This window comes from Marinithermofilum abyssi (assembly GCF_014641195.1).
Classification (GTDB): domain Bacteria; phylum Bacillota; class Bacilli; order Thermoactinomycetales; family DSM-45169; genus Marinithermofilum; species Marinithermofilum abyssi.
This window is the reverse complement of sequence record NZ_BMHQ01000004.1, coordinates 115,344-230,686: the sequence shown is the minus strand read 5'-3', so window position 1 is coordinate 230,686 and position 115,343 is coordinate 115,344. Positions and strand designations below refer to the sequence as shown.

Annotated in this window: 102 protein-coding genes, 3 pseudogenes, 1 riboswitch and 2 other annotated features (2 of these 108 cut by a window edge); of the genes and pseudogenes, 34 read left to right on the top strand and 71 right to left on the bottom strand. The window is 51.4% G+C overall.

Annotated elements, in window-relative coordinates; genetic code table 11:
* The 9 genes from dnaK to gpr all read right to left on the bottom strand — a co-directional run.
* Positions 1-691, bottom strand: partial view of a molecular chaperone DnaK gene (dnaK, locus tag IEW70_RS07310; RefSeq protein ID WP_188647261.1) — the start only. 1,160 nt of this gene lie to the left of the window's left edge; 691 of the gene's 1,851 nt are visible here — the first part of the coding sequence; the start codon lies at positions 689-691; its stop codon lies beyond the left edge, outside the window.
* 44 nt (positions 692-735) lie between these two features.
* The gene (gene grpE, locus IEW70_RS07305; RefSeq protein ID WP_229751874.1) at positions 736-1,278 is read right to left on the bottom strand and encodes a nucleotide exchange factor GrpE; all 543 of its coding nucleotides are present in this window, start codon (positions 1,276-1,278) and stop codon (positions 736-738) included.
* A gap of 13 nt (positions 1,279-1,291) precedes the next feature.
* Positions 1,292-2,848, bottom strand: coding sequence for a TCP-1/cpn60 chaperonin family protein (locus tag IEW70_RS07300; protein WP_188647260.1), 1,557 nt, complete (start codon positions 2,846-2,848; stop codon positions 1,292-1,294).
* Positions 2,849-3,017: 169 nt separating this feature from the next.
* Positions 3,018-4,043, bottom strand: a complete 1,026-nt coding sequence (hrcA, locus tag IEW70_RS07295) for a heat-inducible transcriptional repressor HrcA (RefSeq protein ID WP_188647259.1) — start codon at positions 4,041-4,043, stop codon at positions 3,018-3,020.
* A 92-nt stretch (positions 4,044-4,135) separates the two neighbouring features.
* Entirely contained in the window at positions 4,136-5,287 is a 1,152-nt protein-coding gene (gene hemW, locus IEW70_RS07290; protein ID WP_188647258.1) for a radical SAM family heme chaperone HemW, read from the bottom strand.
* Between the two features lie 369 nt (positions 5,288-5,656).
* Entirely contained in the window at positions 5,657-7,477 is a 1,821-nt protein-coding gene (gene lepA / locus IEW70_RS07285) for a translation elongation factor 4 (RefSeq protein WP_188647257.1), read from the bottom strand.
* Positions 7,478-7,661: 184 nt separating this feature from the next.
* Positions 7,662-8,021, bottom strand: a complete 360-nt coding sequence (locus tag IEW70_RS07280) for a DUF3679 domain-containing protein (RefSeq protein WP_229751881.1) — start codon at positions 8,019-8,021, stop codon at positions 7,662-7,664.
* A gap of 47 nt (positions 8,022-8,068) precedes the next feature.
* Complete coding sequence (spoIIP, locus tag IEW70_RS07275) at positions 8,069-9,217, bottom strand: stage II sporulation protein P (protein WP_188647255.1); 1,149 nt, start codon at positions 9,215-9,217, stop codon at positions 8,069-8,071.
* 567 nt (positions 9,218-9,784) lie between these two features.
* Positions 9,785-10,912 carry a GPR endopeptidase gene (gene gpr, locus IEW70_RS07270; RefSeq protein ID WP_188647254.1) on the bottom strand — a complete coding sequence of 376 codons (1,128 nt, stop codon included), beginning with the start codon at positions 10,910-10,912 and terminating at the stop codon, positions 9,785-9,787.
* A 155-nt stretch (positions 10,913-11,067) separates the two neighbouring features.
* Here gpr and rpsT point away from each other — a divergent pair, with 155 nt between their 5' ends.
* Positions 11,068-11,334: a 30S ribosomal protein S20 gene (rpsT, locus tag IEW70_RS07265; protein WP_188647253.1), complete on the top strand. Its 267-nt coding sequence runs from the start codon at positions 11,068-11,070 to the stop codon at positions 11,332-11,334.
* Positions 11,335-11,418: 84 nt separating this feature from the next.
* Here rpsT and trpS read toward each other — a convergent pair whose 3' ends face one another.
* Positions 11,419-12,405 carry a tryptophan--tRNA ligase gene (gene trpS / locus IEW70_RS07260; protein WP_188647252.1) on the bottom strand — a complete coding sequence of 329 codons (987 nt, stop codon included), beginning with the start codon at positions 12,403-12,405 and terminating at the stop codon, positions 11,419-11,421.
* Between the two features lie 42 nt (positions 12,406-12,447).
* Positions 12,448-12,699 (bottom strand) — a binding site (T-box leader).
* 326 nt (positions 12,700-13,025) lie between these two features.
* On the opposite strand from trpS, the gene IEW70_RS07255 reads away from it, so the two are divergent.
* The 3 genes from IEW70_RS07255 to IEW70_RS07245 all read left to right on the top strand — a co-directional run bounded on the left by IEW70_RS07255 (position 13,026) and on the right by IEW70_RS07245 (position 15,967).
* Complete coding sequence (locus tag IEW70_RS07255) at positions 13,026-13,520, top strand: CcdC family protein (protein WP_229751873.1); 495 nt, start codon at positions 13,026-13,028, stop codon at positions 13,518-13,520.
* Between the two features lie 461 nt (positions 13,521-13,981).
* The gene (locus IEW70_RS07250; protein ID WP_188647251.1) at positions 13,982-14,431 is read left to right on the top strand and encodes a M1 family aminopeptidase; all 450 of its coding nucleotides are present in this window, start codon (positions 13,982-13,984) and stop codon (positions 14,429-14,431) included.
* 237 nt (positions 14,432-14,668) lie between these two features.
* Complete coding sequence (locus IEW70_RS07245; RefSeq protein ID WP_308423140.1) at positions 14,669-15,967, top strand: phytoene desaturase family protein; 1,299 nt, start codon at positions 14,669-14,671, stop codon at positions 15,965-15,967.
* A gap of 38 nt (positions 15,968-16,005) precedes the next feature.
* Here the strand turns inward: IEW70_RS07245 and holA are convergent, their stop codons facing one another.
* Genes holA through IEW70_RS07230 form a run of 3 tightly spaced genes read right to left on the bottom strand, consistent with a single transcriptional unit; the run spans position 16,006 to position 18,357 of the window.
* Positions 16,006-17,046, bottom strand: a complete 1,041-nt coding sequence (holA, locus tag IEW70_RS07240) for a DNA polymerase III subunit delta (protein WP_188647250.1) — start codon at positions 17,044-17,046, stop codon at positions 16,006-16,008.
* A gap of 13 nt (positions 17,047-17,059) precedes the next feature.
* Positions 17,060-17,818, bottom strand: coding sequence for an anti-sigma factor family protein (locus IEW70_RS07235; protein ID WP_188647249.1), 759 nt, complete (start codon positions 17,816-17,818; stop codon positions 17,060-17,062).
* Entirely contained in the window at positions 17,815-18,357 is a 543-nt protein-coding gene (locus IEW70_RS07230; RefSeq protein WP_188647248.1) for an RNA polymerase sigma factor, read from the bottom strand. The genes IEW70_RS07235 and IEW70_RS07230 overlap by 4 nt, the downstream gene beginning before the upstream one ends.
* 785 nt (positions 18,358-19,142) lie before the next feature.
* On the opposite strand from IEW70_RS07230, the gene IEW70_RS18475 reads away from it, so the two are divergent.
* The 4 genes from IEW70_RS18475 (at position 19,143) to IEW70_RS07210 (ending at position 22,897) form a co-directional block, all read left to right on the top strand.
* Positions 19,143-19,766: a MauE/DoxX family redox-associated membrane protein gene (locus IEW70_RS18475; protein WP_373285932.1), complete on the top strand. Its 624-nt coding sequence runs from the start codon at positions 19,143-19,145 to the stop codon at positions 19,764-19,766.
* Positions 19,759-20,346 (top strand): TlpA family protein disulfide reductase, encoded by a 588-nt coding sequence (locus IEW70_RS07220; RefSeq protein WP_188647246.1) that lies wholly within the window; start codon positions 19,759-19,761, stop codon positions 20,344-20,346. Before IEW70_RS18475 ends, IEW70_RS07220 begins: the two co-directional genes overlap by 8 nt.
* An 821-nt stretch (positions 20,347-21,167) precedes the next feature.
* Positions 21,168-21,467: a hypothetical protein gene (locus tag IEW70_RS07215; RefSeq protein ID WP_188647245.1), complete on the top strand. Its 300-nt coding sequence runs from the start codon at positions 21,168-21,170 to the stop codon at positions 21,465-21,467.
* A 932-nt stretch (positions 21,468-22,399) separates the two neighbouring features.
* Positions 22,400-22,897 (top strand): spore coat protein, encoded by a 498-nt coding sequence (locus IEW70_RS07210; protein ID WP_188647349.1) that lies wholly within the window; start codon positions 22,400-22,402, stop codon positions 22,895-22,897.
* Positions 22,898-22,929: 32 nt separating this feature from the next.
* Here the strand turns inward: IEW70_RS07210 and IEW70_RS07205 are convergent, their stop codons facing one another.
* On the bottom strand, positions 22,930-23,172 hold the full coding sequence (locus IEW70_RS07205; protein WP_188647244.1) for a WGxxGxxG family protein: 243 nt from the start codon (positions 23,170-23,172) through the stop codon (positions 22,930-22,932).
* Between the two features lie 303 nt (positions 23,173-23,475).
* Between IEW70_RS07205 and IEW70_RS07200 the strand changes: the two genes are divergently transcribed.
* Positions 23,476-24,219, top strand: coding sequence for a Dps family protein (locus IEW70_RS07200; protein ID WP_229751872.1), 744 nt, complete (start codon positions 23,476-23,478; stop codon positions 24,217-24,219).
* A gap of 392 nt (positions 24,220-24,611) precedes the next feature.
* Positions 24,612-25,190: a spore coat protein gene (locus IEW70_RS07195; RefSeq protein WP_188647243.1), complete on the top strand. Its 579-nt coding sequence runs from the start codon at positions 24,612-24,614 to the stop codon at positions 25,188-25,190.
* Positions 25,191-25,918: 728 nt separating this feature from the next.
* Here IEW70_RS07195 and IEW70_RS07190 read toward each other — a convergent pair.
* From IEW70_RS07190 to IEW70_RS07175, 4 genes are all read right to left on the bottom strand, one after another.
* Positions 25,919-26,338, bottom strand: a complete 420-nt coding sequence (locus IEW70_RS07190; RefSeq protein ID WP_188647242.1) for a DUF1259 domain-containing protein — start codon at positions 26,336-26,338, stop codon at positions 25,919-25,921.
* A 917-nt stretch (positions 26,339-27,255) separates the two neighbouring features.
* Positions 27,256-27,996, bottom strand: a complete 741-nt coding sequence (locus IEW70_RS07185; protein WP_188647241.1) for a YheC/YheD family protein — start codon at positions 27,994-27,996, stop codon at positions 27,256-27,258.
* Between the two features lie 359 nt (positions 27,997-28,355).
* Complete coding sequence (locus IEW70_RS07180; RefSeq protein WP_188647240.1) at positions 28,356-30,770, bottom strand: DNA internalization-related competence protein ComEC/Rec2; 2,415 nt, start codon at positions 30,768-30,770, stop codon at positions 28,356-28,358.
* Positions 30,771-30,882: 112 nt separating this feature from the next.
* Positions 30,883-33,198 carry a transglycosylase domain-containing protein gene (locus IEW70_RS07175; protein ID WP_188647239.1) on the bottom strand — a complete coding sequence of 772 codons (2,316 nt, stop codon included), beginning with the start codon at positions 33,196-33,198 and terminating at the stop codon, positions 30,883-30,885.
* Positions 33,199-33,621: 423 nt separating this feature from the next.
* Here IEW70_RS07175 and IEW70_RS07170 point away from each other — a divergent pair, with 423 nt between their 5' ends.
* Both IEW70_RS07170 and IEW70_RS07165 read left to right on the top strand, forming a co-directional pair.
* Positions 33,622-34,440: a YitT family protein gene (locus tag IEW70_RS07170; RefSeq protein WP_373285931.1), complete on the top strand. Its 819-nt coding sequence runs from the start codon at positions 33,622-33,624 to the stop codon at positions 34,438-34,440.
* 15 nt (positions 34,441-34,455) lie between these two features.
* Positions 34,456-35,082 carry an NUDIX hydrolase gene (locus IEW70_RS07165; RefSeq protein WP_188647238.1) on the top strand — a complete coding sequence of 209 codons (627 nt, stop codon included), beginning with the start codon at positions 34,456-34,458 and terminating at the stop codon, positions 35,080-35,082.
* A gap of 109 nt (positions 35,083-35,191) precedes the next feature.
* Here the strand turns inward: IEW70_RS07165 and dcd are convergent, their stop codons facing one another.
* The 4 genes from dcd to IEW70_RS07145 all read right to left on the bottom strand — a co-directional run bounded on the left by dcd (position 35,192) and on the right by IEW70_RS07145 (position 39,736).
* Positions 35,192-35,749 carry a dCTP deaminase gene (dcd, locus tag IEW70_RS07160; RefSeq protein ID WP_188647237.1) on the bottom strand — a complete coding sequence of 186 codons (558 nt, stop codon included), beginning with the start codon at positions 35,747-35,749 and terminating at the stop codon, positions 35,192-35,194.
* 199 nt (positions 35,750-35,948) lie between these two features.
* Positions 35,949-37,130: an aminotransferase class I/II-fold pyridoxal phosphate-dependent enzyme gene (locus IEW70_RS07155; RefSeq protein ID WP_188647236.1), complete on the bottom strand. Its 1,182-nt coding sequence runs from the start codon at positions 37,128-37,130 to the stop codon at positions 35,949-35,951.
* A 16-nt stretch (positions 37,131-37,146) separates the two neighbouring features.
* Positions 37,147-38,295, bottom strand: coding sequence for an aminotransferase class I/II-fold pyridoxal phosphate-dependent enzyme (locus IEW70_RS07150; RefSeq protein ID WP_188647235.1), 1,149 nt, complete (start codon positions 38,293-38,295; stop codon positions 37,147-37,149).
* Positions 38,296-38,437: 142 nt separating this feature from the next.
* A complete protein-coding gene (locus tag IEW70_RS07145) occupies positions 38,438-39,736 on the bottom strand; it encodes a homocysteine synthase (RefSeq protein WP_188647234.1) in 1,299 nt (432 codons plus the stop codon).
* A 77-nt stretch (positions 39,737-39,813) separates the two neighbouring features.
* Positions 39,814-39,935: riboswitch (SAM riboswitch) on the bottom strand.
* Between the two features lie 238 nt (positions 39,936-40,173).
* Here IEW70_RS07145 and IEW70_RS07140 point away from each other — a divergent pair.
* From IEW70_RS07140 to IEW70_RS07135, 3 genes are all read left to right on the top strand, one after another.
* Complete coding sequence (locus IEW70_RS07140) at positions 40,174-41,367, top strand: ornithine--oxo-acid transaminase (protein ID WP_188647233.1); 1,194 nt, start codon at positions 40,174-40,176, stop codon at positions 41,365-41,367.
* 1,713 nt (positions 41,368-43,080) lie between these two features.
* On the top strand, positions 43,081-43,212 hold the full coding sequence (locus tag IEW70_RS18095; protein ID WP_268234834.1) for a hypothetical protein: 132 nt from the start codon (positions 43,081-43,083) through the stop codon (positions 43,210-43,212).
* A 550-nt stretch (positions 43,213-43,762) separates the two neighbouring features.
* On the top strand, positions 43,763-45,031 hold the full coding sequence (locus IEW70_RS07135) for an amino acid permease (RefSeq protein WP_188647347.1): 1,269 nt from the start codon (positions 43,763-43,765) through the stop codon (positions 45,029-45,031).
* A 280-nt stretch (positions 45,032-45,311) separates the two neighbouring features.
* Here the strand turns inward: IEW70_RS07135 and IEW70_RS07130 are convergent, their stop codons facing one another.
* Positions 45,312-45,986: a helix-hairpin-helix domain-containing protein gene (locus IEW70_RS07130; protein WP_188647232.1), complete on the bottom strand. Its 675-nt coding sequence runs from the start codon at positions 45,984-45,986 to the stop codon at positions 45,312-45,314.
* Between the two features lie 103 nt (positions 45,987-46,089).
* Between IEW70_RS07130 and comER the strand changes: the two genes are divergently transcribed.
* The gene (comER, locus tag IEW70_RS07125) at positions 46,090-46,932 is read left to right on the top strand and encodes a late competence protein ComER (RefSeq protein ID WP_188647231.1); all 843 of its coding nucleotides are present in this window, start codon (positions 46,090-46,092) and stop codon (positions 46,930-46,932) included.
* A gap of 564 nt (positions 46,933-47,496) precedes the next feature.
* Here the strand turns inward: comER and leuS are convergent.
* From leuS to IEW70_RS07085, 8 genes are all read right to left on the bottom strand, one after another.
* Positions 47,497-49,959 (bottom strand): leucine--tRNA ligase, encoded by a 2,463-nt coding sequence (gene leuS, locus IEW70_RS07120; protein ID WP_188647230.1) that lies wholly within the window; start codon positions 49,957-49,959, stop codon positions 47,497-47,499.
* 54 nt (positions 49,960-50,013) lie between these two features.
* Positions 50,014-50,276 (bottom strand) — a binding site (T-box leader).
* Positions 50,277-50,412: 136 nt separating this feature from the next.
* Positions 50,413-50,754: a ribosome silencing factor gene (gene rsfS / locus IEW70_RS07115; protein WP_373285930.1), complete on the bottom strand. Its 342-nt coding sequence runs from the start codon at positions 50,752-50,754 to the stop codon at positions 50,413-50,415.
* Entirely contained in the window at positions 50,751-51,350 is a 600-nt protein-coding gene (gene yqeK, locus IEW70_RS07110) for a bis(5'-nucleosyl)-tetraphosphatase (symmetrical) YqeK (protein ID WP_188647229.1), read from the bottom strand. Before yqeK ends, rsfS begins: the two co-directional genes overlap by 4 nt.
* A complete protein-coding gene (locus IEW70_RS07105) occupies positions 51,319-51,930 on the bottom strand; it encodes a nicotinate-nucleotide adenylyltransferase (protein WP_188647228.1) in 612 nt (203 codons plus the stop codon). The genes yqeK and IEW70_RS07105 overlap by 32 nt, the downstream gene beginning before the upstream one ends.
* An 11-nt stretch (positions 51,931-51,941) precedes the next feature.
* On the bottom strand, positions 51,942-52,793 hold the full coding sequence (locus tag IEW70_RS07100; RefSeq protein WP_188647227.1) for a shikimate dehydrogenase: 852 nt from the start codon (positions 52,791-52,793) through the stop codon (positions 51,942-51,944).
* Between the two features lie 87 nt (positions 52,794-52,880).
* On the bottom strand, positions 52,881-53,978 hold the full coding sequence (gene yqeH / locus IEW70_RS07095; RefSeq protein ID WP_373285929.1) for a ribosome biogenesis GTPase YqeH: 1,098 nt from the start codon (positions 53,976-53,978) through the stop codon (positions 52,881-52,883).
* Entirely contained in the window at positions 53,978-54,499 is a 522-nt protein-coding gene (locus IEW70_RS07090; protein ID WP_188647225.1) for a YqeG family HAD IIIA-type phosphatase, read from the bottom strand. The genes yqeH and IEW70_RS07090 overlap by 1 nt, the downstream gene beginning before the upstream one ends.
* Before the next feature lie 483 nt (positions 54,500-54,982).
* Entirely contained in the window at positions 54,983-56,698 is a 1,716-nt protein-coding gene (locus IEW70_RS07085; RefSeq protein WP_229751871.1) for a serine hydrolase domain-containing protein, read from the bottom strand.
* A 309-nt stretch (positions 56,699-57,007) separates the two neighbouring features.
* Here IEW70_RS07085 and IEW70_RS07080 point away from each other — a divergent pair, with 309 nt between their 5' ends.
* Positions 57,008-58,171, top strand: a complete 1,164-nt coding sequence (locus IEW70_RS07080) for an iron-containing alcohol dehydrogenase (RefSeq protein ID WP_188647224.1) — start codon at positions 57,008-57,010, stop codon at positions 58,169-58,171.
* A gap of 128 nt (positions 58,172-58,299) precedes the next feature.
* On the opposite strand, the gene IEW70_RS07075 is transcribed toward IEW70_RS07080, so the two are convergent.
* The 6 genes from IEW70_RS07075 to qoxA form a co-directional block, all read right to left on the bottom strand.
* Entirely contained in the window at positions 58,300-58,908 is a 609-nt protein-coding gene (locus IEW70_RS07075; RefSeq protein WP_188647223.1) for an alpha/beta hydrolase, read from the bottom strand.
* Positions 58,905-59,858 (bottom strand): ring-cleaving dioxygenase, encoded by a 954-nt coding sequence (locus tag IEW70_RS07070; RefSeq protein WP_188647222.1) that lies wholly within the window; start codon positions 59,856-59,858, stop codon positions 58,905-58,907. Before IEW70_RS07070 ends, IEW70_RS07075 begins: the two co-directional genes overlap by 4 nt.
* A gap of 264 nt (positions 59,859-60,122) precedes the next feature.
* Positions 60,123-60,452 carry a cytochrome aa3 quinol oxidase subunit IV gene (gene qoxD, locus IEW70_RS07065; protein WP_229751870.1) on the bottom strand — a complete coding sequence of 110 codons (330 nt, stop codon included), beginning with the start codon at positions 60,450-60,452 and terminating at the stop codon, positions 60,123-60,125.
* The gene (gene qoxC / locus IEW70_RS07060) at positions 60,452-61,063 is read right to left on the bottom strand and encodes a cytochrome aa3 quinol oxidase subunit III (protein ID WP_188647221.1); all 612 of its coding nucleotides are present in this window, start codon (positions 61,061-61,063) and stop codon (positions 60,452-60,454) included. Before qoxC ends, qoxD begins: the two co-directional genes overlap by 1 nt.
* Positions 61,064-61,065: 2 nt before the next feature.
* On the bottom strand, positions 61,066-63,009 hold the full coding sequence (qoxB, locus tag IEW70_RS07055; protein WP_188647343.1) for a cytochrome aa3 quinol oxidase subunit I: 1,944 nt from the start codon (positions 63,007-63,009) through the stop codon (positions 61,066-61,068).
* Positions 63,010-63,053: 44 nt separating this feature from the next.
* Positions 63,054-63,998 (bottom strand): cytochrome aa3 quinol oxidase subunit II, encoded by a 945-nt coding sequence (gene qoxA, locus IEW70_RS07050; protein ID WP_188647220.1) that lies wholly within the window; start codon positions 63,996-63,998, stop codon positions 63,054-63,056.
* Between the two features lie 493 nt (positions 63,999-64,491).
* On the opposite strand from qoxA, the gene IEW70_RS07045 reads away from it, so the two are divergent.
* A complete protein-coding gene (locus IEW70_RS07045; protein ID WP_188647219.1) occupies positions 64,492-64,950 on the top strand; it encodes a hypothetical protein in 459 nt (152 codons plus the stop codon).
* Positions 64,951-65,031: 81 nt separating this feature from the next.
* Here IEW70_RS07045 and IEW70_RS07040 read toward each other — a convergent pair whose 3' ends face one another.
* From IEW70_RS07040 to IEW70_RS07030, 3 genes are all read right to left on the bottom strand, one after another.
* Positions 65,032-65,997: a metal-dependent hydrolase gene (locus tag IEW70_RS07040; protein WP_229751869.1), complete on the bottom strand. Its 966-nt coding sequence runs from the start codon at positions 65,995-65,997 to the stop codon at positions 65,032-65,034.
* A gap of 252 nt (positions 65,998-66,249) precedes the next feature.
* Positions 66,250-67,206 carry a lysophospholipid acyltransferase family protein gene (locus IEW70_RS07035; RefSeq protein WP_188647217.1) on the bottom strand — a complete coding sequence of 319 codons (957 nt, stop codon included), beginning with the start codon at positions 67,204-67,206 and terminating at the stop codon, positions 66,250-66,252.
* Positions 67,182-67,973, bottom strand: a complete 792-nt coding sequence (locus tag IEW70_RS07030; protein WP_188647216.1) for a GNAT family N-acetyltransferase — start codon at positions 67,971-67,973, stop codon at positions 67,182-67,184. The genes IEW70_RS07035 and IEW70_RS07030 overlap by 25 nt, the downstream gene beginning before the upstream one ends.
* A gap of 159 nt (positions 67,974-68,132) precedes the next feature.
* On the opposite strand from IEW70_RS07030, the gene IEW70_RS18090 reads away from it, so the two are divergent.
* Both IEW70_RS18090 and IEW70_RS07020 read left to right on the top strand, forming a co-directional pair.
* Positions 68,133-68,429, top strand: a complete 297-nt coding sequence (locus tag IEW70_RS18090; RefSeq protein WP_268234833.1) for a M57 family metalloprotease — start codon at positions 68,133-68,135, stop codon at positions 68,427-68,429.
* 26 nt (positions 68,430-68,455) lie between these two features.
* A complete protein-coding gene (locus IEW70_RS07020) occupies positions 68,456-69,052 on the top strand; it encodes a hypothetical protein (protein WP_188647214.1) in 597 nt (198 codons plus the stop codon).
* 296 nt (positions 69,053-69,348) lie between these two features.
* Here IEW70_RS07020 and IEW70_RS07015 read toward each other — a convergent pair whose 3' ends face one another.
* Positions 69,349-70,251, bottom strand: a complete 903-nt coding sequence (locus IEW70_RS07015) for an AEC family transporter (RefSeq protein ID WP_188647213.1) — start codon at positions 70,249-70,251, stop codon at positions 69,349-69,351.
* Positions 70,252-70,587: 336 nt separating this feature from the next.
* Positions 70,588-71,289, bottom strand: coding sequence for an RNA polymerase sporulation sigma factor SigK (gene sigK, locus IEW70_RS07010; protein WP_188647212.1), 702 nt, complete (start codon positions 71,287-71,289; stop codon positions 70,588-70,590).
* 411 nt (positions 71,290-71,700) lie between these two features.
* On the opposite strand from sigK, the pseudogene IEW70_RS07005 reads away from it, so the two are divergent.
* A pseudogene (locus tag IEW70_RS07005) lies at positions 71,701-72,551 on the top strand (RNA-guided endonuclease TnpB family protein).
* Positions 72,552-72,909: 358 nt separating this feature from the next.
* Here IEW70_RS07005 and IEW70_RS07000 read toward each other — a convergent pair.
* Positions 72,910-73,290, bottom strand: a complete 381-nt coding sequence (locus tag IEW70_RS07000; protein WP_308423139.1) for a hypothetical protein — start codon at positions 73,288-73,290, stop codon at positions 72,910-72,912.
* 144 nt (positions 73,291-73,434) lie between these two features.
* On the opposite strand from IEW70_RS07000, the gene IEW70_RS06995 reads away from it, so the two are divergent.
* From IEW70_RS06995 to IEW70_RS06960, 8 genes and pseudogenes are all read left to right on the top strand, one after another.
* On the top strand, positions 73,435-74,259 hold the full coding sequence (locus IEW70_RS06995) for a phosphodiester glycosidase family protein (protein ID WP_188647211.1): 825 nt from the start codon (positions 73,435-73,437) through the stop codon (positions 74,257-74,259).
* A 460-nt stretch (positions 74,260-74,719) separates the two neighbouring features.
* Complete coding sequence (locus tag IEW70_RS06990; RefSeq protein ID WP_188647210.1) at positions 74,720-75,526, top strand: DeoR/GlpR family DNA-binding transcription regulator; 807 nt, start codon at positions 74,720-74,722, stop codon at positions 75,524-75,526.
* Positions 75,498-76,724, top strand: coding sequence for a four-carbon acid sugar kinase family protein (locus tag IEW70_RS06985; protein WP_188647209.1), 1,227 nt, complete (start codon positions 75,498-75,500; stop codon positions 76,722-76,724). The genes IEW70_RS06990 and IEW70_RS06985 overlap by 29 nt, the downstream gene beginning before the upstream one ends.
* 17 nt (positions 76,725-76,741) lie before the next feature.
* Positions 76,742-77,752 carry a 4-hydroxythreonine-4-phosphate dehydrogenase PdxA gene (gene pdxA / locus IEW70_RS06980; RefSeq protein WP_188647208.1) on the top strand — a complete coding sequence of 337 codons (1,011 nt, stop codon included), beginning with the start codon at positions 76,742-76,744 and terminating at the stop codon, positions 77,750-77,752.
* A gap of 76 nt (positions 77,753-77,828) precedes the next feature.
* On the top strand, positions 77,829-79,076 hold the full coding sequence (locus IEW70_RS06975; protein ID WP_188647207.1) for an MFS transporter: 1,248 nt from the start codon (positions 77,829-77,831) through the stop codon (positions 79,074-79,076).
* A gap of 458 nt (positions 79,077-79,534) precedes the next feature.
* Positions 79,535-80,396: pseudogene (locus IEW70_RS18470) on the top strand (DUF6454 family protein).
* A 298-nt stretch (positions 80,397-80,694) separates the two neighbouring features.
* Entirely contained in the window at positions 80,695-80,838 is a 144-nt protein-coding gene (locus tag IEW70_RS06965) for a hypothetical protein (RefSeq protein ID WP_188647206.1), read from the top strand.
* A gap of 121 nt (positions 80,839-80,959) precedes the next feature.
* Positions 80,960-81,451, top strand: coding sequence for a recombinase family protein (locus tag IEW70_RS06960; protein ID WP_229751865.1), 492 nt, complete (start codon positions 80,960-80,962; stop codon positions 81,449-81,451).
* Between the two features lie 53 nt (positions 81,452-81,504).
* Here IEW70_RS06960 and IEW70_RS06955 read toward each other — a convergent pair whose 3' ends face one another.
* Entirely contained in the window at positions 81,505-82,683 is a 1,179-nt protein-coding gene (locus tag IEW70_RS06955; protein WP_188647205.1) for an RNA-guided endonuclease InsQ/TnpB family protein, read from the bottom strand.
* A gap of 4 nt (positions 82,684-82,687) precedes the next feature.
* Entirely contained in the window at positions 82,688-83,107 is a 420-nt protein-coding gene (gene tnpA, locus IEW70_RS06950; protein ID WP_188647204.1) for an IS200/IS605 family transposase, read from the bottom strand.
* A gap of 220 nt (positions 83,108-83,327) precedes the next feature.
* Here tnpA and IEW70_RS18465 point away from each other — a divergent pair, with 220 nt between their 5' ends.
* Both IEW70_RS18465 and IEW70_RS06940 read left to right on the top strand, forming a co-directional pair.
* The gene (locus IEW70_RS18465) at positions 83,328-83,945 is read left to right on the top strand and encodes a recombinase family protein (RefSeq protein WP_373285928.1); all 618 of its coding nucleotides are present in this window, start codon (positions 83,328-83,330) and stop codon (positions 83,943-83,945) included.
* A 68-nt stretch (positions 83,946-84,013) separates the two neighbouring features.
* Positions 84,014-84,538 (top strand): hypothetical protein, encoded by a 525-nt coding sequence (locus IEW70_RS06940; protein WP_188647202.1) that lies wholly within the window; start codon positions 84,014-84,016, stop codon positions 84,536-84,538.
* Positions 84,539-84,566: 28 nt separating this feature from the next.
* Here IEW70_RS06940 and IEW70_RS06935 read toward each other — a convergent pair whose 3' ends face one another.
* A complete protein-coding gene (locus tag IEW70_RS06935; protein ID WP_188647201.1) occupies positions 84,567-85,547 on the bottom strand; it encodes a DMT family transporter in 981 nt (326 codons plus the stop codon).
* 229 nt (positions 85,548-85,776) lie between these two features.
* Between IEW70_RS06935 and IEW70_RS06930 the strand changes: the two genes are divergently transcribed.
* On the top strand, positions 85,777-86,655 hold the full coding sequence (locus IEW70_RS06930) for a dimethylarginine dimethylaminohydrolase family protein (protein ID WP_188647200.1): 879 nt from the start codon (positions 85,777-85,779) through the stop codon (positions 86,653-86,655).
* A 32-nt stretch (positions 86,656-86,687) separates the two neighbouring features.
* On the opposite strand, the gene IEW70_RS06925 is transcribed toward IEW70_RS06930, so the two are convergent.
* The 6 genes and pseudogenes from IEW70_RS06925 to IEW70_RS06900 all read right to left on the bottom strand — a co-directional run bounded on the left by IEW70_RS06925 (position 86,688) and on the right by IEW70_RS06900 (position 94,611).
* Positions 86,688-87,821, bottom strand: coding sequence for a glycerate kinase (locus tag IEW70_RS06925; RefSeq protein ID WP_188647199.1), 1,134 nt, complete (start codon positions 87,819-87,821; stop codon positions 86,688-86,690).
* Positions 87,822-88,169: 348 nt separating this feature from the next.
* A complete protein-coding gene (gene gabT, locus IEW70_RS06920) occupies positions 88,170-89,519 on the bottom strand; it encodes a 4-aminobutyrate--2-oxoglutarate transaminase (protein ID WP_188647198.1) in 1,350 nt (449 codons plus the stop codon).
* Between the two features lie 22 nt (positions 89,520-89,541).
* Positions 89,542-90,987 (bottom strand): NAD-dependent succinate-semialdehyde dehydrogenase, encoded by a 1,446-nt coding sequence (locus IEW70_RS06915; RefSeq protein WP_188647197.1) that lies wholly within the window; start codon positions 90,985-90,987, stop codon positions 89,542-89,544.
* Between the two features lie 438 nt (positions 90,988-91,425).
* Complete coding sequence (locus IEW70_RS06910; protein ID WP_229751864.1) at positions 91,426-92,853, bottom strand: sigma-54 interaction domain-containing protein; 1,428 nt, start codon at positions 92,851-92,853, stop codon at positions 91,426-91,428.
* 202 nt (positions 92,854-93,055) lie between these two features.
* Positions 93,056-94,102 (bottom strand): annotated as a pseudogene (locus tag IEW70_RS06905) (alkene reductase); the annotation flags it as partial.
* An 8-nt stretch (positions 94,103-94,110) separates the two neighbouring features.
* Positions 94,111-94,611 carry an RrF2 family transcriptional regulator gene (locus tag IEW70_RS06900; RefSeq protein WP_188647195.1) on the bottom strand — a complete coding sequence of 167 codons (501 nt, stop codon included), beginning with the start codon at positions 94,609-94,611 and terminating at the stop codon, positions 94,111-94,113.
* 246 nt (positions 94,612-94,857) lie between these two features.
* Between IEW70_RS06900 and IEW70_RS06895 the strand changes: the two genes are divergently transcribed.
* Positions 94,858-96,033, top strand: a complete 1,176-nt coding sequence (locus tag IEW70_RS06895) for an aminotransferase class I/II-fold pyridoxal phosphate-dependent enzyme (protein WP_188647194.1) — start codon at positions 94,858-94,860, stop codon at positions 96,031-96,033.
* Between the two features lie 121 nt (positions 96,034-96,154).
* Here the strand turns inward: IEW70_RS06895 and IEW70_RS06890 are convergent, their stop codons facing one another.
* From IEW70_RS06890 to IEW70_RS06860, 7 genes are all read right to left on the bottom strand, one after another.
* Positions 96,155-96,337 (bottom strand): hypothetical protein, encoded by a 183-nt coding sequence (locus IEW70_RS06890; RefSeq protein WP_188647193.1) that lies wholly within the window; start codon positions 96,335-96,337, stop codon positions 96,155-96,157.
* A gap of 398 nt (positions 96,338-96,735) precedes the next feature.
* Positions 96,736-98,544, bottom strand: a complete 1,809-nt coding sequence (locus IEW70_RS06885) for a CocE/NonD family hydrolase (protein WP_188647192.1) — start codon at positions 98,542-98,544, stop codon at positions 96,736-96,738.
* Between the two features lie 292 nt (positions 98,545-98,836).
* Positions 98,837-100,369 (bottom strand): aldehyde dehydrogenase family protein, encoded by a 1,533-nt coding sequence (locus tag IEW70_RS06880; protein ID WP_188647191.1) that lies wholly within the window; start codon positions 100,367-100,369, stop codon positions 98,837-98,839.
* A 138-nt stretch (positions 100,370-100,507) separates the two neighbouring features.
* Positions 100,508-101,131, bottom strand: a complete 624-nt coding sequence (locus IEW70_RS06875) for a sterol desaturase family protein (RefSeq protein ID WP_188647190.1) — start codon at positions 101,129-101,131, stop codon at positions 100,508-100,510.
* Positions 101,132-101,322: 191 nt separating this feature from the next.
* A complete protein-coding gene (locus tag IEW70_RS06870; RefSeq protein ID WP_268234832.1) occupies positions 101,323-102,198 on the bottom strand; it encodes a MurR/RpiR family transcriptional regulator in 876 nt (291 codons plus the stop codon).
* Positions 102,199-102,205: 7 nt separating this feature from the next.
* On the bottom strand, positions 102,206-103,573 hold the full coding sequence (locus IEW70_RS06865; RefSeq protein WP_188647188.1) for an aspartate aminotransferase family protein: 1,368 nt from the start codon (positions 103,571-103,573) through the stop codon (positions 102,206-102,208).
* A gap of 474 nt (positions 103,574-104,047) precedes the next feature.
* Complete coding sequence (locus IEW70_RS06860) at positions 104,048-104,338, bottom strand: hypothetical protein (RefSeq protein ID WP_188647187.1); 291 nt, start codon at positions 104,336-104,338, stop codon at positions 104,048-104,050.
* 145 nt (positions 104,339-104,483) lie between these two features.
* Between IEW70_RS06860 and IEW70_RS06855 the strand changes: the two genes are divergently transcribed.
* Entirely contained in the window at positions 104,484-105,422 is a 939-nt protein-coding gene (locus IEW70_RS06855; RefSeq protein WP_188647186.1) for a DUF4349 domain-containing protein, read from the top strand.
* A 202-nt stretch (positions 105,423-105,624) separates the two neighbouring features.
* On the opposite strand, the gene IEW70_RS06850 is transcribed toward IEW70_RS06855, so the two are convergent.
* The 12 genes from IEW70_RS06850 to IEW70_RS06795 all read right to left on the bottom strand — a co-directional run.
* The gene (locus IEW70_RS06850; RefSeq protein WP_229751879.1) at positions 105,625-105,825 is read right to left on the bottom strand and encodes a zinc ribbon domain-containing protein; all 201 of its coding nucleotides are present in this window, start codon (positions 105,823-105,825) and stop codon (positions 105,625-105,627) included.
* A gap of 39 nt (positions 105,826-105,864) precedes the next feature.
* Positions 105,865-106,932: an NAD(P)H-dependent flavin oxidoreductase gene (locus IEW70_RS06845; RefSeq protein WP_188647185.1), complete on the bottom strand. Its 1,068-nt coding sequence runs from the start codon at positions 106,930-106,932 to the stop codon at positions 105,865-105,867.
* Between the two features lie 186 nt (positions 106,933-107,118).
* Positions 107,119-107,394, bottom strand: coding sequence for a 4a-hydroxytetrahydrobiopterin dehydratase (locus IEW70_RS06840; RefSeq protein WP_188647184.1), 276 nt, complete (start codon positions 107,392-107,394; stop codon positions 107,119-107,121).
* A gap of 155 nt (positions 107,395-107,549) precedes the next feature.
* The gene (locus tag IEW70_RS06835) at positions 107,550-107,846 is read right to left on the bottom strand and encodes a VOC family protein (protein ID WP_188647183.1); all 297 of its coding nucleotides are present in this window, start codon (positions 107,844-107,846) and stop codon (positions 107,550-107,552) included.
* 165 nt (positions 107,847-108,011) lie between these two features.
* Positions 108,012-108,509 carry a GNAT family N-acetyltransferase gene (locus IEW70_RS06830; RefSeq protein ID WP_188647182.1) on the bottom strand — a complete coding sequence of 166 codons (498 nt, stop codon included), beginning with the start codon at positions 108,507-108,509 and terminating at the stop codon, positions 108,012-108,014.
* A 177-nt stretch (positions 108,510-108,686) separates the two neighbouring features.
* Positions 108,687-109,535: a M55 family metallopeptidase gene (locus IEW70_RS06825; protein ID WP_188647181.1), complete on the bottom strand. Its 849-nt coding sequence runs from the start codon at positions 109,533-109,535 to the stop codon at positions 108,687-108,689.
* Between the two features lie 219 nt (positions 109,536-109,754).
* Complete coding sequence (ehuA, locus tag IEW70_RS06820) at positions 109,755-110,594, bottom strand: ectoine/hydroxyectoine ABC transporter ATP-binding protein EhuA (protein WP_308423144.1); 840 nt, start codon at positions 110,592-110,594, stop codon at positions 109,755-109,757.
* Positions 110,595-110,646: 52 nt separating this feature from the next.
* Positions 110,647-111,324 (bottom strand): ectoine/hydroxyectoine ABC transporter permease subunit EhuD, encoded by a 678-nt coding sequence (gene ehuD / locus IEW70_RS06815; RefSeq protein WP_188647180.1) that lies wholly within the window; start codon positions 111,322-111,324, stop codon positions 110,647-110,649.
* Between the two features lie 3 nt (positions 111,325-111,327).
* Positions 111,328-112,032 (bottom strand): ectoine/hydroxyectoine ABC transporter permease subunit EhuC, encoded by a 705-nt coding sequence (gene ehuC / locus IEW70_RS06810; protein WP_188647179.1) that lies wholly within the window; start codon positions 112,030-112,032, stop codon positions 111,328-111,330.
* 18 nt (positions 112,033-112,050) lie between these two features.
* Positions 112,051-112,932 (bottom strand): ectoine/hydroxyectoine ABC transporter substrate-binding protein EhuB, encoded by an 882-nt coding sequence (ehuB, locus tag IEW70_RS06805; protein WP_188647178.1) that lies wholly within the window; start codon positions 112,930-112,932, stop codon positions 112,051-112,053.
* 65 nt (positions 112,933-112,997) lie between these two features.
* The gene (locus tag IEW70_RS06800) at positions 112,998-114,437 is read right to left on the bottom strand and encodes an aldehyde dehydrogenase family protein (protein ID WP_373285927.1); all 1,440 of its coding nucleotides are present in this window, start codon (positions 114,435-114,437) and stop codon (positions 112,998-113,000) included.
* Between the two features lie 18 nt (positions 114,438-114,455).
* Positions 114,456-115,343 carry the 3' portion of a homoserine dehydrogenase gene (locus tag IEW70_RS06795; protein ID WP_188647177.1) on the bottom strand. 153 nt of this gene lie beyond the right edge of the window, so only the last 888 of its 1,041 coding nucleotides appear in the window; its start codon lies beyond the right edge, outside the window — the gene reads right to left on this strand; its stop codon occupies positions 114,456-114,458.

Genomic DNA, 115,343 nt, shown 5'->3' with positions numbered 1-115,343 from the left:
GCAGCGCCATCCGGTCGTTGGAAAGATCGATCCCGTGCTCTTTTTTGAATTCATCCACCAAGTAGTCGATGATGACTTGGTCGAAGTCGTCACCACCCAGCTGATTGTCCCCGCTGGTGGCTTTTACCTCAAACAGACCGTCCCCCATTTCGAGAATGGAGACGTCGAAGGTTCCGCCACCCAGGTCAAACACCAGAATAGTTTGGTCGTCTTCTTTATCGAGACCATACGCCAACGCCGCAGCCGTCGGTTCGTTAATGATCCGCAAAACTTCGAGGCCTGCGATTTTCCCAGCATCTTTGGTAGCTTGGCGCTGGCTGTCATTGAAGTAAGCCGGCACCGTGATCACTGCTTGGGTTACCGGTTCGCCCAGATAAGCTTCCGCGTCGGCTTTCAGCTTTTGCAGGATCATCGCGGAAATTTCCTGCGGTGTGTATTCTTTGTCGTCGATCTTGACTTTATAGTCCGTCCCCATGTGACGTTTGATGGAGATAATCGTTTTGTCCGGGTTGGTGATGGCTTGCCTTTTGGCTGCTTCACCCACCAGACGCTCCCCGTTCTTGGAGAAGCCCACCACAGACGGAGTGGTCCGGCCGCCCTCCGCGTTGGGAATGACGGTGGCTTCACTTCCTTCCATAAAAGCAACACATGAGTTGGTTGTTCCCAAGTCAATCCCGATTACTTTACCCATGGTTCGCATACCCCCTATTCAAATCGTTTCTGTTATATTTAAAGTTACGAACTGACTTTGACCATGGCAGGACGAATGACGCGATCCCGGAATTTATAGCCTTGCTGCAGCACTTCGACTACGGTTCCCGGTTCTACATCTTCCGCTTCCACCTGCATCACTGCATTATGCTCGTGGGGATTAAAAGGCGCCCCTTCCGCTTGAATCGTTTGGAGACCGTGTTCTTCCAAGGATTTTACCAACTGTCGATATACCATCTCCACACCCTCATACAAGGCGTTTGAGCTGGAATCATCCCCTGCGGAGAGGGCTCGTTCCATGTTGTCCAGCACGGGCAGCAAGGACTCCACCAGCGGAACCGGTGCATATTTGGCGGTTTCTTCCAACTCCTTGCGCACTCGGCGGCGATAGTTTTCCAAATCCGCACGGGCACGGAGAAATGCTTGATGGTTCTCTTTAGCTTCCTGTTTCCACTTTTCCGCTTCCGTTTGGGACTGTTCTTCTTGTTCTTCCCCGACTTCGGCTTGGGTGGCCTCCATCTCTTCCGTTGACTGTTCCTGGCTTTGGTTTTGTTCCTCTGCCGTCAAACTCTTTCACCTCTTATTTTTGATGGATACGAAGGGAATCTTTCATTTTAACCACTGTATGGATACGTAAAATCGCCGTACTGACTTCCCCTGCCGCCTTTAGGGCATGGTATTTGACGGGAAGCGGATCGACAACCCCCATCTCTACCATATCCGTGACAGCCCCGCGATCACAATCCACACCCAGAGTGTGGGATTGTCGCTTCCATTGGAGAGCTTTCACTTCTTCCACTTTCTCCAGGGGATTAAAACCGGCATTGGCCACCACTTGCGCCATCGGGCGCTGTAATGCTTCTGCCACGGCAGAAACACCAAAGCGCTCCATCCCCTGAACGGAATCACGGAACTTTTCCACATCCCGTGCCAGGGCCAGCTCGGTGGCCCCTCCTCCGGCCAGGAAACCTCCGCGCAAAGCTGCTTGAACCGAAGAAGCCGCATCCTTGCAGATCCGTTCGCGCTCGCTAACCACTTCTTCTGTGGCTGCTCCCACGAGAATGGTGGCAGAAGGCTTTCCTGCCCCGCCCCCAATGCGAATATGCCCCATGTTCTCAACATCCAAGGCTTCTTCACAAAAGCCGAGGAGAGATTCCAATTCATCCGAAGACCGTTGCAGCGCCGAACGCTTCAAAATTCGCGCGCCCGTATGCTGTGCGATGCGCAAAAGGTCTTCCCGGGACACCCCGGCCACAGCCATTACTTCCGCTTCCGTGAGCAACCCCTCTGCCAGGGGGTGAACCTCCCCTTCCACCGCGACGAGGCCGATTTCCGCCTCTATAATCTTCTGCAGCATCTCGCGGAAGTTTTCATCCAGCTGCTCTTGCTTTTTCATGCCGGCATCCGTGCCGGCATAGCTATCATTCACCATGTCCGGGACCAGATCGTCTCCCAATACCAGGACACGAACCCCTTCCCGGTTCACTGGCATCTGCGGGTGAAGTCGGACTCCCGGCAGCGACAACCCGGAAAATACCGCATTTTCTGCACGCGGGTGGGCGATGACAGCATCCGCGAGCTTAAAGCCTTTTGCGATCAGTTTTTCCCGCCCGACCAACGCCGCTGCTTCCAATACCAGCTCGGCGATATCTTCTTGCTCCCTTCCGGCAGTGTAGGCGATGCGAAGCAGCCATTCGTCATCCAGCTCCCAGATGGGATGTGCTTTTTCCTGCATCCGTTTCAGGGCAAAACGAACACCGCGACGTATACCGGTAATCACCTTGGCAACCGGTACGCCCCGGGCGACTTGCTTGGCTCCTTCTTCCACCAATGCCGCTGCCAGTACCGTAGCAGTCGTCGTCCCATCCCCGACTTCGTTTTGCTGGGCGCGGGCGATGTTGACGATCATCCGCGCGGCAGGGTGTTGATGTTCCATTTTATCCAGGATAGTAACTCCATCGTTGGTCACGATGACCTCCTGATCATCCCCGACCAGCATCACATCCAGGCCCTTGGGCCCCAGAGTGCCTTCGACCGCCGCTGCCACTTGGCGTACGGCATCCGCGTTTTGACGAAAAGCAACCTGGGCTTCCTTCCCCGTGCCGGATGAGGCAAAGTGCCGTTGTTGACCTTCCATGCCAGGATTTCCTCACCTTTCTCTCAGAACATGGGAAGCAGGGGGAATGCATCCCCCTTGGAACATACGCGACTCAGCCAAAGGATCCATTCGACGGGGAGCTGCTCCCCTCGCCGCTCTTCGGCTTACTGATCCATCACTCGCCTGGTATGAGGGTGATAAGTCCGGTTTAACGGTACAAGCGACGCAAGTGATCGGATAAGTCAACCGTGAGCACTTCCAGCAGGCTGATCACTTTTTGATAATCCATCCTCGTCGGACCCAAGATCCCGATGGTGCCCAAAGAGCGGCCGTCAATGGTATAAGTGGCTGAAATGATGCTACAATTATTAACGGCTTCCAAACGGTTTTCTTGACCGATCCGGACTTGAATCCCTTCTTTATCCGACGAAAACAGGCGGGCCACGGTGTCGCTTTGTTCCAACAGCTCCATCAATACCTTGGCTTTCTCCACATCCCGAAACTCCGGTTGAGACAGCACATTGGTGGCGCCGCTGGTAAAGATTCGCCCCTCTTGATCAAGGTCCAGCATCTGGTCGATCATGGCCATGAGGTATTCATAATTTTCTACATGACGGCTCAGTTCATCCGTCAGTTCCCGGTATAGCCGTTGCTTCAACTCATGCAGCGGGAGTCCTGCCAGCTTGCTGTTCAAGAGGTTGACCATCTGTTCAATGGAGGAAAGGGAAACCCCTTCCGGAACAGTGATTCGCCGTTGATCCACATGGCCGGTATCCGTTACCAGAATGGCAACAGCCATCCGTTCGGTCAACGGAATCACTTGAAGATGCTTCAGCCTATTTTCAAAGACTTCCGGCCCTAAAATGATGGAAGTATAATTGGTCAACTTGGACAGAATGAAAGCCGTTTGTTGAATCGTTTGTTCCAATGCGTCCATATGCGAAGTAAACAACCGGCGTACCGCCAATAAATCGGACCGTTCCAGCTGTTTGGGAGACATCAAGTGGTCCACATAGTAACGGTAGCCTAAATGACTGGGTATACGGCCGGCAGATGTGTGAGGCTGTTCCAAGAAGCCAAGCTCCTCCAAGTCCGACATCTCATTACGGACAGTAGCCGCGCTGACCGTGACATCATCCCTTTTGGAAACCGTACGGGATCCTACGGGTTCGGCATGAGAGATATACTCTTCCACCACGGCTCGGAGGATACTTTCCTGACGTTCACTCAACATCTGCCTCACCTCCTTGTTAGCACTCCGGATGATCGAGTGCTAAATACTTATTTTAAAGGTATCAGACGCCCTATATGTTGTCAACGATTATCTCACAGAACCGCCTCTCCAATGAACGAAGCAAACACTTCGTTCCCAAACAGGATCCCTTGCTCCGTCAAGCGGATGCGCCCTTTTTCCCACTGTATCAGCCCTTTGGTTTCCAAGCGTTCCAACACGCCGCCGAACACGTCGCCTACTTCTCTCTCGAATCGCTGGGCAAACCGGGATACATCCACCCCTTCCATCAAGCGCAACCCGAGAATCATCTGATTCTCCATTTCTTCCTCGAGAGGGACCGTGTGCGTCTCATCCACAGGCCGCCCCTGTTCAGAAGTTAAGCGGATATATTCCTTGACCCCGCGAACATTTTGGTGACGCACCCCCTGCATGTAGCCGTGAGCGCCGGCTCCGAGGCCATAATATGGTTCGTTGCGCCAATAGGTGGAGTTATGGCGACTTTTAAAACCCGGCTTGGCGAAGTTACTGATCTCGTACTGCGGATAACCGGCTTCCGCCAGCTGCTGACGAGTCAGCTGATACATGGCCAACTCGTCGTCTTCCGAGGGCAGCGGCAATTTTCCTTGCAGCATGCGGGCATGAAAGAGAGTGCCTTCCTCCACTTTCAGGCTGTAAACAGAAAAATGGTCCGGCTGAAGAAGCAGGGCTTCTCTGATTGCCGCTTCCACATCTACCACCTGTTGCTCCGGCAGGCCGAACATCAGGTCGAGGGAAATGTTCTCCACCCCCGCCTCCCGTGCCTGGTGCACACTGCGTCGAATGTCTTCCACCGAGTGGATCCGTCCGATTTTTTCCAGCAGATCCTTGCGGAACGTTTGTGCTCCGAAACTGAGTCGATTCACTCCACCTTCCCGCATCACCCTCAGCTTATCCGGCTCTGTGGTCCCCGGGTTCGCTTCCACGGTAAATTCGATGTCATCGGCCCAATGGGGGAAATGGCGGCGGACAGCAGCCAACAACCGTTCCAGCTGCTTCGGTTCCAGTACCGTAGGTGTACCGCCTCCGATAAAGATGGAGTGGATCTTCTCCGGCTGTACTTCCGCCACGGTATAAGCCATTTCCCGTTCCAATGCTTCCAGGTATTCATCCACCGGCTGCCCCCCGACCACATACGCTGTAAAATCACAGTAATGACACTTGTGAGAGCAGAAGGGGATATGAATATAGACCGCTTTCGGTTTCATCGGATCATCTCCTTGCAAAAAACCGCAAGTGTCGCCACTCGCGGTTAGTACGCCAGCAATTCATTGTGATGGAGTCTTCAGACTGATGACAAACCTGTAGGATAGCTTGACTTTTTTGCCCGTTGCTCCCATTCCTCCGAGCAGAAGTCCATACGGTCCGCTCCAAGAGATTCAACGAGACGCGGCACAATACGGAATGTACTCAAAAAGTACAAGTCACGCCTTTCGCAACCTCCCAGGTCGTGCTATGTGCCGATTTTTTGTCTCCTCTCTTGTCGCTAAGTTCGTCGTCAAAAAGAGCTGCTCGGGCTAAAAAGTTCTTCTGCTCATTTCGAACATTGTCAGCAGCCTCCGGACTGTGATGCAGTCTTATTTTTTGTTGTCGTCCATCTGAAGAACCGCCATGAATGCCTCTTGGGGCACTTCCACATTCCCCACGGCTTTCATGCGCTTTTTCCCTTCCTTCTGTTTTTCCAACAGTTTCCGTTTCCGGGAGACGTCCCCACCGTAACACTTGGCTAACACATTTTTGCGTTGGGCGCGGATGGTTTCCCGTGCGATCACTTTATTGCCGATCGCAGCCTGTACCGGTACTTCAAACATCTGCCGGGGAATCAGCTCACGCAGCTTCTCCACCAATTGGCGCCCCCGATGGTAGGCTTTGCCCCGGTGAACGATAAAGGAGAGCGCATCGACCGGTTCGCCGTTTAGCAAAATATCCATCTTCACCAGTTTGGAAGCTTTGTAGCCGATTAATTCATAGTCGAAGGAGGCGTACCCCTTGGTGCCGGATTTCAACTGGTCAAAGAAATCATAAACGATCTCCGCCAGCGGCAGTTCGTAAATAATATTAACCCGATTGGCATCCAGGTATTGCATGTCCAAGTATTCGCCCCGTTTGGTCTGGCAAAGCTCCATCACCGCCCCGACATAATCGTTGGGCACCATGATCGAAGCTTTCACGTAAGGCTCTTCCACATGATCAATTTCCTGCTGCGGCGGCATATGGGTCGGGTTTTCAATATCCAGCTGGGTTCCGTCTGTCTTAAATACCCGGTATACTACGCTGGGAGCGGTGGTAATCAGCGGAATATTAAACTCCCGCTCGATCCGCTCCTGGATGATTTCCATGTGAAGCAATCCGAGGAAGCCGCAGCGAAAGCCGAATCCGAGGGCACTGGAGGTCTCCGGTTCGTAACGGAGAGAAGCATCGTTCAACTCCAGTTTCTCCAAGGCTTCCCGCAAATCATCGTAGTCCGAGGAATCCACCGGATACATGCCGCAGAAGACCATGGGGTTGATTTTGCGGTAACCCGGCAGTGGTTCCGGTGCGGGATTGTTCGCATCGGTGATGGTGTCCCCCACCCGGGTGTCTTTTACGTTTTTAATGGAAGCCACCATAAAACCGACTTCTCCGACAGAAAGCTCATCACGCGCGACAGGACGGGGAGCGAACACGCCCACTTCCGTTACCTCAAACTCTTTGCCGGTGGCCATCATCCGTACTTTCATCCCTTTTTTGATGGTGCCGTCCACCACCCGGATGTAGGTGATAACCCCTTTGTACGAATCATAGATGGAGTCATAGATGAGCGCCTTCAGCGGTGCATCGGGATCTCCTTCAGGTGCCGGCACCTTTTTTACGATCTGCTCCAGAATCTCTTCCGTTCCGATCCCCGCTTTCGCCGAAGCCAGTACCGCTTCACTGGCATCCAATCCGATCACATCTTCGATTTCCTGACGAACCCGGTCCGGTTCTGCGCTGGGAAGATCGATTTTATTGATTACCGGCAGAATCTCCAGCTCATTTTCCAAAGCCAGATACACGTTGGCCATGGTTTGGGCTTCTACGCCCTGGGCGGCATCCACGACCAACAGCGCCCCTTCGCATGCGGCCAAACTGCGAGATACCTCATAAGTAAAGTCCACGTGTCCCGGGGTATCGATCAAGTTCAAAATATATTCCTTCCCGTCCTTTGCTTTATAGGGAAGCCGTACCGACTGCAATTTGATCGTAATCCCCCGCTCCCGCTCCAAATCCATGGTGTCGAGGAACTGATCCTGCTTTTCTCTTTCGGAAAGCGCGCCCGTATATTCCAAAATACGATCCGCCAAGGTCGATTTTCCATGGTCGATATGGGCAATGATCGAAAAGTTGCGGATCCTTCGTTGCCGTTCCTTTTTGTCCATTCCGTTCCCTCCTGCGGTCAAACACGCGCAAAACTGCATCTTTCATATTATAGCAGTCACTGCGGGGGCCTTCAATGTACGAAGATCCTATTCTCCAAAACAGGCTCAACAAAAAAAGCGTGCTAGGGGAACACGCTCAGATTGGCGACAAACCTGTCCAAAATTGCAGCCCTTTTACCCGCTCCTAATCCAACCACCCCACCACTTCATCCAATGCCTTGCGCGTTCCCTGCCGCAACCCTTGTCCTACTTGGTTGCTCACCTGTGCCATCCAACTGCTTTCTTCCAAGGAGCGGGAGGACACCTGGGAAGATTCCCCTTTCTTTACCTTCGGCTCCCGCTCCTCCTCTTTCTTCACGGGATTTTCCGCTTCATAGACATGGCCCAATACCGCGATTTCCACACGGCCGTTTTCCGGGGTGATTTGAACCGCCCGAGGTGCGCCTTGGCTTCCCTGGATTTTTTGTATGTTTTGTTCGGCGGTATCAATGCCCAAAAACAGGCCGAACATTAACACCATCATCAGTGTGAAGACCTGAAACATCAATCTCACGATCGCTTACCTCCTCGGCTTCCTGATTTTTGTGTACGTCAGGGGCCGGGTTTTCCATCGACGGGCTTCGCTTCAAAATGCAGATCTGCAAACGCACGGGCCAAGGCTTCCGATGTCCGGAATGCTTCCTCAAAAGTATTGCCGACTCCACCGATCTCGACGAGAATGCTTCGATTGGAAAGGGATTGGTTGTACTCACCGTTGCCGGTGGCGCGGCTCTTTCGGAACACTCCCTTGGAGAGTCCGGGATAGAGCTCATCTAGCCGCTTGTGTAGCTTTCGGGCGAACTGTTCGTTTTCTTCCCAGTGGGGATTGGCGGTTCCGATAACAAAAGAGATTCGGGCATAGGATTTACCGCGAATTTCTTTGGTTGTCTTCTCCCGGGGCTGCGAGTCTCGATGAATATCGATTAAATAACGCAGTTCCCGATTTTGCTTCATCGCTTGTACCGCCGCCGCCCGCGATGCTTGGTAAAGCCGGTTCCAGTTGGCGTCATATCCTTCGGTTCGAACGATGTTCCCGATCCCTAACCGGTCCAGTTCTTTGCCGAGATGCTTCCCGACCTGGGTGACATTGTTCTGATTGTCATAAGCGGTATTGGGGTTGCCCGATTTGTTCAAGCTCGGCAGATACGATTCCGTGTAGTGAGTATGGTAGATATACACCTGCTCTCTGCCATTGGGAGCCTTTCGCTCTTCCGTCGGCTCTTTCTTCTTCGCCGGCGATTTCTTGTTCTGTTCCGCCAGTCGCCTTGCCACATCTTCCGGCGGTGCAGATTCGATCGGAACCGACGTGTAATCCACCCCCTGACCGGCTACTGCGATTTCCGTATCAAACAATGCAAAGCCCGGCAGCTCACCCAAAAAGCTTCGAGGATCTTTGGGATCGACGCTGGTTGCCAGTTCAAACAGGACTCCCGACATACTCAGCTGTTTGGCGGCAATCTCTTCATCCGCCATCAGGTAAGGAATCTCACCGCCCATCAGATACAGGAGTGTCTCCGTGGAAAGGCGGGAAGTAATTTTGCGCAGGTCGGAGGAGTGAGCGCTCCTTTCCGCTTGCAAGGTGGCAAAAATACCTGCGACGACGAATATCACCGCTGTACCCAAGATCAATAAAACAAAGGTTTGCCGGACTTTGGGGGTCGACATGTTTACAGTGGTAAATCCCCGGTAGCTTCGACCCATCCCTCTCCCCCTCTCAAGCTCGTCTCACCCCATCTTTATGAGCCGGTTTAAGAGAGTAGAACCTAGCTTTTTGATTTTCATAGATCGGGTAGATTTCATAGATTGGGAGAAGGGTATACCTTTCGTTTCGCTACCATTATCGGAAGAAAATAGAGGAAATATACCCTGTATGCTATACCGGCCCAAAAAGAAAAAAGCCGGACCGGCTTTCTCAGCTTGATGACGAAGGTTCAGCAGGTCTATTTGGATAGCAGGGTGTCCTTCTCCAAGCCGCGACTTTTGAACGACGTACCCAACGACATAGGAGCTAAAAGTGAGTCACAGGCATGACCTGGGAGCAAAGCGATCAAGGCACGACGTACGCACTTGAGTGCCCGTTGGTGCATACAAAGCGTTTCCTTTGACTCGCACCTCTCGATCATCGTTTTCACAGGGCATCGGGTCGTCTTCGTTCGCTACGCTTCCACAGTCACGCGATAAATGTATAGCGACCGTTTACGTCGGAGAGAGAACCTGGTGAAAAGCTCTCTTCTTTCCCAAAGGATGGACTCTGCTTGCCTTTTCTTTTTAGTTCACATGGGAGGAGACATTATCCAGGGTAACCGAATTGTGCAGGGCGCAGCTTAAGCCGTCCGCCACCAGCTTGCCCATATCGCCGATAAAGGCGTCCACTTCTTTTGGAGTGACAATCAAATTTTGGCCCAAGGGGTTTAATACTTCTTCGATCAGTTGACGCTTTTCATTGGGGTCAAGCCCCCCCACCATTCCAAGCACCTGGCTCCTTGTTTCCGTCGGTACTTCTTGCGATTGGAGTTCCTTGACGTTGGCCCGGTTGAGCGGATCGAGGGGATTGGACATTTTGCCGTTCTGCTGGCTCATCTCCCGCTGCAAGTGGGCCAATACAAAATCGATCGTGTCGTGGGCGATCGTGGCCGCATCCACCACCGTCGGAATGCCGATGGCAATCACTGGTATTCCTAGCGTCTCTTTATTCAGTGCTTTTCGTTTGTTTCCCACGCCCGACCCGGGGTTAATGCCTGTATCCGCTACTTGAATCGTCGTGTTGACACGGTTGAGTGCCCGGGACGCCAGTGCATCCACCGCGATCACCACATCCGGCTTGGTTCGTTCCACTACACCAAGAACGATCTCACTCGTCTCCATGCCCGTCGTCCCCAATACGCCGGGGGAGATGGCGCTTACCGGCCGGTACCCTTCCTCCACTTGTTCGGGCATCAATTGAAACAAATGACGCGTCACCATCGTATGTTTTACCACAAAAGGTCCCAGTGCATCGGCAGTCACGTTCCAGTTTCCCAGCCCGACGATCAATACGCTGGCGTTTTCAGGAATTCCCGCCTGTTTGAGAAACTGTTGAAACTGATCCGAAAAGTGCTGAGCCACCCGTCGTTGCAACTCTGAATCCTGGCTGCGCAGATCCGGAATCTCCAGAGTGAGATACAATCCCGGCAGTTTACCCAACTCCCGCGCTCCCTCTTGATCCTCGATGCGGATCCAGCTGGTAAGGATCCCGTTTTCCTCCCGCTCTTCCGCATGAACCCCTGGGACCCCTTCACCTTTTTGACGGCGTCCCAGCGCCATATCATGAGCTTCGCGGGCAAGGTCTGTCCGGATGGGAAAAGGACTCAGGTCCAACCGCTTTTCCTGCCCCTTCCGATGTTGTTCGCCGGCCATGTTGGCACACCACCTTCTTTTTTTCTCGCTGATTCCATTTTTCCAAGACCGGCTTTTCTTTATTCCTTCTCTTGCTTTTTATGGACCCCCGTGATAGAATTTAGCGTGTTGCATGTTGAGAGGCGACGTTGAGTGATTCGCGGGAGGTGAAACGAATGCCGAACATTAAATCCGCCATTAAGCGCACCAAAACCAGCGAAAAACGCCGCATGCATCGTGCCGCTCAAAAATCAGCCATGCGGACTTCGATCAAAAACTTCTTGACCGCAGTGGAGCAACAAGACACGGAAAAAGCCGGCACCTTGCTGCGTGAAGCCAAACGGAAACTGGACAAAGCCGTCACCAAAGGCTTGCTCCACAAAAACGCCGCTGCACGGCAAAAATCCCGTTTGGACCAAAAGTTTAACCAACTGAACGGATAAACACATAAAAACGACCCAAAACGGGTCGCTTTTATTTTAAAAGAAAACCCGCCGCTATGGCGGGTTTTTCTGACGGGTATACGGTTAAAACTGAACCAAGCCCATGGCCTTCTTCATTTCAGCCAATGTAGCCTCACTCACTTCCCGGGCGCGTTCGGCTCCCCGGCGCAGCACGGCTTCGACTTCGCCGGACTCCCGCAACTCACGATAACGCTCCTGAATCGGCTTTAACCGGTTGATAACCGCTTCAGCCGTGTCGAGCTTCAAGTGGCCGTAGCCTTTACCCTGATATTGTTCCACCAGGGATTCCACCGACTGACCGGACATTTCACTGTAAATCGCCAACAAGTTACTAACCCCCGGTTTGTTTTCCGGATCAAAGCGAATCTCGTTCTCGGAGTCAGTCACCGCCCGCTTGAATTTTTTCAGGATCGACTTTTCATCTTCCAGCAGCGTAATGTAATTGGCTTCGCTGGGCGCGCTTTTGCTCATCTTTTTCTCCGGGTTGTCCAGACCCATGATCCGGGCGCCGGTTTTGGGGATTTGATGCTCCGGGATTCGGAACACCTCGCCGTACTGGCGGTTGAAACGCTCAGCCAGATCCCGTGTCAGCTCCAGATGCTGTTTCTGGTCTTCCCCTACCGGTACAACGTCCGTCTGATAGAGGAGGATATCCGCCGCTTGCAAAACCGGATATGTAAACAAGCCGGCTGTCACCGAATCCGATCCCTGGCTTTTGTCCTTGAATTGGGTCATTCGGTTCAATTCCCCCATCCTGGCGACACATTGCAGCAGCCAGGCCGCCTCGGCGTGGCCCGGCACCTGGGATTGAATAAACAAGGTAATTTTGTCCGGATCCAATCCAGTTGCCAAGTACAGCGTTGCCAGCTCCAGCGTTTTTTCCCGTAATTCTTCCGGATCCCGCGGGACGGTCAAGGCATGAAGATCCACGATGCAGAAAAAGCAGTCGGCCTGTTCCTGTAGTGGCAAAAATTGCTTCATCGCCCCGATGTAGTTGCCCAAATGAAGATCTCCCGTTGGTTGAATTCCCGAAAAGACGCGTTTGGTCATACTTTCACTCCTCTGTCCATAAAAATAAAAAAACCCCGTCCATGTAGGGACGAGGAGTTGCTCGCGGTGCCACCCTGCTTCGTCCGACCCGTTGCTTTGCCGTGACCAACCAAAAGTCAACCATCACATGGTCAGACGCACTTTCATCCGATAACGGCGAAATGCCGTCTCACCCGCCGATGCGACGAGTGTCAGCTCCGAAGCCCATTTCACACAGCGGTCCGATTGGCTCGCACCACCCGCCAACTCTCTGTACGGCCTGTCTGTGCTACTCTTCTTCATCCTTGCCTTTGCTCGTATTCTCGTTGTCAGTCCAAAATCGTTATCCATTATATTACCCATCTCGAAAGAAAAATGCAACCAGCAAAAACGATGGATGACCGATAATCCAGAAGGACAGACTGATCAACGAAGATCGGTCGTCACAAACCTTGAAAGATGGAAAGCCTGATCCACCGTCACCTCGACGGGAACATACCCAGTTGGTTTCGTTATGGCGAAGGACGGGTGAACTCAAACTGGATATCTAGTTTGTACCCGCAGGGCTGTTTAAAGATTTGTCAGGAGGCCGGGGTTATGCTACCATTTTCTTGATACATGGGGAGGGGAGGTTGTTCGCCGTGGGACATCCTTTTGCGTTAAACATGCATGTGACGGTAACTCTGGGGACAATCATGATGGCGCTGACGGTGATTTTCATCCGACTCCGCGCGGCGAATAAACCCACATCGGTTAAAAAAATCATCATGCCGCCCATAGGAATGAGCACCGGATTTCTGATGTTTCTCGCCCCGTCCACCCACATCCCGTGGAGTTGGGCAGCATGCGCGTTTTTGGCCGGAGCCGTCTTTTTCTCTTACCCGCTCATCCGGACATCCACATTTCATGTAAAAAACGGCCAGGTATACCTGAAGCGTTCCCGGGCGTTCATTCTCATCTTGCTGACATTGCTGGTCATCCGGATCGCGGCGCACAATTATATCGAACATTTGATTACCATCCAACAGACAGCGGGCGTGTTTTTCATCCTGGCTTTCGGGATGATCCTGCCCTGGCGGGTGGCGATGTACATTCAGTACAAAAAAGTCCTGGAACGTTTCAAGAGAACAGATTAATCCACAACCCTCAGGGGTGTGTGAGGCTGCTGACAAAGCCTATTTTCGGAAGAAGAGAGCACATCTCACAAGGAGCGACCTTTGAACGACGTACCTAGCGACGAAACGTGGGACCAAGGCAAAAAGCGAGCATAGCACGACCTGAAGCGAAAGTGACAAGGCGTGACTTGTGCCCGTGGGTGCAACACAGGCTTTTCCTTTTGCTCGCGCCTTGGTCATCGTTTCGGAGCGGAAAGTATCACATCTGTGACGTCAGAGAGGAAGCGACGGGTAGAAGAGCTTTTTGCTGAACTAAGAGGTTTGTCATCAAGCTGACACACCCTTAGGGGTGTGTTTTTTCTTTGGCTGTCGTTTGTGATATATGAAAAATTTGTCTTCTGTTAGAGGAAAACTCCTTCGCCTCTCGAATCCCATATTGATTTGAGCGAAGGATGTCTTTGTTCATGGATTAGAAACAACGAATGAAGCGTCGGACAGCCCCTGTCACAGCCACATTGATGATGATGGGAGCGGTTGTTCCCGCAGGCGGGGTGGATGCAGCTCTCCGGCAGACGACAGTACCGGGGGCTTATCAGCCGGCTGACCCCGTTCCCTTTCACGCATCACCCGAGCCTCACCCTGATCCTTACTATCATCTGTCCTCTCCTGTCTCTGCCTTTACGGCCCGCGGAGAGGAAGGAATCGACGCCTACTACTACATGATTTATTCCTACGGCGCCCGCACCCTAAACGACCTGCGGAATGAACTGGGCGACAAACAGTTTTACCAATCGATGCAGACCTGGTTCCAAGAACAGAAATTCGGGATCGCTACCACAAAAGAGTTTATCGATACGATGGAACGTACCAGCGGCAAGAACTTGGACAAGTTCTTTGAAGCGCATCGCGTTTATCTGTCCGACCAGGAATAAGCGCAACCAAGGAAGAGTACAAAAATCCAACCCGCCCGATAACATTTGGGGCGGGTTGGGTCTTTTCTCTCGATTATATTTTGGAAACCTCAGTTTAACCCAAAAGGTGGAACCACCAGCGGTTTATTTCCTCTCTTACCTGGAATAACAGCTTCCGAGGCGGGTTTCCGAATCCCGAACATCTTGCTACAATGGGGTGGGTGCAAAAATAAGGTGTAGTTCAAATGAGGAGAGTGTTTGAAGTTGTCAGAGAAAATCGTCGTCGTCGGAGGCGGTCTGGCTGGATTAAGTGCTGCGGCTCGCCTCGCCAGCAAAGGTTTCGCAGTACAGCTCTTGGAAAAAGCGCCCAAGCTGGGAGGTCGGGCCATCACCATTCCCCTGAAGGGATTTAATTTTAACTTTGGGGCCCACGCCATCTACGGCCGGGATCACTCGGTCTTGCGAAAATATGAAAGCGAAATCGGATTGCACGTCAATTGGAAAGATTTCTCACCTAAGAAAGCGTTTTATGACTTGGGCTCTTTTACCACTCCTATGCCCTCCACTCTGGAACGTCTGTATCGGACCAAAATCTTGGATGCAGAAAACAAATTGAGACTCGCTTACGATGTGATCAAAACTCTGAGCGCCATTGAACGGGGAAAAGAAGGGGTGCTGATCGGCGATTACCTGAAAAAAGAGCCGGATCAAGTAAGAGACTTCCTGCTCACCTTGGCATCCTCCAATTTTTTCACCAATGAACCGGAAAATATTCCGTCTCCCCTGTTTTTCCGTTACTATAAACGGCTGTTCGCTACACACACGCCGGTATCGTATATTGGGGGCGGCTGGCAATCCATCGTCGACGGCCTGGCCAAAATCATCTCGGACAACGGCGGCGAAATCATTCCCAAAGAGAAGGCACAGAAGCTGGAAATCGAAGGGCGGAAAATTGTTGCTGTACATGGAAAAGAAAGGGTTTACAAGGCGGATCGTTTCATTTTCTGTATTCCTCCCAAAGAGCTGGTGGCTCTCTTTACGGATACGCCCTATCAAGGGCTGTTTGAGGAGTACAGCCGGTATCGCCCCAATCAAGTGGTCGTATATGATGTCGGCCTGAGCGAACGGATCGACAGCCCTTACACCTATATCTATCACAAAGGGGAACGGGTCTTTATCACGGACATTTCCTATTACGATGAAACCTGTACGCCGGAAGGCGGTCAATTGATGCAAGCGGTCGCATATTTGACCCAAGATGAGATCGACCAAGACAAAGCCAATGAAAAAGTATCCGTGATCGAGTCCGTTTATGACAAGCACTATCCCGGTTGGCGGGATAAGCTGGTGGCAAAACGTCTGTCCAAACGAGCCACCGTTCAAGAGATCAAGTGTATCGAAGACCAGCGGTTAATGCCGGTGGAATTCTACAGCTTGTCCAATGCCTATTTTGCCGGCGACTGGTGTGAAGGGGATGGACAACTCTCGGAACTCTCCTTCAGCTCCGCCTATGAAGTGACCAATCGAATCCTGGACCACAAAAAAGTATTGCAGTAATCAAAGGAACCCCGGTGTTCAAACCGGGGTTCTCCGTATTATCCGAAAGTACTGGAAGAAATGTCAGCTTGAAGCAGCAGGCGCTCCACAGCCAACACTTTGTCAATCTTGCCGGACTTGATCCATTGGTCCGCTTCGATCGCTCGTTGAAGCAAACATCGCAGGGTTTCTTCTGAAAAGGATCGGCCTTGCTGTAAAGCCAGCTTCACCGGGTAAGGATGCACCCGCAGAAGCGAAGCGATTTCTTTTGCCGCCTTCCCCTGTTCCGCCATCACTTTCACCTGCAACATCATCCGAAACTGGCGGATGATAAGCGCCAGGATGCGAATCGGCTCCTCCTTATTCTGCAGAAGATCATGGAAGATCCCCAAGGCTTCGCCAGTATTCCGTTTGGCCACGCTATTGATCAGCTTAAACACATCCTGTTCCAGCGTGCGGGGAACCAGCTCTGCCACTGCATCCGGCGTCACCGTACCTCCCCGACCCACGTAGACGGCCAGCTTTTCACATTCGGAAGCCAACAGGCGCAAATCGTTGCCGGCAAGCTGCACCAGCCGATCAGCCGCTTGAGGATGAACCTGCACCTGAAATTGCTTCAGACGTCTGGCCACCCACCCGGTTAATTCCTTTGGTTCCAACGGAGCGAATGAGACAGTGACAGCCTTTTCTTTCAGCTGTCTGACCAGCTTCTTCCGGGTGTCCAGCTTTTCCGCGGGAACCGTAAGGATCAGCACATTGTCTTGCAAAGGGTTCTGTGCATAGTCCAGCAGTTCTTCAGGGCGATGCTCCACCTTGGCCTTGACTCGTGTGCCTGTGAGAAACCAGGCATTCTTTCCGATCACCACGCGTTTTCCTCCGAAAAACGAAGGGGTTTCCGCTTCTCTCACCAAGGATTGCACCGGTTGCTCTTCCAGATCCATCACGACCAGATTAAAACCGGCATCCCCTCCTTGCAGGGCTTGGGTTTTAATCCAGTCGCACATTTCATCCATCAAAAAGGTTTCCGTGCCGTACAAGAGATAAACCGGGGCGATTTTTCCTTCTTTCACGTCCTTCGCCGCTTGTCGGTAATCCGCCATCACCTTCACCCACTTACTTCGTAGCCGTTTTCTTCTCCTTTTTGTTCCGAAGATCGATCTCCCGTTTTTCCCCGTGGTAAGGACCTCTTGGCTCCGGCCAATGAAGCCGGATCATCAGCTCGCGCTTATCCGTCCACTGCGCTTGGGCCTGTGAGCCGGGTATCCATGCTGCAGACCGGAAACGAACCTTGCCATCCCGGGTTTGTATCACAGCGCCTGTTTTGCCGATCCGTGCCACATACCGGCGGTCAGGAGACCAGAGTACTTTCGTAGGGCCGGACTCTGAAGCCATGTGCACCTGGCCGTCTCCTACGGACAAAGCACCGACGGAAGATTCTTCCTTGGAGGTCGAGGGGGATTTTTTCTGCGCGGTTTTTGCTGGAGCCGACGGAGTATCTCCTTGATACATCAGTCCCGCCACAACCGCAACGGCCAACACGGAAGCTGCCAATCCGCCCCCCCACCGCCAAACCGGCCCGGACACCCGTGACCGTTTCTTCTTTCGGCTGGGAAACGTCCGGTTTCGGTTAAAATCTGACACCTTTTCCGGATCAGATTGTTCCAATTCGGGCAACAAACGGTCCACAACGCTGACGGGCGGTTTGACATCCGGTAGCTGATCCAATTGAAAAGAAACCCGGTTTAACCGGTCAGCCAAATCGGCACATTGGGGACACTTCTGGATATGGGCGGTCATGATCGATCGTTCCTTGGCGGAAAGGTCGCCATCCAAGTTGCGCTGTATCAAATCCATGATATGGTAGCAGTTCATGGTATCACACCGCCTTCCTGATAATCGACGAGCCATGCCTGAAGGTTCTTCCGTCCGCGAAAAAGATGAGACTTCACGGTATTGAGCGGCAGATTCATCGATTCGGCTATCTCATCATAACGGTACCCGTGAACGTACCGCAGCACTACAGCAGTCCGTTGGTGTTCCGGCAGGCGTTTGATGGCGGAACGAAGGTCGGATGCAACCCCGGACCACTCCACCTTATGCCTTGAGGCCGGGTCTGAAGAGCCGATCTCCTCTTCCAAAGGGAGCGTCTTCTTCGACCGGCGCCGATGGTCTATGCAGATATTGGTTACGATTCGTTGCACCCATGTTTCAAAGCGGGACTCCCCTTTAAAGCTGGCTATACGGTGATAGATGCGCAACAGCGCCTCTTGCGTGCAATCCAGCGCGTCGTGTTCGTTTCCCAGCATATAATAGGCCGTCTTGTACACGGAGTTTTCCACTTCCCGAAGCAGCCGCACGATTGCGGTTCGGTCTCCCTGCTGTGCCTGCCGAACACAATCCGCATCGACCACAGCGATCCCTCCTAATTATCAGACGCAGCACCTGCCTGATTTGTTGCATTCAATCGAAAAACGCTTCTATTTTCGCGTGTTCATTGTATCATAGTGTCACCATTCATTCCGGGAAAACTTTTCTTCATTCGATATCCGAAGGAGGTTATCGGGAATATCCTGGGAGCGATGACAGAAGAGCCTTTCCGCTCCTTGTGAGATATGCTCTCTTTTTTTTTCAAAGATGGGGCGTACCGATAAATACTGTTATCATTGACTATTACGCTTTTGGTGGTTTTAAACATATTACTCCGGGACAAGATACCCTTGTGAAAGTGGGACATCTCAATGATATCGGAGCAAGCTCCTATGATGAAGATGTCCGAAATCGCTACATACTGAAATGACAAACTACTCCAGGGTGCACGATATGGTTTATAACATAGTCAATGGCCTTCCATACTAAACTTTAAAACCGAGGCTCTTAGAGAGACCTCGGTTGTACCCAATCACTTAACAGGTGCTTTTATCCTGCTCATGTTACGAGCCCTTGAAGGTCTTCCTCCCGATGGTCAAAAGGGTTCCTTATTTTCGATTTGGATATCCGATAAACAGTATTAGAGGCTATGACTCCATCCAAACCCGCCTCTTTGGGTAGAAGGAGCAAAGCTTAAATTTGGTGTCATCTAGGGAGAAAGTAGGCACCATTTGTATAACCGAGTCATAACCTATGGGTGAACTAACGAAAGGACTTTCATTGGGTTGAATTCGGCAGAAATTACGGTGATGAGGATCAATGAACCCACATGAAAGTCCTCCGTAAAAAATCATTACTGGGAGAAGGGAAAAGGAAAATGGAAGAAATTATTTACAGTGTTTTAACAATCTACTTATGTTCCATCTTCCTGTTCTCGTCGATCTTTAAATTCCTCCGTCTCCCATCCTTTGTGGCATTGGTCGAAGCCTATGGAGTTCTCCCATCACCCTATGACCGGATATTCGGTTATCTATTACCGCCAATAGAGTTGTTGGGAGCCAGTCTACTTTTGTTCCCAAGCACGGCTGTTTGGGGAAGCTTTCTTCTTATGGGACTACTTTTATGTTTTGCCTATGCCATTCGGTCCGTGATTCGTTCGGGGAAAGTCATTACTTGTGGTTGTTATGGAGATTTTTTGGACGTACAAGTAGACCGATGGACACTCACCAAAATCGGGTTTCTTTTCGTCACATGTATCGTGTTAGCTTTGGGACACCATTTCTCGGATGAGATCCACTTCCGGTTTCCTTTAATAACCGTCGGAGTTACTCTTGCCCTTCTTACCGTGTTGGTTCAAAAGGTCTGGTCATCTCATCAAAAGGCATTGTCCAAACTCAAATACCCCCATAAACACCTCTCCGGTCCGTTAAGAAAGGAGGAATACCATGAATGAGGTGTTGCTGTACTCCACTATTCTGTTGTGGGTTGTTGTTTTGTTTATCGGGTTTACCCTCTTCATTATCTTTCGGCAGTTTGGTGAAGTGTATTTGAGTACCGGAGAAAGTATCGCTCGGGATGGTATTGCGATTGGAGACCGTGTTCCTTTATTAAATAACCGGAAAACCTTGAACGGACAAACGGTCCAAGTTCAAACGGGCAAGCCCACCCTGATGGTTTTTTTGAGCCCCACCTGCGAGGTCTGTAAAGATCTGATACCCGATTGGAACCATGCTTTTCATGAACGTAACGATATCCATTTCCGCGTCATCGTTGTCGGGAACAAAGAAAAGATGGTGGAAATGGTGAATAATCAAGAATTGAAAGGAGAGATAATTCCAGACGAGAATCACAGTATCCTGGAAGAACATCGGGTCCGTGTCACTCCATTCGCTTTTATCCTGGATAAACAAGGGGTGGTGCGCGGCAAGGGGCTGTGCAATGGCATGGAACATATCCATGGGTTAATCTCGTACCTGAACAGCGATTTTGTTGCGGTAAAAGGAAGGGGCGACAAAACCAGTGCACCGGCTTAAAAAAATCGAAGGATTTTTCCGCTTACTCGCGGAGAATATCGCCCGATCGGTGGATAGAAGACGTTTTTTAAAAACCATGACAAATGGTGTATTCGAGGCTTGTATGGACTTTGCCATGCAGCCGGCTCTCTTCTTGGCAGCTTCTCCACGTTGGTGCCAACTTTCGTGGCCAGGGGATCAGTGTACCCCCCCTTTTGGTCGCTTCTGCAGCGGGTGCCCCAGTCCAAGAGGAAACAGCAAGTGTCCTTCCAGTTATAAAGTTTCGTATGCTTGGTACCCGACGGGGTGTTGGTGCCGGACATCCTCCATGGGTACCTGGGTCTGTTGCGATTGCACCCTGGGCAGTAATCCATACATTCGTTATTCGACAGACTGCGGGTGCGGCTTTTTTGTTCCGTATGAGGCACCTTTCCTTTGGAGGTGAAAACATGACGACAACCACGGTTTTCCTTAACAGTGAGAGTATCATCGCGGCATTCTTAGCCCTCATCGCAGGAACCACGACCCTCACTACAGCTTGAGGGATCAATGCGACCCTGGCGGTCCATCCTCTCGGTGAGAGGATTACCATCCATTTGTGGTTAAAAAGAACAGCGATTTACGCCCTGTCCATTATTTTATCGGGTGCTTTCTTTGGATTTCTAATTACGGATGGGTTCTTCATTCTTGGGGTTCTGTTACCTGCCCCGGTAAAAGTTTTTTTGCTGTCCAGTCTCGTGTTCTTAAGCGCGCTTCATGAACTCCGATTCCTTAAGTTGAAAATTCCACAGTGGCGTTGGCAAATACCCGGAAGCTGGGTAAGTCAACGAGATGGCATGGATATGGTGGTGTGGGGAGTCATTCTTGGAGCGGGGATTTTTACATATATCCCTCATGTCAGCTTCTACATTTTGTATCTTTTCCTCGGGTTTTTCCTAAATCCCCTCTACGGAGCGTTGCTGGGAGCCCTCTATGGCTTTTCCCGTATGCTTCCCTCCTTGATTCTGGGGATTGTTCCCTATATGACCAAGCATAATCGAAACCTCGATATAGCACTATCAAGGACAGTGGCTTATCTCAGCCGCGGTTTGAACTTTGTCGTATTAGCGATTACCTTCTTCTACTTAATTTTTCAATTATAGGTTGTATCCTGATGTAGAAACCCAAAACGAACGAGGATATTTTTATCTTTTTTTGAAATACACTCCAGTAATATGACCAAAACTCTTTTTGGTATGCTCAAGATTACTGGGAAGTTTTTAGTCCACTTCCCTGATGGGAAATAATTGAAAAACGAGCAAACACCCCACTTAGGCAGGGACAGCCTCAAGCGGGGTGTTTTTTTCATGGGAGTCACTCTTCGTGAGGATACATCCAATACATATGCAGATGGAGCAGACATATTACACGTAGGCAAGATCACAATTAAAATCTTTTATTACCTATCCAACAAATTTAGACTATGAATAATATAGCGTGAAAAACATGTCTCGGTGGTGAATAGGTCTGAAGCGTCTTCTGTTGTTTTTGTTGGTGATTGCACCATCTTTGCCTTGGTTGACGTCTTTAAGGACCATTAAAAAAAGAGAGACCTTCTCAGCGAAACACCTCGTCACCGCTTCCTTTTNGGGTTTTTCAAGAAATGAGACGGGAACCAGTCGATTTGTTTTTATAGAGTAGTAAAGAAGTACTGTTTGAGCATAGGATTTTTTGCACGTCATGAAGTGCTCATTTATATAATGTGTTATGAATCTGGAAGGGCGGGTTGTTGAACAAAAACACCGGATAAGGGTTGATGCGCCCTTTCTTCGTCTACTTCGGTGTTTTTGTTGTTCTTACGACGGTTGATCGAATAGCCAATTTAAATTTGCTCTGTATATCGTATACAGTTTGTTTTGCTTGTGAGATGTATATAACGTTACATAATTCTGATCATGTTACATAAAACCTACAAAAACCGCCTCATTCCTTATTTTTCACCTAAGGAAGTCCGCCCAAAATAGGCACGTTTCCTCTCTTGATCCATAGGCTAAGATGGATATCTGTAAGGGAGCGATGTGCAGTGGAACGGCAAATGCCTTACCCATCCATGGGTCGCCTGGCATGGCATGAAACGTTGGATATGCACGAGTTGGTTGCTTTTCAATCGGTTGGCCTGATTAAGTTGAAGAAGTCGATTCGGAAAGTGAAGGATCCGGCCCTAAAAAAACTCTACGCTTTCGCTATACAAGCCCTGACTAATAACCTTCGCGAACTGTTGGCGTTTTATCCCGCAGCTCCGCATGTGGCAGACGAGGTGCAAGTGGAAGATCACGGAGACATTTCCTTTTATGCCGGGGATCTCTTGGGGCTTGCCAAGACCTCGGTACGAAACTATTCCATTGCGATCACAGAAACGGCGACACCAGTGCTTCGTGAGGTATTGGCAAAACAATTGATTGCCGGGATCCAATTGCATGGTATGGTCTTTTACTACATGCTTCAACGGGGGCTTTACCCGGCTTATGACTTGAATCAACTACTTAATGGGGATGTTCGAAACGCAACAAATGCTCTCTCGATGCCATATTAAAAGCCCACCAAAAGGTGGACTTTTTTCGTTTATTATCGGTTACCTTCACGTCTTCTGCGACCCAGGAGGCCAAGCAAACCGAGGAGTCCAATCCAACCCCAGTCGGTATCATTGTCATCATCGTTAGTAGTAGCAGTGTTCATCATGTTGTTACCTTGGTTATTGTTATTGTTGTCAACAGCCACCGCGGCCGCAACGGAAGGAACTGTTGTAACAGCTTGCATACCTACTGTAAGAATAGTGGCTACAGCCAGCATTGCCATCCACTTTTTCATTGAGTTTCCTCCTAGCTTTGGTTAGAATGCCCTAAAATACTATTTGGTACTTTTTTACATGATTTATACCGATTGTTTTAAAAAACTGGGACAATCTAAAAAAAGAACCGTAAAATCCTCCTTTACAAAAAACCCCTACTAGTAGGGGCTTTGTTAAATAAAAAAGAGGTTCTTATCCTTGGTTGCCCCAGTTTGTTAAACAATCAATATAAACATTTCAATCAATCGTATTGTGTGGTGAATAAAGAATTTCTTCTGGTTCAAAAATAGAATGATCGTTTTTTATGAATAAGGAGGATTAAAATGAGACAGCAACCGCAACATCCAAGCAATAACATGGACTTTAGTCTGCTTGATCAGAAAATTGACCATTTCCAAGATGAATTCAAAATGAATATGTCCGGTTTTGATCCGAACATGCCAGGCCATACTTCAGAGCATGCCCAATCAATGGTGCTTCGACAAGAGCCTCGGACAGCAAGGATACATGGAGCGGGTATCAGCCTACCTGAAAACATTCGGTTAGAGATGGGGTTGCAACTCGATGACCATCTTTGTGCTCTAAATGTTGCCTTGCATCAGTACACGAAACATCACTGGTTAACCGAAGGAGCGGAATCTTTTTTAAGTCTCCACCAGCTATTGGAAGAACACATCGAAAAGACGGTAGAACATATTGATCAAATTGGCGAGCGGATTGCTCGGTTGGGAGTGGTCCCCACCGCTCACCCTGTAACCCAGCATGAAATTTCCTACATTAAACATGAAGTAGAAGGTCGTTACACGATGCGGGATTTCATTCGGAACGATCTGGAGCACGAATTGAAAATTCAACACATGATGAGGAAACAAATTCGACGGGCTCATGAGCTGGGGGACTTTGGAACGGTTGAAGTTCTGGAAGAAGTTCTGGTGGATCGAGAGGACTTGGGTTATCATTTATGGTCGGTTCTTGAAGATGACACACTTGTTCGTGGGATGAATCACTTGCTGGATGGACGACAGGATATCGCCCAACGTCCTCAAGATGATACTTTCAGACAATGATAATGATTCCTCAACTGGTTTTTAGGTTCCTTTACTGCTCTGTTTTACATTCGAGAGGTCATGCTGGTACGAACTGATAGGAACCTAATTCTGTATACGGGCTGTTTCGCATGTGAAATGCTTATCAAAAAGGAGCGTGATTTACGCTCCTTTTTTGTTTAATGGACAGCTACATTCCTAAACCGCATGAGATCTCTTCGTTATGAAGGGATGCATCCGTACACAGATAACACCGGAGAGCTTGATGGTTCCCGAATGTTTCTTCCGGCCACGTCAACACGATCGCGTTCTCGATGCCGTATTTACCTTTTTTTACATATAAACCCTTGCATAGACGTCAGGGATGGTTGTTAAGCTATCTGTGACTCAAAAACCAAAGGAGGGAACCTCCCATGCAACTGGCCGGTCATGAGCTTTATGACCTTCACGAACTAACCATGAGTTGCGTTAACTCCATTACAAACATGGGGAATTTCATGATTCATGCCCAGGATCCTGGACTGAAATCCATGATTGAACGTCATTTTCCCTTTCATGTGCGGGATTACAACATGAAGGTGGAATACCTGAAAAACGCACAGGGTCCCACAAAGGAACTTCCTATACCCGATTTGAACCCGGTACTCCAATCCTTCACCCAGTCCCCGGTAGCGGGTCAAACCGTTACTCCCCGAACGAACGCCCAAACATTCAATGACCAGGAAATCGCCACCGCCTACCTCCTGACACTAAAACGCGCCGGAAGGGAGTACGCCTGGGCGGCCATGGAGATGTCCCATCCGGACCTTAGGCTATTCCTGGAAGACGGGTTCCGAATGAGCTCCCACCACGCTTATGATGTCTGGCAATGGATGGTCCAACAAGGATATTACCCACTGGAACCTGCATCCCAGATCTCACAGAACACTATCGGCGACATCTACCAGGAAGTCCCCGAACAGAATCCGGCAGCAACTGCACCCGTAATATAACCAGGCCTTTGATTTCTCGCCCCCCTAAAAAGGGGAAATACCAGGTGAAGTAGGGGGCCAGGTGTCTGAGATGCATCTCCCCCTTCCCGAACCGTATGTTCGGCTTCTACCGCATACGGCTCTCCAGGAACCTACATTGGTTATTAAAGTTATTCCCTGCGGCCTGTCCCCGTGTTCTACCTGTAGGGTGGGTGTTTTGGTACTATGATCCGCTCCGTGACCATATCCTTTGCGGGACGTAGGTCATCCCCAAGCTAACCTAGGTGTCTCGCTCTGCACTTAGGTGTCCCGTTCGTAACTCTCCGCTCCTTACGGTTGGCACTCGGCAGGAATAAGGAAGAGTCTCATTGCCAATGTTATTAAATATCCCCCTAAGCAAACACCCCACTTAGGCAGGGACAGCCTCAAGCGGGGTGTTTTTTTCATGGGAGTCACTCTTCATGAGGATACATCCAATACCATATGCATATGGAGCAGACATGTTATACGTAGGCAAGATCACAATTAAAATCTTCTATTCAATAGCCTATCCAACAAATTTAGGCTATGTCTCAGGTGATGTAAAATGTACAAATACGTTTACGGGTTTGGTCTGAAACATCTTCTGTTGTTTTGTTGGTGATTGCCACCATCTTTGCCTTGGTTGACGTCTTTAAGGACTATTAAAAGAGAGACCTTCTCAGCGAAACACCTCGTTACCGCTTCCTTTGAGACGGGGTGTTATCCATTTATCTTGACGGACCGACGGGTCGATTGGTTAATACTCTGGAGGCATTCCGTACATTCCTTGCAAAGACCAGAGGACGTTGAATAGCTTGAAAATGGATGAACCAAATTTGGGGATTGGTAAAGAGCCAGTGGTTGTGCAGACCTGTCACTAGAATACCTGCTCTTCGGAGCTGGCTGATAAACGGGTTGATCTCACTGGTCAAAATAACGGTTTCCCCCAAGCACAAAGCCCGACCATCTCGGCCCCGGCTTTCAAAAGAAATGGCGGATGGAATGGTTAAGAAGGATCTGGAGTTCCGCCCCATGATTCTTACTCTGATGTTATTTCGAACTTTGGTAGCTGTACACACTCCGTTAATTACTTGTGCCTGACCGCCAAAAATACGAGCAAATTCTCGACACAGGGGACTGATTGCCATACTACCTCCTCCTTCATGATAAGCTATGAGCAATCTATGAAAGAAAGAGGGGAGATGACACCTCGCCCCCCTAGAATACAGAAAATATACTGTTGACTATGATGGACCTCAAGCAATTGCCGGATTCAACTACTCCGGGATAAGTTAAGACAATACACAATAGATCTGCGAACAAACCCGATTTGGTTGGGGTCACTGGACCGATCCGGGAAAAATGTACGGTAGGGTTTCAAGGATGTCCGGTAATACAGATTAGCGGCCACCTATGATTTCACCCGTAATGTGTCTTAGCGTACAATTTTCCCGAATGATCCGGTCACCTCTATAAATTTGGAGAATTCCGTAGGGTTATTTAGAAAATCACCTCTAAATAGGTAAAGAAACGCCCACCGCCCTGTGGGGAATTTTCGGGAAATTCCGCGGTTCCAGGCACCAACAGTACGGCACGCACCTGGGTTCGCTCTGTGACCGTTGGTGCGTGGGAAAATATCGACTATTTCTGTGGATATCTCTGTGCAAATCTCTGCTGTGTAGATATCTGATAGGTGCTTTGGGGATCTCTGAAATTGGGGTAAAGGTATTGATGCTTGAATTTGATTGTATACTTTAATAACAAAAAAGCCGCACTAGGAATTGAAAAAGGTCAAGGTTAACTACCTTGGCCTCTTTGCGTACCTCCAATTGTGAACGGATTAATAGGGAGAATTCAGGGATGTTATTTGGTCTCTGGATCAAAGCTTTCCATCCTCTTTCCCGGGGTCAGACGAGGCTTCCCACCACCATAACCGTCGTACCGGTTCCCGCTATCGGATTCGCGGTTCTTCTCCTTTGATCAGAAAACCACCTGCCCCGTGTCTCCACCATTGACCAAAAATGGCGACGCCGGGGGAGGTCCGGCGATTCCTCTCGCGACGCTTTTAGCTACTGGATCGTTGAAAGCCCATGATACGGCGATACATGGATTTGTCTTTCAGCTTCCTAAACGCGTAGAAACCCGGCTTAAGGTTGGCCTCGAGGATCCATACCCTACCGTTCCTGTCGATGCCCATGTCAAAACCGATCTCCTTTAGTCGCGGTACATCCTTCCCCAGTATCCGGGCGGCGAGCAGGGAGACTTCCTTCAGTTCCTTCAGCACATGTTTCCTTCTCCGGCGGACATTTGATTTGGTTAGGGCCTGCTCCACAGTATGGACCCCGCCCCCCGATCGGCTGTTGGTGATGAAGTACCCATTACCAGCGGTTTTAGCCACCCATCCCGTCAAGACCCAAGGGGAACCGGGTTTCCGCTGAGTGATGGTCCGGACGGTAAAGGGTTGGTGTCCGATTTGGGCCAGGGAGACGCATTTTTGTACCAGATATCGCGTTTTGGAACGGGAGTTGATTTTCCGCACCATTGCGGCCAGGGATCCGGCATTCTTCAGAGTATTGACTTTCTGGTTAACGTGGGCCATATATCCTCCCTTCTTCTGGGGGCCAATGCGGATGACCCCATATCCCCCCATCCCGCCGGAGGGCTTCAACACCAGCACGCCGTACTGGCGCATCATCCTCTCCAAAGCTTCCGGCGAATACAAAACCGTGGACGGGATCGAACCTTTGAGACCCTTTACCTTAAATAAACTCCGATGGACCGACCATTTGTACCCAACTCTGCTCATCAAACCTCCTCCTTCCCTGCATGCGATTTCATTCTCCTTTAAGTTATGTTGAGAATTTGGTAAAGGGAAAGGTATTCAACCAGTAATTAAATAGATTCCTGTTTAAGAAATCTGATACAGATCTATTGAATATATTTATTTTTTACTTATATATGGGTAATAAAATCAAATTCCACCGCTACCTTTACCCCTATTAAAAAGCTCCTACTTTATGTTCATATACACGAAGTAAGAGCCTTATTTTTTTGAAGGGCGAAGCAAACATCAGCGTAATAGATTCTCCAACGACACCCAGAAAGCGATAATAGTAAGGGTAAAAAACCTTCCCCCAGGACTTTGCTAGCAGCCTCCGTCTTCCGTTACGGCAACATGGATTCGACCGCTATTTTCCCGGGTTGCATCCGCACCGTCACCGCACCGTTGCGATCCGTCCGCAAAACAGTAATATCCCGGTCTCTCAGTCGCCGGATCACTTCCGGCGCAGGATGGCCGAACCGATTGTTTCGTCCCACAGAAACGACCGCCATACGCGGGCGAATCGCGTCCAGCCATCCTTCGGAGGTTGAAGTGGCACTTCCATGGTGGGCCACCTTCAACACATCCACTGCCGGCAAGTCCCAGTGCCGCAACATCGTCTTTTCCCCCTTTTCTTCGATATCCCCCGTCATCATCACCCGGTAACCGTAGGCAGTCAGCAGAAAAACCACCGAATCGTTATTGGTCTGATCCAAGCGCCCGTGCTGAAGCGGTCCAGGGTGCAAGAATTGCCAGCTTACTCCGGGTTCCAGTGTCCATCGGATACCCAAAGGAGCAGTAAAGACGGTCGACCCGGACCGCCGCAACCGGTCCATCAATTCCCGTTCCAAGGATGTTCGGGTTGGATGGGGGTTACGAATAACCCGGCTGACAGGCAATTGTTCCGCCACCGCCTTCAATCCGCCGATATGATCCGCATCGCCGTGGGTCATCACAAGCCAATCGATCCGCTGAATCCCCCGTGCTTTCAAAAATGGAACGACGACATCTTCCCCCACTTCCCTCGGTTTGCGTCGACGTTCCCAGCTTTCCTCACCAAATGACAAACTGCCGCCGCCGTCAATCAAAATCACCTGACCCGATGGTGTCTCAATGACCGCACTGTCACCCTGGCCTACATCCAAAAAGGTGATTTGCAACTCTTTCCTTCCCGGAAATGGTATCCACAACCCGAGGATCCACACGCTCAGCAGGATGAGGGAAATCCAACGATGCACCCCTGATCTCGGGACTCTCTTGGCCAGAGAAACCGCGATATACACGAGAATGGCTCCGTAGGCGACCATCCACCCGAGGGAAGGAGGCGCGCTGTGAAGCTGAGGACCTTTCCACTTCCCGACAGCCGAAGTAACGAAAAGGATTCCTTTCAATAAAAAGTGTGAAATGCCTGCCGGCAGCCACCCCAGGGCAGGATGAATCAAACCCAATCCCAATGCCGCCAAACCCAGGGGAATGACCAGCAAACTGACTGCAGGTACGACCCATAGATTCAGAAACCACGACAGCAACGAAATCTCATGAAAATGATAGACAAGCAGGGGAAATGAGGCTGCTTGTGCAACCAAAGGGACAGCCAGCAACTGATTGACTCCGGGCATGGAAAAGGGGAGACACCGGCTGACCGGACCCACCCCCACCAACAACGCCAGTGTGACAACAAAGGAAAGTTGAAATCCCGGCTGAAATGCTTGATACGGATTCCAGCACAACATCCCCCACAAAGCAGCTCCCCAAAAGGAAAGGGTGTCCTTCCACCGGCGAAGGATCACCGCTGTCAGGGCCAAGGATGCCATGATTACGGAACGGATCACCGGCGCTCCCGCACCGGTCAATACCGCATAAAAAGGCAAGGCAAAGATAATGATGAGAGCCGTTTTTTCACGGGTAACCCCTACACGGGTCAGCACAAAATAGAGGCAACCTGCAAACACACCCACATGCAGCCCGGAAATGGCCAGCAGGTGAACCAGCCCCAACCGGATAAAATCCGCTTCCACCGTCCACGGTACTTCCCACCGTTCGCCTAGCAGCATTCCCCTCATCAACCCTGCTGTTTCTGCAGGATACACCGCATCGAGGGTACTTCCCAATCGCAAGCGCAATACATCCATCACATCATCCCAACTGGGCGGAGGAACTTCCAGAATGGAAATGTCTTTTATACTGGAAACCGTACCTCGCCAATGAATCCCCAGCTGATACAAATACCGGCGATCATCAAAACCTCCAGGATTCCGGGCAGGATCCGGGCGGTACAATTCCGCTTCTACACCCAAGCGTATCCCCCTTCGCAACCTGTCCAATCGCTCTTGGTCCTCGGGAGACATCAGACGAATCGACAGCGGAACCCGTTCACCGGGTACGAAAACGGGTTTGTTAGTACCCTGAATATGCAGCCTGGATACCTGAACCATCAGCGTCCCCCGGTCCCCGTCCACTTTCGGCGGTTCCGCTACCTCCCCTGTTAACTTGGCGAAAACAGGCTTTTTCGTCGACGGTGTTGGAATATGACTGACATTGCGCTGATCCACCCAAGCCATCTGTGTCATCCCCGCCAACAAACTCGAAAAAAACAGACAAAGGAAGAGCCCTTTCCTTCGAAGATAAAACCAAATACCGCCGGTAGCACCTGTAATCAACAGTCCGGCAGCGCTCCACCCCCAAGAAAACGAATAGAAACTATTCGCTGCAATACCCGCCAGCCATCCCAACGCGATGATCAAGATCGGTCTCTGCACATCGCACCCACCCTCTACAACCGGTTTTCGATTATTTTCGACATCCATCGACCCCTTCCTCTCCCAAAAATGGAATAAAAAAACCTCTCCTTGTGGAGAGGTGAGACTTGTTCTAATGCCTTACGTTTCCTCCGTTGCCTCCCCCGCCTCCATTATTCGGAGGCTCAAAAGGGTTGATCACCGGGGGCTCTTGACCGCCGCCGTCATTGCCGGAAGGCGGGGGCACGATGTTGGGAGGTTGGGGAGGCCGGTTCTGTTCCGGCTGCTCCCTTTCTTTTTTCTCGTTATTCTTCTTTTTGTCTTTATCCTCTTTCATTTTCTCGGCTCGATTGCATTCAAAGCACTTAAAAGGAATCTTCGGCTGAGAAGCAAAGCGGTGTCCTTGGGGCGACAGGTTGGGATCTGTCTGGGTCACCGCCCGGAACACTTCCGACCACACCACCTTGGCCCTCATATCCCAGGGCAAACGGCGATTATAGTCATATCCGACCCATACACCCAGTGCAATATCGGGCGTATAGCCCATAAACCACACATCGTAGGTATTGGAGGTCGTTCCCGTCTTTCCGGCCAGATCATATCCGGCTGCCCGCGAACCCACGTAGGTCCCTGTACCGCTTTTTAACACATCCCGCAGCATATCCGTCGTCCAGTAAGCCGCTTGGGGCGACATTACCTGTACCGGATTCCCTTTGTGCTGATAAACGGTTTTACCCGTGGGATCGGTAATCTTTTCAATCAAGTAGGGTTCATTAAACTTTCCTTGATTGGCGAGCATCGCATAACCAGCCGTCACCCGGTCCACGGTAAACCCATAGGTAAATCCGCCGATCGCAGAAGCTTCCCCATCGTATTCATGAACGGGAAAATCCATCTTGCGAAGATAGTCCAACCCAGTCTGAACACCCACACGACGAAGGACTTTGATCGCCGGGATGTTCAGCGACCGTTTCAATGCTTCCCGTGCCGTCATGGGTCCGTCATATTTTTTGGTGTAGTTTTGATACACTTTGCCCCGGTTGGTAGCCAGAGGTTCATCGATTACGACGGAATCGGGAGAAATCACACCCCGATCCAGCCCGGGACCGTAGTCCAAGAGCGGCTTGATCGTGGAACCTGGCTGCCGGGGATAATCCAGTGCGTGGTTGGCCTGGTTCTCGTCAAAGTTGCGGCCGCCGACAAAACCGAGCAATGCGCCGGTCTTGACATCGATCAGAGTGGCACCCACTTGTTCCTTGGCGTTTTTGATCGTCTTTCCGCCAACGGTATAGGTAACCGGTGCTGCGTAGAGCTCATCGTTCTGTGCCGCTTTGTTCATCGCATCATACAGCTTCTTGTCAATCGTCGTATGGATCTGGTAGCCGCCCGTCAAAACTTTTGCTTTGTACTGTTGGAGTGTGGCCTGATACTTTCCTTCTTTGCTTAGCTTTTTCGGATCCAGACCGTCGGCTTCCATCAACCGCTTGGCCGCTTCATCTTCCAGGGTCATCGTCAGGTAGGGATATTTCTGATAGGCATTTTCTTTCTCCCTCTTGGCGAGCGACCCTTTGATATCAAAATCGATCGCTTGTTGATACTCTGCTTTGTTGATTTTCTTGTTTTCCAACATTTTCTTCAGGACATAGCGCATGCGTTCCGTCCCGCGTTTCAAGGATTTTTCCTTGTCTCCCATAAAGGGGTTGTAATCGTTGGGCCGCTGCACCATCCCTGCAATATAAGCCGCCTGTGGCAATTTCAGATCCTTGGCGTCCACGCCGAATAAACCTTTTGCCGCTGCTTGCACCCCCAGCATGTTGCGGCCGGTGGCCCCTTTGCCGAAATACAAGCTGTTCAGGTAGGCGTTCAGGATTTCTTCTTTGGAGAACAGGCGATCCATCCGGATCGCGAGAAAAATCTCTTTCGCTTTCCGCTCATAGCTTTTGTCGCGGTTTTCCAGTATTGTGTTTTTGACCAGCTGCTGCGTAAGTGTGCTGCCACCGGTCTGGACAGAACTTCCGGATATACTCTGCAAACCCGCCCGGATCATGGAGCGGGGGACAACGCCGTTGTGCCGGTAGAATTCCCGGTCTTCCGTGGAGATCAGCGCATCGATCAAATGAGGACTTACATCATTCACCGTCACCACTTTCCGATCCGCATCGGCCCGCAGATAGCCGATAGGGGAACCATCCCGGAAAAACCCTTGGCTGGTTTGCGACCAACTCGATATTTTAGCGGAGAGGTCCTCCTTGCTACGCACCGGCTCCGATTTGACCAACGAAGCAACAAACCCGGCCGCCGCCCCGGTAGCCGCCACGGTAAATGACAGCAAAACCGTCAAACATATAAGAAAAGTGGTAAAAACACCTCTTTTCCATCGACTTGCCGATCCGCTGGTCCGCTCTGGATTCATCGGTACGGAAGAAGGCGTTTTTTTCTTTCTAGCCACCGCTCATACCCTCCTTGTTCTCAGGGCTTCATTGTATCATATTATGGAAAAACGATTGATAGAGAAAAAGATGTAAAAACCAGAAAGAAAATCGCAAACCGCTTGTGCCGGGATAGAGTGCCGGCTCCCACCATTCCGCCACCCTTTTCTTTGTAAAAGAAACGGTGACCGGGGCTACCTCCAACGACCCATCAACGGGAAAGAGGTACTCCATATGGAGGAGTCCGTCTCTTGGAGCACGATATGCCATTCATTTACTTATTCGCATCCGGGCTTTTTTTTGACGTCATTTCGCTAATTCAGCGGCATTGTAACGTGAAATTAAAAAAAAGGACATAAAAACAGCATCCCTCTGATCGAAAAATGGTGCTATGATGATCATTGGTCTTATGGACATCGCAATGGGTAAGAGGAGAATGCAGGATGGTATTACGCGTGATCACGATTTTCGTCTCATCGGTGCTGCTGGCTTTTGCTTACAATATGTTTTTGCTTCCCCACAAGGTTTTGAGCGGAGGAGTAACCGGAATCGCGATGATATTAGGATTGGTATCTCCGGTGGATACCGGAATGATCATCTTTTTGATCAACATCCCGATTATCATCGTCGGATATAAAAAGCTGGGAAAGGAGTTCATTGTCTTAAGCCTGTTTTCCGTCGCGGTGACATCGCTCAGCATGCAGTTTATCCCTTTGCGCGAGATCGCTCAGGATCCCCTGCTGTGCTCCATCTTCGGCGGCGTCATCGCCGGTATCGCCACGGGGCTCATCTTCCGGGCATCCGGTTCTACCGCCGGGTTCGACATCATCGGCATGATCATGAATCTTAAAAAGGAAGTGCCGCTGGGCGGATTGCTGTTTGCGATGAATGCCGTAGTCGTGTTTATCTCCGGATTCATCTTTGACTGGGACCTGGCGATGTACACCATGGCTTCCATCTACGTGACCGGCAAAGTGATTGATGCCATTCATACCCGCCATGTAAAGCTGACCCTGATGATCATCACGGGAAAAGGAGAAGAAGTGAAACAAAAACTGCTGTCCTGCTCCTTTCGAGGCATCACGGTGTTGGAAGGGGAGGGTGCCTACTCCCGGGAACAGCGCAAAGTGCTGATCACCGTCATCACCCGGTATGAGCTGCCCAAAGTAAATCCAAAATCCGTGAAATCGATCCGAAAGCCTTTGTCAACATCACCCAGACCGTTGGACGTGATGGGCCTGTTTCACCGCCAAGCCGTATAACGAAGGAGGGAAATCATGAAGGAACAGCTGGATATATACAATCCAAACCAACAATGGATCGGGACGGCTTCCCGTGAGGACGTTCACCGGCAAGGGCTGTGGCATCGCACTTTTCACGCCTGGCTGATCCAACAGGAAAAAAATGAGCGGTGGATCCTGTTCCAACTGCGCCATGATCAAAAGGACACCCACCCTGGATTGTTGGATATCAGTGCCGCCGGTCATCTCCTGGCGGGGGAACGGCCGGAACACGGCGTACGTGAGTTGGAAGAGGAATTAGGAGTTTCGATCCCCTTCGACCAGTTTCATTTTATCGGCGTCATTCCGGAAACACTGCACCCTGACCCCGAAATGACCGATCGGGAATTCCGCCACGTCTATATCGCGAACTCCCCCTTCGCTCTTGAAGATTTTCATTTGCAAGCCGACGAAGTGAGCGGGTTGTTCCAGGTGAGGCTTTCCGAGGCCATCCGCCTGATCCAACAGGAAGTTTCTCACATTGTCGGTACCGGATTTCGAATGGTTTCCGGTGAAAGACAGATGGAAACCCGCCGGATCCTCCGGAGCGATCTGGTCCCCCACTCCGATGACTATTATCTCTGTGTATTCAAGGAAGCCGATCAACTGCTGGACGCCCGATGAAACATAATTACTCAACATGTTCGTTGTCCGGCGCGGCTTCCCCTTTTTTGGCCACGAAAAAGCCCCGGATCACCCGGGGCACCGTTCCACCGTTACTGAGGGTTGCTGTTCAAATGCGGGGCAAAGTAATGCCGCGCTGGTTTTGATATTTGCCCTGCTTGGCACGATAAGAGACTTCGCAAGCCTCATCGCTCTCGAAAAATAACACCTGGCACAGCCCTTCGTTGGCATAAATTTTTGCCGGCAGAGGCGTGGTGTTGGAAATCTCCAACGTGACATGTCCCTCCCATCCCGGTTCAAATGGCGTCACATTCGTGATGATGCCGCAACGGGCGTATGTAGATTTGCCGACACATACCGCCAACACATTTTCCGGGATCCGGAAGTACTCCACCGAGGTGGCCAGTGCAAAAGAGTTGGGCGGAATAATACAGACATCCCCCTTGTAATCCACAAAGGAATCCGCATCAATCTCCTTCGGATCAATCACCGGCATAAGCGCATTATGGAAAATCTTAAATTCATCCCCTACCCGTAAATCGTAGCCGTAACTGCTCAATCCAAAGCTAACCGCTTCCCCTTTGCCCACGTTGGAGTCCACAAAAGGTTCAATCATCCCCTGTTCCTGGGCCATTTTGCGAATCCATTTATCTGATTTGATAGTCATAGACGTTTCGGCTCCTTTTCTCCTCTGTTTCCTTTCTATTTTACAATAAGTTTCTCGATCACAAAAACCGCCCCCTTGCATCCAGATGGGGATTTTCTTTCCAGCTGAACCATCCGATTCTCTCATCTCCGAAATTCTATCATCTCCTTTGGGCGCTCCCCAAACAAAAAACCACTTCCCTATGGAAGTGGTTTTACCATTACACGATGGAGGCGCGCCATTCGGTGTTGACCGAGACCAGCCGCCGTGCTCGAATGGCCTGCTCCAAATCATTCAGAAGATCATCCGGATCCTCCAGCCCCACGGACAAACGGAGTAAACCATCGGTCACTCCCCGTTGCAGACGTTCTTCCCGGGGCATAGCAGCATGGGACATCTTCGCCGGATAAGAGAGGATACTTTCCACCGCCCCCAGACTGACAGCGACGATCGGCAGACGGACATGGTCACATACCGCTTTGGCTCGGTCTGCGGAGCCGGTATCGAAAGAAAGAACGGCACCGTGCCCCTTGGCCTGAGCATTTTGTAGTTCGTGCCCTTCATGCTCCGGCAATCCCGTATAATACACCCGCTCAATACCCGGAATCTCTTTTAACCCCCGAGCCAATCGAGCTGCGGAGGCAGAAGAAGCATCCAACCGGGCTTTCAATGTTTTCAGCCCCCGCAAGGTAAGCCAGGAATCATTCACTCCTAGCACCGCACCGAAAGCATTTTGCAACCCGGCCAAACGATCCCCCAATACCGGATCCTTGACAGCCACCAACCCGGAAACCACGTCGCTGTGGCCGCTGATAAACTTGGTGGCGGAGTGGACGACAATATCCGCGCCCAACGTGAGCGGCTGCTGCAGGTATGGGGTCATAAAGGTATTGTCTACGATGGTGAGCAGTCCGTACTGTTTGGCGATGGCTGCAACCCCTGCCAGATCCGTTACTTTGAGCGTGGGGTTGGAAGGTGTCTCAACATACAATGCGCGGGTATGCGGACGGATCGCCGTCTCCACTTGGGTCAGATCCGTTGTATCAACGAAGGTGGCCTCAATCCCCAACCGCGGCAGCACTTCTGTCAACATCCGAAAAGTGCCGCCATACAAATCCTTGGACACCACCAGATGATCTCCGGATGAGAACAGCAGAAAGACAGTAGAGATTGCCGCCATGCCCGACGCAAACGCCAGCCCCCGCTCCCCTTCTTCCAAAGCGGCGATGGTCTGTTCCAAGGCTTGACGGGTCGGGTTGCCCGACCGGGCATAATCGAAAGCTCCCGGGTGATCCAGGTCAAACTGGTGGTATGTCGAAGCTTGATACAAGGGAATGCTAGCCGCACCGGTATGGGGGTCCACTTCGTTTCCATTGTGGAGCAGACGCGTTCCGAAACGCATGCTTACCACGCCTCCTTTACTGCTGTTGTTGTGCCAGGTGCAAACTCCGATCCAAATCGCGAATCAGATCTTCCCGATGTTCAATGCCGACTGAAAACCGCAGCAGGCGGTCGCATACTCCAACCTGCTTCCGAATCTCTTCGGGTATATCGGCATGGGTCTGTGTCACCGGGTACGTGATGAAGCTTTCCACACCGCCAAGGCTTTCCGCAAACGCAATCACCTGAAGGGAGCGAAGCAGCGGAGGCACCATTTCCGGTGACTTCACCCGAAAGGAAAGCATGCCGCCGAAACCCGAGGCTTGCTGTTCCTGGATCTCCCGGTCTCGTTCGTGAAAAGCGGGATAAAAAACCTCTTCCACCAGCGGATGCTCCTGAAGGAAGCCTGCAACGGCTGCTGCATTCTCCTCGTGACGCTCCATCCGCAGTGCCAATGTTTTCATTCCCCGCATCAGGAGCCAAGCATCCTGAGGACCGAGAACGGCTCCGATCGTATTGTGCAGAAATGCCACCCGTTCCGATAAATCCTGACCGCGGGTAACGATCAAACCCGCCAGCACATCATTGTGACCGCCCAAGTATTTGGTGGCTGAGTGAAGAACGATATCGGCACCGGATTCCAGCGGTCGCTGCAAATAAGGAGTCATAAACGTATTATCCACGATTGACAGCCAGCCGTTGGTTCGGGCCAATGCACACACAGCCGAAATATCGGTCACTCGCATCAGAGGGTTCGTCGGGGACTCAACAAAGATGCCTTTCGTCTCCGGGCGAGCTGCCCGCTTCACTTCCTCTATATCCCTCAGGTCAACATAGGTGAAGGAGATTCCGTAACGGGTGAGCAGCTCTTCAAACAGACGATACGTCCCGCCGTACAAATCGAGAGAAACGATCAAATGGTCCCCCTGCGAAAACAGCCCCATCACTGTCTTTATGGCTGCCATACCGGAACTACAGGCAAATCCCGCATCTCCCCCTTCCAGCTCCGCGATCGCTTCTTCCAACACCCGCCGCGTCGGGTTGGCTGTCCGGGTGTAATCATATCCGGTACTTTCGCCCAAGCCGGTATGCTGATAGGCTGTGGCGTAATAGACCGGAAAGTTGACGGCGCCAGTGACAGGTTCTTTGCTTTTCCCGATTTGAACCAGTTTCGTTTCCCTGTACATCTGTTGCAGCCTCCATCTTTGTATCTATGTTCTCTGTGTGCGGCATCCTTTTCTCCTCCTGCCGCCGCATTCCTCTTCTGTTGCATCCTTTTAGCTTCTGCAGGTGATCGTGACGACGCTTCGTTTGAAGCGATCCCTCCCATCAAACCAACGCGGGGTCGACGCTCTTCTTCAACGCCTGGTCCAGATCATCGATCAGGTCATCCACCGCTTCGATTCCCACCGACAAGCGGATCAGTTCGGGGGTTACACCGGCAGACCGCTGCTCCTCTTCCGTCAATTGCTGGTGGGTCGTGCTGGCTGGGTGGATCACCAGAGATTTGGCATCGCCTACATTGGCCAAGTGGGAAAAGAGATTCAGGTTCTCGATGAGCTTTTTCCCTGCTTCCAAACCGCCTTTGATCCCGAAGGTGAAGATGGCTCCCTGTCCTTTAGGAAGATACTTTTTCGCTTTGTCATAAGCCGGATGACCTTCCAATCCCGGGTGGCTCACCCATTCTACAAGATCATGCTTCTGCAGAAATCGAGCCACCTTTAATGCATTTTCGCTGTGGCGCTCCATCCGCAGGTGCAGGGTTTCCAACCCTTGTAGGAGCAAAAAGGCGTTGAAGGGAGAAATCGCGGCCCCCGTATCCCGAAGCAGCTGCACCCGCGCCTTGATGATATAGGCCAGATTGCCCAGGGCTTCGGTATAGGATACACCATGGTAGCTGGGATCCGGCTCCGTCAGTTCCGGAAACTTGCCGTTGGTCCAGTCAAACTTGCCGGAATCGACGATGATTCCGCCGATGGAGGTACCGTGCCCTCCGATAAATTTGGTGGCAGAATGAACGACGATATCGGCGCCAAAATCAAAGGGCTTCAACAAATACGGCGTAGCCAAGGTGTTATCCACGATCAAGGGAATTCCCGCCTCGTGAGCGACCGCCGATACGGCCTCAATGTCCAGAACATCCATCTTGGGATTGCCGATCGTCTCCGCAAAAACAGCACGTGTCTTCTCTGTGATCGCTTGCCGGAAGTGATCCGGATCCGAGGGATCGACGAACTTGACCGTAATCCCCAGTTTGGGCAGGGTGTGATGGAACAAATTGTAGGTGCCTCCATAGAGACTGCTGGAAGAAACGATTTCATCTCCGGATTTGGCGATATTCAAGATGGAATAGGTGATCGCCGACTGTCCGGAGCTGGTCGCCAACGCCCCCACCCCGCCTTCCAGGGCTGCCACCCGCTGTTCCAATACATCCTGAGTGGGGTTCATGATCCGAGTGTAAATGTTGCCGAATTCCTTCAATGAAAACAGATTAGCTGCGTGCTCCGGGCTGTCGAAAGTATAAGAAGTCGTTTGATAAATGGGAACTGCGCGAGAATTGGTTGCAGGATCCGGCTGTTGTCCCGCATGAACCGCCAACGTTTCCGGCTTGAGTTGTTTTTCACTCACATGAACCGCCTCCTCGGGATAAATAAAAAACCCCTTCTCTTATCATGAGAAGGGGCTGTTCTGCCAACACCGTCCTCCTCTTATCTCTCAGTATGCCTGGCGCATTTACCAAGCTCCTGCGAGAATTGGCACCTTCCGGTTCATGGACCGGGGTTGCCGGGCTTCATCGGGCTCGTCCCTCCACCGCTCTTGATAAGAGTTGATCGTACTTGTATTCGGTTGTTTTCGATCCATCTGAAAACTTGTGTCTCATTATACAGAGGGGGAGGGAAAATCGTCAACCCCCCATTTAAAATTTCTTTATAAATATAAATCAAAAATCAATTCTATCCACTTTGCCACCAAGGGTTCTCGCGCAGGCTGGGATGGTGGTACACTTAGGAGGAAATCGTGAGCGGGATCATCCGCCAAATCAACGCCGATAAGGAGGAACTCTTATGTCCAGGAATCAAACCCTGATCGATTTGACGGAGAAACACGGTGCGCGCAACTACCACCCCCTTCCGATCGTCATCTCTCAGGCAGAAGGAGTATGGGTGGAAGATGCGGATGGCAACCGCTACATGGATATGTTGAGTGCGTATTCGGCCCTTAACCATGGTCACCGGCATCCCAAACTGATTCAAGCGCTGAAGGAGCAGGCAGACAAAGTAACTCTTACTTCCCGCGCTTTCCACAACGACCAGTTGGGATTGTTTTATGAAAAAGTGGCAGATTTGACAGGCAAAGAGATGGTACTCCCGATGAACACCGGTGCAGAAGCTGTTGAAACCGCTATCAAGGCGGCCCGCCGCTGGGCGTACGATGTGAAAGGCGTCCCGGCCAATCAAGCGGAGATCATCGTCTGTGAAGACAACTTTCATGGCCGCACCCTAGCCGCCGTCTCTCTTTCCTCCAGCGAGGAATACCAACGCGGATTCGGCCCGCTATTGCCGGGGATTAAAATCATCCCTTATGGTGATGCGGAAGCCTTGAAAAAAGCGATTACTCCCAACACCGCCGCCTTCCTGGTGGAACCCATCCAAGGGGAAGCTGGTGTGATCGTGCCTCCGGAAGGATTCCTGAAGGAAGCGGCTCAGGTCTGCCGCGAGCAGCGGGTCCTCTTCATCGCTGATGAGATTCAAACCGGATTCGGCCGGACAGGACAACTCTTCTGCTGCGACTGGGAAGAAGTAAAGCCGGATATGTACGTGATGGGAAAAGCATTGGGCGGCGGCGTATTGCCCATCTCGGCTGTGGCTGCCGACGAGGAAGTGCTCGGCGTATTCGAACCGGGTTCCCACGGCTCCACCTTTGGCGGCAACCCGTTGGCTTCCGCTGTTGCTGTCAAAGCCCTGGAGGTGCTGGTGGAAGAAGAACTTCCCCGCCGTTCCCGGGAGTTGGGCGCCTATTTCATGGCCGAGCTTCGGAAGATCACCAATCCGGTAATCAAAGAAATTCGCGGCAAAGGTCTGTTCATTGGGATGGAGCTGAACGAGCCGGCTCGTTCCCATTGTGAAAAGCTGGCCGAAGCTGGACTTCTCTGCAAGGAAACCCATGAAAATACCATCCGCTTTGCTCCGCCGCTCACCATCACCGAAGAGGAACTGAACTGGGCTCTGGACAAGATCCGCGACGTGATGAGTGTCTAATAGGCAACGAAGACTTGGAGTATAGGATGCAGCCCCCGCACACAGGTGCGGGGGCTTTCACTAAACGCGACGATGCTGAGTAGGCTAATTCCTTTTACGGGTCACCGCTTACGGGTCACCGCCGTGTGATCCACATTACCGCAAGGAACAGGGCTTAGTAGAGAGTTGCTGAAACAGCAGCTGGAGGATTTCACATAGCCAACGGAAGGCGTTCGAGAGAGATTCGCGTTCTTCGTAGAAAGAAGCCCGAGTCCTTTATGGAGGCAGTTGAGCTTTCGAACCAGTTAAGCGCCAAGGATATGAGGATCTATGGCGTGCTGCAGAATCTTCTACAAAGATCGTTGGTTCAGGTATCGCTGCATCCACTGTTCGTCCCATACCCCTCGATGGAGAAAATGGCTTAACGTCGTCCGGTGTCGATGTTACGACTCAAGGTGTGTACATCGGTCAGCGTCCTGGAAAAGCCTTTCTGTGTGGCTGCATCCATAAAGTGAATGAGGTGTTCAAACGCGAGTTTGGAAAAGTACAGATCGTACCGTTACTCCTTCAACTAGTGGCGGATGGTGCGACCCCTAACCGTCCCACTACAGGACGCGGCATTCGCTTCCTCCACGATCCCTACCCGCAACTCTTTCGGCTCCCCTTACGGTTCGCTTTCCCTTGCGGGAGAGTTACCGTGTTTCGCTAAGATAACCGAACAGGTTAGGCTATCCGCCGGTGGTCTTTATGAGAGAGAGGTACTAGCTCCTACTGCCACGGTGCTTTTTGGCGCAAGCCTCTCAGCATCTTTGGCTTGTTCTTCGTGACGACGTTTAATAAGCGTTTACATGTGTTAACCACACCGTCCAATCCTAGCCCCGATCCGCCTGATGATGGTAGAGCCGTCGTCTCCTCGCGGTTCCGACGGTAGCATTTGCTACGAGTTACATTGTCGACAGGCTCTCGACGGTTCGTTCACCGCCGATCTGCCTTGGGTACTACTGGTGAGACAGTAGGCTTCATCGCATTGTGAAGCAATTATCTAAGCGACTTTCACGTCGCGTAATACCACCGAAGCTGTCACCAGGGGCAAAGTAGGTTTCATAAAAAGTAAAACCCTAGGAGGTGACATCCTGGTGGTCCTCCTAGGGTCTAAATTTGAGCACAAGATCCTGCAAACCTTAACGCTGACCATCATCATCGTGTGGATCATCACCCTTGCCAAACTGTAGCAAGCAAGAAAGGGTTAGAGCTGGCAGCTGGTGCGGCTGCCGGTAACCAACGGTAGCAAACGCTTAGACGAATTTCGCCGATAACTTATATTAACGGCTGAGTTACACCAGTGTTTCCGGGGGTTATCGATGAGTCAAGGCCTGGTTATTGTTTCTCGACCAAAAGTGTACGAGCTTCGCGTTTGTCGGAAGTTTACGAGATGTTATCGACAGAGATGGAGAATGGCCAAAAAATCATGGAATCGTTGTCGTTCCCCTCACTAGGGTGACGGGACCAAAAAAAAGAAAATCACTTTCTCTCTACCCTTATCAGTTCAACGGGTCCATGGTCATCACAGTGATCCCCGTGAGGGTAGTGAAGGCGACCATTGACTAGGTAATCAATATGGTTCCCATGAGGAATCCGTTCGTGACCACAATCTTCTTGGTGGTCACAACCACAGGTGATGGGTCGACATTCTTCAGGATTGACGGTGGTCACTTCGAGGCGGCATTCATCCCAATGACCATCGTGTTCTTTATGAAGATGTCCGTCATGGACAAAGTCGATGTGATCATTGTGGTATATCTTGGTATGACCACAGGCCAGACTGTGGCGGTGACCATGGTCTCCGTGGATTTCATGATTCATTGAAGTCGCTCCTTTCGGTTATGTATACCTGACCATCGGATAACCTTTTTATTCAGTTGGGGTTAGGGGTTAAAAGGAGCATCGCTTCCGTTTATAGCAAAGTATATTCCATAAAAAGTAAAACCCTAGAAGATATGATCCCCTAGGGTCTAAATTTGCTCTGTATATCATATCGTATACAGTTTGTTAGCCTTGTGAAATGCATAGAACATAACATAACACTGATCTTATCATGTTATAACGGAGCGACGTCGGAGCTCCCGGATGATCCACAGGAGAGGCGGACAATTTTTCCCTCATCCCGGATGCCTTTCGCCTGAAGATAGAATATGAAAAAGAAAAACGTCCCCCCGTCCCCCACGCGTCCGGAACCGAAATGATCGTTCAAGTTGTCCCGCACCCGGAAGCGGTGCCAGAAGGAAAACAGCTACACCGCAAAGGGCTCCCTGATCTCAATTAGAAACAGAAAGGGAAACATCGTGAGGAGAACGGAGAGGATCACCATCGTCCAGGGAAGAGTCGAACCGGAGCGCATCCATTTAAGCCGTCCCCGCTGGATCCCGTACCAGACCGGCACAAACAAACCGAGGTCACCACAGCTGACAGGAACAGGAGCCGCACCGGAATACTGGGGGAACTGGCCCTGTATAAACCGATCTCCGGTTCCTTCAGCGCCTACGCCGAAGAATTTATCGCCCCGTGGGCCGGGTTCGTCACCGGCTGGACCTACTGGTTCCTGTGGGTGGTGACGGGGATGGCGGAGATCACCGCCATCGGCCTCTACGTCAAGTACTGGTTTCCGGACATCCCCCAGTGGCTTCCCGCCCTGATCGCCCTCATCGCCGTTTATGTCCTCAACCTGATCGCCGTCAAAGTCTTCGGCGAGGTGGAATTCTGGCTCTCCATCATCAAGGTGGTCACCATTCTCGCCCTGATCGTCCTCGGTTTGGCGATGATCTTCACCGGTTGGGGCAACCAGGGACAGCCGGTGGGTTTCTCCAACCTGTGGGACGAAGGGGGCTTTTTCCCTAAAGGGTTTGCCGGTGTCTTCTTCTCCCTGCAGATGGTGATGTTCGCTTTTTTGGGCACGGAGCTGGTCGGGGTGACCGCCGGGGAAGCGAAGGACCCGCGGGAAACGCTGCCCAAGGCCATCAACAGTATCTTTTGGCGCATTCTGATTTTTTACATCGGGTCCCTCCTCGTTATCATGGCGCTATTTCCCTGGAACCAGGTGAGCGAAAAGACGAGCCCCTTCGTCCTCGTCTTTGACAAGGTCGGAATCGCCAGCGCCGCCGGGATCGTCAACTTCGTCGTCATGAGCGCCGCGTTTTCATCCTGCAACAGCGGGGTCTTCTCCACCGGCCGAATGCTTCTCGCCCTGTCCCATTCCCGGCAAGCGCCCCATGCCTTCGGACAGGTCAACCGGCGCCGGATCCCGGCCAAGGGGATCACCGCCTCGGCGATTGTCCTTCTCATCGGGGTGCTGTTGAACTACGTCATTCCGGAGAAAGCCTTCACCTACATCACCAGCGTCGCCACCGTCGGCGCCCTGTGGACATGGGGGATCATCGTCTATACCCACATGCAATACAAACGGGCGGTCAAACGGGGAGAGGCTCCCGAAGTGGATTACCGGCTCGCCGGCACCCCCGTCGTCAACTGGCTTGTGATCGCCTTCCTCGTGCTGGTCGGCGTCCTCCTCTGGTTCGACCCCGAAACCCGGGTGGCTCTAATCGTAGGGCCGATCTGGTTTTTGATCATCGGCATCGCCTACCAATTCGTCAAAGGCAGGGGCACGGTCAACCCGCCGGCGGAGACGTAAGGGAAAAACGGCGTGCGACCCCAAGTGGTGAAAAGCCGCGCCTGAACCGTCGGCCACAACACCTATCACTCCAGATCCTCCTAGGTTTATTTATTCGATGCGCTTTTGGCCCACCGCCTGCTGAATAACCGCTTTCACTGCATGCTGCTGTCCCCAGTTCTATGGGAATAGTATGAATCGGAAACGGACTAACCCCTCGAAGGTCCGGTAATCATAACTTGATTGACCTCGCTGGAAAGGCTTCGTCGATTCGTTGACACTTCGGCTTTACGGTTTCCCTCTATCCCACTGTGATCTGCTCCCGAAACTGCTCCAAGGTTTTCTCTCCGATCCCCGGTACTTCCAAAAGGTCCTCCACAGCGGTAAAGGGGCCGTTCTCCTCCCGGTACCGAACAATCGCTTCTGCTTTGGATGGCCCGATTCCATTCAACTCATCCAACTCTGCAGCCGTTGCCGTGTTGATATTGATCTTCCCGCCGGTTGATCCGGCTTCCGAGGAACTCTGAACCGCAGAGTCACTGCTGGCCGGAGCTGATCCGGATGCTACAGCAGGTGGTTGTTTCTCGCCTTTTTTGGGAATCCAGACGACCATGCCGTCAGTCAAGGGTTGTGCCAAATTCACCTGGTCCATATCCGCGTTCGATGAAGCTCCGCCCGCTTTGTTGACCGCATCCAGCACCCGTGCTTTGGCCGGTAGCCGATAGACACCCGGTGCTTCCACCGCTCCCTTTACATCCACGGTTACATCAGCGGGCAGCGTATTCTCTTTTGTTGCCTTTTGCTTCCGGGGTTTGACGGTTTCCGCTTCAGTGTAGGGAGCCAATGCTGCTGTTTCTTCCTTTGTCGCCTGCGGACCCCACCAAAGATACAACAACAAAATAATCAACAGAACCGCCAACACCCCTGCAACGACAGCCCACCTCTTCTCTCGGGCACTCCATGGCTCTTCCCACATATTACAGCCTCTCTTTCTCCTCATAATGAATCCCTTGCCGACGTAACTATTAGGAGACAGTCAGTTTCCATCGTTTTACTACCTCTGCGAAGGAGGGATTTTCTTGAAAATCGGATTCATCGGAACGGGAAGCATGGGGCGGACACTGGTGGAAGCATTTATCCGCTCCGGCAAACTTTCTCCACAAGACCTGTATATCCACAACCGTACCCGTGCCAAAGCGGAGTTGCTGGCAAGCGAATATCCCGGCATCCATGTCGCTGCCGACAATCGCGAGCTGGTTCGGCAAACCCGTTGTATTTTCTTGTGCATGAAGCCCGGTGAATTTCGCCGGGTGTTGGAAGAAATTCGCGGCTGCACGACCCGGGACCATATCGTTGTATCCATTACCAGTCCGGTAATGATTCAGGACTTGGAGGAATGGCTGCCGGCCAAGATCGCCAAAATCATTCCCAGCATCACCCACGCCATCTTTTCCGGCAACTCCCTCTACATTCCGGGAAGCCGCTTAACAACCGATGATCAAGCATGGCTAAAAGATCTCTTCTCCGCCATCAGCTCCCCGTTGGAGGTAGATGAGCGTCACGCTCGCATCGCTTCCGATCTGGCTAGTTGTTCACCCGCCTTCTTTGCCAACATGATGGAAAAAATGGCGGATGCAGCAGTGGAAGAAACAGGAATTCCACGGGAATCGGCCATCTCCTTGGTAACCCAAATGGCCCAAGGGCTGGGCAGGTTGCTAACAGAAGGCGGCTTTACCCTCCATACATTGCAACAGCGGGTAGCTGTACCGGGAGGGATCACCCGTGAAGGTTTGGAACTGTTGGAGAAAGAAGTGAGCCCCATTTTCCATCGCCTGATTCAACTGACCCACAACAAATATGAAGAAGACATCGAAAAAGTGCAAAAGGCACTGAACAACCGGGTAGAAAAGAACGTGCCCTGATCCCCTCCTTCTTCTCCAACGGTTTAGTAAAAAATGGATGCATTTAGTATATCATACTTTTCTGTCAAATAGACAGGCACCTTTCCAAGTGAAAGGTGCCTGAGTCTTCTTTCCGTCAAAGGGGCGATTGGCCCCTCCAACTTTTTCTTCCGGTGGGCCTCCGTTGCTGCCCCGAACGGGTATACTCAGCAGCCAACCGGTCATCCCGTTTCTTGGTCGAGCCAAAGGGTGAAGTTTTAGCGGAACGTTGACACCAGCCCACAGGTTGGCCACTACATATCGGGTCCGCTGGGCATCTCACCGGATTCATCTGCAGCCGCTGATGCTTGGCTACCCAATAGCTTGCAATTGGAATAATAGTAGAGATCAAATCATGGAAAAGTCACCTTTTGCACCCATGTACCCTTCACATTCATAAAAGGCTGAGTAACATATTTTTCTATACAGCAAAAGAGCTCTTCTACCAGGAGCGACAGGTAGAAAAGCTCTTTGCTTTCCCGAAGATGAACTTTTGGTTAACAGCTTCGACCTGCCCTTCTAGGCGGGTCGAGAGCAGTTTTCAGCTCAGTTGGCCACAATATTCACCAGTTTCTTCGGTACCACGATCACCTTGCGAATAGTTTTGCCATCCAAGAAGTGTTGAATCCGATCCTGTTCCATGGCCAGTTTTTCGATGGCGTCCTTATCAGCGCTGACCGGTACGACCAATTTGTCCCGGACTTTGCCGTTGATCTGCACCACCATTTCCACTTCATCCTGAACCAGTGCTTTTTCGTCAAACATCGGCCAAGCTTGGGCATGCACACTTCCTTCCCCGCCGATCTGGCTCCACAGCTCCTCCGTCATGTGGGGAGCAAAGGGTGCCAACATCAGGACGGTTTTTTCCACGGCTTCCGCCAGGGTACCCCGGTCCGCTTCTTCCGGATAGGCGTAGATGGCGTTGACCAGCTCCATCACCGCACTGATGGCGGTGTTGAACTGATAGCGTTCGCCGATGTCGTCGCTCACCTTTTTGATGGTTTGGTGCAGTTGCCGGTACAGTGCTTTGGCGGCCTCGTCTTCCGGCTTCGCTTGCGGGCGGTTGCTGAACAACCCGGCATGTTGCTGCACCATCCGCCACACCCGGTTCAGGAATCGGTAACTTCCTTCCACGCCGGAGTCGCTCCAATCCAGCTCCCGATCTGGCGGAGCGGCAAACAGGATGAACATACGGGCTGTATCCGCTCCATACCGCTCAATGATCTCCATGGGAGAGACGACGTTGCCTTTCGACTTGGACATCTTGGAGCCGTCTTTCAGCACCATCCCTTGCGGGAAGTAGTGGGTAAAGGGCTCATCGGCATTCACCATGCCCGCATCGTGGAGCACCTTGGTCACAAAGCGGGAATACAAGAGGTGAAGTACCGCATGCTCAATTCCACCGATATAGTAATCCACCGGCATCCACTCGTTGGCTTTGTCAGCCGCGAAGGGGATCTCCTCATTGTGCGGATCGGTATAACGCAGGAAGTACCAGGAGGAATCGATGAACGTATCCATGGTATCCGTTTCCCGGCGCGCCTTTCCTCCGCAGGAAGGACAGGTGGTGTGAACAAAGGTTTCCGAAGTGGTCAGCGGGTTCCGTTTTCCGTCGAAGACCACATCCTCGGGCAACATCACCGGCAGCTCTTCTTTCGGCACCGGCACTACACCGCAAGAGTCGCAATATACGATGGGAATCGGACATCCCCAATACCGCTGCCGTGAGAAAAGCCAATCCCGCAGACGGTAGGAAACCGTCGGGCCTCCCAACCCTTTTTCCTGCAGATGCTCTGGAATTTTACGCATCGCTTCTTTATTGGACAAACCGTTAAACGGACCCGAATGGTCCAGAACCCCTTCCGAGGTATAGGCTGCTTCCAATTTTTCATCCGGGTCGTACGTCCCGAAAGGAAAGATTACCCGGCGAATCGGCAAATCATATTTCCGGGCAAATGCAAAATCCCGTTCATCATGAGCAGGAACCCCCATGACCGCACCCGTTCCGTAATCCATCAACACATAGTTGGCCACCCAAATCGGCACGTCTTCGCCGGTCAGCGGGTGTTTGGCCACAGCACCCGTGTCATAGCCCACTTTTTCCACGTCAGAACCGGTCCGAGCCAATTCCGATTCATTCTGCATCGTTTTCACAAACCGGCGAATCGTTTCCTCATTGGGTTTCCCCTGGATCAACTGCGGAACCAGCGGGTGTTCCGGTGCCAACACCATGTAGGTAACTCCATACAGAGTATCGGGCCGGGTGGTAAAAACGGATACTTTCTCATCTCCCAGCTCGGGGATGGTAAATGTGATTTCCGCTCCTTTGCTCTTGCCAATCCAGTTGCGTTGCATGGCCTTGACTTTCTCCGGCCATTTGGGCAGGCGGTCCAAACCTTCCAGCAGTTTGTCGGCATAATCCGTGATTTTGAGGAACCATTGTTCCAGCTCTTTTTTCTCCACTTCCGCGTCACAACGCCAGCAACGACCGTCCTCCACCTGCTCGTTGGCCAGCACCGTGGAACAGTTGGGACACCAGTTTACCGCCGCTTGCTTGCGATAAGCCAGCCCCCGTTCATAAAAGAGCAAAAACAGCCACTGGCTGAAACGGTAATAATCCGGTTCACAGGTCCCCACATACCGGTCCCAGTCGTAGGAGATCCCCAAACGGGCCTGCTCCTCCCGGATGCGTTTCATATTGTTCAGCGTCCATTCCCGCGGATTAACCCCTCGTTGGATGGCCGCGTTTTCCGCAGGAAGACCAAAAGCGTCTGCTCCCATCGGATGCAGTACCCGAAACCCTTTCATCCGTTTGAACCGGGCAACCACATCGCCGATGGAGTAATTGCGGACATGCCCCATATGTAAGCCTTCGCCGGAAGGATACGGAAACATCTCCAAAGCATAAAATTTGGGTTTATTTTTGTCGTCATCGGTTTTATAGACGTCTTGTCGTTGCCAGGCTTTCTGCCATTTTGGTTCAATCGTTTGCGGTTCATACTTCTTCATGGCGACATCCTCCACACCTAAAAATATAAAACCTCCCGCCCCCAGCTCCTGGTTGCTAGGGACGAGAGGTTGGTTCACAAACTCAAGCTCTCCCGCGGTACCACCCTAGTTAGCATGGGACCATGCACGGCACTTCACACTCCCATACTCACTCGTGGATCCGCTAACGGGGATCATCCGTCGAAGAGTACTATCGATAAAGGTTCCCCTTCGAGGCGATGAGGCGAGTTCGTCTGACCGCCTGATCGGCTTGCACCCATCCGCCGACTCTCTGAGCAGGCCGGTTGCAAACTACTGATCCCCATCATGGCCTTTTCCTATCCGCGTATGTGGAATCGGAACAAGTTTAGTTAACATTATATGCAACGGCTTGGATATGTGTCAACGATTTTTATCGAAATTTGTTTCCACCATGTAGATCAATTTTTTCCACATGTAGCTCGGTTCATACCTTTACTGCACGCCAACCTGACTGGCATCGCCCCATAACCGTTCCAAATCGTAGAAATCCCGTTCATCCTTGTGGAAGACGTGAACGACCACATCGCCGAGATCCATCAACACCCAACGTGCATCCGCCAATCCCTCGATTCCTTTGACAGGAACTGCTGACTTTTGCATTTTTTCCTTGATCGCCTGCACGATGGCTTGCACCTGCGTTTGGGAGTTCCCGGAACAGATGACAAAGTAATCGGCAAACACGGACAAACCGCGAATATCCAAAATGGCGATCCGTTGGGCTTTTTTCTCCTCGGCGGCTGTTGCCGCTAACTGTGCGATTTCCACCAGGTTCAAAGAGATTCCTCCTTTGTTTTGGGCTGCGTTCGCTCTTTGACCGCTTCCACCATGTAGTTACGGGCAAAGAGCGTCAGCGGGTACACTTTTTGACCGCGTTCAATCAGGAAACAAATCGTATTGTCCAAGGATTGCAAAACGGCGCGATCCAGATCTTGCCGGGCCAAGCTGCGCAACTCTTCCACTCCGGGATAACGCCGGCCCGGTTCGATGGCATCAGCTACGAAAATCACTTTTTCTAATAAAGACATATGCGGACGACCAGAGGTATGATAACGGATCGCATTTAAAACTTCTTCATTCGTAACCCCCAATTCCTCCCTAACCACTTCCGCCCCAACAGGAGCGTGCCACAATTCCTTGTTATGTTCCAACAAGTCTTCCGGTAAACGGTATTTGACAATCAGGGAGCGCATCCGGTCGTCCGGCCAAAACTTGCAGAAATCGTGCAACAGAGCAGCTAATTCCGCTTTTTCCGGATCGGCTCCCCATTGTTTCGACAATGCTGCGGCCGTTTCCATCACCCGCAGGGTGTGTTCCCAACGGGATCGTGTCAATTCTTTCTCAACGGCCTTTTTCAAGGCTTCTCTGTTCATATATTGTATGCTCCTCCAAATAACGACGAACGGGTTCCGGTACCAGGTATCGGATGGACTGGCCTTGTGCCGCCTTTTTCCGAATGAGGGAAGACGACAGGTCCAGTTGCACTCCCTCGGTGAACAGGTGTAATCGATCTTTTATCCAATCGGGAAGCTTCTCTTCGTTCCATGCGATCCCTTTCCGCAACAACCCAATCACCTCGACAGTTTCCAATATCTCCTCAATGCGGTGCCAGCGGGGCAGATCCAGGATCATGTCTCCTCCGATAATCAAAAAGAATTGATACTCCGGATACTGACGGGTTAAAGCTTTGACTGTGTCCACCGTATAAGAGGGGCCGGACCGTTCCATCTCGATCCGGGAGACGCGCAAACGGGGATTGTCCGCTACAGCCAGTTCCGTCATCTTCAGCCGATGCCGGGCGTCCGTGATGGATTTCCCTTGTTTGTGGGGAGGGCTGGGCGCCGGAATCAGCCACACCTGGTCCAATCCGGCCATCTCCAATGCCTGCTCCACCATGATCATATGCCCGATGTGAATCGGGTCAAATGTTCCCCCGAAAATGCCGACTTTCATTATGACACTCCTCACACCGGTGCAAGGGACCTCTCCAATACTTCCCGCATCTTTTTCACAGGTGCAGGATGCCCTGTCCATAGTTCAAAAGCCAGTGCTGCTTGATGAACCAACATCCCGGCTCCGCCGTGAATGCAGGCCCCTTGCTTTTCGGCTTCTTGCAACAGTTTGGTTTTGCGGGGATGATAGATCAAATCGCTCACCACCAGCCCGGAATGAAGCCAATCTGGATTCACCGGGGAAACATCCGCGTCAGGATGCATGCCCACCGATGTCGTTTGCACGAGGAGCGCAGCATCTTGAAGGGCTGTTTGGAGCTCTTCAGCAGTGATCACACGCGTCGGTACCCAACGGCTCAAGCGGCTGGCCAATGCTTCCGCTTTGGCTGTAGTCCGGTTGGTGACGGTTATTTCCCTGACACCGGCGGTAGCCAAAGCGTATCCGACCGCCCGGGCGGCACCGCCTGCACCGACAAGAACCACCCGCTTCCCCGTCAGCTGCATCGCTGTCTCTTCCTGCAGGGAGCGCAAATAACCCGTTCCATCCGTATTGTACCCAATCAGCCGGCTTTCCTTGTTGACAACCGTATTGACGGCACCGATTTCCTTGGCGCTGTCATCCAATTCATCCAACAGCTCCATGATGGCCACTTTGTGGGGAATGGTGACATTCCACCCGCGAAAACCCAACGCACGCATCCCTTCCACTGCCTGGGGCAACTTTTCCGGAGATACGTCATAAGCCAAATAAACCATATTGAATCCTGTCAGCGCAAAAGCTTCATTGTGCATGTCCGGCGACTTAGAATGACCTACCGGATGGCCCAACAAGCCTGTCTTCTCTGTTAAGCTGTTTACCTTCATATTTTGCGCCCCTTTCCCATTCCGTCTCTTGCTTTGAAAAGAAGATGGACCTGTCCATGTCTGGGCGGCTGAGCCTGCAGATCCGTATCACAATATGGCGGGACGCAAGTGAACGGTGATTCCTTCCGGCACCCAGAGATCGACTTGTGCCGGATTGAGCCCGGCAGCAATCCATCCCAGACCCGGAATGACAATATCTTCTTTTTCCCGGCCGTTTAAATAAAAACGATGCCGCTTCCACTTCGGTAAAGAATCCGGATTTTTGGGCGGGGACAACAGCTCTCCCCGATGTTTGGCCCACAACTCGTCCGCTCGTTCCAATTTAGTACGATGGATGTAAAGGGAGTTGGCAAAATAGCAAACAAAGGGCTGACGTTCTCCCTCTACAAAGTCAAAACGGGCTAGCCCGCCAAAGAAGAGGGTTTGCTGATCCTCCAATTGATACACTTTGGGTCGCAATTCTTTCTTTGGCGTGATTTCTTCCAGCTCTTCCGGTGCAACCCATTCGCTCACCCGATCTTGACGAACGATACCAGGCATGTCCACGATGCGCCGACCGTCATTTAGCGGAATGCTGATCGCATCCAGTGTGGTTCCGGGATACGGAGAGGTGGTGACGACCTCCTCGCCTGCACCATACTCCTGAAGAAGGCGGTTAATAAAAGTGGATTTGCCGGCGTTGGCCGCACCGACCACATACACATCCCGTCCGGCACGATAGCGCTCGATCGCGGCAGCTACTTCTTTGATATGCTGGCCTTTGGCAGCACTCATCAATACGACATCCACCGGTTGAACACCCATCTCTTTGGCAGAGGCGTACACCCATTCTTTCAACTTTTGGTACTTGGCCGACTTGGGGAAGACATCCACCTTGTTGGCCAGGAGCAACAGATCGTTTCCCCCGGTATGGCGATGAATGCCCGGGATCCAACTCCCTGAGAAATCAAACAGATCCACGACCTGAACCACCAAGCTGTCCGTTTCCGCAATTTGGTCCAAAAGTTGCAAGTAAACATCCGGATCCTGATCCACTTGGGCAATCTCATTATAGTGCCGAATGCGAAAGCACCGCTTGCAGATCACATGCTCCCGCTCCAGCGCTGAAGGCGGAACATACCCCGGCGCATGGGGACGCTCCGTCTGCAGCTCAACTCCGCAGCCTTCACACCAACGCTCCTCCATCACTTTGGATCCTCCCAACTTAACAATCCACGCTGTTTCATCCATCGAAACACCATACGCTCCATCCGGCGGTTCAAACGGGTAAAAAAGCCTTCTACATCAGAAACAGGCACCACCAGGATCGTCCGTAAGCCCAATCGGTTCCCACCCAGCACGTCGGTAAACAACTGATCTCCGATCATCACCGTCTCTTCCGGTTTTGTCTCCAGCTTACGTAGAGCTTTTTTAAAGGCGGCCGATAACGGCTTCCGTGCCCGGTGAATGTATGGAACCCGAAGAGGCAAAGCAAACCGGGACACCCGCGTCCGATTGTTGTTGGAGACAATCATCACCCGGAATCCCATTCCTTGCAACCGATCCAGCCAACTGACCAGCTGGGGGGTCGCATCCGGACGGCTCGCTTCCACCAGCGTATTGTCAAGATCCACAATCGCTGCCTTCACCCCTTGGTGTTGCAGCTCGTTGAAATCAATTTCATAAATAGATTGCACAAAGGCATCCGGTACGATTGATTTAAACACTGGTCCACCTTCTCACCCGTGGCTTCTTATCGGCAATAACTATACCATAGGTTGGAATCCGGTTGCAAAAAGGTTGGACCAACAATAAACCTACCTCCAGATGGATGAAAGCCCTCTTGAACCCCAGCAAAAAGCTCTTCTACCCGTCGCTCCCTCTTCGACGTCACAGATGCGTTGCTGTCCGCTCCGAAACATAGCGTAACTTTGGAGCGGAACGACAAATAGCACGACTTGTGCTCCTTGAGTGCAATGATCGAGGCGCGAGCAAAAGGAAAGCCTGTGTCGCCCACGGGCACAAGCACCCACAGGGCATACGTCACGTCTTTGCTCCAGGTCGTGTTTTACTCGCTTTCGGCCTCGATCCCACGCATCCAAGCTGGGTACGTCGTTCAAAGATCGTTCCTTAGCAGAAGAGCTCTATTCTTTTGGAAGATGAATGTTGTCAGATGGGATCCGCCTACCTAAGCATGGGAGTGCAAGGGATCACCGATCCCGCATTTCCCATCCCACACCGGACCACTCTGCATTCACCTGTTGGCCGTCAGCCGTCTTTAGTTCCGGCTTGTGCACATACCAGCCCCGACCGTTGGCGTAGTCATCCGTATGGTAGCGAAAACGGATGAAGCGGGCTCCCTCTGGCAAAGAGAGGGTTAGCTTTTTCCACCCTTCGCTGCTCTCGGTGTACGGATCGCTGACCGCTTTCCAGTCATAACCGTTTTCGGACACTTCCACCACACCGTAATCGGTGTCTCCATCTGTCCGGTACCAAGTCTCAAAAGTAAGCGTCAACGGACCTTTGAACCCGTCCAACTCCGTTACCAAAGATCGGTCCAGATTATCCCCGTAACCGGCGAACCATGCCTTGCCGTCCCCCGGAATGGCTACAGGGATCGCATCTGCTGTTAGACGCGCCACCTGCCGGCGGGCCGGGTTGGTGGAGACTGTTTTTCGGGTGGGATGGACGCGGTTAGTGAGCAGGATCGCCATGACCCCGTTGTTTCGATTGATAACGATGGAGGTTCCGGTAAAACCTGTATGTCCCATGGAGCGGATATCCGACAAAGCATCCATGAACCAGCCCTGCTTCAGCTCCCAGCCAAGACCGTGCTCATCACCGGGAAAATCCGCCGTCTGGTTTTTCTCCATCAATTCCACCGTTTCCGGCTTCAGAATGTGGGTGTTTCCGTATTTCCCCTTGTTCAGCATCGTATGGGCAAACACCGCCAAGTCATGGGCGGTAGAGAATACTCCGGCATGACCGGCCACGCCGTCCAGCGAAGCGGCATTCTCATCATGCACCTCACCCCAGACCAGTCCGCGCTCGGTCCAGGGCTGGTACTCGGTAGCCGCAATCCGCGGCTTCAAGGATGCCGGCGGATTGTACATCGTATCCTTCATCCCGAGGGGTTCCGTGATCGCCTTTTTTACATAAGCATCCTGACGCATCCCCGACAGCTTCTCCACCAACGCACCCAAAGTAATCATGTTCAGATCGCTGTAGACGTATGTGGTTCCCGGCGGAGATTTCAATGGATGGGCAAACACCGCCTGCAACCGATCCTCCCGGTTCCCCTCTTCCTTCCATAAAGGGATAAACGGTTCAAAACCGGAGGTATGGGTCATCAGTTGGCGAATGGTGACCTCTTCTTTTCCATTGGCGGCAAACTCCGGTATGTATTTGGCGACAGGATCATCCAACTGAAACTTTCCTTCTTCATAGAGTTTCATCGCCGCTGTGGTCGTAAAGATTTTACTGATGGACGCCACATCAAAAATCGTAGCTTTTTCCATCGGAATCGGCTGGTCCACGGGTGAGTACTGATCATCTTTGTACTGAAGAGCATTTCCGTAAGCCTGGTGCTTGACGATCTGCCCCTTCCGCGCGATCAGCACCACCGCTCCGGGCATGACCTTATCTTGGACCGCCTGCTCCAGGTACGGATCCATCGCTTCCAAAGAAGCTTCAGACATTCCTGCCGCGGCCGGTGTTCCCGGATGCAACACCGGCGAGGAAACACCCGGCTTGTCCCAGGGAAATGGCGGTGTATGAGTAAAAACGGCGCTCCCTCCTTTGTTCCAATCCCGCACCTCCGTCGTAGCTCCGGCTGCCTGATCGGCTCCCACCGCTGTAGCCGGTATCAACAACGACACACCCGTTGTTACTGACAGAATCCGATACCAACCCATCTTCCACCCCATGAAACCCCTCCTCATCATTAGCATAATCTTGTAACCGTAAACCCACCCGTAACAGCAAACAAACGCCATTCAGTTTTTATATTAACAAATATCCGAAATTTCCAATAGAACCAATCGTCCCTGCCGGAAAACAACAACTCGTACCTTGAGAGCCAAAAGGGTTGGCAGGAGGAATCCGTCCTGCCGTAAAATCCTGTGGAATAGCCGATAGAAGCCAGTATTTCTTTTCAAAACAACCCTCTTTTCATTTCGGTACCCGAAATGTTACTATAGTAATGGATCAGTCCGGCCAAAAAAGGAGTTGTTCCCATGAACCCTTTTGTATATCGCAATCCGACCAAATTGATATTTGGAAAAGGTCAGCTTTCTCAGCTGAAAGACGAACTGAACCGTTTCGGCAAAAACGTGCTGCTCGTGTATGGCGGCGGAAGCATCAAACGAAACGGCCTCTATGATGAAGTAATGTCGATCCTGAATGAGACCGGAAGCAATGTATCCGAGCTCGCTGGAGTAGAGCCTAACCCGCGCTTGAGTACGGTGAAAAAAGGGGTACACATCTGCCACCAAGAAAATATCGACTTCATCCTGGCGGTAGGCGGCGGCAGCGTTATCGACTGCTCCAAGGCGATCGCTGCCGGCGCCAAGTTTGACGGTGATCCGTGGGAGTTTATCAGCGGCAAAGCCCAAGTAGAAGCTGCCCTCCCCTTCGGTACAGTACTCACCTTGGCGGCTACCGGCTCCGAGATGAACCCGGGCTCTGTGATTACAAACTGGGAGACCAACGAAAAGTACGGCTGGGGCAGCCCCCATACCTACCCCAAATTTTCTATCCTGGATCCGGTTTATACGTTCAGCGTTCCGAAGAACCATACGATTTATGGTATAGTGGACATGATGTCCCACGTGTTTGAACAGTATTTTCATCACGTACCCAACACCCCGCTTCAGGACCGGATGTGCGAATCCATCCTGAAAACGGTGATGGAAGTAGCACCGAAGCTAATCGAGGATCTGGAAAACTACGAATACAGGGAAACGATTCTCTACAATGGCACCATCGCTTTGAACGGCACCTTGTCCATGGGGATTCGGGGGGATTGGGCCACCCATAATATCGAACACGCCGTCTCCGCCGTGTATGACATCCCCCATGCCGGCGGTTTGGCCATCCTGTTCCCCAACTGGATGAAGTACACCCTGGATGAAAATGTGGGTCGCTTCAAACAGCTGGCTATCCGGGTGTTTGATGTGGACCCGAACCTCGGTTCCGACCGGGAGATTGCTTTGGCAGGGATCGAGAAGCTGCGGAAGTTCTGGACCATCCTCGGAGCACCTAGCCGCCTGAAGGATTACGACATCGACGATTCCAAACTGGACCTGATTGCCGATCGGGCCATGGCCAAAGGGGAATTCGGCAACTTCAAAAAACTGAACCGGGACGACGTGATGGAAATCCTGCGCATGTCCTTGTAATCACCGAAAAACAGCCGGCGTGCAACCGGCTGTTTTTCTAGTTTGTGTAGGATGAGTAAACCATGAAATCCGGCTCAGGCTTTTCAGCCTGGGTCCGGGTTTTTGTCTCGCTCTGCAAACAACTCTGGTCATAAAAACTGCTCTTGAAACCACTCCGCCGCCGCTGCCACTTCGGTTCGGGTCAGCTGGTGCCCAAAAGATTCCCAGTGGACATCCACCGAAGCACCCTCCCCCTCGAGCAAGGCTTTTAGCTCGTCCGTTTCTTCCGGTGCACAAATCGGATCATTTTTCCCCGCACCGATAAAAACCGGTGTACCGGTCAAATCGGGTAGCTTCACTCCGTGCCGGGGTACCATCGGGTGATGCAGGATCGCCCCCATCAGTGCCCCCGGACAATGGAACAGCAGGCTGCCCGCGATATTGGCCCCGTTGGAGTAACCGACAGCCACCAGCCGGTCCCGGTCAAAGCTATACTCTGCCGCCGCCCGATGCAAAAACTCCTGCAACTCCTGGGTGCGGAAAACCAAGTCGTCTTCGTCAAATACCCCTTCAGCCAACCGGCGGAAAAACCGGGGCATCCCATTTTCCAACACATTGCCGCGAACACTGAGAACCGAAGAGGCGGGAGAGATCATCTCTGCCAGCGGGAGCAAGTCCTGTTCCGTGCCCCCGGTTCCGTGAAGCAGCAGCAAGGTCGGTACGTTCGGGTCTGTCCCCTGCTGAAAAATGTGTTTCATGCCTGATCCCCCTTCAGCACCCGCACTTCCGCGGGCAAGAGCATACTTTCAATCTGCTCCCGTTCGAATTCCAGCCATGGGGGTAGCAACAAGCGAGAACCCAGTTCCTCTTTGGTCTCATCCCGGGTGAATCCCGGCGGATCAGTGGCGATCTCAAAGAGAATGCCGCCTGCCTCCCGGAAGTAAACGGAGTTGAAATATTGCCGATCAATGATGGGTGTTACCTGGTATCCGTTTTGCCGCACGTGGGCTTGCCATTTTACATGATCCTCATCATCTTGGGCACGCCAAGCGATATGATGAACCACACCGGCTCCCATCCGCCCCGGCAGCAGCGGAGTTTTCTTTACATCCACGATGTTGCCCAGGTCATCCCACGAACGGAAGCGGACATAATCCCCTTCTTCGGCCGCTTTCTCCAAGCCCAACACGTTTTCCAGGAGTTCCATCGTTTTCTCCGGTTTCCAGGTATACAAAATGCCGCCTCCGAACCCTTTGATCGCTTTCTCTGCGGGCACTCCGCCAAAAGACCACCCACTGAGCTTGCCTTCTGTTCGGGCGACCAATTCGAGATGCAACCCGTGGGGATCGTCAAACTGAAGCACCTCTTCGCCGAAGCGGATGTTTTTCTCCCATCCCACACCCCACTTGTTCAATCGTTCTTGCCAAAAGCTGAGGGCTCCCTCCGGTACCACAAAAGTGGTGACACCGACTTGCCCCGAACCGATCGTTCCCTTTTGGGCTTGCGGCCACGGGAAGAAGGTCATGATCGTTCCAGGGGTACCCGTTTCATCCCCGAAATAGAGATGATAGGTACCCGGATCATCAAAGTTGACCGTTTTTTTCACCAGGCGCAGGCCCAATACCCCTGCATAAAAGTCCACGTTTTCCTGGGGATTTCCTACGATCGCCGTGATGTGATGAATCCCGGCCGTTCGTCTAGTTGCCATCATATATCCCCTTTCTGTCTTCTCTTAAGAATCTTCCCTTTTTATTCACTGGTGTCGCAGGAGCTCGATAAAAAAAAGCCGTTTCGACTCCTCCGTTTAAAAAAGGGTGAACCTGGGATGTCCGATGCAGATTATAATAGCACACCCTAACTTACTTTATGTAAGTATAGTACCGTAACCAACTTACTTTCGTCAAGCCACCTGATAAATGACATAAACATAAAAAAGCCCGGCGGAAGCGTAACCTTCCACCGAGCAACCTTTTTAATGCCCCGTCATGTTGTACAGCATGATCCAGATGGTCCCCAGTACGGTTACCAGTGCGACAAACACTGCGTATATGATCGTCCAGATCTGATACTTCGCCGCGGTTCCTTCATTCAAGTGCATGAACATCATGAGCTGCAACAACGCCTGGGCGATGGCCAGGCCGATAATCACCGTCAGGAAAATCGGCTTGGGCAAATCTATCGAGATCGTCGCATACAAGGCAGCGAAGGTCATAATCAACGACAGCGCAAAACCGATAATGTGACCCATGGGGCTTTCCTTGCGTTGCTGTTGTGGTTGTTGGTTTGTTTTTTTCTTAGCCATCAGCCAGCCACCCCCATCAGGTACACCAACGTGTAGATGAAGATCCAGACCACGTCCAGAAAGTGCCAGTACAGACCCGCCACAAACAGCTTCCGGGAAGTGACCGGCGTAATGCCCCGTTTTTGGAGCTGGATCAACAAGAGGATGATCCAGAAAATCCCTAGGGTTACGTGGGCGCCGTGAGTACCCAGCAGAACGAAGAAGGAAGACAAAAAAGCACTGGTTTGCATTGTAGCTCCTTCTTCTGTTACATACATAAAGAATTCGTGAATCTCGAAGTACAAAAACCCGGCACCGAGAAGCAAAGTAACAATATACCAAAGCAGGAGCGCTTTTTGGTTGCCTCGCCGCATTTCATAAATCGCCAAGCCACATGTGAAACTACTGGCTAACAGGAGAAGGGTTTCGATCATGAAATCCTTGACCACGAACAGGTCTTGTGGCGTGGGTCCCCCGGCGGTAGCGTGCTGGTACGTCAGATAGGTAGCGAACAAGGTAGCAAACAGCACAATCTCCGCTCCGAGGAACACCCAGAAACCAAAGATCTTCAAGCGGCCTTCTTCCGTCGAATATTCCAGTGGCGTGGAGGCGTGATTATTTTGAGTTGCCATTGTTATAACCTCCCTGCCGCAGCTTCCGTGCGTTTGATCTCGTCCACTTCGATATAGTAATGGTCGTCATACTCGAAGGAACGGAGCAGCATGCAAGCCAGCACGCCAAGCAGTCCGGCAAAGCCGATCAGATGCCATTCAAAAACAAATCCGAAACCGGCAACGAACCAGAAGAAGGAAAAGACAAAGGGGCGGCCGGAGTCTTTCGGCATATGGATCCGTTTTAATTCCGGCGTTTTTTCCTTTTTGCCCTTTTTCCGCTTCTGTTTCATCAGCCAGAAGGCATCCTGTCCTTCCACTTTCGGAATGTGGGCGAAGTTGTACACCGGCGCAGGAGAAGTGGTAGCCCATTCCAGAGTGCGGCCGTTCCACGGATCCCCAGTGGTATCACGCTCGCCGTAGCGGGCACTCCAGTAGATGCTGTAGGCGATGATCAGGAAACCAACGCCCATCATAAAGGCACCGATGGTAGACAGCAGGTTGAGGCCGTCCCATCCCAACCCTTCCGGATAGGTGTACATCCGGCGCGTCATTCCCATCAGACCCAGCGGATACTGCGGGAAGAAACAGACGTTGAAACCGATGGTAAACAGCCAGAAAGCCCATTTGCCCATGCGCTCATCCAGCATATGGCCAAACATCTTGGGCCACCAGTAGTACATCCCCGCCAGCATGCCGAAGACGGTACCACCGATCAGCACGTAGTGGAAGTGAGAGACCAGGAAGTAACTGTTGTGATACTGATAATCCGCCGGAGCCAATGCCAGCATCACCCCGGTCACCCCGCCGATCAAAAAGGTGGGGATAAAGCCCATCGCCCACAACATGGGGGCTTTCAGTTCGATGCGTCCTTTGTACAGGGTAAACAGCCAGTTGAACAACTTCACCCCGGTCGGAATGGCGATCGCCATTGTAGATACCGAGAAGAAGGAGTTAATCGCCGGCGTGTTGCCCATCGTGAAGAAGTGGTGCAACCATACGATGAAACTCAGGGCGGAAATAGCCACCATGGAGTACACCATCGCGTTGTATCCAAACAGGCGCTTGCGCGCAAAGGTACTGATTATCTCGGAGAAAATACCGAATGCCGGCAGAATAACGATATACACTTCCGGATGACCCCAGACCCAGAACAGGTTGGCCCACATCATGGGCGACCCATCTCCGGAAATGGTAAAGAAGTGCGTTCCGAACAGCCGGTCAAAGGTCATCAAAGCCAGTGCCACCGTCAGCACCGGGAAAGCAAAGATGATGATCACCGATGTGATGAGCGTCGACCATGCGAACATCGGCATGCGCATCAGGGTCATCCCGGGTGCACGCATTTTCACGATGGTGACCAGGAAGTTCACCCCGGTCATCAATGTACCGATCCCGGCAATCTGCAACGCAAGCAGATAGTAGTTCTGCCCCGGTCCCGGATCATATTCCGAACCGGCCAGCGGTGTATAACTGGTCCACCCCGCATCGGGAGATCCGCCGATGACGAAGGAAATGTTGAACAGCATCGCCCCGAAGAAGAACAGCCAGAAGCTCATGGCGTTCAGATAGGGGAAAGCCACGTCACGGGTGCCGAGCTGCAACGGGATGGCAATGTTCATCATCCCGATAATAAAGGGCATTGCCATAAACAGAATCATCAGCGTACCGTGAGTGGTAAAAATCTCATTGTAGTGCTGGGCGTTCAAAAACTTCATATCGGGAAACGCCAGCTGGGTCCGCATCAACAGGGCGTCCGCCCCGCCGCGGAACAGCATCAACAGCGACGCAATGATATACATAATGCCGATCTTCTTGTGATCGACGGTCGTCAGCCATTCGTCCCACAACCACTTCCACTTTTTGAAGTAAGTGAGGACAAAGACGATGCCGAGCGTCGCCAGAATGATCGAGACCCATGCACCTTTGATGAGCGGATCGTTCCAGATGATGAAATGCTCGGGCATCTTAAACTCAAACAAGTTCACGGCCCGTCCCTCCTTCTCCTCTGTTAGTGCGATTGATGGCCTTCATGATTCATGTGGCCAGTGTGTTCTTGATGTTCGTGGTGCCCGCCCTGCCTGTTCTCATAGCGGTCGAGTCCGTCTTCCCGATTCTTTTCGACTTCGATCTCATCCGCATTTTTCGGGTAGGAAGAGAATGTCATCTCCGGTACACGGCCGGGCTCTAAGAGTTTTCGGAACTCCGCCTCGGATTGTTTGGGTGCGGTTTTCTTCACTTTGTTCACCCATTTTTCGTAATCCTTTTCGGACTGGGCATTCACATTGAAGGTCATGTGGGTAAAGTGTTCACCCGAATAGCTAGCGCTTCGTCCAGTGTATGTGCCCGGTTTATCCGCTTCCAGCCACATGGCCATCTCCATGTCCGGCATGGTGTATTCCTGACCGCCCAACTCCGGTACCCAGAAGGAGTTCATCGGACCTACGGCATCCAGTTCAAATTTGACAGGTACGTCTGCCGGGATGTTTACATAGTTGACCGTGGAAATCCCCTCTTCAGGGTAGCGGAAAATCCACTTCCAGTTGGCGGATGTCACTTTAATGGTTACCGGTTCTTTGTGTTGCGACGGCGGTTTTTCCAAGTCATAGGTAACTTTTACCGTCGGAATCGCTAGTGCAATCACGATAATGACCGGAATCAGCGTCCAGATCGTCTCCAGAAGACGACTGCCGTGTTGATCCGGCGGGTTGTATCCTTCGTTTTCAGGTTTGGCCCGGTATTTAATCAATACATAAGTAAAAAGAGCGAACACCGCAACGATGACAATGGTCATCAATGCAATGGACCACATTATTAGGTCATATTGCTTCTGGGCAACCGGTCCTTGCGGATTCAACACAGGAATCTGCTCGCGGCTGCACCCTGTCATCACCAACAGCGCCGTCAACCCTGCAAAAGCCAACCACCGGCGCAGGCGCTTGCCAAGTGTCACCATGTCTTCTTCCCCTCTCTCCTCAGGGTTCTGTCTAACAAGTCTCATCCAAAAGAACTAGCTACGGTATATCGTCACTTGTCAGAATGAAATCAGGATCCGCTATCTCTTCCCATCAACTGACCGTTGCCAAACAGACCAACGACAAGTCACGACTCCATCGTATTGTCTACCCCGAAAATATTATCAAATAGAAGAGAGCGATGGTTTTACCGACAGTGGAGTTTTGAAAAACTTTCATCGGTCTGCAACAATTTAGCCACGATTTGTTGACACAATCGTCACGATATAACCAAAAAGAACCAAGGATCATTGCGGGTCCCGAAGATTGCTAACATTAAAAAATCAATCCGGAAAGAGTGGTGAGGGGTTAAAGATATTTATAAATATTTAATAAAATCACTATGTCATCCGACGTTTTGTCGTACCAAAAGGTTGTTTTACCATCTTACATTCTTTTATAGAATGGAGATGTCTTGAAAAAGGAGGGAACCACATGAAGCACCGCCTTTGGTTCATGTTGATCATTTTATCCTTCGTGTTGGTGACAGCTGGTTGCGGGAAAAGCCCAAAGCCCGCCCAACCGGATACCTATCCCATTACGTTCGGGGTCTATTCCGCTGACCAAAAGAACGAATTAAAAGAGAAACGTACCGTCTTTACTCCGGACGAAAGCATTGTATTGGACTTTTCCTACCCTCCCAAGTTCGGCGTCAAACAGCTCACTATACAAATCCAGCCAAACCAAAGCAAAACGAACTCTCCAAAAGCTCTGGAATGGAAAGAGATCGTCAAGCCCAACTGGAATGGGCTACAGTACGAGTTTCATATCCCGGAAGAAGACGGCCGACTGGCACCGGGAAAATACAAAGTACGCATCTTGAAAAAGAAAAAAGTGATCGGCAAAGGCGGCTTTCGGATCGAGAAAGCAAAGCACACCCAAAAGACCTCCTAGGAAAGGAGGTCTTTTGGGTTGTTCAGGCTTTATCAGGGCAGAAAATGGGTAACCCGTTGTATTCCTTCCAACATCCATCACTCACACGAACGGCGGGTCCCACAACCGCTTGCGCCAGCCCAACCGCTGCCACACCACGTTGCCTTGTTTGTCCAGCCGGACATTGACGCCGAACGGCAGTTTTTTGTCGTACCAAAAGCGAACGTCGCTCCATATGACTTCGTACCCGTCCTGCAACTCCCGACAGGTAACGTGTACCCACTGGGCAAAACTGAGAAACGCCCGCACCCCGTCTGTTTTCATACTCGCCCGGATTGCCGAGTGCTCCTGTGCCTTGGGGTAGAAATCCTCCACCCGAACCGAACGCCCCGACACTTTCCCCGTATAAAAACCATCCTCCGTCTCTACGACAAACAGCCAATGGAACCAGTGAAACGTGGGCAAGACATGGCAAATCCCCGTTAAATCGGTTTCCCTGTATACTCGGTCAATCACTCGTCGATGATGCCATGCGCGAACGGCGATATACCCGATGGTGACGGCATACACCCAGCCGAACAGCTGACGCGGGTCGGCTCCTTGGTACCACCACCACAACCCTCCCAGATGCACGACGAACAAAAATGGCTCAAAGATCGCCAAAATATCGAGATGAAACCATTTTTTCGCGAACGGTCGAGCGATTTGCACACCGTAGGTGTTGAACAAGTCTAGGATCACATGAAAGGCGACGGATAGCAAAATCCAGCCGTACAACGTCCAAAAATGATCCCACACTTGATATCCGGCAGCCAACGGAACGGCGATCACCGCCGGCCAAACAAACCAAGCGGGAATCGAATGCATGATACCCCGGTGATAACGAATGTAGGCGGAATATCCCTTCAATCGCACCACGCTGTCAATATCCGGTGCATTGGAACCCACCACCGTTCCTACCATCACCGCCTGGGCCAGGGTCGGGTCACCAGATACCGCCGGGTCCAAATACGACAGCCCGGCCATGGTGAATCCGAACAGCAGATGGCTTCCCGTATCCAACGACATTCTCCCCTTTCTCTTACTGAACACTTCCCGAACAAAACGAAAGAGTGAGACAATCCATCCCCGGTGCACCCGTAAAATGGATTACCTCACTCTCTTTCGCCCCCGTTTCCCGTTACCTTAGAAAACGTCCCCACACAGAGAAGGGCGGGAGTGGAAACCTGTCCCCCTTTTCCCGCCTGGCCTGCAAAAGGCGACAAATGTCCCGTTACAAACGTACTCGAAATCATCGAGTAGCGAACTTCTTGTTGATTCTTATGAAGAAACGGAAACCGGGTCGATTTCATCTGCACTCCCTCCATCTTCCACTGCCCGATCCCTTTCCATTACCAATCGGCGATCGGCATTAAACCAGTAAAACCATTGCTCAGGGCAAGTGCGGATCGCTCTTTCCAGAAAACCGTTCAACCGGTTGGTCGCTTCCAGGGTTTGACCCAAACCGAAATACTTGTATAGGTGAACGGGCGGTTCGATCACCATGCGATGACATAAACCCCGCTCACGGTATCCGTAAAAGGGGATCACGGGTACTTGCTCTTGCAAAGCCAGTTGGGCCGCTCCCCTGGGACTGCGCGTTTGTCTGCCGAACATCAGCGCATGCGGGAAATTGGGCCGCCAAAAATCCCCTAGAAGCAGAATGACACCACCTTCGCGCAAATGCTGCCTCAACTTGCGCAAAAGTGTCAGCGGCGGGGTATTGTCATAATCCAGTCCTTGGCATCCGAGGGTTTGCATGCGGAGATACAAGGGGCGCAGCTCTTCACTCCCCGCCGTCACAACGGTCAGGCAGGGATAACGCTGGGAGAAGTACCAGTAATAATAAAAATAATTACCGATATGAGGAGTAAATAGAATGGCCCCTTTTCCGTTCTCCAGCACCCGTCTCAGATGTTCTTCCCCTTCGACCGTAAATCTTGAGCGGCTCCCGATCGACTCAGACGGTAGATCGACCAGGATCTCGTATAATGTAAGGACCCCGTGCTCAAAATACCGTCGCGTGATGCGACGGATTTGCCCGGAAGTTCGTTCAGACAACAATTGGGACAGATTTTCCCGGATTTTCCGTCTCAGCGCAAAAGCTACCGTATAAAGCAACAAGCCCATCCATCGGCACATCCATTCAACCAACGGACGCGGCATCCGTCGCAACCAATGCGAAACCGTCTGCATCCTTCGTTCATTCTTCGTCAATCTGGCGATCCATTCGTACAAACAGTTACCTCCCCTCCAAAAAAGTGACGCTGATACCGCCGCATCACGCGTGATGTTTCCAGCACCACCAGCCAATCAAAGGTACCAAAGATCGGGTCGTACACGGGTTGAGACGCCAGTTTGGCTCCCAGACGACCATACCCTTTGAGCAAAGGAGGAATCATCCGCATGATCGCTTTCTCCTGCCCCGTGATGTCGACAAGTTCCAATCCTTCTACTTTCCCGTCGGGAAGCGGTTGAATACCGTATTCGTCGCTCAACATTCCCTTCCCATGCAACCAACTGTAGATACGGTTCAGATCTTCCCGTTCCATCGACGGCATACTGGCACAACCGATGAGGTACCGAAACCGGTGCCGTTTCAGATAATCCGCGATACCGGCCCACAAATATTGAATGGTTTTCCCGTCGCGATATTCCGGTGCCACGCAACTCCTGCCCAACTCCAAGGTAACCGATGACGAACGTTGAAAAGCGGAAAGATCAAATTCCGTCTCGGAATAAAAGCCGCAGTGACGACGAGCCCGGTCACCCGGCAACAAACGATACGTACCGACCACTTCCCCGCGGTCAGGTTCCACGACGATCAGATGGTCGCAATACGGGTCATATTGATCACATTCCAACCGTTGGGGATTGCGGGGTATCGAATTCTTCATTTCCTCAACAAACACACGGTAACGCAATCGGAAAGCTTGTTGCCGTTCCTCCTCATTTTCCGCCAACTTGACTGTCAGCGGAGAGAGTGTCTCCATCGTTTTCGCCATGAGGGACCCCCTCCTTGGGGAAAGTCTGATAATCACTGGAACAACATAAATGTATCAAACACATGTGTAGCGAAGATTGAGCCCCTATTGCGCAATCGTTAAAAAACAGTGGAATAATTCCATCGGAAGACGAACGTATAAGCAACTTCCTTTTCACGAATGCCGAATATCTCCGACCCTGACACGCAAATCCAACGACCAACAACAACCCGTCCTATCCTTATTTTTAAAATAAAAAATAATCAGAAAAAAGTCATCTCCATCAACACTTACTACACCGACAGTTATTCATCCACCAAGCGCAAAGGCGTGATCACCCACGAACTGGGTCATGCCCTGGGACTAGCTCATGAAGACCGACTGGGACCGGGAGGCGCCGTCATGTATTCCAATGACGGACGGACTGTCTACAGCCCGACTTCGGACGACATCAACGGCGTCAACGCCATTTACTGATTTCAATATAAAGGAGGATGCGTCCCATGATCCACATGACCAAAATGAAGATCTATCCATTGTTGATCGTCACGCTGACCGTGCTGCTGGCCGTCGGCGTATACGTCTCCTTCTTCGCCCCAAAGGAGATGGAACTGGGAGTCTCCGTCAACAAGACTTATACCGGTGTGGAGGACCTGAAACGGGATGCGGATCTGGTCGTGGAGGGAAAATCCCTGTCCAGGCAATCCCTTCTGAAACATGAAGGCATGCCCTTCACCCTCACTCCGTTCCAAGTCACCTCCGTGATGAAAGGAGATCGAACCGCCCGAACCATCACTATTCTGGAGACAGGGGGGTTCGATGAAACCCGCCACCTGACGGTGGAACACAACCAAGTGATGAACAAGGATCAGCATTACATCCTGTTCCTTCAGAAATACCAAGGTCCGGTGACGGATCAGGATGCCTACGTCATCATCGGGGCTTACCAGGGCAAATTCCAGGTTGACGGCCAACGGATCACACCGGCCCACGAAGTGTCCAAGGGACTGGCAGCCATTCAGAATTGCTGTCCAAAATTCACAATTAAAGACCTCATGCAACAACCCGGGGATGGACCCCGGGTTGCCTCGTCCACCTGACTTCACCCCGAAACGAGCTCCCGGCTCCGGTTCTATTCAGTCCAAGGGGAAAGGATATGGACATCTTTCGGATCACTGCAAAGCCTTTTCTCTTTTTTTCACCCCGCACCGCCTCTCGAGACCCAGCCGCTTTTTTTAGAAAGTTCTCTTTCCACCGGAGTCTGATCACTTCCTCTTCCAAACTGAGCAGCTGCTTTCCAGGGCCTCCCATATAAAAATCCCCTCCCCATGAACAGCAAGGGGCTTGCTTCTTACTGTCCACTGAAAGGGGAGAAGTGTATCACCGGGAAGGTCTTTTACATCAGCAGTGCCAGCAACACCGGCAACGTCAGGATACTCAAGTTGGTGCTAATCAAAGTAGCGCTGGACACAAAATCAGGTTCTGTCCGGAATTGAACCGCGTACAATGTCGTATTGGCCGCCGTGGGCATCGCCGCCATCAGGATCAGAATCTGCTTTAACAGCGGCTCCATCGGCAGAAACCAGGTGATGGCAAACGCGATGACCGGTGAAATGAGCATCCGTAAAGCAAGGGAATAGGACAACTTCTCCACAGACAGCGAGCGAATGGAGATCGTGGCCAACTGCATCCCCAAGATAATCATGATGGTCGGGATCGTGGCATCGGCGACCATATGGACCGCTTGCATCAAGGAAGGGGCCAACGGTACTTGGAACATGTGCAACAGCATGCCCGCCAAAGCGCCGTATACGATGGGCATCCGCTGAACCGCCCGCAACGCCGAGCGAACCCCGTCATGTTCCGGGCTCCCTTTGGCTGCATAGTATACCCCGACCGTACACATGATCAGCGCTTGAATAACCATCAGAAACACCGCATAGTGCAGCCCCTTTTCCCCGAAGACAAACAGTACCAACGGCGTACCGTAGTTTCCATTGTTCATAAAGACCGAAGCCAGTATCAATCCGCAGATCTCCGTCGTGGTATATCCCTTCCACCATCCGATCAGATAAACGATCCCGATCAGAGAGATACACAACAATGCGGAGTGAAGAATCATATACATATAAGTAGGTTCAAACTTCAGCTGGTAAAACGTTCGGAAAACCAATACCGGCGACATCAGATACATGGCCATGGTGGACAGGCTGCGAATATCGAACCCGATCCACTTCTGCCCGATAAACCCGATTGCAAAAATCATGAAGATGGGAAGCAAGATCGTCAGAAATTCCATCAGTCCGTCATCTTCTTTCTACAAAATCAATCCGATGAAGCATTCCATTCAATTCCTCGACATCCCAGGCAGCGTCTTTTTTTCCTATACCATTTTTACTGTAAAGCTGGAAAGTTACTGTTTTTCTTCAAGATGTCCCCCTTGCTCTTTCCCTTCTTCTAATGATGACAGTTTTTTCTTTTTCCGTAAAGTCGCCAGCAATATCAAATTCGTAGAGGTTTTCTTAGGAAGGAGAGCTTTACTCCATTATGTAGAGAATTAAAAAATGGTTCAGGACCTTCCTCTGTTAAAAAAGCCTCCCTACAAGGAGGCTGTAACCCTTTTCCATTTTATTTCTCACTGCGATCCCACCCGATAAAACTCATGAAACAACTTAATCAATGCACGCTTCTCAATTCGTGACACATAGGAACGGGAGATGCCCAATTCTTTGGCGATTTCCCGCTGGGTTTTCTCCTTACCTCCGGTTAGTCCAAAACGGGCCCGAATCACTTCCTGCTCCCGCTGATCAAGGATATGAAGGTGGTTGTAGATCTTTTTCTTCTCAATCTTCAACTGTACGGCCTCCACGATCTCGTCACGTTCTGTGCCTAATACATCGATGAGGGTGATTTCATTGCCCTCTTTATCTGTACCGATGGGGTCATGCAACGAAACATCTTTCCGTGCTTTCTTAAGAGAACGCAAATGCATCAAGATCTCGTTCTCGATACAACGTGCTGCATAAGTGGCCAGCTTGGTCCCTTTGTTCGGCTGATAGGACTCGATGGCTTTGATCAAACCGATCGTCCCGATGGAGATCAGGTCTTCGGTGTCTTCATTGGTGTTCTCAAATTTCTTGACGATGTGAGCAACGAGACGCAGGTTGTGCTCGATGAGGGCGTTTCTTGCTTTGGGATCCCCTTCTGCCATCTCTTTGAGGTACTTGGCTTCCTCCTCTTCTTTCAGCGGCTGTGGGAAGGCATTGTTCTTGATGTAGGCCACGAACAACATCGCTTCGCGAAACAACACTGCAATCGTCGAAAACAATCCGGGCACGCCACCGTCACCTCCGCTCCTGTTCCCGTCAAAAACAGGTGTTTTTAGCTTATGTGAAGGATGGAAGGCGTGTGCCTGTTCTATTTAAAGAAACAAGAAAAGGACAGGAAACACCCCCCTTTGACAGAATGAGTATCCCCGGCAATCGTACATGAAGACAGATCGGTTAATCGATGCAGTTTATCCATCATCGGTATCGATAGATGTTTTCAATGTTTCAAGGGATCGTTTCTGCTCTTCGGAATTATAAATAGCGAGCGGGAAAACCCAGCCTTTTTGGGTTGGGATGAAAGTGAGCGTCGGACAAGGGAGGGCTTGCCCCCTCTCAACCGTCCGACAATTTTTTCGCCCAAAGACTAGAACATACGTTCCTGTTGGGGTAAAACCAAGAGGACAAGGAGGTGAGTGCAGATCTACAAGGCGTATCGGTTTCGCATCTACCCGAACCGGAAACAAATTAGTCTCATCCATCGGTCCATCGGTTGCACACGGTTTGTGTTCAACCATTTTTTAAGCCAATGGAACGAAGCCTATGAACAAACGGGAAAAGGGCTGAGCTACGCGGCTTGCTCCCGAAAATTGACGAAATTAAAAAAAGAGTTGGAATGGTTGAAGGAACCGGATGCGACTTCGTTGCAGAATGCATTGAAGCATTTGGCGGATGCTTTTCAACGGTTTTTCAAGAAACAGAATCACCGCCCCCGGTTCAGGAGCAAAAAGCATCCGGTTCAGTCGTACACGTCCCAGTGGTGATTCCCAACCCAAAACATCACCGGAAGTACGAAAAACAGTTGATCCGTTGGCAACGGATTCTGTCCCGAAGACGAAAGGGCAGCCAAAACCGGAACAAAGCCCGATTAAAAGTGGCCCGGCTCTATGAGAAGATCCGCAACGGTCGGCAGGATTTCCTGCACAAGCTTTCGACTCGGCTCATCCGTGAAAACCAAACGGTATGCCTGGAAGATTTGCAAGTGCGGAATATGGTGAAGAACCGCCGGCTGGCCCGTGGCATTTCGGAGTCGGCGTGGTCCGAGTTCCGGTCCATGCTGGAATACAAAGCCCGCTGGTACGGGCGAAGGATCCGCCTCGTCGGGAAGACGTTCCCGTCCAGCCAGCTGTGTTCGCAATGCGGGTTCCGAAACAAAGAGGTGAAAAAGCTGAACGTGCGGGAGTGGACCTGTCCCGCATGCGGTATTCACCACGACCGGGATCTCAATGCGGCGAAAAACATCCTCAAGGAAGGATTAAAGCCCGCAGGATAACGTTTTAGGCCGTGGGACACACGGTGTCAGCTTGGGGACTATACGGCTAAAGCTGGCAGGAAGAACCAAGAATCCCACGTCTTCAGGCGTGGGAGTGTCAACCAATTCTTCTCCTTGCATACAATACAAGCCCTTTGGTGAAAATCAATCACGGGGTGGACCCTACACAGAGCCAGGGGGTAATGGGATGCAGGAGCTTTTCAGCATAGCCAATTTGGGCATGTTGCTTACGGTACGGAGGTACTGGATGGGGGGCAAGAAAAGTCGAATCGTAGAGGACAATCTCCGTCCTATCCAGAGCAAACGATTCCGGCAGATAAAGTGATCATTATTACTTTAAATAAAGGAGGTGGTGTCTTTACATTGCGCGATACTGGGATTGCTCCTGCCACGCAGCAGGGCCTGTAATTCGCAGCGTGTATTGTTTTGCGTTTTGTAAATGCCGTTCAGTGGAATCTTGCCAGCGGATAATGTTTATAATAAACGGTTGGTAAGAAGTAGGTGAAGCGTTCCTCATGACATTTAAACCGGCACGCACTCTACGATCTCTCTGCTCGGCGTTCTGTATGCAGGCGATGAGGGTTTTTATAATGGACGGTGCGTATTCTCCGTTTAGTAGCCTTTGTGCGGATCCTGCTGCTGTCACACGGTGATAAGAAGCCGGAACAAGATCCCTGTGCATTTCCGCATTTCCTTTTAAATCTCTCGTTTCGGGAATATGAAACAGCTGCGTACTCATGGAACAAACCATCTGTTCACTGTACAGGCTACGGTATATCTCGGTTGCAACAGGATGCCATATTTGATTTTGTGTCAATCCAATCACCTTCCCAAAAGATTTAAGCAATTGACCCTGTCATATTGTATGGTTGGATTGCTTATTTTGCTATCCAAACCTTTTGAGAATCTAGACGAGAGGCAGACCCATATTTCCCCGGACGGGGCTCACCGGGAGATGGACGGGGTCAACCGCAAACCCGGTTTGATCCGAGGATGCGGGGGCACCGGAGGGGATCAACCGACGGAACTTCCCAAACACGACTATACCTGCACCGACGAGAATGAACTCATCCAATTCACTCCGGCCTTCGGAAAGACCACCGAATCCGGCGCCGGTGTGGAAGCTGTACTGGATGAAAAGGGACAAGTCGTTGCTTTCCACGAATCACGCGGCAATACCATTCCGGAAAAAGGATCCGTGTTGTCGGCAACAGGGGATGCAGCGAACTGGCTTCGGGCCCATGCCAAACTCGGAAGCCGGATGAAAGTCGATTCGGAAGTCTATTCCAATGGCAGCCGCCTTCCCCTTAAACAACAAATGGGGATTATCAACGGCGGTCCCCGGTTGCTTCAACAAGGGAAAATCAAAATCACCGCATTCGCCGAAGGGTTCCATTGGAAAGAAAAACCCGAGTTTTTTTATAGTTTTGGGGTGATACGTCACCCCCGAACTTTGGCAGGTACGACGCCGGACGGAAAAATTCTTTTGGTCACAGTGGACGGTAGGAAGCCGGGTCACAGTGTAGGGGCAAGCTTTAAGGAAAGTGCGGAAATTATGAAAGCGTTGGGAGCATCCGAAGCTGTCAATTTGGACGGTGGCGGTTCCACGACCATGACAGTCCAGAAACAACTGGTCAACCGCCCCTCCGATGACACCGGAGAGCGTCCGGTTGGCGATGCGATATTACTCTTTTCTGATCAGAAATGAACGGTACAGTCAGCCACGCTGATCAAATGTCCTCCTTAAAGTAGACACAACAAAAAAGGGTGAGTAAATAGCCCCCATTTTGTAGACACACGTAACAACGAGTTGACGTCTGTTTCCACAGGCGTCAACTTGTTTCATTTTAATTGAATCCGCTGCTCGCTGTAGAACTGAATGCATCCTCCATTTGGATTACAGTGACCAAAGTTAATGTCATTCCACTTCGTCTTTCCGCCGGTTTATATTGGCAGGCCGCGGATTGCCAACCATACTGAATGGACTCGCCTTTACTGGGCGGACTCAGTCCGAAGGGTACAGGGTTATTGGAACCCTAACTAAATGGTTGACATGAATGAATAGTCCGTTTATATTGTAAATTAACATAAAGAAACATAAATTCACGATATCAAACAGAATATGTGTTACTTTTTCACATCTGCTTTGGATTAGGGGGCGTTGACCCATGTTGTCCGCCGAACGCAGGCAGAAAATCTTGCAGAAGATCGAACAGGAAGGCGTGTCGGAAATCAACCGTCTGGCCGAGCAATTCGGCGTTTCGGCGATGACGATCCGGCGCGATCTCGATTATCTAGAAGCCGAACAAAAGATTATCCGTACCCACGGCGGCGCCATGTTGCGTCAGGACAAACTACGCGAACATCCTTTCGGTTGGAAGGATGAACGGAATGTGGCTGAAAAGGAGGCGATTGCCCGGCTAGCGGTTTCCCTGATCGGGGAAGGACAAAGTGTCATTCTGGATGCAGGATCGACCACATTGCGCCTGGCTCGGGAATTGACACGGTTTCAAGATTTGTTTCTCGTGACCAACGATATCAAAATCGCATCCGAGATGGTGGATGTGCCAGGAATTCGGGTCTTGTTGACAGGAGGGGAACTAAAGCCGCAAATCTACAGTTTGGAAGGGCATTTCAGCGTGTCGATGTTGTCCCGGTTGCATGTGGACACGGCGTTTATCGGTTGTGACGCGTATGACGCGGAAAGAGGCGCGATGAGCAACAGTTTTTCCAAGGTGGCGATCAAACAGGCTATGCTGAACTGTGCCCGCCGACGTATCCTGTTGGCGGATACAAGCAAGTGCGGTCAACGGGCCCTGGCCACTTTTGCGGACTTGGATCAATTCCACGCGATCGTCACGGATCATCATATGCCTGTGGAGTTTCAGGAACAGTGCCAACAACGAGGGATCGAGGTGCTCATCGCCGAAAACGGGGGGAAAGTCCATGCGAAAACTCGTGGTGATCGCAGATGATATCACCGGCGGCAACGCCACTGGCGTGCTACTGGCCAAACAAGGATGGAGGGTGTTGTCCGTGCCGGATCACCGCGTCTCCATCACTTCTCCCTTCGAAAGGCATGATGCCGTCGTGTGGAACGCAGCCACTCGACTGCTTCCGGCGGAAGAGGCCGGATTGCGTGTTCGACGCATGGCGGAACATGTGATGAGTTACGACACCCACCCGCTATTGGCCAAGCGGATTGACAGCACTCTACGCGGTTCGATCGGCAGTGAGACGGAAGCCGTATTGCGTGTGATGCCGCCGGAGACGATCGCCGCCGTGGTCCCCGCTTTCCCCGAATCGGGACGAATCACCAGAGGGGGCGAACTATTCGTACACGGAAAACCCGTCCACCAAACCGAGGCCGGACGGGATCCTTTCACACCCGTACGGACTTCTCGAGTAGTTGACTGGATACAATCGCAGACGTCTCTGCCGGTGGGGTTGCTAGAGACGGGGAACACGCCCGCGGCGGATTTGCGCGCAGCACTCGACCGACTGATTGGTCTCGGCCACAAACTGATCGTGTGCGATGCCGCATCAGATGGGGAGATTGAGCAACTTGCCGAAGGTTGGGCCGGGTTGGATCGTCCAGTTCTGCCGGTGGACCCTGGTCCGTTCACGGCGGCCTATGCAGCGGCCAAAAACGCCGCAATCAAACGAATTTTACTGGTCTCTGGAAGTCTCGCGGAAACTGCCCGCAAACAGTTGGATTATCTACAGCAAGCCTTTCCCGTCGGGATGCTGACGGTGGATGCAGACCGCCTGACCCGTACGGACGGTGCTCAAGATTATATCGGGGAAGTGGTTCGCCGTGTGGAAAAACTGGCGGCACGGTTTCAAGTCGTCGGGTTGCGAACGGACGGGGTGCCGGCGACCGGGGGCGACGGGCGTACCGTATCTCAAGCAGTCGCCCGCTTAGTGATTGACTTACTTCATCGTTATTCGTTTGACGGGCTGTATTTGTCCGGCGGAGAAGTCGCGTTCACAACGCTTCAGGCTATGGAAGTGGAAGGTTTGCAGTTGAGAGGGGAGATTCTCCCACTGTGCGTGATGGCCAGACTGGTCGGGGGACCGTTTCAGGGCATGCACATGGTTACCAAGGGAGGATCCGTCGGAGATGTTGATGCTGTTTTGACCAGTGTGAAAGCGCTTTTACGACAGTGGTAAATGGAGGAGGAAAACAAATGGGGAAGAAACGGCCCATTTTGGGCATCACGATCGGAGATCCGGCGGGAATCGGGCCAGAAATCACTCTGAAAGCTTTACAGGAGAAGGAATTTTACGATGCGGCCAAACCCATCGTGATCGGATCCATCCCTGTATTGGAGAGGATGAAGGAACGAACCGGCAGTTGGTTGCAGTTTCATCGGGTTCGTCATGCTGCTGAAGGAGTATACACATACGGTACAGTGGATGTATTGGATCTGGACAATATTCAGATTGACGGCTTGCGGATGGGGGAAGTGCAAGCCACTTGCGGACAGGCGGCATACGAGTACATCCGCAAAGCGACCGAGTTGGCGCTGAAGGGAGAAATCGATGCCGTGGTAACAGCTCCGATCAACAAAGAAGCGCTGAAAGCAGCCGGCGTTCCGTACATCGGCCATACGGAAATGTTGGCCGATTTGACGAATGCAAAACAGGAGATGACGATGTTTTCGGTCGAAAACGTCAAAATATTCTTCCTTACCCGTCATCTGCCGCTCATGGAAGCCTGCCGGCGGATGAGAGATTCGGATTTTGTCCTGAACGGGATTCGCCGATCCTATGCATCCTTGTGCCAACTCACGGGCGGAACCCCCAAGCTGGCGGTTGCAGGGCTTAATCCCCACTCCGGTGAAGGAGGACTTCTGGGGACGGAAGAGATGGACGCGATACATCCAGCGGTGAAACGGGCGCAGGCCGAAGGAAAGGATGTCATCGGGCCCATTCCCGCCGATTCGGTGTTCCATTTTGCACGGAAAGGACAGTATGACGCCGTTTTATCCTTGTATCATGATCAAGGGCATATTGCGGCCAAAATGATCGACTTTGAAAAAACAGTCTCTATCACGCTGGGATTGCCAATATTACGAACCAGTGTCGATCACGGCACCGCTTTTGACATCGCTGGACACAACCTTGCCTCGCCGGTGTCGATGATGGAAGCGATTCGGGCTGCGGTCGCATACGCCGACCGATATCAAACCGTTTAAAAAAGGGGGGATATCCCCCCTCTTGCCACCCGTAACATGTAAGCGTTATCAATATCCGCGATCGGGAGGGATCATGATGTGCGTGTCAAAGTGGATACGAATTATTCCCGTTGCCTTTGTCATGTATATGTTGGCGTACATGGATCGGATCAATGTCGGTATCTTGTTGCCGGCCATGCAGAAAGACCTTCACCTGTCCGCTTCGGCAGCGGGTGAGATCGCCGGCATTTTTTTCTGGGGCTATATGATCCTGCAGATACCGGGTGGCATTCTGGCCACGCGTTGGTCGGCGAGAAAGCTGATCTTTATCCTAATGCTGTTATGGGGAATCGCATCGGTCGCCTGTGGTCTTGTACAAACGGAGGCGCAACTGAAATGGGTTCGCTTTTTGCTCGGCGTGGCCGAAGGAGGTGTATGGCCGGCTGTGCTAGTATTGTTGGCTTCCTGGTTCACCAACCGGGAACGGGCACGAGCTAATGCCGTATGGATGTCCTGTCTCCCGGTTTCGGCGATGTTGATGGCACCTTTATCCGGCATGTTATTGACATATTTCGATTGGCGAGCCGTCTTTATCATTGAAGGACTGCCTCCGCTGATCTGGGCTTTCGTTTGGTTGGCGGTGATTCAAGATCGTCCAACCGAAGCAAAATGGATGAAGGAAGACGAAAAGAAACAATTGCTGGAGACGTTGCGAAGGGAACAATTGCCGACCGAAGCGGTAGGTTACAGAGGTGCCCTGCTAAGTCCGTTGGTCTGGGGTTTGGTGTTGATGTACTTTTTCTGGATTACCGGTTTTTACGGATACACGATGTGGGTTCCGAGCGTGGTCGGCACGTTTGCGAAAGATCCCGCAGCCATGGGATGGTTGACGGCTATACCCTTCGCTTGTGCGTTGGTGGCCATGGTGGTTAACTCCCAATGGTCCGACCGACGGATGAATCGTATCCAGCATGTGGCGATTCCCTTGTTGATTGCTTCTATCGCAATGGTAGTAGGACAATGGGTGGAATCTCCCTTGTGGCAGATGGTCCTGTTGTCGATCACGGCCATGGGCGTGTACGCTCCCTATGGACCGCTGTGGGCAATCCCCACCGCCACGTTTCCCGCTTCCGTAGCCGGGGCAGCCATGGGTCTGCAAAATGCGGTCGGCAATTTGGGCGGTTACTTCGGTCCCAAATTCGTGGGGATGTTGAAAGACACGACCGGTCATTACCATGCGGGTTTTTATTTGCTGGCGGTTTCACTTATGCTTGCTGCCTTGATCACATGGATCATGGCACGGTCCTCCGCTCCCGGTCACCGGACCAAAGAGACGGCGATGTAGGTTTTCTGGGATAAAAGGACCTTTTGTGAAGATTATTTCCATATAATATCCAAAACCGCCTCTTCCCTGCTATACCAAGGGTTGGAGGCGGTTTTTCATAAGGTTTTAACAACATAACAAGATCCTTACCCCAAGAAGAGCGGGGCCATTTTTTATGTTTGGGGCCCACGCGGCTCGGAGACCTTGGCAAGACTCCTCCTATGTGCCGTATCGGAAACCATGAAGTTCTTTTGCATCGGCGAAACTTGGCTCAATGGTCTCCCTTGTGAAGGTAGGTCTTTTTCTTGTTACATCGATCCACTGATTGTGTTAATCAATCGAAGCCGAAGATATCATTCACCCATGCATTGTTTAATGATTGTTAAAACCCTCTTCATATTCATCTGGTAATGTATAAGCGATTCTCCTAAAATAAGGTAATATCGGACTGAAACATAGTATAAAGGAAGTGGGTCATTGTGCGAAAAATCGTATCCATAGTCGCTGCAATTCTTGTGATTGCTACCTTATCCACTACCATCGTTTTGGCACAATCGGACAACGCTACGTCGGAAGCACAAGGACTGTCCGATCGATTCCAACAACTATCCCGTGACACGAAGTGGGTACAAGAAGACAAGATTCCTCTCCAATTCGACGTCTATTATCCACAAGGTATGACCAAGATCGGAGATCTTTATTACATGTCCTCAGTGGAAATCCTCGAAAAGCCGGTAAAATATGAACAACCCCAAAACGGCTATGACCGTACCCCTGGAAAAGGCATCGGTCACCTGTTTGTCTTTGACAAGCAGGGTAAATTGGTGAAGGACATTCGTCTTGGTGAAGGAGACATATATCACCCGGGTGGGATTGCATTCGACGGTAAGTCCATTTGGGTGCCTGTCGCCGAACCCCGACAGTCAATCCATTGTCTACAAAGTGGATCCCAAGACGATGAAGGCAGAAAAAGCGTTCCATGTCGATGACCACATCGGCGGTCTAGTCGATCAAAATGGAAAAATCACGGGTGTTAGTTGGGGATCGCGCAAGTTTTATCAGTGGAATGAACAAGGCCAACAACTGCTTAAGAAAAACAACCCCAGTCACTTTATCGATTACCAGGATTGTGAAAATGTAGGTCAAGGTAAAATGGTCTGCAGTGGTATTTCTGAACTGCCCACCAGCGCAAACTCCAAACACTATGAGTTGGGCGGATTGGCTTTACTTGACTCTAAAACGCTGGATATGATTCACGAAGTACCTGTAACGGAGTTTTCCCACAAGGGCATGTCCTTACCTGTAATCCGGTGTTCTTGCAATCTTCCGGTCAAGGATTGAGACTTTATGCCGTACCGGATGACGATGACGCATCCTTGCTGGTATATGAATCGACCAACCGCTAACCCTGCATTTTAGGGTCAAAATACAGCTTTTCACTGGGTGATCCGTGTCACTATTCCATCCTTACACGGCCGGATCTGAAACATCAACGGCTCCTCATACGGGGAGCCACTTTCATAAAAAGTAGAAACCTTAGGCGTTCCGAATGGGACGCCTTTTTTTGTTGTCCATCGTCATAGGACAATTTTTTTCTTGAATAAAGTGAACCGAGGCATGTCAAAATGGGGGTGATGGGGTGAAACGACCCATTTTTCGTTATCGTCCCTATAAGTCGTTTTATGGTAAAGAACTATCCCATACAGAAAAGGAACACTTTGACAGAGTCCTCGATCTCATCATCGAAATGGCGATCAAACAGATGAATGAGGATGGCAAGTAGCCAGTCTTTTATTTATTTTCAGTCGTCCATTCGTGTTTATAATACGGACAAATTGTTATGAACACGGAGGTATCTCTATGACGATTGCTGTCTATGCTCGGGTGTCAACGGGGCTTCAGGCATGGAAGGTACGAGTTTAGACGGACAAATAGGACTATGTCAGAAGAAGATACATGAATTAGGGCTGGCAGGAGAAATTGAAGTGTATAAAGAAGCAGGGGTGTCCGGTGAAGACATCGATCAGCCAGAAATGAACCGACTGAGGGAAGATATTCAAAAGAAAAGCATCACTCACATTGTTTGTACTCATCCTGATCGTCTTAGCCGTAACCTAGTGGACAAACTTCTGGTATGTAAAGAAATTGACCAGAACGATGTGGAGCTATGGTTTGTAGACACAGAATACAAAGATACACCAGAAGGGCAATTGTTTTTTAATATGCAGTCCGCCATAGCTCAGTACGAGTTGTCTATGAATGAACCTCTCCCACTTGCGCTAACGCTAAGAAGTGGGAGTTTCTTACCATCAGAACTGAGAAACTCTCACGTATCGAAGGGTTTTCCTTCTATACTCGATCGAAGTGATCGGAAAGCTATCTCGATTCCTAAGTAAGCAACAGGTACGATGTGTACCCGGGTCGGAACAGACCATCTACTACTTCTCGCTTAGGCGATCCGTAGATACGTTTGCTTCGTGGAAACTTCGAGATGCCGAATTTCTCCATAGAGCGATTTGGCTAGAATATTTCTCGCTCCATGCGTGTCTCGATGTTCTTGGTATCCACAGGAGCAGCGGTAGTTTCTAAAAGAGACTTTCTTTCTCCTCTTGCAGACAGGACATGTCTGACTGGTATACGATTCATCGATTTCATGAAGGTGGATTCCCATCACGGCTAACTTGTATTGCAGGTACTTTTTTACTTTTCCAAATGACCAGTTGGACAGACGCTGTGCTTGTTTTCGCGTGGCTTTCTTTTTCTTTCGCGTCTTTCTCTGTACGCCTTCAGGGTTTCCCATGTGGACATCCGACACGGACTGTTTGACACACCAATCGACAAACTGCTTTGTCGTTTTATGGAGAGCATCTTGAAGTTGTTTCTCGGATTTGGAAAGCACATACCGTTTTGCTTTCTGATACTTTTTCCACTGACGCGAACCCTTTTTACACTTGGACTGAAGACGCTGAATCTGGCTCAACTTCTTGTTGCGGAGGCGGTGAATGGAGCGCACTTTACGACCGGTGATGATCAAAGCTTCTCCGCTTTCCGCGAAAGCGGCAATCGTGTGGATTTCACCGAGATCGACTCCTAAAGATTGTTTCTTCGCATAGGGTTGATTCTCTTTTCCATCTTCAAAGGCGACAGAGAGGTAAAGTCCGTGATCATAGCAAAGTTCGATTTCTTTGATTTTCCCCTGCGGTAGATTCTTGGTGTATACAACAATCGGTTTTTCCCGTTTTCCTCCGTGGATCCCCATCGATAGCTCAATCTTCCCATTGACATCAATCCTGAAACCATCTTTTGCCCATTTCGTATTATAATGGGCCTTGTTCTTGTAGGGATAACGAGCGGTTTTCATTCCTTTTTGGATCGCTTGGTGTGCAGAATCCCTGGCGAATAGGTACTTGTGACAAACCGCTTGAATCGATTGGCTATGTAGATGAAATCGTCCTTTGGTCGCTTTTTGTAATTCCGATTTGGAGATCCATTTTTGATGATCGAGATAATATTGTCTGGATAGTTGCAGACATTGGTTCCAAACCGCTGCTGATTCACGATTACAGGCAAAGAGACGATGGATATCGGATGGGGATGCACGGAAATGAACTTTTTTCGCCCGTAGCATGGTTTCACCTCGCTTTCTGTCCCTGTGATTCAATGTATTTTTTGATGATTTCCATGGGAGCTCCTCCTGTTGTCAATAAGCAGAAGCTTCTCGACCAGAAATATTCTTTCCATAACTTTTTTCGGATGTCTGGAAACTCTTTTTTCAACAAGCGGGAGGAAGCACTTTTATAGGCATTGATAAACTTCGACAATTCCAAATTCGGATGTCCTTTGAATAAGATATGGACATGATCTTGATCGTGATTCCATTCTTGTAGAGTGATATTGTACTTTGGTGCAATATACTCAAAGATTTCCTTCGCACGAATGGAAATCGGATCATCCAGTACCTTTTTTCGATATTTGATCACAAGGACTAAGTGATAGTACATCAAAAATACTGAATGATTATTGCTATCCAATTTTCTCTCTATATCAGCCATTTCATCACCTAATACTGATTATATATCAAGGTGAAGGTATAGGCGACAAATGATTTTGAGAACAAAAAATGGTCAGACTTGCGAGAGGGGCAACACCCCTCCCTCGTCTGACGCGTAATTCATCTCACCGCTTATAGAAGCGGGAGACTTCTTACGCAAGTATGTTAAAAAGAGGACAACCCGTGGTCGGATCAAGGCTGTTGAATCGAATCATAAGATTATGCCGATGAGAGTTTCTCCATATGGGTATGACTACAAGGACGGTCAACTGTTAATAAACGAAGAGGAAGCCAAGTACGTCCATCTCATTTATAACTGGTATATTTATGACAAATTGACGATACGAGAGATTGGAAACAGGCTATATCAGCTGGGAGCGAGGCCCAAACGCTCGAACACATGGAACCAAACTTCCATCAGCAGGATTTTGAGTTCTGAGATCTACATCGGCCGTTATTACTACAATCGAAGACAGAGGAAGAGAGTGCAAGGCGAGAAAACAGCGACAGGGAATAAGAAGTACATGTATTCCTTTCGTGATCCAGCGGATTGGATTTGTGTCAAGGTGCCGGCGATTATAGATGAGGCAACCTTTGAGTTGGCCGAAAAACAAAGGAATAAAAACAAAACGTATGCTGGTGGAAATCGAAAATACCCTTTTCTTCTAAGATCCATGATCAAATGTGCGAAATGTGGTCGCACATGGCAGTCAACAACATACTCGGGAAGAATGGACAAGATAACGGGAGAGCGGAAAAAGTACCTGCATTATCGTTGCCCGAACCAATATCCAAGAAAATATGGAAGTAATGTGGAACGATCCCATCGAAAAACATAAAGACGGAGCATCTGGATAACTATGTATGGGGTCTGATTGTCCATGTCCTTCGCGATCCTCAGAGTTTAGTGAAGCGAATCGAAGAGCAGAGCCAAGCAGACGAAACGCCCTACGGCAAATATATGGATTCCATTAAAAGTGCAATGGATAAGAAGAAGAAAGAAAAAGAGAAGGTAAAGATCATGTTTCGTCGAGATGTCATCAGTGAGGAAGAAATGATCCATGACATCCAAGAGATAGACAAGGAAGTCGAAAGGTACAAACAGGAGCTTGAAGTTTACGAAACACTTGAAGTCAAAAGGAGGCGGAAGGAGGAAGGGAAGGAACAAGCTCAAAACCTTCTCTCCACGGCGAAGGGCATCCTGGATAACCTAAGCGATCCTAACCAAGTTCCTTTTGAAGAACGGAAAAAGATGGTTAACCTTCTTGTAGAGAAAGTGATCATCGATTCAAACGAAGAAACAGGCGAATGTGAAGTTACGTGTGTCGGCCCGTTGGATGAATTGTTGGGCATAAAAAGGGGTATAGGATTGAGTACACATCGTCAAGATGATGTGAACACATACTTATATCAAAAAATCATTCTTTATTGAAAAATTAGAATTAAAAAATGTCCACCCTTCAACTGGAGCGGCTCACTTCCTTTTGGAAGGGCACCGCTTCCGGTCCCTTCCTGGCGCTTGCTCGGTTTCGTTCCAATAAGTAGATGCAAGCTATAATCAGGATGCACCCCATCCACTGGCTGCCTGACAAGCTTTCTTTAAAAAAGAGGGGGTCGAGTAACGTGACGGAAACAGGACCGACCGCACCAATCATCGATACACTCCCTGCACCGATTCGCTTGATGCCTTCCGCCAACAGGAAAAAGGGCAGCACCGTTGAGAAAATGGCAATCACCGTAATCCAGATATACACGTTCATATCGTATCGCGGAAAGGGAGTCCCCGTCCCTACGCGATAGCCTTCGAAACCGATGAGGGCAACAGTGGCCACTGTTTCGGAGAAAACCGTGAAGCGAATGCTCCCCACCCGATGGATCACCTGTTGGGACAGTAACAGGTATAAAGCAAACAGGAGAGAAGCAGCAATGATCAACGCTGACCCGTAACCGTTTGAACGAAATACAGCTGGATGAAAGCCTCCGATGGTTAGAAACACACCGGTCATCACCAGCAAAACCAGGAGACTTTCCATCCACGTCGCTCTGCGTTTACCGAGGGTGATCTCCGCCAAAAACACAAAAACCGGATAGCTAAACAATAAAATGCGCTCCAGAGAAACGGAGGTCGATTCGAGTCCGAATATATCCAACAACGGAGAGGCAAAAAAGCCTGCCAAGCCGGCGATCACAACGATAAAAAGATCTTTTGCCCCGGAACTCCCCGCCGATTGCAACCGGGAACGGCACAGCAAATAAACCATCCAAAGCAATGGCACCGCCAGTACCATTCTCCAAAAGACGATGTCGATCGGTGACACCCCGTCGTTCAGTAAACATTTCATAAACACTGCTTTGAGAGAGGTTAGTACCGCGCCTAAAACAGCCATGATGATTCCTGCCTGATACGTCCAACCTTCCGATGTATCGCTGATTCTTTTCACTCTTCTCATCTCCGCTCTTCTCAAACTGTACTCAAATATCTCAAAGCAGAAGAAATTCATCCGATTCATTTGGCGAGCCTACATGGTATGTTTGCAACGGTAGTAAGCACCGAGGAGGTATTGGAGGGGCTACCAGGCATTCAGACGGGGTATAGATGAGTATCATTCCAGTTATTTTAAAAGGGAAGAGGTATTGGCACCATCATCCCCAAAAAACGGAGGCCCCGTTATGATCCGAGACATCTGGACCCCCGCTGTCTGTTGGAGCGAATACGATCCGTTAAAAAGGGTGGTTCTCTGTCCACCCCACCATCTCCGCATCGACCAGGTAATCAATCAAGTGCAGGCCCGCTTCCGCGAAGAAGGGATCGACACCCGGCGGGCGGAAGAACAACACCATGCTCTGGTCGAAACCCTTCACCGGTTCGGCGTTGATGTTATCCTCCTGAACCCGGACCCTTCCTATCCCGACCAGGTTTTCACGCGGGACATCGGATTCACCCTTGGCCCTCGCCTCTTCGTATCGAAAATGGGCGAAGAAATCCGCCAAGGGGAAGAGCGCGCTCTGACGGAATGGTTGATCCGTTCCCACATCCCCTACCACCTGATCCGTTCCGGAAGCATCGAAGGCGGGGACGTGATGATCGACCAGGGGACGGTATGGGTCGGGGATAGTGGCCGCACTTCCCGGCAGGCGATGGAGGAATTGCGCCGGGAGCTGCCCGACATGGAAGTCATCAGCCTGCCCTTTCCGGCAAAATACCTTCATCTGGACTGCGTCCTCAATATCCTCTCCCCTGAGGAAGCCCTCATCTTTCCTCCGGCTTTCCGAAAGGAGGATCTCGAACGGCTCGCCGCCAGATACGATCTGATCCAAGTGGATGAAGAAGAGCAGTTTACCCTCGGAGCCAATATTCTCTCGCTCGGCAACCGGACCCTTTTGAGCCTGCCGGTCAACCCGCGCGTCAACAAAGCGATGCGACGCCGGGGATTGACCGTCATTGAGGTGGATCTATCGGAAATCATCAAATCGGGCGGGTCCTTCCGCTGCTGTACCTTGCCCCTGGTACGAGAAGCCGCAAGAGTGAAACGCATCCCCCTAATATAATCCTCGTCCAATGATGGGGCGTCCTGATGGTGTTAAGGAACAATTCTCATCCCCCTTCCCACTCGCTTCACTGCCGCTTCCAACAGCTCCGGACCACGTTCCATCGCTTCTTCCAGTGACATGGGTTCGTCCACAATGGGCTGAATCAGGGCAATTCCCACTTCTTCCGCTTCCACCAGTTCTGCTTCGACGCTGCCGCAAAATGCAATCACAGGGACACCTGCCCGTTTGGCGATGCGGGCAATACCGACGGGAACTTTACCGTAGAGGGATTGGCGGTCCATCCGGCCTTCCCCGGTGAGTACGAGATCCGCTGATCGAATACGGCTTTCCATATCGCCCAGTTCGGCGATCAGTGCAAATCCACTCTTCATGGTCACATCCAACAGGGAGAGTAGCGAAAAGCCGAACCCCCCGGCAGCTCCGCTTCCAGGCGTATTCCGGTAATCTTTTCCCGTTATTCGAACCACCTGTTCCGCATAGCGGGCCATTTCCTCTTCAAAGGCGTCCAGATCCTTTTCTTGAATCCCTTTCTGCGGTCCGAATACGCGGACAGCTCCTTCGGGTCCGAGCAACGGATTGGTCACATCGGAGGCGACAGTGATGGATACGTTCTTCAACCGCTCATCCAAGCCAGCAAGATCGATCTCAACGACCTTTCCCAAATCGCCACCCGAGGGAATCCATTCATTCCCCTCGTGATCCCGAAAGGAAGTACCTAATGCCGCAAAAAAACCGGTTCCCGCATCCACAGTGGCACTGCCGCCGAGACCCAGAATAACCTGTTCAGCCCCCCTGTCCAGAGCAGCCTTCAACAACTCTCCAGTGCCATATGTAGAGGTTCGACAGGGGTTTCGCTCCTCCGGCTGCAACAGCGGTAGACCCGACGCTGCCGCCGTTTCGATCACCGCCAGTTTCCGTTCCGGACAAAAACCAAAACAGGCTACGATATCCCGGTTCAGGGGATCTTTCACGGTCACCCGGATTTTTTCCCCGCCGATCATTGCCAGGATCGCATCCACCGTTCCTTCGCCGCCGTCCGCCATGGGGAGGGTTTCTATCTTTGCTTGTGGAAATACATTGCGAATCCCTCTTTTCATCGCTTCCGAAGCTTCCAAGCTCATCATGGAGCCTTTAAAAGAGTCCGGTGCGATAACGACGTTCATACTCCCTCTCCTTCCATCAACCGATGAAATCCGTTAACCCTATTCTAACAGCTTTAGGGAAAACACCTCCCCTCTTTTTCCAAAATATTAGATCCAAAACAGGCCTCCCCCTCTGTCAACCCCTAGCTGACTAGGGTCTGTCTGATCATTTGTTATAGGGGTCCGGTGTGGCCGTCTCCGATCTCTTGCAAAAAGCGCATAGCGAGACCAGGGAGCTGAGCGACCTTGGCGAGACTTGTACTCTGTGAGTGCAAAGGATCTTCGCCGATCACACCGACCTCCCCATCTATCGAAGAAGCTTGAATTACCAGACACGCCCTAGGCGTTACTTTTACTTAAAACGAGTGCTTATCCCAACAGTTCGTCCACCACTTCTTCGATCACATCCAGCGCTTCCTGCACTTGCTCATCGGTGATTACCAGCGGAGCCAGCGTACGGATGACGTTGCCATAGATGCCAGCGCCCATCAGGATCACTCCCCGCTGACCGCACTCCCGTATCATACGTCCGGCCAGCTCTTTATCCGGTTCCTTGGTGTCGGCATCTTTCACCGTTTCAAAGGCACACATCGCACCGACGCCGCGCACGCCGCCGATCTGGGGATACTTTTCCTGGAGACGGGAAAAACGGGCCAACACTTGTTCACCGATGGCTTGCGCTCGTTCCGGCAGCTTCTCTTCTTCCATCATGCGGATCACTTCCAAAGCGGCGACACAACCCAGCGGGCTTCCCCCGTAGGTGCCGCCGATCTCCCCGGGTGCTGCAGAATCCATAATCTCCGCCCGACCCGTGACGGCACTGATCGGGATGCCCGCTCCGAGAGACTTGGACATGGTCATAAGATCCGGCACCACATCGAAGTGTTCCATCGCAAAGAGTTTGCCCGTACGGCCAAACCCGGTTTGCACTTCGTCGGCGATAAAGAGGATGCCGTGCTCTTCACACAGCGCTTTGATCCCTTGGACAAAGGTTTTCGAGGGTGCGAGGAAACCACCTTCCCCTTGTACCGGCTCCATGATGACCGCAGCGATGGTTTCCGGTGCCACTTCTCCCAGGAGAAAGTCTTGGGCCTGGCGCAGCAGCTCCTGGTCCACCTCTTCCGGCGTCATCCCTTCCGGACGGCGATAGTAATAGGGGTAGGGCAGTTTATAGGTTTCCGGCGCAAAGGGGCCGAAGCCAAACTTGTAGGGTTTCACCTTGCTGGTGAGGGACATGGTCAACAGCGTCCGCCCGTGAAAACCCCGGTCGAAGGAGACAATCGCCGGGCGGCCGGTATATTTCCGAGCCAATTTGACGGCGTTTTCCACCGCTTCCGCCCCACTGTTAAGGAAGAAGGTTTTCTTTTCATGATCTCCGGGAGTGATCGCATTCAGCTTTTCCGCCAGTTGGATATACGGTTCGTACATCATACAGTTAAAGCCGGGATGGATATACCGGTCCAACTGTTGTTTCAATTCCTCTACCAAGTTGGCCGGACGGTGTCCAACGTTCAGTGTACCGATGGCACCGGCAAAATCGATAAAGGTGTTGCCGTCCACATCCGTGAGCAGAGCTCCCTCCCCTTTCTCTGCAAAAGTAGGGAGGTTGCAGGCAGGACCTTGCGGTACATTGGCCTGCCGCCGTTGCAAGAGTTCTTGTGCTTTGGGTCCAGGGATGGAAGTGTTCAGCTGAATATATTTGCGGTTAGTTTTTTGCATGGGTCGGTTCCTCCTCGTTTAATTATTTCAAACCCACAGAGACATACTTGGTTTCCAGGAACTCTTCGATACCGTATTTGCCGCCTTCCCGACCCAGACCGCTCTCTTTTACCCCGCCAAAGGGCGCTTGGGCAGTGGAAGGCATCCCGTCGTTCACACCAACGATGCCATATTCCAGGGCTTCCGACACCCGGATGGCCCGGGAAAGATCACGGGTATACAGATAGGCTGCTAGTCCATATGGGGTATCATTAGCCAGAGCAACCGCTTCGGCTTCTTCTTCAAATCCATGCAGGGGAAGCACCGGCCCGAAAGTTTCTTCTCGTTCCACCAGCATATCACTAGTCGTATCCAACAGGACCGTCGGTGCATAGAAGCAACCCTGATCCAACCCCCCTTCAGTGACACGGCGACCGCCGGTAAGAACCTTAGCCCCCTTCTCTTTGGCGTCGGCCACATGCCGCTCCACTTTTGCCAAGGCTTCCGGTTCGATGAGGGGGCCGATCTGCACATCCTCTTTCAATCCTTCGCCCACTTGGAGCTTCTCCGCTTCCCGGGCCAGAATCGCTGCAAATTCTCCCTTGACGCTGTTATGGACATACACCCGGTTGGTGCAGACACACGTTTGACCGGCGTTGCGGAATTTGCTGGCCAGCACTTCCTTGGCCGCCTTCACCAGATCAGCATCCTCAAATACCAGGAACGGAGCATGGCCGCCCAATTCGAGGCTGACCCGCTTCACTGTGTCCGCCGCTTTGCGCATCAGGAGCTTCCCTACTTCCGTGGAGCCGGTGAATGTGATTTTCCTCACCCTCCGATCTTCCAGCAAGGCATCCCCGATATCCGCCGCCCGTGTCCCTGTCACCAAGTTGACCACCCCGGCGGGAACACCTGCTTGATCCATGATTTCCATCAGCAAGGCAGCGGTCAGCGGTGTCTGTTCTGCGGGCTTGATTACCATGGTGCAGCCGGCAGCCAGTGCGGGTGCCACTTTCCGAGTAATCATGGCAGCAGGGAAATTCCAGGGAGTGATCGCCGCTGTCACGCCCACCGGCTGGCGCAGTACCCAGATCCGTTTATCCGGAGAGGATGCCGGTATCGTATCCCCGTAAATGCGCTTCGCTTCTTCGGCATACCATTTGAAGAAGTCAGCAGCGTACTGCACTTCTCCCCGTGCTTCCGCCAGCGGCTTCCCCTGTTCCATGGTCATCAAGCGGGCCATCTCTTCTTTTTGCTCCATCATGCCGTCGTACACCCGTTCCAAAATCGCGGCCCGTTCTCCGGCTACTTTTTGGGACCAAGCGGGAAAAGCCCGATGAGCGGCGTCCACTGCCCGCCGGGTATCTTCCGCTCCGGCATCAGCCACTTGCCCGACCTTCTCCCCATTGGCGGGGTTTAATACATCAAAGGATGCTCCATTATGGGCATTTTTCCATTTTCCATCGATATATAAGCCATATTGTTTCATAAGCTCTGATGTCCTTTCCTAACAGAATAGGTTTACCGCCATGTATGAAAAACGGCGCAAAAAGCCAATCACACCGATGCGAGGATGTCAAGGAAGGCGTATTGTACTCTTGGGATGCAACTTTCCAAGCCAAGCCGATAACGACAACATGCCTGATTCCGCCATTGCAAACAACACGCGGCTCCCGCCGATGCTGGTCAAAATTCCTGCCACTCGGCCGATCATCCAGCCGAGGTTTCGGCATACCCCCTATATAAACTTTGGAACTTTACTTATGCAAAAGATATGCCAAAAGCACGATGAAATGATTTCCACAAACATCTACCCCTTACATACCAAGGGCTTTAACTTTTCATTGAATGAAATGCGGCACCAAAACCCCCGGCTGATCTAACCATAAACATTCATTTTCCTAATCATTATTGCGTTGGTTATGCATTATTGCATACCCTTTCGCTTATATCTCTGTAGCTTCCGTACCACCGTCGATTGACTAATCCCGAACATTTTAGCGATTTCCGTCGTGCTTTTCCCTTCTTGACGCGCTTGGAGCAGCAAATCTCTTTCCACCTGCGCCACGATCTCGGGCAGCGTTTTTCCTTTTACGTTTTCCAAAGAAGTCAAAGGAGCCGCCTGCTGGAACTGTCCAGGCAAATCTTCCAGATAAATGGTATCTGAAGGCGACACGACCACCAGTCGTTCCAACAGATTTTCCAGCTCCCTGACGTTTCCGGGCCAAGGATATTCCATCAGCTGCTTTTTCACCCGTGCATCCAGCGTTTTTCGCAATCCGTGCTTTCGGCAGTATTTGTCCAACAACACGTCAATCAGTTCCAAAAGGTCTTCCGGCCGTTGCCGTAAAGGTGGTACCGTGATAGGCACCACATGGAGGCGGAAATACAAGTCCTCCCGAAACTCTCCTGCTTTTACCAGCTCCTCTAAATCCCGGTTGGTGGCGGTGATCAACCGGAAGTCCGATTTTACGGGACGCCTCCCCCCAATGCGGTAAAATTGCTTCTCTTGGATCAGCTTCAGCACCTTGACCTGAAGAGGTTTGGGCAGCTCCCCCACTTCATCCAGGAACAAGGTTCCCTGATCGGCCAGTTCAGCAAAGCCTATCTTCCCTTCCCGCTTGGCACCGGTGAATGCGCCCCCTTCATAGCCGAACAGTTCCGATTCAAATAACGCCTCCGGGATTGCTCCACAGTTTACTTCAATAAACGGCCCCTTTGAGCGCGGGCTGTGCTGATGGATATAGCGAGCCATCGCTGTTTTCCCTACACCCGATTCCCCTTGCAGCAACACGTGCACATCCACTTGAGCCACTCGCCGGGCAGTTTGCAGCGTGTGCTTCATCGAAGGATGAACCGCCACCAAATCGGAGGAGTCCATCGCTTCCTGGCGCAAATTGTCCAATTCGGAACGCAGGCGTTCCATTTCTTGCTCCATTAGCGTAAAGTGCTCCTTCAACCGCATCGGTTCGGTGATGTCCCGGGAAAAACAGATCACACGAACAAACCGCCCTTTCCGGTCAAACACAGGAACCCCTGTCACCAGCACCCTTCGTCCGCCTTCCGTCTTTTGGATACCGATTTGTTTGGTTTTCTCCTTCAGCACCAACTTGGTAATGGAAGGGGTGAATACCCCCTCCTGTTCCAGTTCATGCACCGTCTTACCGATTAATTGATCCGATGGTTTTCCGTAAAGACGTTTAAAGTGACCGCTTACCTTTAAAATGGTGCCGCGAGCATTTGAGATCAGCACGTCATCATATAAAGAGCCGATAACTTCTTCCAACTCCCAATCGCCTTGTTCACTTTCTTCCGATAATAAATCCCACATTTCAGGGAATTTTGACGCATTCATGATTGGTCTCCCTTTCTCAACGGGGGTCTCCTATTATTTTAACGGAGTTATGCAAATGTGCATAATGGAACGAAGGCAGTAAAAATGGTGACTTTGTCAGCGGCCTTCAAAAAAGCTCCCGAATACTCGGGAGCTTGGAAATAAAACACCGTTCCAGTCGCTAGCGAAGCCGTTCCTACCTCTCCTACAAATCCGCTTGTCCTCAAACCAATGTTCTCAAATGTTTCTTGGCATCATACTCCACTAGGTCTTCTCCGTTTTTCACCCGGTGCAAATAATCAGGGTTGGCGATCAACGGGCGCCCGAAGGCGGCCACGTCAATGGTGCCTTCAACGAGAGCTTGTTCCGCCGTTTCCGGATCGAGATCGCCGACGCCGACGATGACACCGTCCCAATATTTGCGTACCAGTTGGTGCATCGTTTTCCCATCTGCCAGTACTTGTGTGAAATTCATCGTCGAGGGATGAATCATTGTAGCCCCTACCTCTTGGAAGGCTTCCACAAAGGTACGGATAGCCGCTTCCGGATCCTCCCACATATATTCCGGATTGTCGATTTTGAGGGCCGAAAACCGGATCAATGTCCGATCCGCCCCGATGGCATCGATCACCGCACGGGTCACTTCTTTCATAAACGTCAGCCGCTGTTTCAGGTCGCCGCCGTAGCGGTCTGTCCGTTTGTTGGATACGTCGGAGTTGAACTGATCGATCAGATATCCGTGGGCTCCGTGGATTTCCACACCGTCAAAACCCGCTTCAATGGCGTTTTTGGCGGCTTGAGCATACTGGCCGATCACTTCTTGGATGTCGGCCTGTGTCATGGCTTCCGGTTCATCAAAAGGCTTGCCAAAACGAGACACCTTGCCTTCTGCCCGAATGGCGGAAGGGGCCTGCGGCTTGTGACCCTGAATCAATTCGTGATGGGACACCCGACCCACGTGCCAGATCTGCGCGATGATGGTGCCGCCTTCCCGGTGTACCGCTTCGGTCACTTTTTTCCAAGATTCCACTTGTTCCTGGGTGTATAGACCGGGGACACCCGGATTCCCTTTGGCCCGGGGACTGATCACGGTTCCTTCCGTAATGATGAGCCCAATCCCGTCGGCAGCCCGTTTCCGATAATATTCCACAACGTCTTCTCCAACCACACCTGTATCATCGTCTGCGAAACAACGGGTCATCGGAGCCATCGCGGTGCGGGTGCGAAGATCCCATGCTCCAATTTTCACCGGTTCAAACAGTTTGCTTTTTGTACTGATCATTCATTTACCTCCTCACGGAGTTGAGATGTGAGCCATGCGTCCATCTCCGCCAGGCGTTCGGACGAATACGTCTTTCGGATCTGCTGAAGAAGCGAAGCCAGTGTCTCTTGCTCCAATACCTCAACCCAGGCTTTTTCTGCTCGTCGCATGACATGTCCCAACACGCATGTACCTGTGGAACGCTGGCCCTCACAGGCAAACACAGATGTAAATACGCCCCGGTCTCGGTACATCCCGCCTCTTCCTTCCACAGCCAGAAAAATGTCGTACAGGGTGACCTCCTCCGGCTTCTTGGCCAAAGAGAATCCCCCTCTGGTTCCGGGGGTGGAATCTACCAACCCTGCTTGAACCAGCATCCGCATCAGTTTTTTCAAATAGGAAGGAGAGACTTCGAGCCGCTCACTGATCGCCTCCGCTTTCAGCGTCGTCCGTTCCGGTAGACGCGCTAACAAAATCAAGGTGCAGACCGCCTGTTCCATCCCTGACTTCATCCGCATGATGTATCCCACCTACATCCGTACTATTGTGGATATTATTTATCCACGATCAGTATATTATTTCGGCCGCCGAAATGTCAACGACGTTTATCCTGTACTATCTCCTCTTCCATCCGTTCAGCGATTTTTTGAGAATCGCAGGTCTCATAGAAAACACGAAGAAGATCTGCACCGAAAGCCAACTTTCCGCCTCGTTATGCTATCATTCAAAAAAGGCCAAAAATGAAACGGACAGGAGGAATTCAAATGAACTTCGCCCCTTCGAAGCATTTGCAACAACTGAAAAAAGGGATTTTTCATGAACTGGCTGAAGCCAAACGGCGTGTGGAACAGTCAGGCACCCCTGTCATCGATTTGAGTGTAGGCAGCCCCGATCTGCCGCCGCCGGATTTTGCGCGGGAGATCCTTTCCTCCTTGGCCTGTGACGGCCGTCATTACGGGTACACCTTGGGAGCCATTCCCGGTTTTAACGACGCCGTGGCCCGCTTTTACAAAAAACGGTACGGTGTTCCGTTGGATCCTGAGACAGAGATATTGCAACTGATCGGCTCTCAGGACGGCCTCGCCCACTTGGGTACCGCGATCCTCAACCCCAAAGATGTGGTGCTGGTCCCCGACCCCGGCTACCCAATCTATGAAGCGGGAGTACGGATGGCAGGAGGGCATCCGTTGGGAATGCCGCTGACGGAAGAGAACGGCTTTTTGCCGGACTTGACAGCGGTTCCGGAAGATATCGCTCGTCAAGCCCGGATGCTGATCCTGAACTATCCTTCCAACCCTGTCGCAGCCACCGCAGACCGCTCTTTTTACGAAGAAGTCATCCGTTTTGCACGTAAATATGAAATCCTGGTGGTGCAGGATTTTACCTACTCAGAGCTGGTCTTCGACGGAAAAACGGCAACGAGTATCTTATCCGTCCCCGGTGCCAAGGATGTGGCGATTGAATTTAACTCCTTCTCCAAAACCTTTAATCTGGCGGGATGCCGTATCGGATATGTGACAGGCAACGCCCAAGTACTGAACATCCTGTCGGATATGATGTCCCACACCCATTACGGGGTGTTTTATCCGATTCAACAAGCAGCGATCGCTTGTCTGGAACAGGGAGAGTCCTTTATCCAGCAGCAAGTGAAACGATATGAATCACGCCGGGATACGCTGGTGGAAGCTTTATCCCAAGGGGGTTGGAACCTCCAAAAACCGCCGGCTACGATGTACGTATGGGCAAATATACCGAAAGGCTGGGCATCCATCGACTTCGCTTTCCGCCTGTTGGAGAAAACGGGTGTCGTGGTCACACCAGGAAGCGCCTTCGGTCTTCAAGGCGAAGGGTATGTGCGGATGACATTGACCCAGGCAGAAGGAGATTTGCAGAAGGCTGCAGAGCGAATGAGCCACTTTGTGAAGCAAGGGGTACGTTGATGTAGAGGGTTGGTGGGTGGAAGGTGATCGGAGGATGGCAGACACCTTCCACTTTTTTGTTGCCTGTTTTCCAAAAAGAGCACAAAACTCATCGGCCGTATTCAAATGAACATCCACCCTGTCAACTGATAGGGTGGATGATCGACCGTACAATATTTTCTGCTTTCTCCTGCAGAGAGTGTGTGGGTGAATCATAGATATTTCCTTGGAAATGACGACCTCCGTGTTCAATCTGATGGTTTTGGATAAAAAAGAGAACCAAAGCTACGATGAACGAGATAATTTTCAACTGTGTTTTGGCCATCGGAAACCCTCCTAACGGGTGACCTCGAATCCATCCTTCTATATCTTTTTTCGTAACCTCCTATAAATTTCTGTCCACTTTGAAGAAAAAACCGGTGAGTGTCAAAAAAAATTAGCACCTCATCCTACTACCGATGGCTTGGCTGCGCCTCTTTCACAAATATATTTTCTATAGGATGTTTTCGTTAGATATGTGCGTTTATAAATAGCGAGCGGGAAAACCCAGCCCTTTAGGGTTGGGATGAAAGCGAGCGTCGGACAAGGAGTATGAACGCAACATCGCCCTCGATAACCGAAGGGCGATGTTGCGTTTTGTATGGGTTGTTCTGCATTTACCTCTCAAATTGTCCTGTAATCCAGTTCAACCTGAGTGTAATGACCTTCATCTCATTATTTCCCTCACTCTTTCTCTACCACCGGCAGCACCACATTAGAAGGATGATCCGGCCCGTGATGGATCTTCAAAAAGCCCCCCGCTTGTTTCAAAGACTGCGGCAATGGAGAAACCGCATGAGGGAAATCACTGGGACCGATAGCCACCCGCAGCCGGTGTCCTTTGGGAATGACGGCATGGGTCGGGAAAATCTCCACGTTCAGCTTCATCACTTTGCCCGGCGTTACCGGTTGTACGGATGCCCTGGTGAAGGGATGCCACGGCGCTATATTTTCCCCTTTAATAAACCGGCTGCGGGACGGATCCGTTTGACGCAGGGAAGCAGCCAGCCATCCGGCTGTCAACTCGGTGGAAGTACCGTCCGGGGCCACATCCGTAATCCGTACGGAAACCACCGCTTCCTTTGCCGTGGTGGAAGCATACAGGCGGGCGGCGATGGGACCCGATAGTTTCAGATCCCGATCCAACACGGGAGTCGTATAGGTCAGCTCCGTCAACTCCGTCACCCTATTGTCCTTGGAACAGGGAGTGACTTGTACGGCTCCGGCTGTCCACTGGTTGGTGCTGCCCGAACAGATCCCGTTGACCGGATGCTGGGGCGTGGTATCGCTGCCTTCTTTTTTCGGCGTTTTCCAGGAGAGCTCCCTTTCTTGCTCCAGGTACACTTTTTGCGGTGTCAGCCCTGGATGGGGCCAATCCGCCTGGGTTTTAAAGCGCTCTTTTCCCAGCACATATTGGGTCACATCCGGCATCTTTTCTGGATGGGTATCCTTTCCTTTCAGATAATGATCAAACCAACGCAGCGCGATCTGATCCAGCGTCGGCACCCCGTCTCGGGGCAGCCCCTGCCCGAAATTGCCGTGATTCCAGTTGCCGATCAGGAGCTTCGCCGTGGTTTGGTCTTTCATTTTTTCATAGAGGAGCGGTTCCCCCCGTTGAAAGATATCGTGGAGTCCCCCCACGACAAAAGCCGGCACGTTCACTTGATCCGCCACTTCCAAGGGAGAACGTATCCGGTAAAAGGGACCATCATAGCCCAACTCTCCCCCGCCCAAGATTGAGATCAAGGTGCTTGTTTGAAAATTGCTCACCGCTCCCGCATGGCCGACGATGGCCGCCCCCGCTGCTGCCGGATCTTTCAAGGTATACGTCGGAGGAAGCACACCGCCGGATGTAACCAGACCCAGCCACAAGGGGATAAATCCAGTATTGGCTTGTCCGCCGGACATCATGATATCCCGGTAGCTGTCCCCCATGGGTACAATCGGAAAAATCGCCTTCAAGCCCGGAGGATGTTGGGCTGCGGTAAAAATCTGATTGATCGCCATGTAGGAAGCGCCCCACAACCCGACATTGCCGTCACTCCACGGCTGCCGGGCCGCCCAGCCGACCAGCTCCGCTCCGTCCCGCTGTTCCGCTTCGCCGAAGGATTCCCAAGTGCCCTGGGAACCTCCGGTACCGCGCACATCCACCACCACATGCACATATCCCCGCTCGACGAAATACGGATTGCCCTGTCCAAGTGCCCCGTTTTTGTTGTACGGCGTTTGGGTCAGAATCACCGGAAACTTCCCTGATGAATCGGGCCGGTACACATCCGCCCGCAACACGGTGCCGTCCCGCATGGGGATGGGAACATCCTTCTCTACCTTCACTTGATATTGGGCCGGCCGATCATAGGCTGTCCACTTTGGTTGCGTTGCAGCCCCTGCATCCGCCACTGGTCCAGTTGCCGGGAGAGACAGCCCTCCGATCAGCAGGAACACAATCACTGCCATCTCCCAACGCCATTGCCTGTGTTTGTTCCCCCGCATACCCCTTTTCACTCCTTTCCCTTGCTCAATCGCAAAGGCTTCCTTTTTCTTGTCACCCGCGTCACAAATGAGCGACCTTCCACAATCCCCCCTTATCTCGGGGATCCAAAGAGGGACCCGCCCACTCATAGGACATCGTTCACTCCCGATGTGGTGCAAGTCCCCTTTTTGCCTCAATGTCAACCGGTCGTCAGCTGCTTTGGTGTTGTGGCAACATCGTTCCGATCCATCCGGGTCGATCCACCCCGCCGATATCCCCGCATAGTCGCATGCTCCACTTCTCCTTGTCCGGTTATTTGGAACGGAAAAACTCGGTACCCACTTTTATCAGTCCCTTTAACGACGGACGGAAGCTCTTGCCGTAGAGATCCTTGAGCAGCTCTGAAATCGCAGTATACTGATCCCTGGAATACGGAAACCAGTTGATCTCCCGCTTTTTCCGGCCAGGACTGGTCACCACGGATACAGTATGGCTGAAGCTTTTCAACCCTTCCGGCCCGTGATACCGCCCCATACCGCTCTCCTTGTTGCCTCCGTAGGGAAGCGCCGGATGGGCGATACCGATCATCACATCATTGATGCAGATATTGCCGCTTTCGATGCGGGAAGCCACTCGGCGGGCTTTGTGCAGATCCTTGGACCAGACGCTCCCGTTCAGCCCATAGGGAGAATCATTGGCCAGCTGCACTGCCTCCGACTCCAACGAGAATCGCATAACCGGAATCACCGGACCGAAGGTTTCCTCCCGCATGATGCGCATCGAGTGATCCACGTCCACCAGTACCGTCGGCTCAAAATGCAGCGTCTCCTCGTTCAACCGCCGACCCCCGCACAAGATTCGGGCCCCTTTGTCCACGGCATCTTTCAGGTGCTCCTCCACGATCTTCAACTGGTGGGGATAGGTCATGGAACCCACGTCCCGCCCCTCTCCCCTCCCTACCCGCAACGCTTTCGCCTTCACCACCAATTGCTGTACAAACTTCTCAAAAATAGCGTCTTCTACATACACCCGCTCCACGGCCATACAGGTTTGCCCGGCATTGGTGAAACCGCCCCAGAGCGCACCGTTGACCGCGCGGTCCAGATCGGCATCCGCAAACACGATCATCGGGTCTTTTCCGCCCAATTCCAACTCGACGGGAATCAGGTGCTCCGCCGCAGCGGCCATAATCTTTTTCCCGGTTGCTGAACTGCCGGTAAAAAAGATTTTGTCCGGGCGAGCCTCCACCAGTTGTTTCCCCACATCCTTTCCGCCATGAAGCACCTGCACGACACCTTTGGGGAAGCCGGCTTGCTCCAACAGTTCACCAATCACTTGTCCGGTAAATGGGGATACCTCGGAAGGCTTCAAAATGACCGTGTTGCCGGCAATCAGGGCGGAGACAACCGGAGCCAGCGAAAGTTGAAAGGGATAATTCCAGGGCGAGATCACCGCGATCACCCCCATGGGACGGTATTCCACATGGGAAAAGCGACCAAACAGCGCGATGGTCATCGGTACCCGTTTCCTTTTTAAGATGGAAGGAGCTTTTTTCTCGTAATACCGGATCAGACCCACTGTGGGATAAATGTCCGACATTAGCGACTCCAGTTGAACTTTCCCAGTGTCTTGACTGATCTTCTTCGCCAGTTCGCTCGCCTGATCCACAATGATTTCCCGAAGGCGTTTCATATACCCCAACCGTTCCCTCAACGGCACTTCCCGCCACTGAGCAAAAGCTTCCCTCGCATCGATCATCGCCTGGCCGACTTCGGCAGGGGTGGCTTCCGCCAGCTGCCCCAAGGCTTCTCCTGTTGCCGGATTCACCATCTCCAATGTGCTCATATACGACCCCTCCTCTGTCATCCTTGATGGGTTGAACGTTGTCGTCACCAGTGATCTCTATTTTCGATTCCGGTTCTGCTCCCCTTCTTGCTTTCCCGACAAACCTGCCTTCGTTGTTTTGTCTTGATGATCAAATAATCAACTCCCCATATCCTCCACCGGACGATCCAGTTTTCGTGCGGTTCGGCTCATCGGTACTTCCTTTTCTTTTTTGTAAGTGCCAAAAAACCAATCAGTCGTGGGATTGGTCACCCCGTACCAGTAATGCTCATTCTTGAAATGATGGCGCAGGTGGTATTTCTTCATCCACTTCCCCCATCGGGTACGGGGAATGATCGGACGATGGGCCACATAATGTACCCACTCATAGTACAGATGGAAAGCCATGCTGCCTGTCACCATCGCTACTGTCAGCCAGATGTCACCCAAAAGCAGATACACGATGCCGCCCGTCAAGACAAACAGCGGCAAACTGAACCATAAAGGCAAAAACAACAGGTGCAGCTGATCGGGAATCTCATGATGATCGTAATGTAAGCGCTTTAATAATTTCAGAAAAAAAGGCTTTACCGGAGGTTTCATATGAAAAATAAACCGGTGGATCGAGTATTCGCTCAATGCATAAGCCAACATTCCGGCCAGCAACACCAGTACCACACTCCCGCTGAAATGAAAAAAAGTTCCGGTCAAACCTGTAAGAAACAGCAGCCACATCACCCAGATATCAAAGAAACCGAAATACTCCTTCACGTACTTATCCATCCTTTCATCCCCCTCTCACATGAATGAACAACCATTCATAATTTTCAGTATTTACGTATTTTCATCTTAAAATATAGGCGGTTCGTTGTAAACAGCGGATATGCAGCCGGAGACCGAAAAGGTATGCAGATAAGGTATCCGAAGTGACAAAAAGCCGGTCTCCTGTACGTCAGGAATCCGGCTCTCGATTGTTATTTCTTTTTGGTTTCAGAAGCATGATAGATCCCTTCATGCTCCCACAATTTCTCCATATTTTGCAACTGAACGGTGATTTCCTGTTTATTCACCCTGGCTACGGCTGTTAACAGCGCATTAATTAAGCTGAGCGGAGCGACAAAGGAATCAAGGAAAGAAGGTAAGCTGCTGGCAGCGATCAAGCAGTTATCCGATATGCTCGCAAGAGGAGAACCATGTGAATCGGTGATCGCCAGGGTGCCGACCTCCCGTGCCCGCACATATTCCATGGCTTGGATCGTTCGTGATGTATATCGGGAAAAGCTGATTCCAATCACCAAGTCATCCGACCTTAAGGTGGAAAGCTTCTCGAACATCGTATCCGAATCCGTGATAAGCCGGGTGTTTTTCTTGAGTAACTGCAAGTAAAACGCGAGAAAGGAACCCAAGGCATGAGAACTTCGCAAGGAAACCACTGTAATCGACCGGGCCCGATCCATTTGTCGAACGGCTTTACTAAAGGATTCCACATCCAGCATATGAATCGTTTGCTTCAGGTTCGAGATATCATCGGTTAAAACTTCATAAGCGATCCGTTGTTCTTCCGGATAAATATCTCCAGACAAATCTAATCGTTCGACCGTAGTAACCCTTTTTCGAAGTTGTTCTTGCAAGCTGTGTTGCATTTCAGTGAATCCGGAAAACCCGAGGGATGTGGCGAAGCGAATCACCGTCGCTTCGCCGACACCTGCTTGTTCCGCCAATTTCGCTGTAGTTAGAAATGGTACCGTATCGGGGTGCGCTTCTAAGTAAGCCGCGATTTGTCGCTGTGCTTTACTCATTTCATGGCTTTTTTCCCGGATTCTTTGAAATATATCGTTCTTTTCAGTCATAACCACCCTACTTTCCAGTCAACCTTTTGACCCCGAGTTCAAACCGCTCCAGGGTTTCGTTAATCACTGCCGCGGTATGGGCAATGGACATCGAGAAACGGTTAAGGGGTTTAATGAAAATCCCTTGATCCAATAAATAAGTGTCCAGTGTTCTGCGGAGGGATAAATCCGTTTCCAATACATCCTGGATTTGTCGTACCGGACGATCTGTCAACACCAGATTGAAAATGCTTCCCGCTCCAACCGTCTGGGATGCAATATGATAACGACGGAGTATTTCCTCGATTCCGGCCCGCAATTGTAACGTATTTTCTTCCAGTTGTTGATAAGATCCGGGTGCTTGCAGAGCTTGAATGGTGGCCAGACCTGCACTGAGAACAATGGGATGCCCATTGTACGTCCCACTATGAAACAAGGGCTTGTTCTGATCGGAGGTATGTTGTTCACCCGCTGTTAAAATATCTGCTCCCCCTGTCGGTGAACACAATTCCATGATGTTTTGATGTCCTCCCACGGCACCGACTGGGAAGCCACCCCCCAACACTTTACCAAGAGCTGTCAAATCCGGAACAATATCATACAACCCCTGCGCCCCCAATAAGCCCATACGGAAACCTGTTTTCACCTCATCAAAGATCAGAATGATGCCGTACTGCCGTGTCAGCTCTCGGATCGCCCTCAAAAAAGCACGATCCGGCGGAATAAAACCCCCTTGAATCGGTTCCATGATGACTGCAGCTATTTCGTCACAATGTTTTTTCAGAATGTCTGCTGTTTGGTCTAAATCATTAAAGGGGAGTACTACCGTGTTTTCCGAATAATAATCGGGTAACCCATAGGAATCAGAAGTAACGGAAGGACGTTCTTTGAAATCCCGTTTTTTGGGATTCACGCTGATCAGAACTTGATCATAACTGCCGTGGTAGTGGCCTTCAAATTTGGCTATCTTTTTTCTTCCGGTCCATGCAGTTGCCAAACGAATGGCTAACAATGTTGCTTCCATTCCAGAGTTGGTAAAACGAACTTTTTCGATGCTTGGATATAGATCGACCAATACTCGGGCCATTTCCGTTTCCAGCTTGTGAGGCGTACCGAAGATGGTCGTGCCAATCTGCGAAAGCTGTTCGTGAATCGCAGTGGTGACTCCTGGATGGCCGTGCCCCAATAGGAGTGCCCCGTAGCATAAATTGTAATCAATATACGAGTTGCCGTCGACGTCGTAAAGAAAAGCACCATCGGCCGATTCCATTACAATGGGGTAGGGTTCAAAATGTTTAATATTGGCTGTGACACCCCCTGGTATCCATTGGGCTGCTTCCTTGTAAAGCTGGGCAGAACGTGTAGTCTTGCGGAGATATGGAGCATCGATTTCCATTATCGTCACCTCATTTGAAATATATACTCCATAATTTATATATAAACGAAGTATACACTCCATTATTCATATATTTTACCCGTTGTCAACTTACCTCTCCATAGTAAAAGCACCCGTTTTTTTACGGGTGCTCAGATTGATGACAAATCTTTATGATAGCTTCGACTCTTTTGCCCATTGCTCCCTTTCCTCCGACGCAGAAGTTATACCGTCCGTTCCAAGAGATTCAACGAGACGCGGCACAATGCGGAGTGCACTCAAAATGTACAAGCACCCACAGGGCACACGTCACGCCTTGGGCGCAAGCTCCCAGGTCGTGCTATGCGCCGCTTTTTGTCTCGTCTCCTCTCTTGTCGCTGAGTTCGTCGTCAAAAGTCGCTGCTCGGGCAAAAGAGTTCTTCAGCTCATTTCGAGACCTTTGTCAGCAGCCTCAGCACCCGTTTAAGGGTGCTTTGTACTAGAGATTGCATTTTGTCAGCTTTCCCGTTCAATTACCAGCTTTCCGCCGTCTTTCCGGTAGCAGACCTTGGTCTGCGGACCCGCTCCCCAACACACTTCCTCGTCATGAAACGGATCTTGGGAACGGCCTCGATCCGTTGCCGCCGTTCCCAAGGATTGACCCATTTCAACATCGGCGGGATGTGCGCCGATCACCTGCTCCGCGATGGCAGCCATCTCCTGGTAACACTCCCGCACCCGGTTGGCCAGCTCATCCATCTTGGCCTGATGGATGCTCGTCAGTTGATATTCCTGTTTCTGCCCCATGGTATCCCTCCTCTGGTGGAATCACCGATATCCTGCGCAGAGAAGGCGGGGTTTATGCAAACCCTATCAACAAAGGCGACATCCGAACCGCAACTTTTTCCAGGTCTGAACGTCCATATAGGTAGTATGAAAGGAGAGGGTGACGTTGCGTAAAACATGTCAATGGCTTTTGATCGGGATGTTTATGATCATGGTTGTATCAGGATGCGGCTCCCAAGAACAGAGCCAATCGGGGGAAATGGCGAATATCCATTCAACAACCGGGAAATCCCGCACGATGGAAGGACTTCAACCCGATCCGGCGCAAAAGGATTCTTCTTCCTCCAACGTAAAAGCCGCCCTGAGTAAAAAGGGAGCCGCCGTTTCCCAAGAACAACGCAAAGTGATTTATCAAGCCGATTTGAACATGAAAGTGGTCAATCTGTCAAAAGCGCGGAAGGCCATGGAGGCGGCGGCTAAAAAGCGGGGCGGGTATTTGGTCAACGCCTCCCAATCCCGAAGCGGAAAAGAAGTGACGGGCACGTTGGTCTTTCGGATTCCCCAGGATTCCTTCCAAAGCTTCCTGAATCAGATTGAGGACGTGGCACAGGAAATCTCCTCCCAAAACATCTCCGGCAATGACGTCACGGAAGAATACGTGGATCTGAAATCCCGGCTCAGGGCAAAGAAAGCCGTGGAAAAACGTCTTCTCGAAATGATGGACGAAGCCAAAAACACCGACGATCTGCTTCAGGTTTCCCAGCAGTTGTCCGTGGTTCAGGAAGAGATCGAGCAGATAAAAGGGCGTATACAATACCTGGAAAACCAAACCGACTACTCCACCGTCACCGTTCACGCCGTCCAATACGCCGCTTTGAATGACGCGGAGGGGAAGCCGGGATTGTGGAAACAAATCACGTTGTCGTTCGTCCAATCTCTCGGCTGGCTGCGAGATCTATTGGAAGGGGCGTTGGTCGTCGGAGCGGCACTTGTTCCCCCTGCCATGCTGTTGGCCGCTTTGATCATTCCCGTCTACCTGTGGTATCGCCGCCGGAAGCAAAGCCCTCCGAACACCCCGGGAGATCGGGAGAACTCATCGATGTAGCCGTGGCTTCCCATGAACCTCTCCCACTTGCGCTAACGCTAAGAAGTGGGAGTTTCTTACCATCAGAACTGAGAAACTCTCACGTATCGAAGGGTTTTCCTTCTATACTCGATCGAAGTGATCGGAAAGCTATCTCGATTCCTAAGTAAGCAACAGGTACGATGTGTACCCGGGTCGGAACAGACCATCTACTACTTCTCGCTTAGGCGATCCGTAGATACGTTTGCTTCGTGGAAACTTCGAGATGCCGAATTTCTCCATAGAGCGATTTGGCTAGAATATTTCTCGCTCCATGCGTATCTCGATGTTCTTGGTATCCACAGGAGCAGCGGTAGTTTCTAAAGGAGACTTTCTTTCTCCTCTTGCAGACAGGACATGTCTGACTGGTATACGATTCATCGATTTCATCTTATAGAAGCGGGAGACTTCTTACGCAAGTATGTTAAAACCGGCTCACCAGATCCTCCACTTCTTGTTGGAGCCGTTCCATCAGCTCACCCGCCGGCTCCAACCGGCCGAGAGCAGATGCCTGTCCTCCCCACAAGGACATATACTCGAGGTTGTTTTGTTTTGCGGCAAACTTCCGCAAAGGTTTTGTTAATGCATTTTGGATCGGAAAGGGAGGAATGGGTTCCGGGTGGCGTTCCATCTCTTGAATGAAGGCGTTCCGGATGCCGCGGGCGGGCCGGCCCGAGAAGGCTTTCGTGATCACCGTGCTTTCATCTGTGGTTTGAAGCAGGGCTTCTTTGTACAGTGGATGGGCTCCGCTTTCCAATGTGGTCAAAAAGGCGGAGCCCATCTGCACTCCTGCGGCACCTAAAGCCAAGCTGGCCAGAATGCCCCTTCCGTCCATAATCCCTCCAGAGGCGATGACGGGTATGGATACGTGATCTACCACCTGCGGAATCAGGGCCATCGACCCAATATAGGGGTAATCCGCAACCGATTGGAACGTTCCCCGATGACCGCCGGCTTCAAATCCTTGCGCCGCCACCGCATCGACTCCCCGCTTCTCCAGCTCGACCGCTTCGTTTACGGTGGTTGCCGTACCAATGGTAACCGTTTGGTTGTCCCGAAGTTGCTTAATCAATTCCGGTTCGGGGATACCGAAGGTGAAGCTAAAAACCGGCACTTTTTCTTCCAGTACGACACGCATTTGATCCGAGAAGGAAATTGATGGAGGGCTCTTTTCCTCACGGGGAACACCGAGTTTTTTTTCATAGGATTGCAGGTGTTTTCTCATCCGGCGCGTTACTTGGGGGGATTCTTCGTAGGGAGGCGGAATCTGAAGATTGACAGCGAAGGGACGGGTGGTCTTTTCCCGGATTTTCCGGATCGCTTCCCGCATCGCCTCAGGTGAGAGGTAAGCCGCCCCCAAGGTGCCCAAACCTCCGGCGTTGGAAACCGCCGCCACCAGATCCGGAGTGGTGGAGCCTCCCGCCATACCCGCTTGGATGATCGGGGTAGCAATCGATAACATTTCCGTCAGCTTGGTCTGCTTCCAACTCATAAACAAACTCCCCTTTTTCTATTTTTGTCCCCTGCTCGATTCCAACTCTATCATTCGTATGGGTAATGGAGGAACCCACTATGGCGAAATAAAGTGAAGAAAGCCACCCCGTTTTGGGACGGCTTTTGACAGTATGTCGATGGTTTAACAGAAAAAGCGTCCAATCCCTTCAGGTTTATCCGGTGATTAAACGAGGGTGTCCAACCGACTGGCCAGGTTAAAGTCTTTTTCGGTCAGCCCAGCCTCATCATGTGTGGTTAAGCGAAGTGTCACTTTACGGTATTCGATGAGAATGTCCGGGTGATGGTTCCGTTTCTCCGCTTCTTCGGCCACCTTTTGTACAAACCGAATACCATCCATGTAAGCGGGAAAAGAAAAAACCTTGACAATGGTTTGGTTTTCCTTAACCCACCCTGTAAGCGACTTTAACCCTTGATCGATCTGTTTTTCCTTCCATTTCAAGTGATTTCCTCCTCTCCTTTGAGAAAAATCGGTTTAAATAATCAAATGACAAAGCCCGTTGGCTACCTACACTCATTCCCGCTACAATAAAACCACGAAGCCCTTACCCTGCTTGAGATTCGGTGGTTCCTGCCCCTGAGAGGAGCTTTTAGCCATTATTCAACCTCTTGATTGGCAAACATCAACACATAACCATCCGGGTCTTCCACTCCAAACATCTTCCAGCCGTAACTTGTGGTATGTACTGGTTCAGAAATCGTAACCCCTTTTTCCTTCAGTTTATGGTAAAACGTATCCATATCCTCTACGACATCTTTTAAGAATGGTGTCATTCCAACTCCCCATCGATTATTGTGCAAGTATGTCCTTCTTTCAGGGGAGATTGCATGCTCACCTTCCAAATTCGCCGCTAGATTTCCAACCATCACGATAGCGGGACCGATCTGCACCATAAAAAACCGTCCCATGTTCGTCATAATGCAGAAGTGTACCGCTCAGTGTATCTCGGTAAAACTCCAACGACCTTGGTACATCCTTCGATCATACATCCAACAGGAAGGAACCAGATTCTTTGAACATAAATAATCCTCCAATTTTTAATGGATCTTTTTTCATACCTAAAGCAGTTTGGCCATCAGATATTCATCCACATACCGGCCTGCCACTCGGAGCGAGTGCCGCTTGACCCCTTCTTCTTCAAAGCCCATTTTCCGATAGAGTGCAATGCCCGCACGGTTATGAGTCATCACGGTCAATTCCAACCGGTGGATTCCTTTTTGCCGTGCCCACTCCTCCATGACAGTAAACATTTGCGTCCCCAATCCCTTTCCTGTCCACGCTTGGAGAATACCCGCCACTAAGTAAGTGGAATGACGGTTGCGACGCACACGACCTCCCACGGCTTCCAAATAACCCACCAGACCTTCCGGCTTTTCCACCACCCATATCATATGATTGTCTCGTCTCAATACTTCCCGTACCTTATTCCGAATTTCTTCAATGGGTTCCTTTCGTTCCCCCGGTTCGAACAGCATAAACGAGGTCTCGTCATCGAGCCGTTTTTTCAGATTAAAAAACGCTCCCGCATCAGCTTCGCGCATTTGGCGGATGCCCATGTTTTCCTCCTCTGTTAGGCCATCAACCAGGCGCCCTTATTTCGTCAGATATGGCAGGAGGTCTACGATCTACCAGACTTCAAAATGAGATTTTCCCAACCCAGAGTGGAACTCGGCCCGCGCTTCACCGCCTCCACCCATTTCCCCGCGGCACCGTCACCGGACATTCCAGCTCGATTACGCGTTGACATTTCCAAGTACACCCTGTGATGCTGCCATCCCGATAATGATCGCCGCCCACATCCACTTATAGGCGGTGACACAATCTCCGGCAGTAAATCGGATCGTTTTGGGCCGAATTAATTCCACTCCCGGCATGGTCGTAGTCATCAGCGCTTGGTTGGTCGAGCTGAAATCCATATCCACGGTCACGGGAACTTCGCCGGCCAGAGGACTAATCTTCTCCCGCTTTTGCAACGCCGCGGATGCTTTTTCCCTGATCAGGGACCGGGCCTTTTGCGGGGGCATCAGACGGGCTGCAAACCGGTCCACGCCGGCTTTCACCACTGCTGTCTCAATCCCGGGTATCAAACGCCCCGCCTCTTCGGCGACGACATCATCTCCCGTCACCAACAGAGCCGGCACCCCGTAAAAACCCGCCACTGTGGCATTGATTTCCGCTTCACCCATCGGACATCCGTTCCAACGAATCTCCTGGATGCATCCCCCTGCCAGTGTATGGTTGAGCACCCCCCGTTCCGAGCCGCCTTCCCGGCCGTGATAGCCGACCAGAAAAAGTCCGTCAAAGGAATCATCCAGCCCTTCCAGCTGGCACATCACCCGGTTATTGCCGGAAATCAGTTCTGCCCGGGGATCCAACTCTTCGATTAAAATGTTGGACATATTGCCGTGTCCGTCGCACACGACCACCTCGGTGGCTCCCCCTTCAAAGGCTCCCTCGATCGCCGCGTTGACATCGGCCGTCATCAAATGCCGAAACCGCTGATACTCGCTCTCCTTTTTCAGCTGCATCTGGGTCGCTACGCCGCTAATGCCTTCCATGTCGGCGGATATGTAGATTTTCACGATGCGTTCACTCCTTTGTTTAAAATATTTATATTTTTCAATCTGTTTTTTCTCTTGTTCGCCTTCAACCAAACTTTGTATCAGCATGGGCACCCCGCTTCAATCCGGTGGCGCAAAAAGCCATCGCATCATCCCATTAACCTGATTCTCAGGAAACGCAGAATTCCCCTTCTGTTTTCATCAAAAAAGCCGTCCACCTATGGTGGACAGCTTCTGTAGTCAGGAAGACGAACCGTTCAACTCAAACCGCTTCAAAAATTCTTGTAAGCGGTCCGTTTTGGGCGCCGTAAAGATTTGTTCCGGCCGCCCCTGTTCGATAATGCGTCCTTCGTCGAAGAAGACGATCCGGTCAGCCACATCCCGGGCGAAGCTCATCTCGTGGGTGATCAGCATCATCGCCATTTCCCCCTCGGCGGCGATCTCCTTGATCACATCGAGCACTTCCCCCACCAGTTCAGGGTCCAGTGCCGAGGTGGGCTCATCAAACAGCATCACCTTGGGGCGCATCACCAACGCCCGGGCGATGGCCACCCGTTGCTGCTGACCCCCGGACAGGTTGGCGGGATAAGCCTCCAGCTTGTCGGACATACCCACTTTATCCAGCATCGTTTTGGCCCGTTCCTCGGCTTCCTCTTTGGACAGGCCCAATACCTTGATGGGTGCCACGGAGACATTTTTCAAGATATTCATATGGGGGAACAGGTGAAAATGTTGAAACACCATCCCGATATCGCCCCGTACTTCATGCAGGTGCTTTTCATCGGCAGGAACCAGCTTCCCTTTTACTTCTTTGTGCCACAACTGCCGCCCGTCCACTTCAATCGTACCGGAAGTGGGTTTTTCCAAAGTCATCAGCAGGCGGGCCATGGTGGTTTTCCCCGAGCCGCTGGGCCCGATCACCGCCACCCGCTCCCCGGGATACAAATCGAAATCCACTTCTTTCAGCACCTGGTTGTCCCCGAAAGATTTGCTTACCTTCCGGTAACGGACGATGGGCTCCGTTTGCTCCTGATTGCTTTGAGGTGCCTCTGCCACAGCGACATGATTGTTCTCTGTCATTTCACTCACACGTTCACTTCCTTTCGATATAAGATGACCGACCCTGTTCCTTTTAAGCCGCCGCATCCATCTTCCCATGATGGTTGATATTCATTCTTTTTTCCAACCGTATCACCAAGCGGGAGGCTGAATAACTCAGTACCAAAAAGAACAACCCGACCAAGGTGATCGGCTCCAGATAACGGAAGGTGTTGGACCCGATGATCTGCGCCCGCCCCAACAGCTCTACCAAGGTGATCGCGGACAGCATGGGTGTTTCCTTTAACATGACGATGAGGTAATTGCCCATGACAGGAACGACCGGCCGGATCGCCTGGGGCAGAATGATCGTCTTCCACTTTTGCAGCGGAGAAAAGTTCAGCGCGGTAGCCGCTTCCCATTGTCCTCGGGGAACGGAATCGATTCCCGCCCGGTATACTTCGGACAGATAGGTGCTGTAATGAATACCCAACCCGATCACTCCGGCAGTGAAAGGGGATAGGGACAGCCCGTATCTCGGCAATACATAAAAGATGACATAAAGCTGTACCAACGGCGGGGTGGTACGGATAAACTCAATGAACGCGTACGTCACCCAGGACAAAAGCCGAAAAGTGGACCTTCTGGCAAAAGCCAAAATCAATCCACCGATCATCGCAACGGCAAAAGCCGCGATGGTGGCCGAAATGGTAATCCACAGTGTATCCAACAATTGCGGCAATATCTTGAATGTAAAATCCCAAGACCACATCGGTTATAACCTCCCTACGGAAAATCTGCGTTCCAACCACCGCGTCGCCAATGTGAGAGGATAACCGATGACGAAATACATCAAGAGCAACAAGGTGAAAATCTCCGGTGTGTTAGCTTCAATGTTGGTACGCATTGCTGAAGCTTCAAACGTCATATCCGGAATAGTAATCAGGGATACCAGTGCGGTTCCTTTTAACAATTCAATGAACAGGTTGCCGAAGGAAGGCAGCATGGTACGGAAAGCCTGAGGCAAAATCACATGCCACATCTGTTGACGGGGCGTCATGTTCAAGGCGATGGCCGCCTCCGTCTGCCCTTTGGGGATGGATTGGATGGCGCCGCGGACCACTTCCGACCCGTACGCACCATAGTTCAGACTTAGCGCCAAGATTCCGGCGAGACCCGGTGCCAACTTGATCCCCAAGAGCGGCAGCGCGTAAAACAGCCAAAACAATTGCACCAGCAGCGAGGTACCCCGTAAAAATTCCACAAAAAATCCGGAGATCCAACGGATCGGATCTATACGGGACAAGCGGCCGATTCCGCCGAGGAAGGAGAGGAGAAAACCCAGGATGGCTGATAGAATCAACAATTGTATGGTGACAAATGCTCCCTCTAATAGCTGAGGGAAGATCTGTGCATAGACACTGATCGGTATCACTCCCCCGTCAAATGCTTGGTAGTACAGAGAGGTCCGAAGGAACATCCCCGGACCTTTTATCCGTTATTGTTTCTTACAAAGCTCTTCGGCGGTGTAGTCCCCCGGGAGGTCTTCCTTGGTAAATCCAAAGGGCTTTAAGGTTTTGTACAACTCTCCGGAATCCTTCATTTTTTCCAATTCTTTAGTAAAGGCTTTTTGAAAGTCCTTGTCTTCCACCCGGAAGGCTGCCGCACCGTAACCGCGGACTTCTTTGCCGTCGACTTTCGGTTGTTTGAAATCTTTCACTTCTTCCACGCCTTCGGCTTTGGCAGAGTCCAGCACGGCCCGAAGGGAAGGTCCGGTCATGGTAATCCCGTCGACTCGGCCTGCTTCCAGCGCAGCCACAGCGGAAGGCTGATCAGGAACGATGATGATCTGGCTTTCTTTCACTCCCGCATCTTTCATGTAGGACTCTTCGATCGCCCCTTTCATCACCCCGATTTTCACTTGTGGATTTTTTGCGACATCCTCGTAGCTGTGAAGGTTTTTCGGATTGCCTTTCTTGACTGCCAGGGATTCACCGATGCTGTACTCCGGATTGGCGAAGGCCACTTCTTTGCACCGTTCCGGTGTTATGTACATACCGGCGGTGATCACGTCAAACCGGCCCGCTTTCAGTCCGGGAATCAAGGAGCCGAAGTCTGTCAGCACCGGTTTCACCTTTTTAATTCCTAACTTTTTGAAAACGGCTTTGGCTACTTCGACCGCTTCCCCGGTCACTTTGCCGTTCTCCTTATAGGCATAGGGCTTTTCGTTGGCAAAACCGATGGTGACGACTCCCTCATCCTTGGCTTTCTGCAATGCCGATTGATTAGATGATGACAATTGCAGGTTTCCGCACCCTGTAATCGAGGCTACCAGAGCAATCATAAGAGTCAACGTCAACATTTTCTTAAAAATCTTCATCTACCCCCTTAAGAGAGAAATTATTGGCAGGAAGTCGATTTTCCTGCCAAATGGGAAAATTTCGTCTATCCCAAGCGGAAACAGACGACTTTGGTCTCGGTCATCTCCTGTACGGCAAAAGGAACTCCTTCCCTGCCGAGGCCCGATCCTTTGATACCGCCAAAAGGCATGGCATCCACCCGGTAATCGCTGCTGTCATTCACCATCACCCCGCCAGCCTCCAAGCGTTGGACGGCTTCAAAGGCCTGGTGTACATCCCGGGTAAAAATACCCGCTTGCAAGCCGTAGTCCACCTCGTTGGCGCGCTGGATCGCCTCTTCCAATCCGGAAACGGGAAACAAAGAGACCACCGGACCAAAAACTTCCTCCCGTGCCACCTTACAATAGGCGGGCACATTCGTCAACACAGTGGGGTGGTAGTAAGCCCCGTTCCGACGTCCTCCGCAAAGGAGCCGGGCCCCGGCATCCACCGCTTCCTGCACCCATCTCTCCACCCGGCGGGCTTCTTTTTCCGTGATCAGCGGACCCATGTCGGTCTCTTCTGAACATTTGTCGCCGACCCGATACTGAAGAGTTCGTTGAACAAACATCTGCGCAAACTTCTCAAAAACCTTCTCTTCCACAAAAATCCGCTGTACACCGAGACAGTTTTGCCCCGCCGCCCAGAACGCACCGGAGACGGTACATTCCACGGCTTCATCGAGATCGGCATCGGACAGGACAATCGCCGGAGAGTTGGAACCCAGCTCCATGCTTACCTTTTTCAACCCCATCAGCCGGTGGATCTCTTCCCCCGCTTCCCATCCTCCGGTAAAGGAGACCATGCGGACGGCCGGATGCTGCACCAGCCGTTGACCGATTTCCCGGCCGTGGCCGGTCACCACCGTCAGGACGAGGTCGGGTAAGCCTGCTTCTCTCATCACTTCCGCCAACTTCAACGCACTGAGCGGCGTCACACTCGCCGGTTTCACGATGATGGCGTTGCCGGCGGCAATGGCGGGACCTACCTTGTGGGCCACGAGGTTGAGCGGATCGTTAAAGGGCGTGATAGCGGCGATCAGTCCCACGGGAAAACGGACGTAATATCCCACACGCTGCTCACTGCCTGCCGCTTGGTCGAAGGGAATCGTTTCCCCCCGGATCCGGCGCGCCTCCTCGGCACTGATGCGTAGTGTCTCCACACAACGGAACACTTCTTTGCGGGCTTCCCGAATCGTTTTACTGCCCTCCCGGGCAATGGTCACCGCAAAAGACTCCGCCCGTTCCTCCACGATGTCCGCCGCTTTGCGCAAAATGGCCATCCGCCGATGGCTCGGCAACGAACGGGCAATCTGCACCCCTTTTTGCGCCCGCTCCACTGCCGCGTCCACTTCTTCCCCGTTCATCCCCGGCACTCTTGCGATAAGAGAGCCGTCTTGCGGATCACAGACGTCGATCTTATATATCCTTTTCACCGATGGCTCCAAACTAAACCTCTTTTTTTCAACCTCCCGTCTTTCTTTCACGCCTAATTCCTCCTTTTCTCACGGCCGCCCTTTGGACAGGTTCAACAGATCGATCAACAGGGAGAATCCCGTCTCAATCGGTCCGGCGCCCGCCCCCGCCAAGGTTATCGGGCCGGCCAGGTCGCATTCGTAGGTCACAGCGTTGACCGCGCCATCAATCCCCGCCAGGGGATCGGACAGCGGCAAAGCTACAGGCTGGACGGAAGCCGTCAAGCGTCCGTTCCCCTGTCTCACTTCCCCCAGCAGCTTCCACCGTTTCCCCTCTCTCCGGGCCTGTTGAACATCCTCCAGGGTCAGGTTACGGATTCCATGACGAACGATTTCTTCTCTTTTGAGCGGTGTCCCCATCACCACCTCTGCCAAAATCATCACTTTGTACAAGACGTCGTATCCTTCCAAGTCGCTGGTGGGATCGGCTTCTGCGTACCCCTTGTCTTGCGCTTCCCGCAGCGCCTCTTCCAATGTTTTGCCCAGCTCCATCTGGCTGAGAATATAATTTGTCGTTCCGTTTAAGATTCCGCGAACGGCGGTGATCTCGTTACCGGCAAGGGCCACCCGGGGCATGCGCAAGGACGGCGTCCCGCTCATCACGGCCCCTTCAAATCCCCACCGCACCCCTTTTTCTTCCGCCAGGCGAGATAGATCGGAATAGGCCGAGGCTACCGGCCCTTTATTGGTGGTAACCACATGCTTCCCGCTCTCAAAAGCGGCACGGTGATGGTCGATGGCGGGCTGACCCGTTTCCACATCGGTATAGGTGACCTCCACCACGGTATCTGCGTTGCTCTCCCGGATCGCGGTCAGGCTGTCCCAACCCCGGACCAATCCCGGTGTATCGGGATAGGCTTCCAGTGTACCTTCTTCCCTGGCTGCCTGCAGGAGCTGTTTTAGATCGAGACCTTCCGG

Excerpts from the sequence above, each read along its gene's own strand:
- IEW70_RS07300 (WP_188647260.1), bottom strand. The coding sequence starts at position 2,848 with ATGGAAGGTCAACAACGGCACTTTGCCTCATCCGGCACGGGGAAGGAA.
- hrcA (WP_188647259.1), bottom strand. The coding sequence starts at position 4,043 with ATGTTGAGTGAACGTCAGGAAAGTATCCTCCGAGCCGTGGTGGAAGAG.
- hemW (WP_188647258.1), bottom strand. The coding sequence starts at position 5,287 with ATGAAACCGAAAGCGGTCTATATTCATATCCCCTTCTGCTCTCACAAG.
- lepA (WP_188647257.1), bottom strand. The coding sequence starts at position 7,477 with ATGGACAAAAAGGAACGGCAACGAAGGATCCGCAACTTTTCGATCATT.
- IEW70_RS07280 (WP_229751881.1), bottom strand. The coding sequence starts at position 8,021 with ATGTTTCAGGTCTTCACACTGATGATGGTGTTAATGTTCGGCCTGTTT.
- spoIIP (WP_188647255.1), bottom strand. The coding sequence starts at position 9,217 with ATGGGTCGAAGCTACCGGGGATTTACCACTGTAAACATGTCGACCCCC.
- gpr (WP_188647254.1), bottom strand. The coding sequence starts at position 10,912 with ATGGCCGGCGAACAACATCGGAAGGGGCAGGAAAAGCGGTTGGACCTG.
- rpsT (WP_188647253.1), top strand. The coding sequence starts at position 11,068 with ATGCCGAACATTAAATCCGCCATTAAGCGCACCAAAACCAGCGAAAAA.
- trpS (WP_188647252.1), bottom strand. The coding sequence starts at position 12,405 with ATGACCAAACGCGTCTTTTCGGGAATTCAACCAACGGGAGATCTTCAT.
- IEW70_RS07250 (WP_188647251.1), top strand. The coding sequence starts at position 13,982 with ATGAAGCGTCGGACAGCCCCTGTCACAGCCACATTGATGATGATGGGA.
- holA (WP_188647250.1), bottom strand. The coding sequence starts at position 17,046 with ATGGCGGATTACCGACAAGCGGCGAAGGACGTGAAAGAAGGAAAAATC.
- IEW70_RS07235 (WP_188647249.1), bottom strand. The coding sequence starts at position 17,818 with ATGAACTGCTACCATATCATGGATTTGATACAGCGCAACTTGGATGGC.
- IEW70_RS18475 (WP_373285932.1), top strand. The coding sequence starts at position 19,143 with ATGAAAGTCCTCCGTAAAAAATCATTACTGGGAGAAGGGAAAAGGAAA.
- IEW70_RS07220 (WP_188647246.1), top strand. The coding sequence starts at position 19,759 with ATGAATGAGGTGTTGCTGTACTCCACTATTCTGTTGTGGGTTGTTGTT.
- IEW70_RS07215 (WP_188647245.1), top strand. The coding sequence starts at position 21,168 with ATGGTGGTGTGGGGAGTCATTCTTGGAGCGGGGATTTTTACATATATC.
- IEW70_RS07210 (WP_188647349.1), top strand. The coding sequence starts at position 22,400 with ATGCCTTACCCATCCATGGGTCGCCTGGCATGGCATGAAACGTTGGAT.
- IEW70_RS07205 (WP_188647244.1), bottom strand. The coding sequence starts at position 23,172 with ATGAAAAAGTGGATGGCAATGCTGGCTGTAGCCACTATTCTTACAGTA.
- IEW70_RS07200 (WP_229751872.1), top strand. The coding sequence starts at position 23,476 with ATGAGACAGCAACCGCAACATCCAAGCAATAACATGGACTTTAGTCTG.
- IEW70_RS07195 (WP_188647243.1), top strand. The coding sequence starts at position 24,612 with ATGCAACTGGCCGGTCATGAGCTTTATGACCTTCACGAACTAACCATG.
- IEW70_RS07190 (WP_188647242.1), bottom strand. The coding sequence starts at position 26,338 with ATGGCAATCAGTCCCCTGTGTCGAGAATTTGCTCGTATTTTTGGCGGT.
- IEW70_RS07185 (WP_188647241.1), bottom strand. The coding sequence starts at position 27,996 with ATGAGCAGAGTTGGGTACAAATGGTCGGTCCATCGGAGTTTATTTAAG.
- IEW70_RS07170 (WP_373285931.1), top strand. The coding sequence starts at position 33,622 with ATGGTATTACGCGTGATCACGATTTTCGTCTCATCGGTGCTGCTGGCT.
- IEW70_RS07165 (WP_188647238.1), top strand. The coding sequence starts at position 34,456 with ATGAAGGAACAGCTGGATATATACAATCCAAACCAACAATGGATCGGG.
- dcd (WP_188647237.1), bottom strand. The coding sequence starts at position 35,749 with ATGACTATCAAATCAGATAAATGGATTCGCAAAATGGCCCAGGAACAG.
- IEW70_RS07155 (WP_188647236.1), bottom strand. The coding sequence starts at position 37,130 with ATGCGTTTCGGAACGCGTCTGCTCCACAATGGAAACGAAGTGGACCCC.
- IEW70_RS07150 (WP_188647235.1), bottom strand. The coding sequence starts at position 38,295 with ATGTACAGGGAAACGAAACTGGTTCAAATCGGGAAAAGCAAAGAACCT.
- IEW70_RS07140 (WP_188647233.1), top strand. The coding sequence starts at position 40,174 with ATGTCCAGGAATCAAACCCTGATCGATTTGACGGAGAAACACGGTGCG.
- IEW70_RS18095 (WP_268234834.1), top strand. The coding sequence starts at position 43,081 with ATGACCATCGTGTTCTTTATGAAGATGTCCGTCATGGACAAAGTCGAT.
- IEW70_RS07130 (WP_188647232.1), bottom strand. The coding sequence starts at position 45,986 with ATGTGGGAAGAGCCATGGAGTGCCCGAGAGAAGAGGTGGGCTGTCGTT.
- leuS (WP_188647230.1), bottom strand. The coding sequence starts at position 49,959 with ATGAAGAAGTATGAACCGCAAACGATTGAACCAAAATGGCAGAAAGCC.
- yqeK (WP_188647229.1), bottom strand. The coding sequence starts at position 51,350 with ATGAACAGAGAAGCCTTGAAAAAGGCCGTTGAGAAAGAATTGACACGA.
- IEW70_RS07105 (WP_188647228.1), bottom strand. The coding sequence starts at position 51,930 with ATGAAAGTCGGCATTTTCGGGGGAACATTTGACCCGATTCACATCGGG.
- IEW70_RS07100 (WP_188647227.1), bottom strand. The coding sequence starts at position 52,793 with ATGAAGGTAAACAGCTTAACAGAGAAGACAGGCTTGTTGGGCCATCCG.
- yqeH (WP_373285929.1), bottom strand. The coding sequence starts at position 53,978 with ATGGAGGAGCGTTGGTGTGAAGGCTGCGGAGTTGAGCTGCAGACGGAG.
- IEW70_RS07085 (WP_229751871.1), bottom strand. The coding sequence starts at position 56,698 with ATGGGGTGGAAGATGGGTTGGTATCGGATTCTGTCAGTAACAACGGGT.
- IEW70_RS07080 (WP_188647224.1), top strand. The coding sequence starts at position 57,008 with ATGAACCCTTTTGTATATCGCAATCCGACCAAATTGATATTTGGAAAA.
- IEW70_RS07075 (WP_188647223.1), bottom strand. The coding sequence starts at position 58,908 with ATGAAACACATTTTTCAGCAGGGGACAGACCCGAACGTACCGACCTTG.
- IEW70_RS07070 (WP_188647222.1), bottom strand. The coding sequence starts at position 59,858 with ATGGCAACTAGACGAACGGCCGGGATTCATCACATCACGGCGATCGTA.
- qoxD (WP_229751870.1), bottom strand. The coding sequence starts at position 60,452 with ATGGCTAAGAAAAAAACAAACCAACAACCACAACAGCAACGCAAGGAA.
- qoxC (WP_188647221.1), bottom strand. The coding sequence starts at position 61,063 with ATGGCAACTCAAAATAATCACGCCTCCACGCCACTGGAATATTCGACG.
- qoxB (WP_188647343.1), bottom strand. The coding sequence starts at position 63,009 with ATGCCCGAGCATTTCATCATCTGGAACGATCCGCTCATCAAAGGTGCA.
- qoxA (WP_188647220.1), bottom strand. The coding sequence starts at position 63,998 with ATGGTGACACTTGGCAAGCGCCTGCGCCGGTGGTTGGCTTTTGCAGGG.
- IEW70_RS07045 (WP_188647219.1), top strand. The coding sequence starts at position 64,492 with ATGAAGCACCGCCTTTGGTTCATGTTGATCATTTTATCCTTCGTGTTG.
- IEW70_RS07040 (WP_229751869.1), bottom strand. The coding sequence starts at position 65,997 with ATGTCGTTGGATACGGGAAGCCATCTGCTGTTCGGATTCACCATGGCC.
- IEW70_RS07030 (WP_188647216.1), bottom strand. The coding sequence starts at position 67,973 with ATGGCGAAAACGATGGAGACACTCTCTCCGCTGACAGTCAAGTTGGCG.
- IEW70_RS18090 (WP_268234833.1), top strand. The coding sequence starts at position 68,133 with ATGCCGAATATCTCCGACCCTGACACGCAAATCCAACGACCAACAACA.
- IEW70_RS07020 (WP_188647214.1), top strand. The coding sequence starts at position 68,456 with ATGATCCACATGACCAAAATGAAGATCTATCCATTGTTGATCGTCACG.
- IEW70_RS07015 (WP_188647213.1), bottom strand. The coding sequence starts at position 70,251 with ATGGAATTTCTGACGATCTTGCTTCCCATCTTCATGATTTTTGCAATC.
- IEW70_RS07000 (WP_308423139.1), bottom strand. The coding sequence starts at position 73,290 with ATGAGTACGCAGCTGTTTCATATTCCCGAAACGAGAGATTTAAAAGGA.
- IEW70_RS06990 (WP_188647210.1), top strand. The coding sequence starts at position 74,720 with ATGTTGTCCGCCGAACGCAGGCAGAAAATCTTGCAGAAGATCGAACAG.
- IEW70_RS06985 (WP_188647209.1), top strand. The coding sequence starts at position 75,498 with ATGCGAAAACTCGTGGTGATCGCAGATGATATCACCGGCGGCAACGCC.
- pdxA (WP_188647208.1), top strand. The coding sequence starts at position 76,742 with ATGGGGAAGAAACGGCCCATTTTGGGCATCACGATCGGAGATCCGGCG.
- IEW70_RS06975 (WP_188647207.1), top strand. The coding sequence starts at position 77,829 with ATGTGCGTGTCAAAGTGGATACGAATTATTCCCGTTGCCTTTGTCATG.
- IEW70_RS06960 (WP_229751865.1), top strand. The coding sequence starts at position 80,960 with ATGGAAGGTACGAGTTTAGACGGACAAATAGGACTATGTCAGAAGAAG.
- IEW70_RS06955 (WP_188647205.1), bottom strand. The coding sequence starts at position 82,683 with ATGCTACGGGCGAAAAAAGTTCATTTCCGTGCATCCCCATCCGATATC.
- tnpA (WP_188647204.1), bottom strand. The coding sequence starts at position 83,107 with ATGGCTGATATAGAGAGAAAATTGGATAGCAATAATCATTCAGTATTT.
- IEW70_RS18465 (WP_373285928.1), top strand. The coding sequence starts at position 83,328 with ATGCCGATGAGAGTTTCTCCATATGGGTATGACTACAAGGACGGTCAA.
- IEW70_RS06930 (WP_188647200.1), top strand. The coding sequence starts at position 85,777 with ATGATCCGAGACATCTGGACCCCCGCTGTCTGTTGGAGCGAATACGAT.
- IEW70_RS06925 (WP_188647199.1), bottom strand. The coding sequence starts at position 87,821 with ATGAACGTCGTTATCGCACCGGACTCTTTTAAAGGCTCCATGATGAGC.
- gabT (WP_188647198.1), bottom strand. The coding sequence starts at position 89,519 with ATGCAAAAAACTAACCGCAAATATATTCAGCTGAACACTTCCATCCCT.
- IEW70_RS06915 (WP_188647197.1), bottom strand. The coding sequence starts at position 90,987 with ATGAAACAATATGGCTTATATATCGATGGAAAATGGAAAAATGCCCAT.
- IEW70_RS06910 (WP_229751864.1), bottom strand. The coding sequence starts at position 92,853 with ATGAATGCGTCAAAATTCCCTGAAATGTGGGATTTATTATCGGAAGAA.
- IEW70_RS06900 (WP_188647195.1), bottom strand. The coding sequence starts at position 94,611 with ATGCGGATGAAGTCAGGGATGGAACAGGCGGTCTGCACCTTGATTTTG.
- IEW70_RS06895 (WP_188647194.1), top strand. The coding sequence starts at position 94,858 with ATGAACTTCGCCCCTTCGAAGCATTTGCAACAACTGAAAAAAGGGATT.
- IEW70_RS06890 (WP_188647193.1), bottom strand. The coding sequence starts at position 96,337 with ATGGCCAAAACACAGTTGAAAATTATCTCGTTCATCGTAGCTTTGGTT.
- IEW70_RS06885 (WP_188647192.1), bottom strand. The coding sequence starts at position 98,544 with ATGCGGGGGAACAAACACAGGCAATGGCGTTGGGAGATGGCAGTGATT.
- IEW70_RS06880 (WP_188647191.1), bottom strand. The coding sequence starts at position 100,369 with ATGAGCACATTGGAGATGGTGAATCCGGCAACAGGAGAAGCCTTGGGG.
- IEW70_RS06875 (WP_188647190.1), bottom strand. The coding sequence starts at position 101,131 with ATGGATAAGTACGTGAAGGAGTATTTCGGTTTCTTTGATATCTGGGTG.
- IEW70_RS06870 (WP_268234832.1), bottom strand. The coding sequence starts at position 102,198 with ATGACTGAAAAGAACGATATATTTCAAAGAATCCGGGAAAAAAGCCAT.
- IEW70_RS06865 (WP_188647188.1), bottom strand. The coding sequence starts at position 103,573 with ATGGAAATCGATGCTCCATATCTCCGCAAGACTACACGTTCTGCCCAG.
- IEW70_RS06860 (WP_188647187.1), bottom strand. The coding sequence starts at position 104,338 with ATGGGGCAGAAACAGGAATATCAACTGACGAGCATCCATCAGGCCAAG.
- IEW70_RS06845 (WP_188647185.1), bottom strand. The coding sequence starts at position 106,932 with ATGAGTTGGAAGCAGACCAAGCTGACGGAAATGTTATCGATTGCTACC.
- IEW70_RS06835 (WP_188647183.1), bottom strand. The coding sequence starts at position 107,846 with ATGGTGCAGATCGGTCCCGCTATCGTGATGGTTGGAAATCTAGCGGCG.
- IEW70_RS06830 (WP_188647182.1), bottom strand. The coding sequence starts at position 108,509 with ATGGGCATCCGCCAAATGCGCGAAGCTGATGCGGGAGCGTTTTTTAAT.
- ehuA (WP_308423144.1), bottom strand. The coding sequence starts at position 110,594 with ATGACAGAGAACAATCATGTCGCTGTGGCAGAGGCACCTCAAAGCAAT.
- ehuD (WP_188647180.1), bottom strand. The coding sequence starts at position 111,324 with ATGTGGTCTTGGGATTTTACATTCAAGATATTGCCGCAATTGTTGGAT.
- ehuC (WP_188647179.1), bottom strand. The coding sequence starts at position 112,032 with ATGTTCCTTCGGACCTCTCTGTACTACCAAGCATTTGACGGGGGAGTG.
- ehuB (WP_188647178.1), bottom strand. The coding sequence starts at position 112,932 with ATGAAGATTTTTAAGAAAATGTTGACGTTGACTCTTATGATTGCTCTG.